The following is a 115,343-nucleotide window of genomic DNA, read 5'->3' on the forward strand; positions in this document are numbered from 1 at the left end:
CAAGTCTCACTCCGCGGGCTACGGCCTGGTGTCGTACTGGACGGCATATCTCAAGGCCAACTACCCGGCCGAGTACATGGCCGGACTGCTCACCAGCGTCGGCGACGACAAGGACAAGGCCGCGATCTACCTCGCCGATTGCCGCAAGCTGGGCATCACGGTGCTGCCACCGGACGTCAACGAATCCGAACTCAACTTCGCGTCGGTGGGCAAGGACATCCGGTTCGGGCTCGGTGCCGTCCGCAACGTCGGTACCAACGTTGTCGCCTCGATCATCAGGGCGCGATCGGAGAAGTCCAAGTACACCGACTTCTCCGACTACCTCGGCAAGATCGATGCGATCGCGTGCAGCAAGAAGGTCACCGAATCCCTCATCAAGGCAGGTGCCTTCGACTCACTCGATCATCCCCGCAAGGGCCTGATGCTCATCCACGCCGACGCCATCGACGCGGTGATGGGCACCAAGAAGGCCGAGGCGATCGGTCAGTTCGATCTGTTCGGCGGCGAGGATGCCGACGAGTCCATCTCCGCCGTGTTCAACGTTCGGGTGCCGGACGAGGAGTGGGAATCCAAGCATCGGCTCGCCCTCGAACGCGAGATGCTCGGCCTGTACGTCTCGGGACACCCGCTGCTGGGCGTCGAGCACATGCTCGCCGCGAAGTCCGACTGCAACATCCCCACCATCCTCGAGGGTGACATCAAGGACGGCACACAGGTCACCGTCGGCGGCATTCTGGCTTCGGTGAATCGTCGGATCAACAAGAACGGGCTGACGTGGGCGTCGGCTCAGCTCGAGGACCTGGCCGGCGGTATCGAGGTGCTGTTCTTCCCGCAGGCGTACTCGGTGTTCGGTGCCGATGTCACCGAGGACTCGGTGGTACTCGTCAAGGGCCGCGTGTCGGTGCGCGACGATCGAATCTCGTTGATCGCCAACGATCTTGCGGTACCCGATCTGTCCGCGATCGGCATCGACAAGCCCCTCGCGGTGAGTCTGCCGACTCGGTTGTGCACGGCGGACAAGGTCGGTGCCCTCAAGCGGGTGCTGTCGAGCCACCCGGGAACCTCGGATGTGCACCTGCGCTTGGTCAGTGGCGACAAGATCACCACGATGAAGCTGGACGACAGTCTGCGCGTCACGCCGACATCGGCGCTGATGGGGGACCTGAAAGCGCTACTCGGCCCGGGCTGCCTGACGGGCTGACGCCGGTCCGGTCGAACCCAGCTCGGTCAGGCGCAGCGTCCACCAGGTGAGTACGGCGACTGCTGCGCCGGCCAGCACTGCTGCGTGCAGGGAGCCGGCAACGACGAGCGTCGCAGTGAACACGATGAACCCGAGTGCGAGGGCCTCGAGCTTGTAGACGGGCCACGCGATGCCCGCCACGTCCGCGGTACGTAGGGCCGGAGCGGGTCGACGGCTCACCTGGGTGCTCGTGTAGGTCATCGCGTTCTCCTCTGGTGCCACCGGCAGGTTCGGGTCTCCGCTGCAGGAAGTTCAGACTATACCCGCAAAAGATTCGGTGGGCCGAACTTGGGGTCCGGACCTGGCAATGTCGACGATCTCGTGGCGTGCCGACGCCTCGAGGTGTTGACTGAAAGCCATGCCATTGACAGGAGAATACGAACCGAGTTCATCCGACTGGGCCCGCAAGCAGGCCGAGCTGTACGAGAACTCCGGCGGAACCGAAGGCACGACGATGAACGGGATGCCGGTGGTGCTGCTGACCACGAAGGGCAACAAGAGCGGAAAGCTGCGCAAGTCACCGCTGATGAAAGTCGAACACGATGGTGAGTACGCCATCGTCGCCTCCCTCGGGGGTGCCCCGAAGCACCCGGTCTGGTACCACAACGTCAAGGCCGAGCCGCTCGTCGAGCTGCAGGACGGTCCGGACAAGCACGACTACATCGCCCGCGAGGTGACCGGCGACGAGAAGGCAGTGTGGTGGGAACGCTCGGTTGCTGCGTACCCCGACTACGCGGAGTACCAGAAGAAGACCGACCGCGAGATACCTGTGCTCGTACTCTCCCGCGTCTGAAACGCCGTCGGTCCGGTCGTGGAGCGGTCCCGGATGGGCAACCGTTCCACGCTGGTGGCAGCATGTGCTGGTGTCTTCATCCCCTGAACTCGCCTCCCAGCATTCACCCTCGGTAGCCGTCACCGCTGCCGACATCGATGCCGCTGCGGTGCGTATTTCTTCGGTGGTTGCTGCGACACCCCTTCAGCTGTGCGAACGGCTGTCCGCGGAGACGGGCGCGAAGGTCTACCTCAAGCGCGAGGACCTGCAGATCGTGCGGTCGTACAAGATTCGCGGCGCGTACAACCTGATGGACCAGCTGACCGAGGCCGAGCGTGCGGTGGGCGTGGTGACGGCGAGCGCGGGCAACCACGCGCAGGGCGTCGCATTCGCGTGCCGCACGATGCAGGTCCGCGGTCGCATCTACGTTCCGGCCAACACTCCCAAGCAGAAGCGTGACCGCATCCGGGTGCACGGCGGCGAGTTCGTCGACCTCATCGTCATCGGCGACACGTTCGATGCCGCGGCCGCCGCTGCTGCCGAGGATGTCGCTCGTACCGGTGCCACCATGGTGCCTCCGTTCGACGACCCACGTACCGTCGCCGGCCAGGGCACCATCGCTGCCGAAATAGTCGACCAGCTCGGTGGCGCGCCGGACGTCGTCGTCATGCCCGTCGGCGGCGGCGGATGCATCGCGGGCATCTCGAGCTACCTGCGCGAGCGCGCACCGCAGACCTCGCTGGTGGGCGTCGAGCCGTCCGGTGCCGCATCGATGACCGCCGCACTGATCGCCGGTGGTCCGGTCACGCTCGCCGACATCGATCCGTTCGTCGACGGTGCCGCCGTCCGCCGCATCGGGGACGTGCCGTATGCGGCGCTCCGGTCGTTGGGTGCCACCGTCGTCTCGCACGCGTCGTTGCCATTGCTCACTGCGCCGGTGTTCGACAGTGCGGGTCCCGGTGCGTTCTTGGTCACGCAGATCGACGAGGGCGCGATCTGCACCGCGATGCTGGCTCTGTACCAGAACGAGGGTGTCATCGCCGAGCCCGCGGGCGCACTCGCGGTTGCTGCGCTCGAGCACCTCGACATCGCCCCCGGAAGTACCGTCGTCTGCCTGGTGTCCGGTGGCAACAACGACGTCTCCCGTTACGGCGAGATCCTCGAGCGTTCTCTGGTTCACCTGGGGCTCAAGCACTACTTCCTGGTGGACTTCCCCCAGGAACCCGGTGCGCTTCGCCGATTCCTCGACGAGGTGCTCGGCCCCGAGGACGACATCACGCTGTTCGAGTACGTCAAGCGCAACAACCGCGAGACCGGTGCTGCTCTGGTCGGCATCGAACTCGGGTTCGCGAGCGGATTGAGCCCGCTGCTCGAACGTATGCGGGATTCTCACCTGCACGTCGAGCAGTTGGAGCCGGGTTCACCGGTCTACCGCTACCTGACCTGATCCGGCGCGCCGGGCCTGTCGGCGCGCAGTTACCGGCCGAGAAGGCGATCGACCACCTGTCGGTGCAGGTCGGGGTCGACGCCCGGGAGATCGAGAAGGGCTCCGAGGTAGATGCCGTCACCGACGAGTCGGATGATCTCGGCCTGAACCGGATCGTCGATTTCGGTGCGCAGACCCTCGTCCCACAACCGCATCATCTCGGTGACGGCATCTTGCACCTCGCCGGAATTGCCGTCGACGCTGCGCAACGCGGCCAGGGTCGATCGATACAGGGCGATCTCCTTCTCGGAGATGGAGTCGGGTGGTTGCAGATACCACTCGGCCACCGAGGTGCCGCCTGCTGCGGCGTCGGCGCGCTGCTGATCGGCCTGGGCACCGAGTCGCCGCACCATGGCGGCGATCAGCGCGTCCTTGGTCTTGAAGTGATAGAGCAGCCCGCCCTTGGAGACGCCTGCGGCGGCGGCGACGCTGTCGAGGGTCACTTTGGTCAAGCCGTGTTCGATCAGCATCGCTTCGAGTGCGTCGAGTATCCGGTCGCGAGTGTCCGATGACATGAATGTCACTTTACCGGCTGGTCGGTTCGCGGTACTCTCGATCACTGTACCGGCTGGACGGTCGGTACACGTCGTCGCTTCGGGACCAGTTCCGGTCACCGAGCGCAGAACGTAGGAGCAGCAGTGAGTGACATGCGCACCGGTTCGGTGCACGAAGCGACCGGAGCATCCGAGAACCGAGCCACCCCGAAGGACTGGCTGGGTCTGGTGGTTCTGGCATTCGCCGTGTTGCTCATCGCCGTCGACGGCACGGTCCTCGATCTGGCCCTGCCCTTCATCAGCTCCGACCTGGCACCGACCAGCAACCAGCTGCTGTGGATCATCGACGTCTACTCGTTCGTCCTGGCCGGCCTGCTCATCACCATGGGCACGCTCGGCGATCGGATCGGTCGTCGTCGATTGCTGCTGATCGGAGCGGCGGGCTTCGGTATCGCCTCGCTCGTCGCCGCTGTCTCGACCAGCGCCGAGATGCTCATCGCGGCCCGGGTGCTTCAGGGCATCTCCGGCGCAACTCTGATGCCTGCGACCCTCGGCTTGATCAGGACCATCTTCCTCAACCCGCGTCAGCGCGTCGCCGCCATCGGAGTGTGGGGCGCGATGGCCGGTGGCGGTGCCGCCGCGGGGCCGCTCGTCGGAGGCTGGCTGCTCGAACACTACTGGTGGGGATCGGTGTTCCTCATCAACATCCCCGTGATGATCGTGCTGATCGCTCTCGGGCCGCTGGTCATCCCTGAGTCCAAGGATCCGAACCCGGGACGTTTCGACCTGACGAGCTCGGCACTGTCGATGCTCGCCATCGTGCCCGTGGTGTTCGCGGTGAAAGAGACCGCGGCACACGGATTCGACGTGGTCTACCTGCTCTCCGCAGTGATCGGCATCATCGCCGGGTTCGTGTTCGTGCGGCGGCAGCGAACTCTCGCGGCCCCGATGATCGACCTACGGCTGTTCGCCAACCGAGCGTTCTCGACGGGTGTGGCCACGAATTTCCTGTCGGTCTTCGCCCTCGCCGGGGTGCTGTTCTTCGGTTCGCAGTACCTGCAGCTCGTCCTCGGCAACAGTCCGCTCGAGGCGGGACTGTTGCTGCTGCCCGGCACCGCCGCCAGTATCGTCACGTCGTTGCTGGTCGCGGTCCTGGTTCGGTACTTCAGCGCGGGAACGGTTCTCGGTGTCGCGATGTTCGTCGCGGCTGCGGGCGCAGGCATCCTGGTCGGCTTGGCCACGGACAGTGGTCCGACACTCTTCATCGCCGGATTCGTGCTCGTGGGCGCAGGCGTCGGTGTTGCGCTCACACTGACCTCCGAGTTGGTCGTCAGCTCCGTCGAACCCGAACGAGCGGGAGCTGCCTCGGCAGTGTCGGAGACCGCATACGAGCTGGGCATCGCGTTGGGTGTCGCCGTACTCGGCACGGTGGTCATGGCCATCTTCCGTCGTGGAATCGACGTCACCCAGCTGACCCCCGAGCTCGGAGCCAAGGCAGGCGAAACACTCGGCGGCGCGGATGCCGTGGCTCGTGAATTGCCGGACTCGGTGGCGACGGTTCTGCTCGATTCCGCACATGCTGCCTTCGTCGCGGGCATGCATGTCGCGGCCGTCGCCACCGCGGTGGTTCTCGCCGTCACGGCCGTGTTCGTTCTGGTCAACCTACGCAGGCGTCAGGACTCCAGTACGACGACGGAGTGACCGGGAACCGTGGTGGCAGAGCCGGTCTCGTTCGAGGTCGTCGGCTCCCACTCGAGTAGTGCGGAGCCGCCGACCGGCACCGTCACAGCGGATTCGGACAGGTTGCACACCACGCTGATGCGGCCACGACGAACGACGATCCACTGCGCGTCCTCGTCGTAGTCCACCTTCACGTGGTCGAGCCACGGGTCGGTCAGTTCGGTCCGGTCGCGGCGCAGCCGCAACAAGTCGCGATAGACGGCCAACAGTCGCGCATGATCGCCGTCGCCCAGCTCCGACCAGTTCAGCTTCGACCGCGTGAACGTCTCGGGATCCTGCGGATCCGGGATATCGCTCTTGTCCCACCCGTGCTCGGCGAACTCCGCCTTGCGTCCCTCTGCGGTGGCCTTGCCCAGCTCGGGCTCGGGGTGCGAGGTGAAGAACTGGAACGGCGTCGACGCTCCCCATTCCTCGCCCATGAACAGCATCGGGGTGTAGGGCGAGGTCAGCACGAGCGCGGCCTTGATCGCAAGCTGACCGGGGGAGAGGTAGAAGCCCGGACGGTCGCCGATCGCGCGGTTGCCCACCTGGTCGTGTGTGGTCGTATAGGTCACCAGGGAGCTGGCCGGGATGCGCCGGGTGTCCAGTGGTCGACCGTGGATGCGACCACGGAAACTCGAGTACGTTCCGGCGTGGAAGAACCCCTGCCGCAACGTGTTCGCCAGCCCCTGCAGCGAACCGAAATCGCCGTAGTAGCCCTGCCGCTCACCGGAGACCGCGGCGTGGATGGCATGGTGGATGTCGTCGTCCCATTGGGCGTCGAGTCCGTACCCGCCGCCCGACCGAGCAGTGATCAGCATCGGATCGTTGAGGTCGCTCTCGGCGATCAGGGTCAGTGGCCGACCCAGATGTGCCGAGAGACTTCGGGTTTCGATCGACAGCTGCTCGAGCAGGTGCACCGCAGTGTGGTCGACGATCGCGTGCACCGCGTCGAGCCGCAGTGCGTCGATGTGAAACTCGGAGAACCAACGCAGTGCGTTGTCGAGGGCATAGCGCCGCACCTCGCCCGAATCGGCCTCGGCGTAGTTGATTGCCTGGCCCCAGCTGTTGGCCCCCTCGGTCATGTACGGGCCGAAGCGGTCCAGGTAGTTGCCGGACGGGCCGAGGTGGTTGTAGACCACGTCCAGAACGACACCGATACCGCGACCATGGCAGGCATCGACCAAGCGCTGCAAGCCTTCCGGGCCGCCGTACTCTTCGTGCACGGTGTACCAGAGAACGCCGTCGTAGCCCCAGTTGTGCACGCCGTTGAACCCGTTGACCGGCATGATCTCGATGAACGTCACGCCCAGATCGACGAGATGATCGAGCTTGCCGACGGCCGCGTCGAACGTGCCCTCATCGGTGAACGTGCCGATGTGCAGCTCGTAGATCGACGAGCCGGGCAGTTGCCGTCCGGTCCAGGCCGCGTCGGTCCACAGCGTCGGATCGACCTCGAAGACCTGCGACAGCTCGTGTACGCCGTCGGGCTGCCGGGGCGAACGCGGATCCGGCAGCGCCTTGTCCGCGTCGTCGAGCAGGAAGCCGTATCGAGAGTTCGGTGCGGCGTCGACGTCGGCGTGCCACCATCCGTTCGAGGAGCGCTGCATCGGATGCACCGTGTCGTCGAGCTGGAGGCGGACCGTCTCCGGGGTCGGTGCCCAGACCTGGAATCGTCTTGTCGTCGCCGAAGAGGTCGCTGCTGTCGATGTCACTGTGTCACCGCTTCTTCGTTGTCGCGCACCAGAAGTGCGACCGGGAGTGAGGCGAACACCTCGGCCACCGACACCGTGCCGGTGTGTTCGACGTCGGTGATGCGGTCGCGCCAACGGCCGTCGGGCAGGGCCACGGATGTCTCACCCCAACCCTGCTCGGACAGGCCGAGCGAGAGTCTCGTGGCGAGTGCGATCACGTCGGCGTTTCCGGGAACCGGTCCACGCGAGAACCCGACGAGGTGCTCGGCTGCGGATCCGTCCGCGACGATAGGCGTGTAGGTCCCGCCGACGAAACTCTTCGGCCGCTCGCGTCGCACGTGCAGTGCGGCGCGAACGACGGCGAGCTTGGCCGCACCCGTGTCGATCGAGAGCGCAGCGGTGTTCGACGCGGCGAGCATCGATCGACGCACCGAGTAGTCGACGGGCCTTCGGTTGTCGGGGTCGACGAGCGAGTCCTCCCACAACTCGGTGCCCTGGTACACATCGGGGATGCCTGGCCCGGCCAGGTTGAGCAGTTTCTGACCCAGTGCGTCGGAATGGCCGTGCGGAGCGAGCTTCTCGACGAGCATCGACATCGAGCGCGCGACGGCACCGTCGAAGATCGCGTCGAGCCAGCTGTGTACTGCGGACTCGAACTCCTCGTCCGGGTCGGTCCACGTCGTGCGAAGGGCGGCCTCGCGGATCGCCTTCTCCGCATAGGCGTGGACGCGTTCACGCAACGAGGACGTGACCACCCCGTCGGTCGGCCAGACTCCGAACAGGTTCTGCCACAAGAACATTCCGGTGGTGCCATCGGGACTCGGGGTCAGTTCTTCCCAGTCGGTTATACAGCGGGCCCACAGTTCGGGAGTCTGCGACAGCACGCCGATGCGTGCCCGCACGTCCTCGCCGCGCTTGGTGTCGTGGGTCGACAGCGTGGTCATCGCCGCCGGCCAACGCTTCGCGCGGTCCGCATTTGTGAGATGGAAGAACTCGGTGCTGCAACCGAATCGGCTGGGATCACCGCCGACCTCCTGCAATGAGATGAGCCGGTTCGCACGATAGAACAGGCAGTCCTCGACACCCTTGGCCGTGACGGCACCGCACACCTGATCGAAGCGCACCGGCGATTCGGCACCGCTGATCAGAGCCGTCGTCAACGCGCCGAGGCCGGTTGCCAATTCGGGCTGCTCCTCGCCGATCTCCGCGATCACTCCGGGCAGCACACGAGCGAGCGGCGCGTAGTCGGTCCGGTAGACGGGGACGGCCGCGACGACGGCGACGATCGCGTCGATGACGGACTCGAGATCGACGGTGGTGCCGGATTCGCGCACGACGGCCCGCGCGAGGCGTCGCACCTCCGGGGACAGATCGCCGCGGGCGACCCCGGTCTTGAGGTCCAGTTCGGTCTCGTGCAGCGTCTCGCTGTCGTAGGCGATGCCCGAGCGCACCTGGGACAACGCGGTGAGTGCATGCACGCCCTCGGGGTCGACGAACACTCCGCCGACCGCGGCCAAGGCGTCGTATCCGGTCGTCCCGTCGACGGGGAGCGATTCGTCCAACGGTTCGCCGTCGGCCAGGATCTTCTCGATGACCAACCACCGGTCGGGGCCGAGAAGTCCGCGGAGCTCGGTGAGGTAGCCGGCGGGGTCGGCCAGGCCGTCGGGATGGTCGACGCGAAGTCCGTCGATCAGACCGTCCTCGATCCAACTTGTCACCTGTCGATGGGAGTCGGTGAAGACGTCGAGGTCTTCCTGCCGGATTCCCGCCAGACCGTTTACCGAGAAGAAACGTCGGTACCCGATCAGCCCGTCGGACCAGCTCACCAGTCGGTACGACTGGCGATCGTGTACGGCCTGCGCATCGCCGCTGTCGGTGCCGTCGGCGATGGGGAAGCGGTGCTCGTAGAACGCGAGCAGAGGCCGGTCCTCGGAGCGGTCGACGGTCAACTCGCCGACGTCGCTCGCGCTCCCGAGAACGGGGATGGCGATCTTGCCGTCGACGCCGTTGTCGGCTCCGAAGTCGATGTCGAAGTACGTCGCGTACTCGGACTCACGACCGCGACGAAGTACGTCCCACCACCATGCGTTCTGCCGCGGGTCCTCCACTCCTACGTGGTTGGGCACGATGTCGACGATGATCCCCATGCCCACTTCGGCGGCACGAGAATGCAACTGCGTCAATGCTTCTCGGCCTCCCAGTGCGGCCGAGACCGTCGAGGTGTCGGTGACGTCGTAACCGTGTGTCGACCCGTCCGTCGCCGTCAGGATCGGCGAGAGGTAGAGGTGGGTGACCCCGAGGTCATGCAGGTAATCGACCACGTCCGAGGCGTCGGCAAGGGTGAAGGCATCGCCCCGCAGTTGTAACCGGTATGTACTGGTGGGCAGCGGCATGTGTCAGGCAGTCTTTCGTAGAACGAGCAAGGAACGAGCGGTGACTTCCACCGGTGTACCCGCTTCGATCGATTTCTCACTTGTCCCGGTTCGCGACGCGGTGTTGAGCGCCACCGTCCACTCCTTGGCGTAGTTTCCGTCGGGGGTCACGAACTCGATGGTCTCGTGATGTGCGTTGAAGCACAACAGGAACGAGTCGTCCACCACGCGCTCACCGCGTTGGTTCGGCTCCGGGATTCCCTCGCCGTTGAGGAACACCGTGAGCGACTTGCCGAATCCGCTGTCCCAGTCCTCCGGGGTCATCTCCTCGCCGGCGGGGGTGAGCCAGGCGATGTCTCGAGCCTGCTCGCCGGTTCGAATGGGGCGGCCCTCGAAGAACCGTCGGCGTCGGAACACCGGATGCTCGGCGCGCAGCGCGATGGCGTTGCGGGTGAACTCGATCAGTTCGGCGTTCTTCTCGGCCAACGACCAGTCCATCCAGGCCAGTTCGGAGTCCTGGCAGTAGACGTTGTTGTTGCCCTGCTGGGTGCGCGCCATCTCGTCGCCGTGGGCGATCATCGGCGTGCCCTGGCTCAGTAGCAACGTCGCCATGATGTTGCGGATCTGGCGGGCACGCAGGTCCAGGATCTCCGGATCGTCCGTCGGGCCCTCCACGCCGCAGTTCCACGAGCGGTTGTGACTCTCGCCGTCGTTGTTGTCCTCGCCGTTGGCGTCGTTGTGCTTGTCGTTGTACGACACCAGATCGTTGAGCGTGAACCCGTCGTGCGCGATGACGAAGTTGATGCTGGCACCGGGGCGACGGCCGGTGGCCTCGTACAGATCCGAGGATCCGGTCAGTCTCGATGCGAATTCACCCAGTGTGGCCGGCTCGCCCCGCCAGTAGTCGCGCACGGTGTCGCGGTATTTGCCGTTCCACTCCGTCCACAGGCCGGGGAAGTTGCCGACCTGGTAGCCGCCCTCGCCCACGTCCCAGGGCTCGGCGATCAGCTTCACCTGGCTGACGACCGGATCCTGTTGCACCAGATCGAAGAACGCGCTCAGGCGATCGACGTCGTGCAGTTCGCGCGCCAGGGTCGACGCGAGGTCGAATCGGAATCCGTCCACGTGCATCTCGGTGACCCAGTAGCGCAGCGAGTCCATGATGAGCTGCAGCGTGTGCGGGTGTCGCGCGTTGAGGCTGTTGCCGGTACCGGTGTAGTCCATGTAATGCTCGAGGTCGCCGTCGACGAGCCGGTAGTACGCGGCGTTGTCGATGCCGCGGAAGCTGATGGTCGGGCCCATGTGGTTGCCCTCGGCGGTGTGGTTGTAGACCACGTCGAGGATCACCTCGATGCCGGCGGCGTGGAACGAACGGACCATGGCCTTGAACTCGGTGACCGCGGCACCGGGGGACTGCAGCGAGGAGTACTCCGCGTGCGGGGCGAGGAAACCGAATGTGTTGTAGCCCCAGTAGTTTCGCAATCCCTTGTCCAGCAGAACCTGATCCTGCATGAACTGGTGCACCGGCATCAGCTCGATGGCCGTGACACCGAGGTGGTTGAGGTGGTCGATGATCACCGGGTGCGCCAGGCCCGCGTAGGTGCCGCGCTCGGCTTCGGGGATGTCGGGGTGGTTGATCGTCATGCCCTTGACGTGGGCCTCGTAGATCACCGTCTCGTGATACGGGCGTTTGGGAGCGCGATCGGCCTGCCAGTCGAAGAAGGGGTTGATCACGACGGTGGTCATCGTGTGTCCGAGCGAATCATGCTGGGGGAAGTCGTTGTTCGGCACCTCGTCGTGCGCGACGGGGGCTTCCTCGATGATCTCGTCGTCGGGATCGGCGAGATCGGCGGCGTCCTCGAACGGGACCTCGGCGTCGAGCGAATCCGCGGCTTCCTCGACGATCCGTACCTCGGACTCGGGCTCGAGTTCGGGAGCCGGGGCGTCCATGTTGTACGAGAACAGCGATCGGTCACCGTCGAACGTTCCCTCGAACGCCTTGCCGTACGGATCCACGAGCAGTTTGCTCGGATCACAGCGATGCCCGGCGGCCGGATCCCACGGGCCGTGAACGCGATAGCCGTAGCGCTGACCCGGTACCACCGTGGGCAGATACGCGTGCCAGACGTAGCCGTCGGACTCCTCGAAACGGATGCGGGTCTCGGTGCCGTCCTCGGCGATCAGGCACAGATCCACCGCCTCCGCGACCTCGGAAAACAAGGCGAAGTTGGTTCCTGCTCCGTCGTAGGTTGCGCCCAGCGGATAAGCGGATCCCGGCCATACTGCGATGGCAGGCGTGTCGTCGGAGGCTTCGTGCAGCATGGATCAACCCTACTGTGGCGGGTGGGCCCGGGCTTACCGAGCGCGAGCCGCCCCGCTCACGGTCCGGCCCACCAGCCGGTGGCCGATCCGATCTGTCGGCCCAGCTCGGTGGTGAGGGTTCGCACGTAGGTCGCGGTGAGATGGTGTTCGTCACGGTAGATCAGAACGTTTCCCTGCTCGGCGCGGCACACGAAGTCGTCGCACACGGCATCGGACAGGTCGAGCGCTGAGAATCCGCCCAGCTGAAACGACGAGGCCAGGGCCGGATTGACGGGGTCCAACGCGTCGTCCCTCGGAATACCGCACGAGACGGCCGTGCCGCCGTCGGCGAGGCAGTCGATGGCCCGGTAGGCGAGCCATGGGGTGTCTCGGATACCGAGAATCCCGACGCCGTCCGCGGTGAGTTGCTGCCACACCGAGGCGTACCAGGGGGGAGTGAAGTCGCCGGGGGCGTCCCCTCGAGGCCGGGTGGCGGTGGTGAACACGTAGTCCGGCTGCATGTCGGCGATGTCGGAGAGGACGGTCCGAGTCCAGTCCAGGCAATCCGGGTACTCGTTCGGGCCGAGCATCGGCATCGTGTTCACGCTCAGCGGGCATCCCATCTTGAGGAAAGTGACCACCGCGAAGCCGTGTTCACGTCCCAGGGCGTCGAGGGCCGTGACCCAGTGTTCGGCATGCGAGCTGCCCGCCAGCACGATGGTTCGGGTCGCGTCGACGTCGCCGTAGGAGCACGAGATCGCTTCCCAGGTCTCGAAATCCGCGATGCAGCCCTCGATGGTGGTGGCCGGCAGGTCCTCCGGGGCCGAATACAGGGGCGGGATCACGTCGGCGGGGTCCGCACGAATCCCGTCGGTCAACTCGAGCGCGCCCGGGTGGGTCAGCTGGTCGATGGATCCGTTGGCTTGCACGGCGTCGATCGAGCGGCTGATGTAGGCGTTCCACCCGATCGAACTCGCGGTGACCGCGATCGCGGCCACCACCGCACACGCGGTCACCGCGATGCGTGCCGGGGTGAACGTGGTCGACTGCGTGGGCCGCTCGACCAGACGAACGGTGAGGAATGCGAGTGCGACCGAGGCAGCGACGATGCCGAGGCCGCCGAGCATGTCGACGTGGGACCGATCGGTGGCCGAGAGGTAGAAGATCAGCAGCGGCCAGTGCCACAGGTAGAGCGGAAACGCGATGGATCCGAGCCAGGCGAAGAAGCGGTTGGAGAGCGTGGCCGCGACGGCCGTCTCGGAACCGGCGACGATCAGCGCGATGGTGGCCAGCACCGGGATCAGGGCCAGCGGCCCCGGAAAAGCAGCAACACCGTCGACGAGAAAGCCGCACGCGACGATGACACCGATGCCGACAACGGCAAGGGCCCCGCGTGCGGTCGACCACGTTCGGGTGTCGCGGGCAGACGGCCCGGCCGCCGGTTTGCCGCTGCGTGCGGCGAACACGGCTGCGACTGCGGCCCCGAGCATGATCTCCCACAGCCGCGCACCGGTGTCGTAGTAGTTCCACGCCTGGTGGCGTCGAACACCGTCTGCTGCGTACACGAAAGACACCACCGCGATCACGGTGAAAATCACCGCGAACGTCACAGGTCGAAGACTTCGTGGTCCCTCGGGTCGCGCGACACGCCGGACCCATGCCAGACCGAACACGACGGCAATGGCCAGTAGGTAGAACTGGAACTGCACGGCCACCGACCACAGGTGCTGAACGGGACTCACCGAGGGGTCGGCCGCAAGGTAGTCGTTCGCCGTCGTCGCCAGCTGCCAGTTCACGAAGTAGAAGACACCGGCCACCAGCTGATCGCCCAGGTCGGCCCATCGGGTCCGGGGAAGCAGGAACACCAATGCGACGGCCACCGTGAACAAGGTGATCAGCAGTGGCGGCCCGAGTCTGCGCAGTACTCGCGAGATACGCGTGATCGGGTTCAGGCTCGCGCCGGACTCGGCCGATCTCAGCAGAGATGCAGTGAAGAAGAAGCCGGACAGGGTGAGGAACACATCGACGCCGCCCGACACTCGACCCATCCAGATGTGGAAGACGACGACGAGGGCGATGGCGACACCGCGCAGGCCGTTGAGGTCGTGTCGCTGTGGTGGCCGACGCGGTTCGCTCGACGGCGGAGCTGCGTCCCCCTGAGCCGGAACGGCAACTGCGGCCGAGGTATCGGCGCTGCTCTGGGGTACGTGCATGGAGGAGAAGTGACTTCCCGGCTGTGTATCGACCACTCGGTCGGGGGTCGCGGACGGTTGGTACCCGACTCCGGTGAAATCGGGATTCAGGGGGAAACAATACGTGTACGTGAGGTGAAGTACCCCTCGGAGTCTGCCTTGCGGCAATAGTCCCAGTTCGCGGACGGTTTCGGTGCAGCCACGCATGACCGGCTTGCGCATGTATGAGGCGTATGCAAGCATTTATCAAGCGCGTGCAACTAAACGCGATAGCTCGATAAATGTGTACGCATCTTCCATTCAGGAGTTCAGACATGCCACTCGGCTTGCTCGCCCTCGCCATCGGGGGATTCGGAATCGGTCTGACCGAATTCGTCATCATGGGCCTACTGCCCGAAGTCGCGGCCGATTTCGCGGTCACCGAGGCCACCGCCGGCTGGCTCATCACCGGCTACGCGCTCTCCGTCGTCGTCGGGGCCCTGATCGTCACCGCCGCCGTGACACGGTTTCCTCGCAAGAACGTCCTGCTCGCACTGATGTGCCTGTTCATCGTCGGCAATCTCGTCTCCGCACTGTCGAGCAGCTACGAGATGATGCTGTTCGGCCGCGTCGTCGCAGCGCTGTGTCACGGAGCGTTCTTCGGCATCGGTGCCGTCGTCGCGGCGAGCCTGGTCGAGCCGGCGAAGAAGGCCGGAGCCATCGCCATGATGTTCGCCGGCCTCACCGCCGCCAACGTCCTAGGAGTTCCGTTCGGGACGTTCCTGGGTCAGAACCACGGTTGGCGCTCGACGTTCTGGGCGATCACGGTGATCGGCATCGTCGCGTTGATAGGCATCGCCACCCTCGTTCCTCGCGATACCGGGAGCGACGAGGTGAGCAATCTGCGTCGCGAGTTGCGCGCGTTCCGGTCGGTGCAGGTATGGCTGTCCATTGTGGTCACGGTGCTCGGGTACGGCGGCATGTTCGGTGCGTTCACATACATCGCGTTCACGCTCACCGACGTCAGTGGCTTCGCGTCGAGTTCGGTGCCGTGGCTCCTCGTGCTGTTCGGCGGTGGACTGTTCGTCGGCAACTACCTCGGCGGCAAGGCGGCCGACCGCAACCTCACCGGCACACTGACGATTCTGCTCGGGGCACTGACCGTCGTACTCGTCTTCTTCGCGCTCACCGCGGAGAGTCGCCCGGCGACGATCGCATCTCTCGTGCTCATGGGTGCGTTCGGTTTCGCGACGGTCCCTGGGCTGCAGATGCGGGTGATGTCGTTCGCATCCGACGCTCCGACGATGGCGTCCGGCGCGAACATCGCCGCATTCAATCTCGGAAACGCATTGGGCGCGTGGCTCGGCGGTGTGACGATTTCCGCCGGTCTCGGCTACACCTCGCCGATCTGGGCCGGAGCCGGTATCACTGCGGCGGCCTCGATCGTTCTGTTGTTCGCAACCGGTCTGCTTCGACGCGCCGACGCGGATCCGGTCGCGGGAGCGAGCCGACCGAGCGCTGCGACCAGTGCTGCGGGATCGTCCACCTGAAGGCCGAAGGAGTCGGCAGTACCGTCGACCCTCCATCGCTTCAGAGGCGCGGGCACGGTAACCGTTGTGGCACAGGACAGGTCGATGTCGACCGAGGTGCCGTCCTGATTCGGTAGTACGAGTCGGCCGCCGTCGAGAGCCGGCGACGCGACTCCGTAACGGCGGTGGATTCGGGCGGAGACGATGGTCGCTCGGTTCACCGTCGCGACGACCTTCCCGGAGGATCGCAGAGTGAGTGTCGTCGGCGAGAGAACATGAGGATGGACGCGGGCCAGCGCGACCGACGAGGTGAGTACCAGCAGTGACGCCGCCGACAGGGCGGCAACCACTGCACTGATCCACAGCACCGGAATCAGCAGATGCAGAACGGCCATCTCGATGACGGTGACGATGCCGAACATCGCAGGCATGGCAAGGGTTCCACGCACTGCCGTGAACGTTGCGGAGTCCGAGTCGACCGGGGCATGCCGTCCCCGCGCCCACAGCAGCAGTGCGTGCCATCGGCCGACCTGGACGGGAGTGTGGACCGTCATCGAGCACCACCGGGGCGGATGGGTTCGCCGGTCTCCAGACGCGCGATGGCCTCGATGATCACTGCGCGCTGAGCGGGATCGGGCACGATGTCGTCGATGCTCAGCGGGCCGCTCTCGTGGGCAGGGACGTCGGGCTCCGTCGAGACGAGAGCGTGGATATCGAGCACCGACGCCAATTCTGCTGCGAGAGAATCGATGTCACCTGCGGCATCGTCGACGCCTCGGCCTTCGAGCGCGCTGAATCTGCGCAGGAGTGCCAGGTACTTCAGACGGGTTCCGGGATCGTCGAGCGTCGCGGTCATCGTCTCGAAGAACGACGCGGGGACGGTGCCCGAGATCGCCATCACCTCGAGTAGGTCACGTTCACGAAGCAACGCGTCTCGGTCGGTCTCGGCGGCAGTATCGATCAACGCGGCCAGTGTGTCGGCCGCATCGCGCGGCAGGGCCGTCAGTGGACGCTGTTCGACGGCATCGTCGAGCAGGGCCGACAAACGAGCGTGCTTGTGCGCCAAAGCTTTTTGCTCCGTTTCGATAGCCGCGAGCAGAGCGCGCAGATCGGCGACCACATCGCTCTCGTCCGTAGCGGACCGGTCGAGGGCGGCTGCGATCGCTCCGAGGGGCATTCCGGCATCGGCGAGCCAGCGAATTCTCATCAGTCGAACCACGTCGTCGATCGTGTACTCGCGATAGCCGTTCGACAGTCGGCGCGGCTCACCGAGCAGGCCGAGACGGTGGTAGTGACGCACGGTTCGAGGTGTCGTTCCAGCGGCCTCGGCCAGGGATCCGATTCTCATGTGTTCAGTGTGAACCGTGACGCTACGTCAAGGTCAAGATCGGCCGCGCCCTGCTCGTGAGCAGTCCGGTACGGCGCACCGAGTAGTCTCGGTGGTCCGTGCGATTCGACGTGGCTCGCACAGTTCGAGGAAGAGACCCGGCTGAAGATGGTCGACACCGATCGTTGGTATCGGGAGATGTTCGAGGCCAGCACAGTCGGATTGGCCCTGGCCGACGAGAACGGATTGTTGGTTCTCGCGAACGAGGCGTATGCGGCCATCGTCGGTTGTCCGCGCCATCTGTTGTCCGGCCGGTCCTCGCGTGAGTTCACCCATCCCGACGATCTGGCTCAGCACGCCGCGATGGAACAGATCATGGACGACGCCAAGGCGCGCGGGGAATCGGTTCATGTCGAGAAGCGCTACCTGCATGCCGACGGCACGGTCCGGTGGGGGTGGATCTCGGCCAGTGAGGTTCCCGGCCCCGGGGGCATTCGGTGGACGATGGCAGTCGTACACGACACCACCGACCGGCGGCGCGTCGAGGACGACCTCCGTCAAGCCGCGCAGACCGATGCCCTGACCGGCTTGCTCAACCGACGTGGATGGCGAGATCGGTTGCATCAGTTGACGACACCCCGTGGTGCCGACCTCGCATTGGCTCTGGCGATGATCGACTTCGATCGGTTCAAGTCGTACAACGACAGGTACGGGCACGGACGCGGGGATCGGTTGTTGGTTCGGTTCTCCGCTGCTGCGCAGGACCTTCTCGGTGGCCGCGTCTCCATCGCCAGGTGGGGCGGCGAGGAGTTCGCACTCGCGATGCCCGGGGTGGATTCGACGACCATGTCGGCCGTGCTGGCCGAGCTGTCGGCGGTCGTGCCCGACGGACAGACCTTCTCGGCCGGTTACACGACCCTGCGCGCGGGGAGTCCGTCGACGACTGTTTCGACCGCGCGGACATGCTGCTCTATCGGGCCAAACGAGACGGTGGTGCACGCTCGTACGGCGAGGCGTACGAAGCGCCCTGATGACGACCGTCAGCTCTGCAGGCGACCGAATCCGACGACCCCGGAATCGGATGCGTAGTTCAGTGTGTGCACCCTGATCTTGCCGGCTTCGTTGCCTCCGACGGTGATGGCCTCGCCGCCCTCGACCGCAACGATCACGTTGGTGTGCTGGCCGGCCCAGCTGGCGTTGTCGTAGAGCACCACATCGCCCACCGATGGCGTGTAGTCGCCCACGGCCTCGAATCGGCCCTGCTCCTGGTAAAACTCCTGCAGGGTGTATACGCCGGGTATGCGCCACGAACCCGAATGAGGATTCGACAGCGGCAGTCCCGCCTCCTTCATGATCCAGCTGACGAAATCGGCGCACCACGCTTCGTCGATGCCTTCGGCGTAGAACGTTCCCGGCCGCTGCAGCTCGTGCTCGGTGCGCAGGAGTTCGACCACCCGGGCCTGATCGGTGGTCAACTCGCCGGCATTCACCTCAGGGAATGCTTCGGTGTCCCACGGGAGGTACCGGCTCGGTGCCAGCCACAGAACACCGACTACCGCGACCACGACGACAGCCGTGCAGGCTGCCACCCACAGCGGCCACCGTCGTCGGGTCCGCGCGGTGGCGTCGATGCTCATGCGACCACGGTAGCGCGAGGTGGCACACCGCTCGGCACAATGACTGTGTGACCACTTCCGAGAATTCGTCGCCCGTTTCCGTTCCTGAGCCCGTCGTGGACGCCGCGAGAGGCGCATCGCGGATCACCGTGCTCACCGGTGCAGGCATGTCGGCCGAATCGGGGATCGCAACTTTTCGGGACGCCCAGAGCGGGTTGTGGAAGGACTTCGATCCCAAGGACCTCGCCAGCCCCGAGGGGTGGTCGGCCGACAGTGATCTGGTGTGGGGCTGGTATCGATGGCGGGCCGAATTGGTCCGACGCTCGGAGCCCAACGCCGGACACGTGGCACTCGCGCAATGGCAGCAGCGGGCGCACGTCGACATCGCCACCCAGAATGTCGACGATCTGCACGAGAGGGCGGGGGCCACGGTTCTCTCGCACGTGCACGGGTCACTGTTCGAGCCGTACTGCAGCGATTGTGGAACGCGGGCTCAATTCGATGATGCCGCGGACGCACCTGCCGAGGCGGACCAGCGGGTTCCGCCGCCGGAGTGCCCGCTGTGCGGTGGGCTGATCAGGCCGGGTGCGGTGTGGTTCGGCGAATCGCTTCCCGAGGCCGCGTGGGAGGCGGCCGAGGAGGCCGTCCGACATGCCGACCTGGTTCTCGTGGTCGGCACGTCCGGAGTTGTGTACCCGTTCGCCGGGCTGCCTGCGATCGCCCGCAGCGCCGGAGCGACGGTGGTGGAGATCAACCCGGTCGAGACCGAGGTCTCGGACATGGCCGATCACCGGTGGCGCACCACGGCTGCGACGGGGCTGCCTGCGTTGGTCGAGCAGTTGTGAAACGGGGGCCTCGCGGCCTCGAAGAGCCAGGAACAGTGGCAGCTCACCGAACTGCGCAGCGAATCGCCTGTGTCGGGCCGTCTCGATCGTCGGAAATCGCCACAACTGCCGATTGCCACATCCAACGATTGCAGCTCGACGACTACGGCAACCCCGGGTCAGTCGGTGGTCAATGCCTCGACCAGAGCGCTCATTGCCGATGCGGCACTGTCGGTTTCGCTGGGTCCCAGGGCGGCGAGGCTGGCGATGAGTGCTGCTATCTCGGGGGCGGTCAACCGCACCGGCCGGGGCGCGGCGACGCTTGCCAGTCGAGATCCGCCGTGCACACCCGGTACCGCATCGATGGGAACCCCGGACTCACGCAACCGGGCAAGGTCGCGTTCGACGGTGCGCACGGAAACCCCGAGCCGTTGCGCGAGTTCGGGTGAGGTCAACGGCGCAGCCGCCGACCCCAGCCATTCCACGATCCGCTGCTGACGCGCGACGCGGCGCAAGGTGAGTGCGCTGTCGAGCGATCGGGGCGCGTTGTCCTTCGGCACCGTCCGAATTCTTCCCGATTCCCGACACCGCCCTGACGGGATTGGGTCCTACCGTTGTCGATATGACACCTGACACCGAATCGATCGACAGCTTCTTCGCCCGCTACACGGGGTACTTGACCTCGGGCGATCTCGACGGTCTGGCGAATATCTACAACTATCCGGCTCTGGCCGTCACGGCGCGGGGTTGTGCGGCGATCGCCGAGCCGCAGCAGACCCGAGAGTTCTTTCGGCAGGGGCAGACCTACTATCGGTCGCGCGGAATACAGGGGGTGCGGGCGCGCGACATCGTCACCGAGGCGCAGGTGCCGGGTATCTGGGTTGGGCACCTTCTGCTGGAGAACCTCGACTCCGACGGTTCGCCGGTGGGAACCGAGCGCAACGCCTATCAGGTGGTGACGCTGGACGACGGCACGCGTCGGATTGCGGTGACGACCCCGCTCGATGCCTAGAGCTGGGCGGAGCCGCACTCGGTACTGTGGGTGGGAACGGTTCTTCTTTCTCAGGTAGGGATAACAGATGGCTTTGGGCTCCGACCGATTCTGGCGCGTACTCGGCCGCTCGGCGCAGAAGGCGCAGAGCACCTCGCGTCGACGCGTCGACCGGGCTCAGGAGCATGCGGAATGGGCTGCTGCCCTGAGCGCGAGCGAGTTGGCGACCGAGGCGACCGCGCTGCGGGTCGACAATGCCGACCGTCTCGATGTCCCTCGGTACCTGGCGTTGACGCGTGAGGCGAGCGAGCGTGCCCTGGAGCTCCGGCCCTTCGACGTTCAGTTGCACGGTGCCGTGCGATTGCTCGCCGGTGACGTGGTGGAGATGGCAACCGGCGAGGGCAAGACGTTGGCCGGTGCCATCGCTGCCGTCGGATACGTGCTGTCCGGGCGTTCGGTGCACGTCATCTCGGTCAACGACTTTCTCGCGCAACGTGATGCGCAATGGATGCAGCCACTGTTCGAGTCCCTCGGTATCACCGTCGGTTCCATCGGCGAGTCGTCGACCGCATCCGAGCGGCGCGCCGCCTATGCCTGCGACATCACCTATGCCTCGGTCAACGAGATCGGGTTCGACGTTCTGCGTGATCATCTGGTGAACGACCGAAACGATCTGGTGGCACCCGTGCCGGACGTCGCCCTGATCGACGAGGCCGATTCCGTACTGGTCGACGAGGCGCTCGTTCCACTGGTGTTGGCCGGTTCGGTCTCCGGCGACGTCTCGACCTCGACGGTCATGGATGCAGTCCGGTTGCTGGACAAGGGAGTTCATTTCGACACCGATGCCGAAGGACGCAACGTGTTCCTCACCGACGAGGGCGCACTGCGGATGGAGAAGGAGCTGGGCGGTATCGACCTGTACTCCGAACATCACGTCGGGACGACATTGGTGGCGGTCAACGTGGCACTGCACGCCCAGGTGCTGGTCCAGCGCGACGTCGACTACATCGTCCGTGACGGACGGGTGCAGTTGATCAACGCCTCGCGTGGCCGGGTGGCCGAACTGCAGCGATGGCCGGATGGATTGCAGGCTGCGGTCGAGATCAAGGAGGGGCTCGCTCCCACCGAGACCGGTGAAATTCTCGACACGATCACCGTGCAGGCGTTGATCAATCGATACGCGACGGTGTGCGGTATGACCGGTACCGCCATGGCGGCGGGGGAGCAGCTTCGCACGTTCTACGGCCTCGGAGTCTCGATCATCGAGCCCAACGTTCCCACGGTGCGCGTCGACGAAGTCGACCGCGTGTACGACACGATCGAGCACAAGAACGCTGCAATTGCGCTGCAGGTGAAGGAGATTCACGAGACCGGTCAGCCGATCCTCATCGGCACCCACGACGTCGCAGAGTCCGAGGCGCTGGCCTCGACGCTCACCGCGTCGGGGGTGGAGGTGGTGGTGCTCAATGCCAAGAACGACGCCGAGGAGGCGGCGGTCATCGCTGCGGCGGGCGTACACGGCGCGGTGACGGTCTCGACGCAGATCGCCGGACGTGGAACCGACATCAAGCTCGGTGGTCCCGACGGCACCGACCGCGAACGGATTGCCGAGCTCGGCGGACTGTTCGTTCTCGGCACCGGTCGCCACACCACCGAGCGACTCGACAATCAGCTCCGAGGACGTGCAGGTAGGCAGGGAGACCCCGGCCGGTCGCTGTTCTTCGGCAGTTGGGAGGACGACGTCGTCAAGAACAACATCGGCGACAAGGATGCCCCGAAAGGCATCGACGAGAGCGGCCTCTTCACCTCGGCTGCTGCGGCCGACCGTGTCGATCATGCGCAGCGCATCGCCGAGGGCCAGATGCTCGAAATACATTCGCGCACGTGGCGTTACAACCAGCTGACGGCTCAGCACCGTGAGATCCTCGATCGCCGCCGGGCCACGTTGCTCGACTCCGACGAGGCACTGACGCTGCTCGAGCAGCACGCACCGGCGCGCTCGAAGGAGTTGCGCGAGAACGTGTCCGAGGAAACTCTGATCGAGGTCGCCCGCCAGATCGTGCTGTACCACCTCGATCGGTCGTGGTCGGACTACCTCGCGCACCTCGCCGACGTACGGGAGAGCATTCACCTGCGCGCACTGGGGCGGGAGAACCCGCTGGACGAGTATCACCGGATCGCTGTCGAGGCGTTCAAGACGGTGTCCTCCAAGGCGATGGATCTCTCGCACGCGACGTTCGAGTCGGCCGAGATCACCTCGGAGGGAATCGATCTGGACGAAGCCGGCTTGCGTCGACCGACGTCGACCTGGACGTACATGGTGCACGACAACCCGTTCGCGTCCCGCGGAAATGCCGGTGCGGCCGGTCTGGGGCCGATTTTCGGTGGCTGACGCGCGGCGCGCGTTGCTCGCTCTCGCGTTCGGCGCGAGCGTGGTGGCTTCCGGGTGTGCCGACTCGTACGGCGAATTCCCGGCGGGCAAGACGTACTCGTCGGTCGATGCACCCGACTCCTACACGCCGGTCGCCGGAACGACGGTCAGGCTCGAATTCGTCGACGACCGGATCTCGGCCGAGGCGGGGTGCAACAGGTTGTTCGGCACCGTGGACACCTCGCAGGGCAGAATCACCATCGACTCTCTCGGGTCGACGCGCGTGGCCTGCCCGGAGGCGATCATGGAGCAGGACCGGTGGCTGTCGGCATTCCTGACCTCCTCGCCACGGTGGTCGCGGGACGGCGGAACCATGACCCTGGACAACGGGAACGAGCGGATCGTCTTCGCCGAATTCTGATCGATCAGCGGCGGATGCGGTTCACCGCGGTGTGGCGTACCCCGTCGAGAAAGAGTTTCAGTCCGAAATCGAATCTGCTCGTCGGATCTGGACTCTCGAAAAGCGGCGACGCGTCGGGCGTGAGGGCTCCGGCGGAATCCATCTGAAGCCGCGCTTGCTCGTCCACGGTCTGACCGAGGACGTAGTACAGCAATGTGTCGGCGGTGAGTTCCGCGTCGCGTCGCGGCAGTCCTGCTCGAATGCACACGGCGGCAATGCGTTCGCGAATGTGGTTGGTGGTCAGCCTCGACGCGTAGGTCGCGGCCACCAATTCGGCACCGTCGCGTCGGGAGAGAAGCGCGTCGCGCAGTCGGTGCGCGATCTGAGCGATCTGTGCGTCCCACGAATCCTCGGTGGACGGCGCATCGGCACCCGAGAGTATGTGGTCGGCGATGGCACCGAGCAGCGTCTGTTTGTTGGGGAAGTGCCAGTACAGCGCGCCCGGCTGGACGTGCAGTGACGTCGCCAGACGGCGCATCGTCAGGTCTGCCAGGCCGTAATCGTCGAGAATGGCGATCGCGCCGTCCAGGACGTCCTGCCTGTTCAGTTGCACGTACTTCCCCCTGTCGTTCGACGCCGCGTCGCTTTGACAGTAGCCGAGCGCGGTGCCTAACGTGAACGCCGTTCAACTTGAACGGTGTTCAATTTCGATACCGTTCGACGACGAGGGGACCCGGAATGGACATTTTGCGCACGGCGCGTACACAGGTGCTCGGCGACGGCATCGCGCTCGATCGATCTCAGGTTCTCGAGGTTCTCGAGCTCGGGGACGACCGTCTCGAGGAGACGATGCTGTTGGCCCACGAGGTGCGGATGAAGTGGTGCGGGCCCGAGGTCGAGGTGGAAGGAATCGTCAGCCTCAAGACCGGCGGGTGCCCCGAGGACTGTCACTTCTGTTCGCAGTCCGGGCTTTTCGCCTCCCCGGTCCGAGCTGCGTGGCTCGATATCCCCTCGCTGGTGGAAGCTGCGAAGCAGACCGCGAAGACCGGAGCGACGGAATTCTGCATCGTCGCCGCGGTACGCGGACCGGACGATCGGTTGCTCGCGCAGGTCGCCGCGGGTATCGAGGCCATTCGGAACGAGGTCGAGATCGATATCGCCTGCTCGTTGGGCATGCTCGATCAGGATCAGGTCGATCGGCTCGCGGCAATGGGTGTGCATCGCTACAACCACAATCTCGAGACCTCTCGCTCGTACTTTCCGAACGTGGTGACCACCCATACCTGGGAGGAGCGGTGGAACACCCTGAAGATGGTGCGCGAGGCAGGCATGGAGGTGTGCTGCGGCGGAATTCTCGGCATGGGGGAGACGCTCGGGCAGCGGGCCGAGTTCGCAGCCGATCTCACCGCACTCGAACCCGACGAGGTGCCCCTGAACTTCCTCAACCCCCGGCCGGGAACCCCGTTCGGAGACCTCGACGTGCTGCCGGCATCGGATGCTCTGCGCGCTGTCGCTGCGTTCCGTCTCGCCCTGCCGCGCACGATTCTCAGGTTCGCCGGCGGCCGCGAGATCACTCTCGGTGATCTGGGTGCGAAGCAGGGAATTCTCGGCGGCATCAATGCGGTCATCGTCGGCAACTACCTGACGACGCTCGGTCGTCCGGCAGAGCAGGACCTCGACCTTCTCGGCGAGCTGCAGATGCCGATCAAAGCGCTCAACTCGACTATCTGATGGGCGTATTAGGGTGGGTCGAATGACGAGCGAGACCCACTACGACCCGTACACCGGCCGGCCTGTCGAATCCCGAGCCGAGATGGGCGCGGATTCGTTGTCGGTCGCCGTCCGGCTCGGGCTGGAGCCGCCGCGGTTCTGCGCAGAATGCGGACGCCGCATGGTGGTCCAGATCGTCCCCGACGGGTGGACATCGCGGTGCTCGCGTCACGGTCTCGTCGACTCGGCCGCGACGGGTAGGCGCTAGGTGGTCATGTCGGACGTTCTCGAAGTCGCACCGCGGACCAGTACCGTTCGTGTGTTGTCGGTGGTTGTCGGAGTCTCGGTGGCAGTGTCGGCTCTGGGCGGGATGTTGTGGGGATTCTTGGCACCGGCGCAGCAGCTGCTCGTGGTGGCGCAGGACCGTGGGGCCGCACTGACCGGTGAGAGTCTGCACCGCTTCGACGGCCTCGCGCTCTTCTCCTTCGTGTCCTTGGCCCTGGGTCTCGTCATCCCGATCGGGTGGTGGCTGTGGAAGTCGGAGCGAGGTCCGCGGCTGTTCGGTGCGATCTTCGTCGGCGCTCTCGCGGGTTCGGTCGCTGCTCTCCTGGTGGGCAACGGGATTGCTGCTCTTCGGTTTCCGAAGGCCGCCGACCCTGCAGTCGGGTCGATCGTCACTGTTGCGCCGAGCATCGACACTCCGCTGGTGCTGATCGTTCAGGCGCTGATGGCATCGCTGGTGATCCTGCTGCTGGCGGCGATGAATCCCAACGACAATCTGCACTACACCGATCCCGAACCGGACGACCTCGATGTCGAGTTCTCCCCGCCGCCGCCGTCGTTCGACTCGAATCGGGTCGACTGACCGCAGCGGTTCACGTCTGCGGTGGGCGCAATGCGGCGAACTCGTCGGTGACTCGAATGCTGTTGTCGGCAAAGCGGAACAGTGCAGGCGGTCGTCCACCTGCCTTGCCCGACGGCGCGCGTCGTCCGGTGGGTTCGATGACACCACGCCTGCTCAGTACGCGCTGCAGATTGGTGGCGTCGACCTGATATCCGAGTGCGGCACCGTAGATCTCGCGCAGCGAGGAGATCGCGAAATCGACCGGCGCGAGTGCGAATCCGATGTTGGTGTACGAGAGTTTCGCGACCAGTCGATGTCTCGCGTGCGCGACGACGGTTCCGTGATCGAACGACATGTGGGGCAGTGCGGAAACCGGGTGCCATGCCGTGTCGGAGGGGAGTGTCGGCTCGGCCGAGATCGGCACCAGGCCCAGGAAGGTCGACGCGATCCGCCGATCTCCAGGCACACGTTCGGGTTCGCTGAAGACGGACAGTTGCTCGAGGTGTGCCACCGAGCGCACGTCGACCTTTTCCGCGAGCTGACGCCGAGCGGAGGTGGCGAGGTTCTCGTCGTCGCGCAGGGTGCCTCCGGGCAGCGACCAGGTCCCGGCCTCGGGATCGAGCGCGCGCTGCCACAGCAGCACCGCCAATTCCGGGGCATCGGGGTCGGAAAAGGTTCGAACTTGGAACACCGCAATGAGGACTTCGTGGACGGTGCTACGATGAATCATGTTTTCGATCATAGGTCGAAAACTCCCTCGGAGGAAATTCGGTCACCGACGACCGGATGATCGGTGAAGGAGAACCGTCATGACCAGCAGCGCTACCCGGGTGAACACCCTGGACTCGGCATTCGCCGGAGTTCGCGACATCGTCGACGGAGCCGGTGGCTACGGGGGAGTCGAGGCGACGCCGGAATGGGCCGCCGAAGTCCGACGGCTCGCCGATCTGCGCGGTGCGACGCTGCTCGCACACAACTACCAACTACCTGCGATCCAGGATGTTGCCGATCATGTCGGTGACTCCCTCGCACTCTCGCGCATCGCCGCCGAGGTGTCCGAGGACACGATCGTGTTCTGCGGCGTCCACTTCATGGCCGAGACCGCGAAGATCCTGAGCCCGCAGAAGACGGTCCTCATCCCCGACCAGCGCGCCGGTTGCTCCCTCGCGGATTCCATCACCGCAGACCAACTCCGCGAATGGAAGGCGGATTTCCCGGAGGCCGTCGTCGTCTCGTACGTCAACACCACCGCCGAGATCAAAGCGCTGACCGACATCTGCTGCACCTCGTCGAACGCCGTCGAGGTGGTCGAGTCGATCGATCCGGGCCGCGACATCCTGTTCCTGCCCGATCAGTTCCTCGGCGCGCACGTCAAGCGCGTCACCGGACGCGAGAACCTGCACATCTGGGCCGGAGAATGCCACGTGCACGCCGGTATCAACGGCGACGAGTTGGCCGAGAAGTCTCGCACCCACCCGGACGCAGAACTGTACGTCCACCCCGAATGCGGCTGCGCCACTTCGGCTCTGTACCTCGCAGGCGAGGGATTCGTACCGGCGGACAAGGTCAAGATTCTCTCCACCGGCGGCATGCTCGACGCTGCGCGCACCACGGCGTCCAAGCAGGTTCTCGTCGCCACCGAGATCGGCATGTTGCATCAGCTGCGGATGGCTGCACCCGAGGTCGACTTCCTCGCCGTGAACGACCGCGCATCGTGCGGCTACATGAAGATGATCACCCCTGCGGCTCTGCTGCGCTGCCTGGTCGAAGGACGCGACGAGGTGCACGTCGACCTCGAGACCGCGCACATCGCGAGCAAGTCGGTGCAGCGGATGATCGAGATCGGCACCCCGGGCGGCGGCGAGTGAATCCATCGGTCGCGTGGGAAACCGCGGCCGATCTGGTCGTCGTCGGCGGTGGAATCGCCGGACTCACCGCGGCGCGCACCGCGACGGCCCGCGGCCTGCGGGTGGTGACCGTCAGCAAGGGGCAGTCCACCGACACCGCAACGCAGTACGCCCAGGGTGGAATTGCGGTGGTCGGTCCCGAGCTCGAGGACTCGATCGAATCGCATGTGGCCGACACCTGTGTTGCCGGTGCCGGTTTGTGCGACGAGGACGCGGTGCGCTCCATCGTGTCCGGTGGACGTGCGGCGATCACCTCGCTCGAGGCTGCGGGCGCGCAGTTCGACCTGGCGGCTGACGGCGAGGTGGCACGGACCCGCGAGGGTGGCCACAGCGTTCGTCGCATCGTTCACGCCGGGGGAGATGCGACCGGGGCTGAGGTGCAGCGCACGCTGGACGCGTCGGTGCCCACGGTGCAGTTCGACACGACCGCACTGCGGGTGCTGACCACCGACGGTGAGGTTGTCGGTCTCCTCGTGCGTGGACCTCGCGGCGTCGGCGTCGTTCATTGCCCGACGGTGCTGCTCGCCACCGGCGGACTGGGGCAGCTCTTCTCGTGCAGCACCAACCCGCCCGGCGCGACGGCCGACGGCATTGCACTCGCACTCGACGCCGGTGCGCGGATCGCGGATCTGGAGTTCGTGCAGTTCCATCCGACGGTTCTGTTCGCCGCCGGGTCGACGGGCCGCCGCCCGTTGATCAGCGAGGCAGTGCGAGGAGAGGGAGCCCGCTTGGTCGACGTCACCGGTCGTGCGTTCATGGCGGAGGTGCACCCGCTCGGTGACCTCGCGCCACGCGACGTGGTGTCCCGCGCCATCGCCGAATTGCTGCACGGCAGCGGTGACGACCACGTACTGCTGGACGCCCGCACGGTCGAACGCGTCCACGAACGGTTCCCGACCGTGACCGCCTCGTGCCTGGAGGCCGGCTTCGATCCGGCGACGGACCTGATTCCGGTGGCACCGGCAGCGCACTATTCGTGCGGGGGCGTGGCGACGGATACGGCCGGACGTACCTCGGTTCCCGGCTTGCTGGCCGCGGGCGAAGTGGCGCGCACCGGCTTGCACGGTGCCAACAGGTTGGCGTCGAACAGTCTGCTCGAGGGTCTCGTCGTCGGTGAGCGTGCGGCCTACGTGGCTGCCGAACGGGTCGGCCGCACCGGCAGGATCTCGGATGTCACACTGCCCACGTATCGCCGTATCGACCGCGCGGTGCTGCAGCGCACCATGACCGCCGAGGTCGGCGTCGTACGGGATGCAACGGGTCTTGCTGCAGCGCAACGTGTTCTGGAGCACGGCGTGGTATCGGAACCGCCCGTGGATGCGCGCGCGGTCGAGGACGCAGCGTTGACCGCTGCGGCGGAGGTGATCGTGCTGACCGCGTCCGAGCGGCGCGAGAGCAGAGGGTGTCATACCCGACGCGATGCGCCGGAGACCGATCCGGCGCAGCGCCGCAGTCTGTTCGTCGAACGAGATCTCGATGGACGGTTGACGATAGTGAACGACGATGTGATGACGGGAGCACGTTGACATGACCGATTCCCCGAACGAGGTGAACCCGGGCGTCGACCGAGACGAGGTTCTCGCACTGATCAGGACCGCCCTCGACGAGGACCTGCGGTACGGACCCGACATCACCACGCTGGCAACGGTTCCCGAGGACGCCGTCGCCAACGCGTCGGTGGTCTCGCGCCAATTCGGCACGGTGGCCGGAATCGATGTCGGTCTCCTGGTTCTCGACGAGGTGATCGGAAGCGGCGGATACTCCGTCGTGCATCGCATCGAGGACGGATCCGAGGTCGAACCGGGACAGGCCGTTCTGACGGTCGAAGCCCCGACTCGAGATCTGCTCACTGCCGAACGCACGATGCTCAACATCGTCTGTCATCTTTCGGGAATCGCCACCGCGACGGCCGGCTGGGTCGCCGAGGTCGCCGACACCGAGTGCAAGATCCGGGACAGCCGAAAGACGTTGCCGGGATTGCGTTCACTGCAGAAGTACGCCGTTCGCGCCGGCGGGGGCGTCAATCACCGGATGGGTCTGGGAGACGCCGCGCTCATCAAGGACAATCACGTGGCGGCAGCCGGTTCGGTCGTCGCTGCGTTGAACGCAGTGCGGGCCGCGGCTCCCGACATCGCATGCGAGGTCGAGGTAGACAGCCTGGAGCAACTCGACCAGGTACTGGCGGAGAACGTCGAACTGGTTCTGCTGGACAACTTTCCGCTCTGGCAGACACAGATGGCGGTGCAGCGCCGAGACACGTTCGCGCCGCAGACGAAGCTGGAATCCTCGGGTGGCCTGACTGTCGACGTGGCACGGGACTACGCGCGTACGGGGGTCGACTTCCTTGCGGTCGGCGGTCTGACACACTCGGTGACAGTGCTCGACCTCGGCCTGGACATGTAGTCGAGCCTCGCAATGTGAGGAATTCTTTCGAAGATGGAAGTTCAGAGCGTCCGCCTCGACAGTTGGATCTGGGCGGTTCGGTTGTTCAAGACGCGGTCAGCCGCGGCTGCTGCCTGCCGCGGCGGGCACGTCCGCGTCAACGGAACTCCCGCCAAACCCGGGCATCGCATCGGCCCGGACGACGAGATCAGACTGCGGGCCGACGGAGTCGAGAAGATCGTCGTCGTGGTGCGGGCCATCACCAAACGAGTAGGCGCAGCGGTCGTTCCCGAGTGCTTGATCGATCGCAGTCCGCCGCCGCCACCGAAAGAAGTTCTGGCTTCCGTACCGAGGCGTGATCGAGGGGCAGGCAGGCCCACCAAGCGCGATCGTCGTGAAATCGACCGACTGCGGGGCCTGGGCCTCTAGTGCTCCCGGCTCCCTTCAGTTACCTTCGGTAACGACACGTAGTTCGTACGCGCAAGGAGGTGGGAATGGACTCCGTCCTGTGGACTCCACGTTTCGCAGCAGTCTATTTCCTGGCAGCAGCGTTGCTTCTCATTCTGTTTCTGGCCATCGACGCTTCCCTTGTCATCGCCGCACCGCTTCTGTTGATGTCGGTGGGACTCGGAACAGCTGTTCTGATTCGCAATCGAAAGCGTCACCCGGTTTGCTGAAAGATCCCGACGCGGGTGTAGGCAGGGCTGTGCCCTGACGCTTGTGTGGGTCGTCAGGCGGGTTGTCGTGGTTCCTCATCGCCGGTGTCGTTGTGGTTGTGGTTGTGGTTGTCGGGTGGGTAGAGGACTTCTTCTGGGTGGTGGGCGTGGTTGATCAGGCCTCGGCGTGTGGGGTCCATTCCGGCGGGTGGGTGCCACAGTGTGCGGCCCGGGTAGCGATGTCGGGCTCCGGTTTTGGTGGTGGCCCATGTGCCGGGTCCGGTGCCGACGAGTGCGTGGTGCATGTCGCAGCCGAAGGTGAGGGAGTCGATGTCGGTGTAGCCGCCGGTGTTCCAGTCGGTGAGGTGGTGGGCTTGGCACCAGGTTGCGGGGCGGGTGCAGGAGGGGAAGCTGCAGCCGCGGTCTCGGGCGATGAGCACGATGCGTTGGTCGGCGGAGGCGATGCGTTTGGATCGGCCGAGGTACAGGGCTCGGCCGTGGTCGTCGAAGATGGTCAGGTAGTGGTGGGCGTGCGAGGCCATGCGGATCGCATCGCGGATCGACACCCGTGATCCGGTGGCGGTCATGGCGTAGCCGCAGCCGGCTTCGAGGTCTTTCAGAGTCATGGTGACGATGGCGGTGACGGGAAGGCCGCGGTGGGTGCCGAGGGTGCCGGAGGCCAGGGTGTGTCGGAGCGCGAGTTTGAGGGCGTCGTGTTGGCGTTCGCGTTGGGTGCGGATATCCCGCGCGGCGGCAGCGTCGCGTGTTGCAGTGTCCGGTGCGTCGTCGGTGTCGGATCCGACGGCGTCGTCCGCGTCGTCCGGGTCGGTTGTGTCGCCGGGCTCAGCTGTGTCCTGTGGTTCGGTTGTGTCGCCGGGCTCAGCACTGTCCTCTGGTCCGATGGTGTCGTCGGGCCCTGTGCCGCAACCACAGTCGATGCCGTCACCGCACCGGCCGTCACCGTCGCAGGGATCGTCGCCGTCGAATGAACCGTCGTCCCACAGTCCCGCGTTACCTGTCCACCCGTCTGCGGGCTCCGGTAGCGGTGGGGTGTCGGTATCGAAGACACCACCGGATGTGGCCGAATCCGGTTCGGTGGCTGCAGGATCGGGACGCGCACCGTCGCTCGCAGCCCCGGGGCTCGTGCTGTCCTTGCCGCCGGTCTCGTCGTGGATGATCGATGTGGGGTCTGCGGGGTTGTTGACGCCCGGTTTCGCAGCTTTGGAGAACAGGGCTTCGAGGTAGGCCCGTAGTTCGGGGTCGACGCAGAATTTTCCTTCGGACATTCCGTCGGCACCCTGTTCACCGAGGTAGAAGAACGCATCCCTGCGTTTCGGTGGTCTCGGTGGCTTCCCGTCCTCGTCTTCGTCTTCGTCCTCGTCCTCGTCGTGGTCGCCGTCGGGGTTGAGGATCGAATCCAGGTGCGCCACCAACGGTGCGAAATCGTCGGGTCGCCTGGTCGAGGCGTAGCCCGCCAATTGCTCGTCGGCGAGCTCGCGCGTCTGCGGATCGACATCCCGGGGCAGGTGGCGGAAGAACTCGCGGATCATCTGCACATGCTTGGCATCGAGCAACCCCGCCCGCAACGCTCCCGCGGTGTGCGGCAGCAACGGCGGCAGGACTTCACCGGAGAAGGCGGTGCGGTCACCCAATTCGGCAGCCAGGCGCACCCGTGCTCCGGCTGCTCGTGGGGTGATCCGCAGCATCCACGCCACCGACGACGGCACCGATCCCGGATACACATCGAGGCCGTGCTGAGAGATCAGCTCATTGAGCCAGGTGTACGAGTACGCGGTCAGGGATCTGGTCAGCATCTCCATCCGTTGGATCACCGCGCGCCGGTCCGCGTTCGACCACGCTACCGGCGACTGTTCCGCTAATTCCGCGATCGCGGACTCCACTCGGTCGACCAACACAGACAGTTCGGGATCGGACACCTCGGGGGCGGGCGGCACCGTCTCGATGCCGTCCACCCCTGATCCGCCGTCCCCCGAAAGCATGAACAGAATCTATCGCGACCCACCGACAAAGTTTCGAACACACGTTCTCATGGATTCGGGGCCGAGCGAGATGCAGACGTCAGCGACGCTTCCCGCTGCGTCGAGCGTTCGTCTTCGTCTTGGCAACGGGGCGAGCGGGTTTGGAGGGGTGCGCTTTCTTCTTCTTGACCGGTGCCTCGTCCGACGGTCCGCGTGAACTGCGGGTCGAGCGGCCGCGGACGATACCGATGAATTCCTCGATGCGGTCGTCCTCGCGTTCGGCGACCCAGGCCAGTGCAATCTGTGACTGCTCGACATCGGTCACCGGGCGGTAGACGAGGTCCTTGCGGGCATTGAATCGGGCGACCGAGTGCGGCACGATCGCCACCCCGAGCCCGGCGGCCACGTACTCGAACGTCTCGGCAACGGAATTCATCGGCGGCAGTTCCGGTCGACTCCCGGACACGAGTTCGGTTGCCACCGCTGCCCATTCGGGCACGGTCGCGGGTTCGGCGAGCAGATGCTCGTCGGCGAGGTCGGTCGCGGTGACCGAATCGAATGCAACGACTGCGTGGTCTTTCGGGACCACCACTACCTGCACTTCCTGGTACAGACCGATCGCGTTGAGCCCATCGCGATCGATCGGCGGACGAACGAAGCTCACATCGACCGTTCCGTCGCGCAGGGCCGACACCTGTGTCTGCGGCGTCGTCGCCACCACGGACAGCGTGACGTCGGGGAACCGATCCGCCCAGATGCGTGTCCACTTCGTCAGCGTCACGCCTTCGGCGTATCCGATGGTGAAGGTCGTCGGCTCTGCCGCAGCGACCTGCGCGAGTTCCGAGAGCCGATCGTCCTCGGCGATCTCCACCAGGGCTCGCTCGAGCAGATCGCGGCCTTCGGCGGTGAGCTCGGTGGGGGATGCCCCGGGCACGAACAGGTCGACGCCGAGCTGTTCCTCGAGTTCCACGATCGTCTTGCTCAAGCGGATCCGCGAGATTCCGAGCGACCGAGCAGCGCGCGCGAAATGCAGTTGCTGCGCCACCGCCGCGTACCAGCGCAGTGTCTGCACATCGATGTTCACGATGTCGAGCCTATGGGACGAGGAGGGCAGTGAGGGACGGTGGCGTCGAGAGCGCCGACGGCCGGATAAGCTGGTCCGGTGAGCCCGGAGAACAAACAGCAGACCATGAAGCCATTGACCGCGGCGAACAAGCTCGGCATCTACCTTCCCGCAGCACCCGAAGAATTCCAGGACTCGATGATCAGCCGGTCCGACCTGGACGCACTGCGCAGCGATCCGCCGCAGTGGTTGACCGACCTGCAGACCAACGGACCCTTCCCCCGCGACGTCATCGCCAAGAAGCTCGGCGTGTCCATCGCGGGGCTGGCCCGCGGCGGTGTCACCGAAGCGCTGACCACCGAGGCAATCGACGAACTCGTCGCCAGCCCGCCCCAGTGGCTCGTTCGCGAGCGTCGCACCCAGATTCAGGTGCGCAAGGATGCCGAACGCATCAAGGAGAAGCAGGAAGCGCGTCGCACCTCGGGCAACCGACCGACCAAGCTGCGCAACCTCTAACGCGAGACGATCCCGTCGAGGTAGCGCCACCGGCCGTCGATGCGGGCGAAGCGGCTGACCTCACTCATCGAGCCCGCCCCGTCGGGATGCTTGTACCGAGCGCGGAACTCGACCGTTCCCGCGTCGTCGAACATGCCACCGGCGTCGGTTGCGAGAATGTCGAGTCGATACCACCGCTGGTCGGGGTCCAATTCCAGCTCGGCCGGTGCGGTGTCGGGATGCCACGATGCGCGAAGATAGGCCACATCGCCGACGGCGAACGCGGTGAATCGCGATCGCATCAGCTTCTCCGCCGTCGGCGCGCTCGCATCCCCGCGCAGATACGGCTCGCAACAGGCATCGAACGTGTCACCACTCGAACACGGACACCGTCCGCTCACTCGTCGACAACTTCGACGGAATAGGTGCCCAGTTCGTGCTCGTCCCGTTTGCCGACGTCCTGGATCCAGGTGTTGGCCTCCAGAAGCGTGTCGAACAGTCCCAGTGGAATCGGGTCGCCGCCGAGGGCATTCTTCATGATCACGCGATATTTCCTCACGGAGTCACCCGCCGGACGGTCGCCAGAAACGTTGCGGCGGCAAAGAACATCCCGGCGAACGTGCGATTCATCGTCTTCTGTTGACGCTGGGATTTCATCAAGCGCAACACCCGCGACGCCAGCGAGGTGTACCCCGTCATCACGAGCATGTCGACCGCGACCATCGTGGCGGCGATCAGCAGGTACTGGACGACGAGAGGCCGTGTCGGATCGAGGAACTGGGGGAGCACCGCGACCATGAAGACGACGGCTTTCGGGTTGCTGGCGTTGACGAGGAAGCCTCGGGCGAGCATCGTCGTGCCACGGTCGGCTACTGCCGGGGCGTCGGCGACCTCGGTCGGGGCTGCCCGCCACTGTCGAACTCCGAGGTAGACCAGGTATGCGACGCCGAACCATTTGATGACGGAGAAGGCCAGCGTCGAGCTCGCCAGAACGGCTCCCAGTCCGACGGCGACGACGCCGATCTGAATCAGCAGACCGATCTGCAGCCCGAAGATGTTCCAGTATCCGCGGCGCAGGCCGTAGCGGAGCCCGGTGGACATCGACGCGATGGCACCGGCGCCGGGGGAGAGACTGATGACGATGCTCGCGCCGAGAAAGGCGAGCCACACTGACCAGGACATGGGTTCATTGAACTACGGCCGTCAACTCCGATTCGGCCCGCCTAGGTGTGTCGAACCGGGCACTGTGGGGTAGACCGCGGACATGGCAGACATCAGAACCATCGACACAGGCCCACAGCACGTCACCCGTCAGACCGAGGTGCGGGCACCGGCGTCCGAACTGTTCGACATGGTGGCCGATCCGAAGCGGCACGGCGAGCTCGACGGATCCGGCACCGTCAAGGACACCGTGCGCGGTCCCGATCGACTCAGCACCGGTGCGAAATTCTCCGTCGGCATGAAGCAGTACGGCGTGCCCTACAAGATCACCAGCACCGTCACCGAGTTCGTCGACGCCGATCGGCACAAGGTCGTCGAGTGGCAGCATCCGATGGGGCACAGCTGGCGCTGGGAGTTCGAGGAGAAGCAGCCGGGCCTGACCACGGTCACCGAGAGCTTCAAGTACGGCACCGCCAAGGTCCCGAAAATGCTCGAGCTGTTCAAGATGCCGCAGAAGAACGCGCAGGGCATCACGAGCACGCTGCACAACCTCGCTGCTCGCTACGCCTGACCCGAATCTATTCTGACCGGCATGCCGATCGATCCCGATACCAAGAACTGGACCTGGGTACTCGAGCGAGCGTGCCCGGACTGCGGGTTCGACTCGAGCGCCGTCGTGTACGACGACATCCCGGACCTCATCCGCGCCGACGTCGAGCGTTGGGAGGCGGTGCTGCAGCGCAACGACGCAGCACTGCGCCCCGACGACTCGACGTGGTCCGCGCTCGAGTACGCCGCGCACGTACGTGACGCGCACCGCATCTTCCGCACCCGGCTGGCGTTGGTGTTGGCCGAAGACGATCCCGAGTTCGCCAACTGGGATCAGGACGCCACGGCGCTGGCCGAGAACTACAACGCCCAGGACCCAGCGAAGGTGGCATCCGAACTCGGTGACGCTGCGCGCGCCCTCGCGGACGATTTCGCTGCCGTTCCGCCGGAGAACCGGCAGCGGACCGGTCGACGAAGTGATGGATCGAACTTCTCGGTCGAGTCACTGGCCGCCTACTACATTCACGACCCCATCCATCATCTGTGGGACGTGCGGGGCTGAGCCGAATTCGGTGGAACTATCCTGGGTGTTCGAACCACACTGTTTCGACCGAACCCCGGCACCGAACCGACTTCACGAAGGGGCCCACTATGCCTGCCCGCATCGAGCTCGCCCGCGTCGATCTACGCGGACGAACTCCATCCACCGCCGAACTACGCGGCGCACTTCCCCGAGGCGGAGTGGATGTCGATTCGGTGCTGCATCAGGTTCGCCCTGTCGTCGACGCCGTCCGAGAACGCGGCACCGAGGCTGCGCTCGAGTTCAGTGAGAAGTTCGACGGCGTCCGGCCGGATCGCGTTCGCGTCCCGCAGGAAGAACTGGTCAAGGCCCTCGCCGAGCTCGATTCGGATGTCCGAGCCGCCCTCGAGGTCGCCATCGAACGAACCCGTCTGGTGCACTCCGATCAGCGCCGAACCGACCACACCACACAGGTGGTGCCCGGCGGCACCGTGACCGAACGCTGGATCCCGGTCGATCGCGTCGGGTTGTACGTGCCCGGCGGTAACGCCGTGTATCCGTCGTCGGTCGTGATGAACGTGGTGCCTGCGCAGATCGCAGGCGTCGGATCTCTGGTGGTGGCGTCGCCGCCGCAGAAGAACTTCGGCGGACTGCCGCACCCGACGATCTTGGCCGCGGCCCAGCTGCTCGGCGTCGACGAGGTCTGGGCGGTCGGCGGCGGCCAGGGTGTCGCGCTGCTCACCTACGGTGGCGTCGACACCGACGGCGGCGAGTTGGCACCGGTCGATCTCATCACCGGTCCCGGCAACATCTACGTCACCGCCGCCAAACGACTGTGCCGCTCGCTCGTCGGAATCGACTCCGAGGCAGGGCCGACCGAGATCGCGATCCTCGCCGACGCCACCGCGGACCCCGTTCACGTGGCAGCTGACCTCATCAGCCAGGCCGAACACGACGTCATGGCGGCCAGCGTGTTGGTCACCGACAGTATCGAACTGGCCGATGCCGTGGACCAGGCCGTCAACGCACAGATGGCGTCGACGCGGCATGCCGAGCGGGTGGCCACCGCGCTGAACGGCAGCCAGTCCGGCATCGTGCTGGTCGACGACGTCACGCAGGGATTGGCCGTGGTCAACGCCTACGCCGCCGAGCACCTCGAGATCCAGACGAAGGACGCATCCGACGTCGCAGCTCGGGTGCGCAGCGCCGGTGCCGTGTTCGTCGGAGCGTGGTCGCCGGTGAGCCTCGGCGACTACTGCGCCGGTTCCAATCACGTACTGCCGACGGCAGGATGCGCGCGCCACTCGTCCGGCCTGAGTGTGCAGACGTTCCTTCGCGGTATCCACGTGGTCGACTACAGCGAAGCCGCCCTGAAAGACGTTGCGGCGCATGTCATTGCGCTCGCCAACGCCGAGGATCTACCGGCCCACGGCGAGGCGGTGCGGCTGCGGTTCGAAGTGTTGCGTACCGGTGATGCGTCATGAGTGATGCTTTGGGACGGTCGATCTCGCTGGACGACCTCCCGCTGCGCGAGGCGCTGATCGGCAAGTCACCCTACGGCGCGCCGCAGCTCACCGTGCCGGTTCAGTTGAACACCAACGAAAATCCGCATCCGCCGACGCAGGCATTGATCGACGATGTAGCCGACTCCGTTCGGCTCGCCGCCGGGCAGCTGCATCGCTACCCCGATCGCGATGCCGAAGCGCTGCGGGCCGACCTGGCTCGATACCTCACCGCGCAGACCGGCTTCGCCGTCGACACCGCCAACGTGTGGGCGGCCAACGGCTCGAACGAGATTCTGCAGCAGTTGCTCCAGGCCTTCGGGGGACCGGATCGCACCGCGCTCGGATTCGTGCCGTCGTACTCGATGCACCCGATCATCTCCTCCGGGACGCAGACCGAATGGATTCCGGCCAAGCGTCGGGCAGATTTCTCTCTGGACGTCGACTACGCCGTCGGTGCGATCGAAGAACGCAGGCCCGACGTCGTGTTCGTCACCAGCCCCAACAATCCGACGGGCCACAGCATCGACGAGGCGGATCTACGCCGAATCCTCGATGCCGCACCGGGAATCGTGGTGGTCGACGAGGCCTACGCGGAATTCTCCTCCGCGCCCAGCGCCATCGGGTTGATCGAGAGCTACCCCGGCAAGATCGTGGTCAGCCGAACCATGAGCAAGGCGTTCGCGTTCGCCGGTGGCCGGTTGGGATATCTGGTGGCTGCCCCGGCCGTCGTCGACGCAATGTTGTTGGTGCGCTTGCCCTATCACCTCTCGGTCGTCACGCAGGCGGCTGCACGAGCGGCGTTGCGGCACGCCTCGGACACTCTCGGGAGCGTGGCCGAGCTCTCCGCCGAACGAGATCGGGTGGCAGCGGCTCTGGGAGACCAGGGTTACGAGGTGGTGCCGTCCGACGCCAACTTCCTGCTCTTCGGCAGGTTCGCCGATGCGGCCGCGACCTGGCAGCGGTACCTGGACGACGGCGTGCTCATCCGGGACGTCGGGATTCCCGGCTATCTGCGCGTCACCATCGGATTGGCGCACGAGAACGACCGATTCCTCACCGTCAGCGCAGCACTCGCATCGACCGAAACAGCAGAGGCACCGAAGTGACCACACCCGCTCCCCGCATCGCCAAGATCGAGCGCACCACCAAGGAATCCGACATCTCGGTGGAGCTGAACCTCGACGGCACCGGCATCGTCGACATCTCCACCGGTGTGCCGTTCTACGACCACATGCTCACCGCGCTCGGAACCCACGCTCGGTTCGACCTGACCGTGCGGGCGAAGGGCGACATCGAGATCGAGGCGCACCACACCGTCGAGGACACCGCGATCGTGCTCGGCCAGGCTCTCGGCCAGGCCCTCGGTGACAAGGCCGGCATCACTCGGTTCGGCGATTCGTTCATCCCGATGGACGAAACACTGGTGCATGCGGCGGTAGACGTGTCCGGTCGTCCGTACTGCGTGCACACCGGAGAGCCCGATTACATGGTGCACTCCGTCATCGGCGGCTACCCGGGCGTTCCGTACTCCACGGTGATCAACAAGCACGTGTTCGAGACGCTGGCGTCGAACGCTCGGATCGCGCTGCACGTGCGGGTGATCTACGGCCGGGATCAGCATCACATCACCGAGGCCGAGTTCAAGGCCGTGGCTCGGGCATTGCGCCAGGCCACCGAGTACGACCCTCGCGTGACCGGTGTGCTGTCCACCAAGGGAAGTCTGTGACCGGTCGATCGGCGCTCGTGCGTTGAACGGCCTGAGCTCCGTCCGTGGTCTTCCGGCCGCGATGGCGATGGGCGCGGCATCGTTCGGCGGCTGGGGATTACTGCTCCCGGTGGTTCCCCTCGCGGTGTCCCAGTCCGGATCATCGGACGCGGTGGCAGCGGCCAGCACCGCGATCTTCATGGCCACGACGGTGATCACTCAGCTGTTCGTGCCGAGCATGTTGATGCGAGTCGGCCACCGCGCGGTTCTGGCCGCCGGGTGTCTGCTTCTCGGGTTGCCCGCCCTGCTGTTCATCGTCTCCGTCGATGCCGTACCGGCGCTGGCGGTGTCCGCGCTGCGGGGCACCGGTTTCGGAATGTTGACGGTTGCCGGTGCGGCCATCGTCGCCGAGCTCGCTCCGACAGCGCTGCTCGGCCGGGCCACGGGTGCGCAGGGGATCGCCGTCGCTCTGGCTCAGATGGTCACGTTGCCACTGGGTCTGGTGATTTTCGCGGCGAGTCCGACGGCCGTGTTCGTACTCGGTGCTCTCGTGCCCGCCGCAGGCCTGATCGGCGTCGCGCTCCTGCCGCCCACCCGACCCGCCCCGCAGCCGCCCAGAATCGAGCGAGTTCGCCTCGACAAGCGCCGATTCCTGGTGCCTTGTCTCGTGGTGGCCTCGGTGTCCGCGGCCTACGGGGGAATCACCAGTCTGTTGCCGATCGCCGAATCGAACCGAGCCGCGATGATCGGACTAGCCCTGGCCGTCGTCAGTGCCTCGATGCTCGTCGGGCGTTACGCCGCGGGGTCGGTGGCCGACCGCATCGGGATCGGACGCTCGGTGTTTCCGGCGTTGGTGTCGGCGGCAATCGGTATCGCTCTGTTCGCGATCGCCGCGCTCGGCGGCATGCCCGCTGCGCTGTTCTTCGTCGCAGCCGTCCTGTTCGGAATCGGGTACGGCGCGTGCCAGAACGACAGTCTCGTGATGGCTTTCGACGCAGCCGGTCCGGCCCGATACAGCAGCGCGAGCGCCGTCTGGAACATCAGTTTCGACGCGGGTACCGGGGCGGGCGCACTCGCCCTCGGTGTCCTGGCGACGAGTGTGGGTTACACCGCGGGATTCACCGCAGCAGCAACGACGGTGGTCGCAGTCGCGGCGGTGGCGCTCGTCGCGAGACCACGCCCCGATAGACTTCCCGCATGACTTCTGTGGTGTTGCTCGATTACGGCTCGGGCAATCTGCACTCGGCGAAGCGGGCTCTCGCCCGAGTCGGTGCCGATGTGACCGTGACCTCGGACTTCGACGAGGCACTGAATGCAGAAGCGCTGGTCGTTCCCGGTGTCGGTGCATTCGCCGCCTGCATGGAAGGGCTGCTGGCGGTGAAAGGCGAGCGCATCATCGGGCGACGCCTGGCGGGCGGACGCCCCGTCCTCGGCATCTGTGTCGGAATGCAGATCCTCTTCGACCGCGGGGTCGAGTTCGGGGTCGAGGCCGACGGGTGCGGGGAGTGGCCGGGAACGGTCGAGCGCTTGCAGGCCGAGGTGCTGCCCCACATGGGATGGAACACCGTCGAGGCACCGGAGAAGAGCGTGCTGTTCGACGGCATCGATCCCCAGACCCGGTTCTACTTCGTGCACTCCTACGCCGCGCAGCAGTGGGAGCTCGAACCCAGCGACACCATCGCTGCCCCGTTGCTCACCTGGGCCGATCACGGCGGCCGGTTCCTCGCCGCGGTCGAGAACGGCGCTCTCTCGGCCACCCAGTTCCACCCGGAGAAGTCCGGCGACGCCGGGGCCGCGCTGCTCGAGAACTGGGTCCGATCGGTGTGAGCGACCGCGAGTTCTCACTCGGGCGCTTGGCGGTTCGCGCACTCGGTGCCGCTGTGGCGGTGCTGGCCATCGCGACGGCATTGATCGCTGTGCTGCAGCCGAGTGCCGGGGTGGGCTTGGTCATCGCATTGGCCGGTGTGGTCGGCGCGATCGCGGCGATGGGTGTGGTGTCCACGCGCATGACGCGCAAGGAACTCCGGTAGGACCACAGGCGACCCGTTTTGAGTTCACGGACGCTCGGCCCGTAGCATAACCGCACGTGAGCCTGGTCTTATTGCCTGCTGTCGATGTCGCAGGCGGCGAAGCTGTCCGTCTCGTTCAAGGAGAAGCCGGAAGCGAAACGAAGTACGGGTCGCCCCGTGACGCGGCCCTCGCGTGGCAGAACGACGGTGCCGAGTGGGTCCATCTGGTGGATCTCGACGCTGCGTTCGGGCGCGGATCCAACCGCGAGCTGCTGGCGTCGGTCGTCGGCGAGCTCGACGTCCAGGTGGAGCTGTCCGGCGGAATTCGGGACGACGAGTCGCTGCGCGCGGCGCTGGCGACCGGTTGTGCGCGAGTCAATCTCGGCACCGCAGCGCTCGAGGATCCGCAGTGGTGCTCCCGCGCGATCGGCGAGTTCGGTGATCGCGTCGCCGTCGGTCTGGACGTGCTGATCGTCGACGGCGCACCGCGGTTGCGCGGCCGCGGCTGGGTGAGCGACGGCGGCGATCTGTGGGAGGTTCTGGAGCGGCTCGAGCGCGACGGGTGCTCGCGCTACGTCGTCACCGACGTCACCAAGGACGGCACGTTGACCGGGCCCAACCTCGAACTGCTCGCCGACGTGTGCGCCAAGACCGACAAGCCGGTCATCGCATCGGGCGGCGTGTCCACGATTGCCGACCTGGAAGCGATCGCCGGACTGGTCGACCGCGGTGTCGAAGGTTCCATCGTCGGAAAGGCTCTGTACGCCGGACGTTTCACGCTTCCGGACGCTCTCGCTGCGGTGTCTCGGTAACGCAGGAATGACCCTTCCCGAGGAACCGACTCGTCTGCTCGAGATCGCCGGAGGTCTGCTCGACGGCATCCACGATCGGTTCGTCGCCGGCGTCGGCGCACCGAGTGCAGTGCAGAAGGGCCCCGACGACTTCGCCACCGCAGTGGATCTGGAGCTCGAGCGGCGGCTCGGTGCGGAATTGCACGAAGCCACCGGAATCGCTGTTCACGGTGAGGAGTTCGGGGGACCGGATCTGAACTCGGGACTCGTCTGGGTGCTGGACCCGATCGACGGCACCTTCAACTATTCGTCGGGATTGCCGTCGGCCGGAACGTTGTTGGCGTTGCTCGACGATGGCGAGCCGATCCTCGGGCTCACGTGGCTGCCGTTGGTGGACCAGCGTTTCGCCGCTGTGGCAGGCGGCCCCCTGTTGCTCAACGGTGCCGCACTTCCGGCGCTGCAGCCGAAAGCATTACGCGAGTCCATGATCGGGTTCGGTGCGTTCAATGTGGCCAGCCGCGGTTCGCTGCCGGGTCGGTTCCGATTCCGCATCCTCGAAGAGCTGTCGATGCATTCCTCGCGACTGCGGATGCACGGTGCCACCGGAGTCGATCTCGCCTACACCGCCAGCGGAGTTCTCGGCGGCGCGGTGGTCTTCGGGCACCGGGCCTGGGACAACGCAGCCGGCGCACTGCTGGTACGCGCGGCAGGCGGAATCGTCACCGACCTCGCGGGCGAACCCTGGACGGTCGACTCGGCGTCGGTGCTCGCAGCCGGACCGGGAGTGCACGAAGAATTGCTGAAGGTGATCACCGAACTCGGTGATCCAGTCGACTACCTGGAAGGACCGGTGCGATGAGCGTCGCGGTCAGAGTGATCCCGTGCCTCGACGTCGACGCCGGACGCGTCGTCAAGGGAGTGAACTTCGAGAACCTCCGCGACGCAGGCGATCCCGTCGAGCTCGCGGCCGCCTACGACGCGCAGGGGGCCGACGAGCTGACCTTCCTCGACGTCACCGCGTCGACGTCGGACCGAGGCACGATGCTCGACGTCGTGAGCCGCACCGCCGAGCAGGTGTTCATCCCGCTCACCGTCGGCGGGGGAGTGCGCACCGTCGCCGACGTGGATCGACTGCTGCGAGCCGGGGCGGACAAGGTCAGTGTCAACACCGCAGCGATCGCGCGACCGGAACTGCTGCGTGAACTGAGCGAACGATTCGGTTCGCAGTGCATCGTGCTCTCGGTCGATGCACGAACCGTTCCCGACGGTCAGCAGGACACCCCGTCGGGCTGGGAGGTCACCACCCACGGCGGCAAACGCGGCACCGGCATCGATGCCGTCGAATGGGCAGTACGGGGAGCGGAATTGGGCGTCGGTGAGATCCTGCTCAATTCGATGGACGCCGACGGAACCAAAGCCGGATTCGATCTGCCGATGATCGCCGCCGTCCGGAGCGCGGTGCACGTGCCGGTGATCGCCAGTGGCGGAGCAGGCGCCGTGGAACACTTTTCGCCGGCAGTGCACGCCGGCGCGGACGCGGTTCTCGCCGCGAGCGTGTTCCATTTCGGTGATCTCACCATCGGCCAGGTCAAGGATGCGATGCGTGCCGAACGCATCGTCGTCCGATAGCGAAGAGGATTTCCGATGACACTCGACCCGAGTCTGTCCGCGCGGCTCAAGCGCAACGAGGCCGGACTGTTCAGCGCCGTCGTGCAGGAACGGTCGACCGGTCAGGTACTCATGGTGGCCTGGATGGACGACGAGGCGCTGGCACGAACCCTCGAAACCCGCAAGGGCACTTACTATTCCAGGTCCAGGCAGCAGTACTGGGTCAAGGGTGAGACGTCGGGCCACACGCAGTACGTGCACGAGGTTCGACTCGACTGCGACGGTGACACCGTGCTCCTGGTCGTCGACCAGGTCGGCGCGGCGTGCCACACCGGCACGCACACCTGCTTCGATGCCGACGTCCTGTTGGGCCCCGACCCTCAGGCGTGACCGGTTCCGGCCGCGATTCCCTTGTCCAACTGCGTCAGCAGAGTCGAGCTCAGGGTCGCGAGCTGCTCGACCTCCGCGTCCGAGAGCCCCTCGAACACCAGTGACTGCACCGTGCCGACGTGCCCCGGTGCCGATTCCACGACCTTCGCCATGCCTGCGTCGGTCAGCACCGCATAGGACCCGCGGCTACCCGGGATCGACTCGCGCCGCACCCAACCGGCCTTCTCGAGCTTGGTCACCACGTGCGAGAGGCGCGAGAGCGACGCGTTCGCGTACTCGGCGAGGTCGCGGAGCTGGATCCGTCGCTGCGGATTCTCGCTGACCGTCGCGAGGACGAAGTAGTCGAAGTGGGTCAGCTGCGAATCGCGCTGCAGCTGAGCATCCAACGCTGCTGGAAGTCGAGTGACCAGGGCGACGAGCGACCGCCAGGCCTCCTGTTGACTCTCGGTGAGCCAACGGGGATCCACCGTGTGTTGCGGTGTCGCCGACGTGTTCATCCCAGGGAACCTCTCGATCTCTCGGTCGTTGCTGCAGGCTCCGATGATCTCTCTCGGTCGTTCCCGCAGGCTCCACTCCTATCCGTGGGTCGTTCCTGCAGGCTCCACTCCTGCCCAGATAGTTGTGGTCTGCACATGATGCCTCGAGGTTCCCCCACCCGAGGCATCGCGTCGGACAGTGCTCTAGGTGCGATGTGCCCGCAGGTACTCGAGAGCCTTGTCCGCGTGGGCCTCGAACCGGACCTCGCTCGAGAAGGTCTCGAGGACCTTCCTGTCGGTGCCGATGACGAACGTCGCACGCTTGACCGGGGAGAGCTTGGCCAGCAGACCACGCTTGACGCCGAACGCGGTGGCGACGGTGCCGTCCTCGTCGGACAGCAGCGGGTAGTCGAAGGACTTGGCGGCGGCGAACTCTGCCTGCTTCGCGACCGCATCGGCGCTGATGCCGACCCGGGTGGCACCGACCTCGGCGAACTCGGACGCCAGGTCCCGGAAATGGCACGCCTCGGCGGTGCAGCCGGGGGTGAAGGCAGCGGGGTAGAAGAACAGCACCACCGGACCGTCCGCCAGCAATTCGGTCAGCGTTCGGGTCTCTCCGGTCTGGTCCGGCAGGGAAAAATCGGGAACGAGCTCGCCTGGTTTCATGCTCGGCAGGTTACCGCGAGCGCCGACGCTCGTGCCGAACCTGGGAGGATGGTGGCATGCACGGCGAGACGACCACCGACCCCAGCCCCACTCCCGACACCGAGAACTCGGACTCGACGACCTCGCGTGAGGTGTTCCGGCATCTCGCCGCCGAGCACCGCGTGGTGCCGGTGACGCGAAAGGTGCTCGCGGACTCCGAGACCCCGCTGTCGGCGTACCGCAAGCTCGGTGCCGACCGACCCGGAACCTTCCTGCTCGAGTCCGCACAGAACGGCAGTTCGTGGTCCAGGTGGTCGTTCATCGGTGCAGGCTCTCCGGCGTCGCTCACCGTCATCGACGGTGAGGCCGCATGGCGCGGCAACGTTCCTGCAGGCGTGCCGAGCGGCGGAGATCCTCTCGAAGTGCTGGCGCGGACTCTGGAGCTGTTGCACTCGGAGCGGCTGCCAGGTCTGCCTCCGTTGACCGGCGGCATGGTCGGGTACCTCGGATACGACTCGGTGCGGCGCATCGAGAAGCTGCCCGAGCATGCGCAGGACGATCTCGGTGTTCCGGAGTTGGTCATGCTGCTCGCGACCGATCTCGCGGCCGTCGACCATCACGAGGGCGCGATCACCTTGATCGCGAACGCGGTCAACTGGAACGGCACCGACGAGCATGTGGACGAGGCGTACGACGACGCGGTGCGCCGATTGGACCGTATGTGCGCAGACCTGTCGAAGCCCGCCGCCTCCACCGTCTCCACCGTGTCCAGGCCCAAGCCGCAGTTCCGCAGGCAGCGCACGTCCGAGGGCTTCGGTGCCGACGTCGCTCGCCTGGTGGAGGAGATCGAAGCAGGTGAGGCGTTCCAGGTGGTTCTCTCCCAACGTTTCGAGATGGACACCGATGCGTCACCGCTGGACGTCTACCGGATGCTGCGGGCCTCGAATCCGAGCCCGTACATGTACCTGATGCACGTACCGGGGGAGAACGACGAGACGGCCTTCTCCATCGTCGGATCGAGCCCCGAGGCATTGGTGACGGTGGTCGACGGTCTCGCCACCACGCATCCGATCGCGGGCACGCGGTGGCGAGGCACCTCCGAGGAAGAGGACGTGCTGCTCGAGAAGGATCTGCTGGCCGACGAGAAGGAGAACGCCGAGCACCTGATGCTCGTCGATCTTGGCCGCAACGATCTCGGGCGAGTCTGCGCTCCCGGCACCGTGCGAGTGAGCGACTACCGCCACATCGAGCGATACAGCCACGTCATGCACCTGGTGTCGACGGTCACCGGACGGTTGGCCGAGGGCAAGCGTGCCCTCGACGCGGTCAAGGCCTGCTTCCCGGCAGGCACCCTGTCCGGGGCACCGAAGGTGCGCGCGATGGAACTGATCGACGAACTGGAACCGACCCGACGCGGCATCTACGGCGGCATCGTCGGCTACCTCGATTTCGCGGGAGACGCCGACACGGCGATCTCGATTCGCACCGCACTGATCAAGGACGGCACCGCCTACGTTCAGGCCGGGGCAGGCGTCGTGGCCGACTCGGTTGCGGAGTACGAGGACGACGAGGCGCGGAACAAGGCGATGGCGGTGCTGGGAGCCGTCGCCGCTGCGGAGTCGCTCCGTGAGGTCGGCGGCCGATGACCGAGCGATCCAATCGCCGCGGGTCGGCCGCTCTGCCCGTCGCCCTTCTGGTCGTTGCTGCCGTGTGCCTGTGGGGCGCGTCGAGGATGACGTGGGTTCGGGTGACGTCGTTCGACGGGCTGGGGGAGAGCCGAACCGACGACCTGCTCGGCAGCACCTGGGCCGCTGCCACGACCCCGCTGGCACTGGTGTTGGTGGCGGCGATCGCCGCGTCGTTCGCCGTGCGGGGGTGGGCATCGCGGGTGCTCGCCCTGCTGATCGCCGTGGTGGCCGTGGCGGCCGCGATTCCGGCAGTTCGATTGCTCACTGCCGGGGCGTCCGATTCGGAGTCCGCGGCACTGGCTGAGCTTCCGGCCCGCGCCCAGGTGTCGATGACGGACGTGTCGGTTCTGCCCGCGATCGTCACCCTCGTCGGTGCACTCTGCGCCTTCGCTGCGGCTGTGGTGTCGATTCGGAAAACGTTTGCCACGCAGGTACTCTCGTCCAAGTACGACGCCCCGGCGGTGCGTCGTGACGAGGTCGCTCGTCGTGCGCGCAGCAGTGCCTCCGGTGCCGGTGTGCAGGACGAGGGCGAGGACCTCACCGAACGCATGATGTGGGACGCGCTCGACGCCGGCGAAGACCCTACCGACGAGTCCGGTACCCGGAGTTCGTCGGATTGAATCGGCCCTCTACGCTAGATCCGACCCCGATGAGATTCCTCACATCGGACGTCGACGCTCAGAAAGGACTGGGGGCACCATGACTGTTCTCGACTCGATTCTCGACGGTGTGCGAGCCGACGTGGCCGCGCGTGAATCGGTGGTCGATTTCGCCGCCGTGAAAGCAGCAGCGAAGGCAGCACCGGCCCCCCTCGACGCGGCAGCTGCCCTCCGTGAAGACGGCATCGGCGTCATCGCCGAGGTGAAACGAGCGAGCCCGTCCAAGGGTGCGTTGGCCGACATCGGTGATCCGGCCGTTCTGGCCCGCGCGTACGAGCAGGGCGGCGCGCGCATCATCAGCGTTCTCACCGAGGAACGTCGCTTCCACGGGTCTCTGGCAGACCTCGATGCCGTGCGTGCCGCGGTGTCGATTCCCGTGCTGCGCAAGGACTTCATCGTCGGCCCCTATCAGATCCACGAGGCTCGGGCCCACGGTGCCGACGTCATCCTGCTGATCGTCGCGGCGCTTGAGCAGGATGCGTTGGCGTCCTTGCTCGACCGCACCGAGTCGCTGGGCATGACGGCGCTGGTCGAGGTGCACACCGAGGCCGAGGCGGACCGCGCCCTCGAGGCCGGTGCCAGCGTGATCGGCATCAACGCCCGCAATCTGAAGACGCTCGAGATCGATCGTGACAGCTTCGGCCGTATCGCTCCCGGGTTGCCCAGCGAGGTCATTCGTATCGCGGAGTCCGGAGTGCGTGGCACTGCGGATCTGCTCGCCTACGCCGGTGCAGGTGCCGACGCGGTACTGGTCGGCGAGGGCTTGGTCACCGCAGGAGATCCGCGTACGGCCGTCTCGGACCTGGTGACGGCGGGCACGCATCCGTCGTGCCCCAAGCCCGCACGCTGACCCTGCACCGCTGACCCGGCACCCGACCCGAACGCGGCGGCGGTCCGCCGTTGGGGCACACTGGACCGGTGAGCACCAGCAATTCTTCTTCCATCACGGACGCCCCGCAGGCAGTCCGTTTCAAGGGCGCTGATCTGCCGCAGAGCAGCATCGGCCTCACCGATCGCAGCGCGCACGAGCCCGATGTGGGCGGCCATTTCGGTGTCTACGGCGGCAGATTCGTGCCCGAGGCACTGATGGGCGTGATCGAGGAAGTCACCGCCGAGTACGAGAAGGTGCGCAGCGACAACGAGTTCCTCGGTGAACTCGACCGACTGCAGCGCGATTACACCGGTCGCCCCTCGCCGGTCTTCGAGGCGACGCGGTTGTCCGAGCACGCAGGCGGCGCTCGGATTCTCCTCAAGCGAGAAGACCTCAACCACACCGGTTCTCACAAGATCAACAACGTGCTCGGACAGGTGCTCCTGGCCAAGCGTATGGGCAAGACACGGATCATCGCCGAGACCGGCGCGGGCCAGCACGGAGTGGCCACCGCCACGGCGTGCGCGCTCCTCGGGCTCGAGTGTGTCGTGTACATGGGCGAGGTCGACACCGAACGGCAGGCCCTCAACGTCGCCCGGATGCGTCTGCTCGGATCCAGTGTCGTGGCCGTGAAGTCCGGATCGCGCACCCTCAAGGACGCCATCAACGAGGCGCTGCGCGACTGGGTCACGAACGCGGACAACACGTACTACTGCTTCGGCACCGTCGCCGGGCCACACCCCTTCCCGGTCATGGTGCGCGATTTCCAGCGCATCATCGGTCTCGAAGCGCGGCAGCAGGTGCTCGCGTCCACGGGTCGGCTGCCCGACGCCATCGCCGCCTGCGTCGGCGGTGGCTCCAACGCAATCGGCATCTTCCACGCCTTCATCGACGACGCCGATGTTCGGCTGATCGGCTTCGAGGCGGCGGGTGACGGTGTCGAGACCGGCCGCCACGCTGCGACGATCAGTGGTGGAACTCCGGGAGCCCTGCACGGTGCGTACTCCTACCTGCTGCAGGACGAGGACGGTCAGACCGTCGAATCTCATTCCATCTCAGCGGGATTGGACTACCCGGGCGTCGGTCCCGAGCACTCGTACCTGCACGACATCGGTCGGGCCGAGTACCGCGGCATCACCGATACCGAAGCCATGAACGCCTTCAAGCTGCTGTGCCGCACCGAAGGCATCATCCCGGCCATCGAGTCCTCGCACGCCATCGCAGGCGCGCTCACCCTCGGCAAGGAGTTGGGCAAGGACGCGATCATCCTGGTCAACCTCTCCGGCCGCGGCGACAAGGACGTCGACACCGCAGCCGAATGGTTCGGTCTGATCGACGGAGACGGCGAAGCGAACGTGGACGACGAAGCAGGTATCAAGCCATGAGCAACAACGACTCCCGCCTCTCGGGGACCTTCGCGCAGTGCCGTGCCGAAGGGCGCGCAGCACTCGTCGGATACCTCCCGGCGGGATTTCCGACGGTGCCGCGATCGGTCGAGGTGTTCAAGACGATGGTTGACGCCGGATGCGACATCGTCGAGGTGGGCATCCCGTACTCCGATCCGGTGATGGACGGCCCCACGATCCAGGCCGCGGCCGATGTCGCGCTGCGAGCCGGGGCCCGAGTCAAGGACGTCTTCGCCGTCACCGAGCAGGTCGCTGCAGCGGGTGGCCGAGCGGTCGTCATGACCTACTGGAACCTGGTCCTCAAGTACGGCATCGAGAACTTCGCGCGCGACCTCGCGAATGCGGGTGGGCTCGGGATCATCACTCCGGACCTCATTCCCGACGAGGCGCAGGAATGGATCGAGGTCTCGAACCGGTACGAACTCGACCGAATCTTCCTCGTCGCCCCGTCGTCCACCGAGGAGCGGCTGGTCAGCACCGTCGAAGCCAGTAGCGGCTTCGTGTACGCGGCCTCGACGATGGGCGTCACCGGTGCCCGCGACGCGGTGTCCTCGATGGCCCCCGCACTCTCGGCACGCATCCGTCAACACTCCGACATTCCCATCGGCGTGGGTCTGGGAGTGCGCTCGGGTGCCCAGGCCGCCGAGATCGCCCGCTACGCCGACGCCGTGATCGTCGGTTCGGCATTGGTCAGTGCCGTCGACAAGGGACTCGACGCCGTGCGCGACCTGACGACGGAACTCGCCGAGGGTGTCCGTTCGGCTAACGTAGCGTCGTGACTTCGACCGCGATCCTGGCCTACATTCCCAGTCCGCCGCAGGGGGTGTGGCACGTCGGACCGCTGGCTCTGCGGGCCTACGCCCTGTTCATCATCATCGGCATCGTCGTTGCCGTCGTGTGGGGTGATCGCCGCTGGGTGGCCCGAGGTGGAACCAAGGGAACGGTCCTCGACGTCGCGGTCTGGGCCGTCCCGTTCGGCCTGCTGGGCGGGCGCCTCTACCACGTGGCAACCGACTGGAAGACGTATTTCGGCCCCGGCGGAAACCCGGTCGAAGCGTTGTACGTCTGGAATGGCGGGTTGGGAATCTGGGGAGCGGTGTTCCTGGGCGGCGTCGGTGCCTGGATCGCGTGCCGTCGACGCGGGATTCCGCTGCCGGCGTTCGGTGACGCAGTCGGTCCTCCGATTCTGCTGGCCCAGGCGATCGGCCGCATCGGCAACTACTTCAATCAGGAACTGTATGGACGTGCCACCACCCAGCCGTGGGGCCTGGAGATCTACGAACGGGTCGACTCCGACGGACGGCTCGATCCCCTCAACGGGATCTCGACCGGATTCGTGGAAAAAGTGGTGCACCCGACGTTCCTGTACGAGCTGTTGTGGAGCGTCGCGGTCGTGGTGCTTCTCGTTCTCGTCGACCGCAAGTACACGATCGGCCACGGTCGACTGTTCGCGCTGTACGTGGCCGGATACTGCGCCGGACGGTTCTGGGTGGAACTCATGCGCGACGATTTCGCCACGACGATCGCCGGTATCCGCATCAACACCTTCACCTCCGCCATCATCTTCGTTCTGGCGCTCGCGTACTTCGTGATCGCCACCAAGGGCCGTGAAGATCCGGCGACGCTGAAATCGAACGACGACGTGGATCGCGAGACCTCTTCCGAGGGCACCGCATCGGATGCAGAAGGTTCGCGTTCGGCACCGATCGACAGCACCACGGACGCAAGCACCGTCGACGCGCAGCCCGGTCCGGCGTCCGACAAGAAAGCCGAGGAAGAAGGCAGTACGCGTGGTTGATTTCGACAAGACCCCTCAGCCCGACCCCGAACCGGATTCCACCGCCGATTCGAGCGACAGCGGGTCGAATCCGACCGCGTCGTTCGGTACGCCGTTCGACTACGACGCCACCGCCGAAGCGTCGCTCTCGGAGGCACCGGGAACGTCGGAGTCCGCACCCTCGCACGGTCCGACCGGTCCCACGGGCCCGGGGTGGGACACGTACTCGGGTATCGGAAACGGCCCCGGTTGGTCCAGCACGCCGAGCTACCCGGCACCGAGCCCGGACGGCAGTACCGACAACCCGCTCGGTGGATTTCCGGCACCCCCCGGCTACCCGCAGCAGGGGTACGGCCAGCAGCAGAGTTACGGTCAGCAGGGCTACCAGCAGCAGAATCACGGCCATCAGGGCTATCCGCAACCGAATTACGGGCAGCAGGGTTACCCGCAGCAGGGCTATTCGCAGCCGAATTACGGGCAGGAGCGTTACCCGCAGCAGGGCTATCCGCAGCCGAATTACGCGCAGCAGGGCTACCAACAGCAGGGATACGGCCAGCAGGGGTACGGCGTACCCGTCGGCTATCCGGGTGGATCCGCATTCGGCGTCGGCCCAGATGCACCTTACGGGCGCGATCCGGTGACCGGCGTGCCGCTGTCGGACAAGTCGAAGATCGTCGGCGGATTGCTGCAGCTGTTTCTCGGTTGGTTGGGAGTCGGCCGCTTCTACATCGGAAGTATCGGGATCGGCGTCGCGCAGTTGCTTTTGTTCTTCTTCGGATTTCTCCTCACCGCGGTGTTCGGCCTCGGAGTGATTCTGCTTCTGGGGCTCTTCGTATGGCACGTGGTCGACGGCGTCCTGATACTGGTGGGCAATGTGACGGATGCTCAGGGGCGAAAACTGAGAGACTGATGCCCTTGCTGGTAGTGCATCGGGAGTAAGGGAGTTCGACGTGAGTGAATCGGGTACATCGTCATCGGACGGATCCCCGGGCGACGGATCCACTCCGTCGGAGCCGACCATCTCGTTCGAGAAGGGCTCTCCGGCAGGTTCGGGTCCCGTATACGGGGCTCCCGACCCGAACTACAGCGCTCCGAACTACAGCGCTCCGAGCCACGGCACTCCCGATGCCGACGATCGGGGGCAGTTCGGACCTCCCCCCGGTGCCGGTTACCCACCACCATCGGATGGTTCCGGTCAGTACGGTGCGCCGCCGCCCCCGCCGTATGAGGGCGGGCAGTACGGCGCTCCCCAATACGGTGGTCCCCAATACGGCGCTCCCCAATACGGTGGTCCCCAGTACGCAGGCGGGCCCGGATACATGGACCCGATGGCTCCGTACGGTCGGCACCCGGTCACCGGTGAGCCGTTCTCCGACAAGCAGAAGCTGACGGCCGGTCTGCTCGGCATTCTGTTGGGCGCGTTCGGAGCCGGGCGCTTCTATCTCAACCAGCCGGGCATGGCGGTGGCGCAGATCGCCGTCACGTGGCTCACCTGCGGCATCGGCGGAATCTGGCCGTTGATCGACGGCATCATGATGCTCACCGGCAGCGTCCGTGATCAGCACGGTCGGCCGTTGCGCGACTGACGATCACATTCGTCGCAGCCGGCATTCGCGATTGCATCGATGCGAATGACAGCTGCTACGATTTCGCCATCCGGGAGAGATCCCGGTTTCTTTCGCGGGCCAGAGCTGTCCCGGTGAGTTCCCGACAGGCAGTTCAATTCGGCTCTTCCGACCGTTTCGGTCGACTCGAGCCGACCAGCCGGCGGGGTTGCCGAGACTTCCGGTGCAGCGTCGAACACACTGCACCGCCCTTCACGCACCCCACCGGCCTACGTGGAGGTGATCGTGGTGCTGTTTTCTCGGATGCCTGCGGAGCAAGGTCTGTACGACCCGAGCGCGGAGAAGGATTCCTGTGGCGTGGCGATGATCGCCGACATCGCCGGTCGCCGCTCCCACGCGATCGTCGCCGACGGGGTTCTGGCACTGGAGAATCTGGAACATCGCGGAGCTGCCGGTGCCGAGCCCAACAGTGGTGACGGCGCGGGAATTCTGATTCAGCTGCCGGTCGAACTCCTCGCCTCCCTTGCGCCGTTCGATCTGCCCGCGGCCGGTGCCGACGGCGACAACACGTTCGCGGCCGGAGTGTGTTTTCTGCCGCAGGGCATCCGTGAGCGAGCGATGGCCGTCGAGCGCGTCGAATCCGTTGCGGCCGAGGAAGGTCTGGACATCCTGGGCTGGGTTCCGGTCGAGGTCGATCCCGATCGAGCAGACGTCGGCCTCACCGCCCTCGGCTGCATGCCGTACATGAGCTACCTCTTCGTCACCGCCCCCGAAGTCGACGGCACGCGTCCGGCCGGTCTCGCTCTCGACCGTCTCGTCTACGGGCTACGCAAGCGTTCCGAGCGGGTCACCCCCGAGATCGAGGCCGAAGGCTCGGGGCTGTTCTTTCCGTCGCTGTCCTCGCGCACCATCGTCTACAAGGGCATGCTCACGACGATGCAGCTGCCGCTCTACTTTCCGGAACTTCGTAATCCTTTGTGCACGAGCGCCATTGCCATCGTGCACAGTCGCTTCTCGACCAACACGTTCCCGTCGTGGCCGCTGGCACACCCGCATCGTTACGTTGCGCACAACGGCGAGATCAACACCGTCAAGGGCAACCGAAACCGGATGCGGGCTCGCGAAGCACTGCTGTCGAGCGACCTGATCCCCGGGGACCTCGAGCGTCTGTTCCCGATCTGCAACCCCGATGCCTCGGACTCGGTGTCCCTGGACGAGGTGCTCGAACTACTGCACCTCGGCGGCCGCAGCGTGCCGCACGTGGTGATGATGATGGTGCCCGAGCCGTGGGAGAACCACCGCACGATGGATCCGCGGGTGCGAGCGTTCTACCAGTTCCACTCGTCGATGATGGAGGCCTGGGACGGTCCGGCCTGCGTGACGTTCACCGACGGCAGCTACGTCGGAGCCGTGCTGGACCGCAACGGTCTTCGCCCCGGCCGATGGTGGCAGACGGCGGACGGCCGAGTCATCCTCGCCAGCGAGGCAGGCGTGCTCGACGTGCCGCAATCCGAGGTCGTCGCCAAGGGTCGCCTCGAGCCCGGAAAGATGTTCCTGATCGACACCGTCGCCGGACGTCTGGTGCCGGACGAGGAGATCAAACTCCAACTGGCAACCGAACATCCGTACCAGGAGTGGCTGCATGCGGGCCTGCTCGAGATCAAGAGCCTGCCCGAGCGTGCTCACATCCAGTACAACCACGACTCGGTGGTGCGCAGGCAGGTCGCCTTCGGCTACACCGAGGAGGATCTACGCGTGGTGCTGACGCCGATGGCCGCGTCCGGGGGCGAGCCGCTCGGTTCGATGGGTACCGACACCCCGGCCGCAGTGATGTCGCAGCGGTCGCGTCAGCTCTACGACTACTTCATCGAACTGTTCGCCCAGGTCACCAACCCGCCGCTGGATTCGATCCGCGAGGAGATCGTGACCTCGCTCGCGCGGGTCATGGGTCCGGAGCAGAACCTGCTCGAGCCCACGGCGGCGTCGTGCAGGCAGATCGTGTTGCCGTGGCCGGTGCTCGACAACGACGAGCTCAACAAGATCATTCACATCAACGACGACGGTGATCATCCGGGACTGTCGGCCACGGTGTTGCGTGGGCTGTACGAGGTCGAGCGCGGCGGCGAAGGTCTCGCCGAAGCCATCGAGGAGTTGCGTGCCCGGGCGTCGGAGGCGATCGCTGCGGGATACACCACGCTGATCATCTCGGACCGCGACTCCGACCACACGCGTGCGCCGATTCCGTCGCTGCTCGCCACGTCCGCGGTGCATCATCACCTGGTGCGCACCAAGGAGCGCACCAAGGTCGCGCTCGTGGTCGAGTCCGGCGACGCACGCGAGGTGCATCACCTCGCGCTGCTCATCGGCTTCGGTGCCGCAGCGGTCAACCCGTATCTGGCGATGGAGTCGATCGAGGATCTGGTCGGCGAGGGCGAGCTGACCGGAGTCGAACCGACGATCGCGGTACGGAACTATCTGTACGGGCTCGGCAAGGGCGTGCTCAAGGTGATGTCGAAGATGGGCATCTCGACCGTCGGATCCTACACCGGCGCACAGGTTTTCGAGGCCGTCGGTCTCGATCGCGAGGTGGTGCGCGAGTACTTCAAGGGCACGGTCAGCAAGCTCGGCGGCGTCGGTCTCGACGTGCTCGCCGAGGAGGTCAAGCTGCGCCATCGTCGGGCGTACCCCGAGAATCCGACCGACCGCGTCCATCGTCGGTTGGAGATCGGCGGCGAATACCAGTTCCGCCGCGAAGGCGAGCTGCACCTCTTCACCCCCGAGACGGTGTTCCTGCTGCAGCACGCAACGCGTACCGGCCGATACGACGTGTTCCAGAAGTACACCGACGAGGTGGACCGGCTCGCTCGCGAAGGCGGTGCACTGCGCGGTCTGTTCGAGTTCAAGGACGGCGTCAGGCCGCCGGTTCCGCTCGACGAGGTGGAATCGGTCGAGTCGATCGTCACGCGGTTCAACACCGGGGCCATGAGCTACGGATCCATCTCCGCCGAGGCGCACGAGACGATGGCCGTGGCGATGAACAATCTCGGCGGACGGTCCAACTCGGGGGAGGGCGGCGAGGACGTCGACCGGCTCTACGACCCGACGCGACGCAGTGCCGTCAAGCAGGTCGCAAGTGGTCGGTTCGGTGTCACCAGCGACTACCTGGTCAATGCCACGGACATTCAGATCAAGATGGCTCAAGGTGCCAAGCCGGGTGAGGGCGGTCAGCTGCCCGGGTACAAGGTGTATCCGTGGGTGGCCAAGACCCGACATTCGACGCCAGGCGTCGGCCTCATCTCGCCGCCCCCGCATCACGACATCTACTCGATCGAGGATCTCGCGCAGCTGATCCACGATCTCAAGAACGCCAACGAGAAGGCGCGCGTACACGTCAAGCTCGTCAGTTCCGTCGGCGTCGGCACGGTGGCGACGGGCGTGAGCAAGGCGCACGCCGACGTCGTCCTCATCTCCGGATACGACGGCGGAACCGGAGCTGCGCCGTTGACCTCGCTCAAGCATGCAGGCGCTCCGTGGGAGATCGGGCTCGCCGACGCCCAGCAGACGCTGGTGCTCAACGGCCTGCGTGATCGCATCACCGTGCAGTGCGACGGCGGTATGCGCACCGGGCGCGACGTCATCGTCGCGGCACTGCTCGGCGCGGAGGAGTTCGGGTTCTCGACGGCCCCGCTGATCGTGGCGGGGTGCATCATGATGCGCGTGTGCCACCTCGACACCTGCCCGGTCGGTGTCGCTACGCAGAACCCGGAGCTGCGCAAGCGGTTCACCGGAAAGCCCGAGTTCCTCGAGGACTTCTTCAAGTTCATCGCCGATGACGTGCGAAAGTACCTCGCGCAGCTCGGTTTCCGGAGTATCGACGAGGCCGTCGGTCGCGCCGATGTGCTCGAGACGGCACCCGGAGTGGCGCACTGGAAGAGCAAGGGACTCGATCTCGCGCCGATCTTCGCGATGCCCGTCGACCGCCACGGAGCCCCGATGACGCAGCGTCGACGCCTTCGCGCGCAGGACCACGGTCTCGATCTCGCGCTGGATCGGACTCTGATCCAGTTGGCCGAGGGAGCGCTGGAGGACGCCCACCCGGTCACGTTGGAGTTGCCGGTACGCAACGTCAATCGCACTGTGGGAACGCTTCTGGGATCCGAGGTCACCCGTCGCTACGGCGCGGTCGGGTTGCCGGACGACACCATTCGCATCGCGTTCACCGGATCGGCCGGTCAGTCTCTCGGAGCCTTCCTGCCGCCGGGCATCACCATCGACCTGGTCGGTGACGCGAACGACTATGTCGGCAAGGGATTGTCGGGCGGCCGAATAGTCGTGCGACCGGCCGAGGATGCGCCGTTCGTCGCAGAGGACAACGTGATCGCAGGAAACACGATTCTCTACGGTGCCACCTCGGGCGAGGTGTATCTGCGTGGTAAGGCAGGGGAGCGGTTCGCGGTGCGCAACTCGGGAGCGATCGCGGTGAACGAGGGCGTGGGCGACCACGCGTTCGAGTACATGACCGGCGGTCGTGTCGTGGTTCTCGGGCCGACCGGTCGCAATCTGGCTGCGGGTATGTCCGGTGGCATCGCGTTCGTCCTCGGTCTCGATCCCGCGGACGTGAATCCGGCGATGGTCGAACTGCAGGCACCCGACCCGGACGATCTGGTGTGGCTACGCGAGACCGTCGAGAATCATCGGCGCTGGACCGGTTCCACCGTCGCGACCTCGTTGCTGGCCGACTGGCCCCGCCGGTCTGCGCTGTTCACCAAAGTCATGCCCGTCGACTACCAGCGAGTGCTGGAAGCGACAAGAATGGCGCGCGCCGAAGGGCGCGACGTCGATGCTGCGATCATGGAGGCTGCACGTGGCTGATCCACAGGGATTTCTGAAAGTCGTCAAGCGTGAGGCCGCCAAGCGTCCGATCGGCGAGCGCGTCAAGGACTGGAACGAGGTGTACTCGCACCAGCCGACGAGCGAGCGTGCCGCCGAGGTCTCCGATCAGGCGCGTCGCTGCATGGACTGCGGTATCCCGTTCTGCCACTCGGGAACTGCGGGTTGCCCGCTGGGAAATCTGATTCCCGAGTGGAACGACCTGGTGCGCCGTGGCCGCTGGGACGCGGCCAGTGACCGACTGCATGCGACCAACAATTTTCCGGAATTCACCGGGCGGGTGTGCCCGGCCCCGTGTGAATCGGCGTGTGTGCTGTCGATCTCCGAGGCGGCCACCGGCGGAAGCGTGACGATCAAGCGGGTCGAGCAGACCATTGCGGATCTGGCGTGGGAGGAAGGCAGCGTCGTTCCGCAGCCGCCGACGATCACCACCGGCAAGCGAGTCGCCGTCGTCGGATCCGGTCCCGCGGGATTGGCTGCGGCGCAACAGCTCACCCGCGCCGGACACGACGTCACCGTCTACGAGCGCGACGATCGTCTCGGCGGACTGCTCCGCTACGGCATCCCCGAATTCAAGCTCGAGAAGTCTGTCCTCGATCAGCGCCTCATGCAGATGCGGGCCGAGGGAACGCATTTCGTCACCGAATGCGAGGTCGGCATCGACTTCACCGTCGAGCAACTACGCGAATCCTTCGACGCGGTCGTTCTCGCGGTCGGAGCTCTGCGGGCCCGTGACAATGCCGAGGTCATCGGTCGGGAACTCGACGGCATCCACTTGGCCATGGAGCATCTGGTGCCGTCGAACAAGGAGTGCGAGGGCGACGGTCCCACCTCCATCTCCGCTGCGGACAAGCATGTGGTCATCATCGGCGGTGGTGATACCGGAGCCGACTGCCTGGGAACGGCCCACCGACAGGGTGCTGCGTCGGTGACGCAGCTCGACTACAACCCGGCTCTGCCCGGGGCCCGCGACGACAGCCTCTCGCCCTGGCCGTCGTGGCCGCTGGTACTGCGGACTTCACCCGCACACGCCGAGGGTGGGGTCGTCCGTCATCAGGTCGCGGTCCAGCGATTCCTCGGTGACGAGCGCGGGCACGTTCGCGCGATGGTGCTCGCCGAGGTGGAGGTGCAGCGCGACGCGGACGGTCGTCGCATCGTCACGCCCATCGGTGAGGAAGTCGAACTGCCGTGCGATCTGGCGTTGTTCGCCATCGGTTTCGAGGGTGTGGAGCATGGTCCGTTGCTCGACGAGTACGGCCTGACGCTGACCAAGCGCGGTGCGCTCTCGTGTGGTCCGGATTGGCAGACCACCGCACCCGGGGTGTTCGTGTGTGGCGATGCGCACCGTGGTGCGTCGTTGGTCGTGTGGGCGATCGCGGAGGGTCGTTCGGCGGCTCACGGAGTCGACGCTTTCCTCACCGGACACTCGGAATTGCCGTCCCCGGTACACCCGACTGCACTGCCTCTCGCCGTCGTGTGATGCCCGTCTCTGAACCGGTACAGACCGTCTCAGCAGCAAGGTAGCGCGGCTACCGATCGGTAGTATTCGAGTGGACTCGTCTGCGATAGAGAACGCGGCGTCCAGCGGCTAGGCTCGCCTTCGTGAGCCGACGTACGAAGATTGTCTGCACCCTTGGACCCGCAACCGCAACCACAGAGCGCATCCGCGAACTCGTCGAGAGTGGAATGGATGTCGCGCGACTGAACTTCAGCCATGGTGATCACCCCGATCATCAGGCCAACTACGAGAGGGTTCGAGCAGCATCGGACGCCACCGGCAAAGCCGTGGGCATTCTGGCCGACCTGCAGGGACCGAAGATTCGTCTCGGCCGTTTCGCCGAGGGCTCGACCACCTGGGCGGCCGGCGAGCTGATTCGCATCACCGTCGAGGAGTGCGAGGGCACTCACGACCGGGTGTCGACCACCTACAAGGAGCTGGCCCAGGACGCCAAAGAAGGCGACCGCCTGCTCGTCGACGACGGCAAGGTCGGCCTCGTGGTCACCGGTGTCGAAGGCAACGACGTGTTGTGCCGCGTCACCGAAGGTGGACCGGTCAGCAACAACAAGGGCGTGTCCCTGCCCGGCATGGATGTGTCCGTTCCCGCCATGAGCGAGAAGGACATCGCCGACCTCGAGTTCGCCCTCGCCCTCGGTGTCGATTTCATCGCCCTGTCGTTCGTGCGTTCTCCCGCCGACGTCGAACTCGTGCACGCTGTGATGGACCGCGTCGGCCGCCGAGTTCCGGTCATCGCCAAGCTCGAGAAGCCCGAAGCCGTCGACAACCTCGAGGCCATCGTGCTCGCGTTCGACGCGATCATGGTCGCCCGCGGTGACCTCGGCGTCGAGCTGCCCCTCGAGCAGGTGCCGCTGGTGCAGAAGCGCGCGATCCAGATCGCCCGCGCCAACGCCAAGCCCGTCATCGTCGCAACTCAGATGCTCGAATCGATGATCGAGAATTCCCGCCCGACGCGCGCCGAGGCGTCCGACGTCGCCAATGCCGTGCTCGACGGCACCGACGCGGTCATGCTTTCCGGTGAGACTTCGGTCGGCAAGTACGTGATGGAGACCGTGCGGACCATGGCCCGCATCGTCGAGACCGTCGAGACCGAGGGCGACAGTGTTCCTCCGTTGACGCACGTCCCGCGCACCAAGCGTGGCGTCATCTCGTACGCCGCCCGTGACATCGGCGAGCGGCTCGACGCGAAGGCGCTCGTAGCGTTCACCCAGTCGGGTGACACCGTTCGACGGTTGGCTCGCCTGCACACCAAGCTGCCGTTGCTCGCCTTCACCTCGATCTCTGAGGTCCGCAGCCAGCTGTCGCTGAGCTGGGGAACCGAGACGTTCCTGGTCCCCGATGTGGGCTCGACGGACGCGATGGTGAAAGAGGTCGACAAGGCGCTGCTCGAACTCGGTCGGTACAACAAGGGCGATCAGGTCGTGATCGTGGCCGGTGCCCCTCCCGGCACAGTAGGCTCGACCAACTTGATCCATGTGCACCGAATCGGAGAAGAGGACCGGTAAGTGGTCGAAGCGGGGGGAACCGGCGTCAGCGAAAGCGCGTCGAGCAGTACAGCTGTACGCAAGACCGATCTCGAGACGCTCCTCGATCTCCTCGCACTCGAGGAGATCGAGGAGGACGTGTTCGTCGGCGTTCATCCCGAGCAGGTGGGTAGCCGAACGTTCGGGGGGCAACTGGTCGCTCAGGCCCTGATCGCGGCAGGGCGCACGGTGTCCGGTACGTCGCGTGACGTGCATGCGATCAACGCACATTTCATCCGTGGTGGTGACGTGAAGAAGCCCATCGAATACCGGGTCTCCCGTCAGCGCGACGGCCGAGCATTCGCCAACCGCCAGGTCACTGCCGTACAGGACGGCAACGAGCTGTTCGTCATGCTCGCCGCTTTCCAGGATTTCGGCAAGGGACTCGAGCACAGCGTGGAGGTGCCCGAGGTTCCGTACCCCGATGCATTGCCTCCGCTCGGCGATCACTTCGTCGGGTACGAGGACCGGCTGCAGATGTTCGTCGACGCCCTCAAGCCGATCGACATGCGTTACGCGAACGATCCGGCGTGGATCATGCACGGCACCGGCGAGAAACTCAATCACAATCGGGTCTGGATGAAGGCCGACGGCGATCTGCCCGACGACTCGATCTTTCACGCCGCGACCATGGGCTACGCGTCGGACACCACCGTGCTCGACTCGATCATCACCACCCACGGTCTGTCGTGGGGGCTCGATCGCATCGTCGCGGCGACGGTCAACCATTCCATTTGGTTCCACCGCCCGTTCCGGTTCGACGAGTGGGCTCTCTACGCCACCGAATCGCCGGTAGCGGCCGGGTCCCGTGGGCTGGCCACCGGACGCTTCTTCTCGATGGACGGCCAATTGTTGGCCACTGTCGTGCAGGAGGGTCTCATCCGGCACTTCCCGAAGCGGGAGCGGGCCTGAGGGCATTCGACCACTCCAGCGTTTTCGCGGCGAGATCGAGCGTGGCGAGCGCAGGGCTGGTCGACGGCAGTCGGGTGAATCTGACGTGGGGCGTTACCGTCCTCACGTGGCGACGGTAGCTCTCGGCCGCTTTCGCTCCGTTGAAGAACACCCTGTCGATGCCAGGGTTCTCGGCGAACAGATTCCCGAAATCGTTTGCCTCGATCGAGGATTCGACGATCGCCGAGTCCAGGCTTCCCTCTCGCGTGCACAGCTTCAGCACATCCCACACGGCGACGCCATGGCCGCGCAGACGCTCGGTGCGTTCGTCGTAGGGTAGCTCGGAGCCCGCACCGAACAGCGTTCCCATGATCGGCCAGAACGCATTTCGCGGATGCGCGTAATACTGCTGCGCGGCCAGCGACGCGACGCCGGGCATCGACCCCAGGATCAGGATGGTTGCGCCCGGTCCGACGATCGGCTCGAAACTGTGCACGACGTTCATTGCGCGATTACAGCAAATCCCCGCGGGGCAGCGGACGGGGGACCACAATGGAGGTCATGTTGGATCCACGCGTACTCGACAACAACGAACTCGAAGCCGAACTCGCCGCACTGCGTCGGGGGCGTGACGCCGCGATGGACGAAGGCGCGCGGGATGTCTCGACCGCCGACACCGACCACCTCATCGCGCGGTTCGAGGAAGAAATCCGCAGGAGACATCAGGATTCGGTGTCCGATCAGCCCAGTGCCGATCTGCCCTGACCCACGATCAGGACAGCGCATGCGGCAGTCGCCGCAATCGTCCTCACGTTGTTCCATCGCGTCCACGTGTCGGTGAAGTTCTGCCACACCTGAGCGCCGGCAGCACTGCCGGGATCCACGCCGGCCAACGCGTCGTTGAGGGGGACGTTCAGAACGGCCGTGATCGCGACGCAGCCGAGAATGTAGAGAACGGCACCGCTCACGACGAGCAGGGGTGAACCCCGACCGGCCGACACGGCGAGAATCGCTGCGAGAGTGCATGATACGGCCGTTCCGAAGAAGAGGCCGAGAAACACCGGACCGAGAATCGCCGCATTGAATCTCTGCATCGCGGCGATCGCGTCGGGTACCGGCAGTGTCGCCAGGCCGGGCAGCACGCTGACGGAGAACGCGAGCAGCACTCCTGCCATCAATCCGCATCCGACGGCGGATACGGTGGTGGCGACCGAGGACGCCCGCTCGATCACGACGGGTCTGTTCGGTGGATGTTCACGGTCGGTGGTCCTTTCGTCGAGAATTGCTCTGTCGTCCACTGTTGCTCGGAACGGCAGGATGAACAATGCGCGAAACGCCGGATTCGATGTCCGATCGTCCATGTCGTGGGACAATCGATCGATGCGTGGACTCGACCCCTGGAAATCGCCCGATCCGCTCGGTGAGGCCCTGCACTTTCTACGGATGACCGGATCGTTCTACGTACGATCGGAGATGAGCGGTTCGTGGGGTCTCGACCTGCCCGCCATGGAGGATGCGCTGTGGTTTCACACGGTGGTGGACGGTCGGTGCCTGCTGGCGGTTCCCGATGAGCCGACGCGGGAGTTGGTGCCAGGCGATTTCGCGTTGGTCCCTCATGGGCGCGGTCATGTTCTCGCCGCCGACGCGGATGCGGCTACACGAGCGGTGAGTGTGTACGACCTCCCGCACGAGTACGTCAGCGACCGCTATGCGGTGATCACTCACGGTGAAGGAGCAGGACCGCCTGCCACTCTGGTGTGCGGGGCGGTGCGGCTGGATCACCCTGCGGCGCAACAGCTCGTCCGTCTGCTCCCTGCCGTGGTGTTCGTCGATGCGGAGCCAGGACCGCAGCAAACGAGGATGCAGAACGTCCTGGCGATGGTGGCGGACGAAGCCCGAGTTCTCGAGCCCGGGGGAGAAGCGGTCATCACCCGGCTGTCCGACATTCTGGTGATCCTGGCGCTGCGGTCGTGGATCGGCAACACTGCGCGAGCGCAGTCGGGGTGGCTCGGAGCGTTGCAGGACGATCGAATCGGCGCTGCTCTGGCCCTGATTCATCGACATCCTCACCAGCGGTGGACCGTTGCGGCTCTCGCGTCGAGCGCGAACATGTCGCGTTCGGCGTTCTCGGCGCGCTTCACCGAGCTGGTCGGTCGATCCGTGATGAGCTACCTGGCCACGTGGCGAATGCAGGTCGCATATCAGACCCTGCGTTCCGAGGACGTCGCGCTGGCCGACTTGGCCCGGCGCAGTGGGTATCTCTCGGAGGCGGCGTTCGGGAAAGCGTTCAAGCGGGCGATGGGGGTCTCGCCTGGAAGTGTGCGTCGCCGTCCCGAAGTGTCGATGGCCGCGGTTCAGTCGAGCAGATGACGGAGATAGCTGTTCGGGTCTTCGAGGTAGCGACGCCAATGCTGGACCAATTCGAGTTCGTCCCAGGTGCTTCGGCGCAGACCGTGTTCGCCGACTTCGACGATGTCGGCACCGGGGGTCGACGCCAGGATCGGTGAATGGGTGGCGCAGACGATCTGCGCGCCCTCGTCGCCCAGCTCGGACATCAGTGCAACGAGCTGCAGGCTCGCGGTGAACGACAAGGCAGATTCCGGCTCGTCCAGAACGTAGAAGCCGGGTTCGGCCAACATTGCACCGAACATGGTCAGGAACCCTTCGCCGTGGCTCATCTCGGCGGTGTTCTCGTCCCAGAATCCCGGCATCCCGCCGAGGTTTTCGGCCATCTCGAACGCGGTCTCGGCGCGCAGAAAGAAGCCACGCTTCTGCTGTCGCGGACCACGAAGCATGCGAGAACCCCGCGGTGTGGTCTCGAGCTCGAGTACCTCACCGAGAGCGCTCGTCACCTCGTCGAGTCGACGCGACTGCTGCGCCGCCCGACCGCCGCGGGCATCGATTCCGAAACCCTCGGCGATCGCCTCGACCAGGGTGGATTTACCGGAACCGTTGTCGCCGACCAGAATTGTGACCGGTGCCAGGAATTCGAGTCCGTCACGGGCGAGGTCGGCGACTGCGGGCACGGTGAAGGGCCAATCCGCTCCGACGTCGTCGGTGTGGACGTACGCGCGCTCTACGAACATGGTTCAGGCAGTGACCAGGCGGTCGACGTAACCGGTCTCGTGGGCGGAGTCCGCGCTGCAGGTGTAGAAGACCCACTGCGCCGACAGGTCCGCCGAATCCCCGAACCGATGGTCGACCTTCGCTGCGCACAAACTGCCCGCACTGGTGTCGTGGCAACGAAGACTGCTGGGTATGTACATCACCCCACTGTAGGCGCGATCGACGAAGACGATTACCGACGTCGCGAACGGGGATGTATCCACGTGGTGCCCTCGGTGAGACTCGAACTCACACTGGACGGGTTTTGAATCCGTTTCCTCTGCCAATTGGGATACGAGGGCTGGCGTCTTTCAAGCAACGATTGACGAGTTTAGAAGATGCGCTTTCGGCGTCGCGCACCGGTACCCTTCAGATGCTCGACGGCCCCGATGGGCGATGACTGTCAAAGGAGACCGATACAGATGAACGCTCCTGGTGCGCACGGTACTGGCAAGCCCCCGCTTCGTGTGGTGGTGGCAGAGGACGAATCCCTGATCCGGCTCGATCTCGTGGAGATGCTCCGCGAAGAGGGCTACGACGTCGTCGGTGAAGCGGCCGACGGTCAGCAGGCGGTGGAGTTGGCCGTCGAACTGCGTCCCGATCTGGTCATCATGGACGTGAAGATGCCGCGTCGGGACGGAATCGATGCGGCGTCGGAGATCGCCGAGAAGCGCATCGCGCCCGTCGTCATTCTCACCGCGTTCAGTCAGCGCGAGCTCGTGGAGAAGGCACGCGATGCCGGAGCGATGGCGTATCTGGTCAAGCCGTTCACCAAAGCCGATCTGATGCCTGCGGTGGAGTTGGCCGCCAGCCGTTTCGGTGAGATCTCCGCGCTCGAATCCGAGATCGTCGATCTGCAGGACCGGCTCGAGACGCGCAAGCTCATCGAGAAGGCCAAGGGCATCCTGATGGAATCGCAATCTCTCACAGAACCGCAGGCGTTCAAGTGGATTCAGCGCGCCGCCATGGATCGCAGGACGACGATGAAGGCCGTCGCGGAGGTCGTGATCGACACGCTCGGTACCCCTGCGAACAAGCCTGTGGCAGAGAGCTGATCGGCCCTCGAAAGCTACGGCCACGTAAAACTTCGACTCCCTAGGTCACAGTCAGGTCACGAGCGTCGTTCTAGGCCTTGCGAATCAGCTCCGAGCATTAGCGTCTGACCCACACGTGAGCGACATGTAACTCAGGTGCGCTTCATCGACGAGCAATTTCAAGGAGAACCTAGATGGCAATTCGGACCTATGTCCGCACGGCTGCGGTGCTGAGCGTTACCTCGCTCGCACTGTTCGGCTGTTCGTCGAGCGACGACTCGGGCTCGAGCGACTCCACCAGTGCCAGCGGCGGCACTGCAGCCGCGGAAACGACCGTCTCCACCGACTGCACGCCCGAGCAGGCCACTGCCGGGGCAACCCCGGATACGGCACCGCTGGTGGTGGGCACCCTTCTCCCCGAGACCGGAACCCTGGCCTTCCTCGGCCCGCCCGAAGTTGCCGGCGTCCAGTTGGCCGTCAACGACGTCAACGCCGCCGGTGGCGTCCTCGAGCAGCCCGTCACGCTCATCCCCGGTGACTCGGGCGACACGACGACCGATACCGCCAACACCACGGTCGACCGTCTGCTCGCCGGCGGTGCCGACGTCATCGTCGGTGCGGCGTCGTCCTCGGTCTCGCTCAAGGTCATCGACAAGATCGCCAGCGCAGGCGTCGTGCAGTTCTCGCCGGCCAACACGTCCGACCAGTTCGTCTGCTACCCGGACAAGGGTCAGTACTTCCGTACCGCACCCACCGACGTGCTGCAGGCACAGGCCTTGTCCCAGCTGATCGCCCAGGACGGTGCGCAGCGCGTCGCCATCCTCGCGCTCAACGACCCGTACGGTACGGGCCTGGCCGCGAACACCGCGGACAACCTCGAAGAGGCCGGCATCGCGGCGGACCAGATCCAGACCACGATCTACGACCCGAACGCACAGTCGTTCAACGCAGAGGTCGACGGCGTGAAGAACTTCAACCCGGACGCCGTGGCCATCATCGGCTTCGAGGAGTCCGCGAAGATCATCACCCGTATGCACGAGATCGGCATCGGACCGTCCGACGGCACGCTGGTCTACGGAGTCGACGGCAACATGGGTAACGCCCTCGGAGAGTCGGTGGCAGCAGGTCTGCTGGACACGATGCGTGGCACCACCCCGTTGACCGACGTCGGCACCGGATTCCAGGATCGTCTCAAGAGCGTGGATCCGGCCCTGGTTGACTTCAACTACGCAGGCGAGTCCTACGACGCGGTGGTCATCTCGGCACTCGCGGCCGAGCAGGCCAAGTCGACGGCAGGCACCGACATCGCTGCCAACATCAACAGCGTCACCAAGGACGGCACCAAGTGCACCAGCTACGCCGAGTGCCTTCCGCTCGTCAAGGCCGGAACCGACATCGACTACGACGGAATCACCGGCGCGCTGAACTTCAGTGACGCAGGAGAGCCCGCCACCGGTTCCTACGGCAACCTGGTCTTCGGACCGGACAACACCCTGACGACGGACGGTTACATCGTCGTCGGTGAGTGATCTGTAACTGTCACACAGCCTCTGGGCCCGAGTCCTCGATCAGGACTCGGGCCCAGTGGCTTGCGTATGTGCCGCACGTTCGACGGCAGCGAGAAGGCCCCGGTTCGATGTCGATCGAACCGGGGCCTTCGTCGTTGCGAGGAGCTACTTCTTCTCTTTGCTTCCTGCCAGCGTGCCGAGATACAGCTCGATCACCTTCGGGTCGTTCATCAACGCCGGACCGGTGTCGGTGTAGGCGTTACGGCCCTGATCGAGAACGTAGCCGCGGTCGCAGATCTGGAGGCAACGACGGGCGTTCTGCTCGACCATGATGATCGACACGCCCGCTGCATTGATCTTCTTGCAGCGGATGAACACCTCGTCCTGGAACATCGGTGACAGTCCGGCCGACGGTTCGTCGAGCAGCAGTACCGACGGCTCCATCATCAGTGCGCGTCCCATGGCGACCATCTGTCGCTCGCCGCCGGACAGTGCGCCCGCCTTGACCTTCTTGCGCTCACCGAGCAGCGGGAACAGTTCGCTGACGAACTCGAATCGCTCGCCGAACTTTTTGGGACGCAGATAAATTCCCATTTCGAGGTTCTCTTCGATGGTCAGCGACGGAAAGACGTTCTGTGTCTGCGGAACGTAGCCGACTCCCTTGGTGACCAGGACGTGCGCTTCGGCGGAGGTGATGTTGTCACCTCGCAGTTTGACGCTGCCCTCACGGACGGCAACCAGCCCGAACAGGGTCTTGAGGAGGGTCGACTTCCCGGCTCCGTTGGGTCCGATGATGCCGACGATCTCCCCGTCGTTGAGGAAGAAGTTGCATTCACTGAGGATGTTGACGCCCGGGATGTACCCGGCCACCAAGCCGTCGGCGCGCAGCAATGCACCTTCGGCGAGGCGGGCGTGCTCCTCGGGTGTCGCGGCGAACTCTGCCGGCGTCAATGTCTGTTCGCTCATCGTTCGTCCTCCTCGGCCCGGTGCGAGCCGCCTTCGGTCACGTCGGTTACCACCGGGCGTACGAACTCCCGCTCCGAGAGGTCGCCTCCCGCTTCGAGTTCCTCGGCCTCGGCCTTCTTCAGTGCCTCTGCGAGCTCCGCGGTGGCACCGACCGGATTGCCGTCGGCATCGAATTCCAGAGCCTGATCGTGATGGCTACCGAGATACGCATCGACGACGGCTCCGTTGTTGGAGAGCTCCTCCGGGGTGGACTCGGCAATGATGCTGCCCTGTGCCATCACCACCACCCAGTCACTGATGTCGCGGATGACGTCCATGTCGTGCTCGACGAACACCACCGTCATACCGTCGTCGCGAAGCGACTTGATGTGCCCCAGAAGCGATTGCGTCAGAGCAGGATTGACCCCGGCCATCGGCTCGTCGAGCATGACCACCGACGGATCGGTCATCAGCGCACGCGCCATCTCGAGCAGCTTGCGTTGGCCGCCGGACAACGAGCCGGCCAGGTCGTCGGCCTTGGCGTCGAGCTTGAAGCGCCCCAATAGCTCGTAGGCGCGTTCGGTGATCTGACGTTCCTGGGCCTTCCACGTCCACGGCATGAACGTGTTGATCATGCGCTCGCCGCGCTGACCGGTTGCGCCCAGCCGAACGTTGTCCAGCACAGTCAGTTTCGACAGCGCCTTGGTCAACTGGAACGTACGGACGACACCTTTGCGTGCCACCTGGTGCGGATGCATCCGACCCAGTTCCTGGCCGTCCATCGACCAGGTGCCGGTGTCGGGTCTATCGAATCCCGTGAGCAGATTGAACAGGGTGGTCTTGCCTGCGCCGTTGGGCCCGATGAGTCCGGTGATGCACCCACGCTGGATCTCCAGGTGCGCGACGTCGACGGCTTTCAGGCCGCCGAAGGTGCGCGAGACGCCGTCGACCACCAGGGTGGCGTCGGGCTTGGGGGATCCGGGCTCGTTGGCGACACCGGCGAACAACGCCGACCGCTGATCACTCGACAGTGCTTTGCCAGCACGTGATTCGAGGGTGCTTGCTTTCTTGCTCGGTGCCGCTGTTGCGGCGGCATCCTTGCTCGGGTCAGGCATTGAGTTGAACCTCTCGCTTGTTGCCGAGAATGCCCTGAGGTCTGAACACCATCAAGACGGCGATCAGAATTCCCAGGAGTACGAACCGCGTGGCACCGACCTGCGCGCCGGTGAGGTTGAGCACCGGGTCGTCGCCGGAGATCAGCTGTCGCAGAATGGCATCGGGAATGGACAGCAGGAACCAGAAGAGCATCGCGCCCAGGACGGGGCCGAACACCGTTGCGGCACCACCGAGAATCAGGGCACCGAAGGCGAAGAACGTCTGCGCCGTCGAGTAGAAGTCCGGGTTGATGGACTGGGTTTGCAGTGCGTTGAACACGCCGCCCATACCGCCGATGACACCACCGAGAACCAGCGCCTGCATCTTGTAGACGAACACGTTCTTACCCAGCGAGCGGGCCGCGTCCTCGTCTTCACGAACGGCCTTGAGCACACGTCCCCAGGGGCTGTGCGTCAGGAGGTAGACCACCCCGCACAGCAGCAGGACCAGCGTCCAGCCGACGAGCATGGCCCACAGGTCGTTACCCAGGAATCGCACGCCGAGGAAGCTGTACGTCTTGCCACCCTCGAACGGACTCATGCTGGTGAACGGGCCGGCGAAGCCGGTGATGCCGTTGGTCGACTTGGTCACCGAATCCGTTGCGGTGGAACGAAACACGAGTCGCAGAATTTCCGACGCGGCGATGGTGACGATCGCGAGGTAGTCGGCTCGCAGTCGCAGAGTCGGGATGCCGAGCACCAGGGCGAGCAGTCCTGCCGCGGCGAGACCGACCAGAATGCCGAGCCAGAGCGGCTGTTCGTAGGTGATCGTCGTGATGCCGACGCCGTAGCCGCCGAGCAGTGCGAAGCCGATCTGGCCGAAGTTGAGCAGTCCGGCGTAGCCGAAGTGCAGGTTCAGGCCGATGGCGAGCAGAGCGTAGAAGATGGCGGACGGGCCGACCAGCTGAGCGAGTGAGATCTGAAGTGCGCCGATGATATCCATGTGAAGGTCACCCGATCCTTTGTCGCGAGCCGAGGATGCCCTGTGGACGGACGACGAGGATGAGAATCAAGACGAGCAACCCTCCGATGTATTTGAGATCGGGATTGATGACCAGCGTCGACCACTGCACGAGCAGACCGACGATGACGCAACCGAGGAATGCGCCGTAGGCCGTTCCCAGGCCACCCAGTGTGATGCCGGCGAACATGAGCAACAGAAGTTTGAAGCCCATCTCCCACTGGACGCGACCGCCGAGTTCGGAGAGCCCGAACAACACGCCGCCGAGGGCAGCCAGGCCGCCGCCGAGGCACCAGACGAACGTGACCACGCGCTCGACGTTGATGCCGGAGGACGCGGCCAGATCCCGGTTGTCGGCCACCGCACGCATGGCCTTGCCGATCTTGGTGCGCTGCAGCATCAGCGCGACGCCGACCAGGACGACGATGCTGATGACGATGCAGGCGAGGTTGACGTTGGTGATCGACAACGGACCCCAGTCGTTCTCGGTCTGCGCCTGGTAATCGTCGAAGGGCTCGGAGCGATCCGAGAAGAAGATCAGGATGAGGTAACGCAGTGCGATCGCCAGGCCGATGGTGACCACCAGCTGAGCGATGAGGCCGGTTCGCCGTTTGCGCAACGGCCGCCAGATCAGGGCATTGTTGAGCCATCCGATCGCGACTCCGACGACTATCGCGAGCAGCGTGGCCGGGATCAATTGTATGCCGACACTGACGTTGAAGAACCACGCCGCGACGGCACCGAGCGTGACAAGTTCTCCGTGTGCGAAGTTCGTCAGACCGGTGGTGCCGAAGATCAGACTCAGCCCGACCGCGGCGAGCGCGATGACGAGGCCGAAACGGAAGCCGTCGACGGTGGTGCGAACGAACTTCTCGTAGAACGGAATGGTGGTGGCGGTTCTGGCCTCACCGAACGAGAAGATGACGGTGTTGGAACGCCCGGCCTGCACATCGCGCTGGACCTCGCCCTGGACGCTGACGCCGTCGGGGAGCGTTTCCTGAACCACCTGGAACGTGTAGGTGCCGGGAGACAGTTCGAGGGTCCACCGGCCCCCGGTTTCACTGGTGGTACGGGCGACTTCGGAGCCGGACGCGTCGAGCGCCGCGACGTCGACGCCGACGAGTCGTTCGCCACCGTTGTTCAGGGATCCGGCGACGCTGACCGCGTCCGCCGGTGGTGCCTGTTCGGCACTGGTCCCCGGCGCTGCCGGGGGAGCGGGGGTAGGTTCCTGGGCCAAAGCCGGCGCACTGAACAGCAGCGCGGCAATGGAACTCAGAACGGCGAGTAGGAGTGTTCGCTGAAGGAGCCGAACGGCAGATCTTGCGCGCAACCTCGGCGGTTGCACCTTTCTGGTCCATCGAACATTTGGAGCCACGCACGTCCTCCGGACGGTTGTCGTTGTGCCACGGGTATGTGGGTTTCCTGCAATTGTCGGACTCTATCCGCTGAAACGACGCAAAATCGGCGACTGAGATTTCCGGAAAGTATCGGTTGTGTTTCGCGGTGCGCGGCGCGCGCATCGAGTGCGATCGCGTCGTGGCGCGTGCATCCGGCTACGAGTTGTCGGACTGTCTCCCTAGACTGGTCAACCGTGAGCCCAGTAACGGAGAAAAGTGCAGCGCCCGCAGCCGAGACCGATGCGAAAGCGGGCGGAGAGCGGCCCACGTTGCTGCTCATCGACGGCCACTCGATGGCGTTCCGTGCCTTCTTCGCGTTGCCCGCGGACAACTTCAAGACCACGAGCGGTCAGTCCACCAATGCGGTGTACGGGTTCACCTCGATGTTGATCAACCTGCTGCGGGACGAGAAACCGACGCACATCGCGGCGGCGTTCGACGTCTCGCGGCAGACCTTCCGCGCCGAGCGGTACCCCGAGTACAAGGCCAACCGCAGCAAGACGCCCGACGAGTTCGCCGGTCAGGTCGACATCACCAAGGACGTACTCGGGGCCATGGGTATCCCGGTGATGGCCGAGGCGGGCTTCGAGGCCGACGACATCATCGCCACTCTGGTGACCCAGGCAGAGGCACTGGGGTACCGCGTTCTGGTGGTCACCGGCGATCGAGATGCGCTGCAGTTGGTGACGGACAACGTCACGGTGTTGTATCCGCGCAAGGGCGTGTCGGATCTGACTCGGTTCACCCCCGCCGAGGTCGCCACCAAGTACGGGTTGACGCCATCGCAGTACCCGGACTTCGCGGCCCTGCGCGGAGACCCGAGCGACAACCTCCCCGGCATTCCCGGGGTCGGCGAGAAGACAGCGACCAAGTGGATCATCGAATACGGTTCCCTCACCGCTCTTGTCGACAACGTGGACAAGGTCAAGGGCAAAGTGGGAGATGCACTGCGGGCCAACCTGTCGAGTGTGGTGCTCAACCGCGAGCTCACCGAGATGGTCCGCGATGTGCCGTTGCCCTACACCCCCGATCAGCTCGAACTGGCTCCGTGGGATCGCGAGAAGATCCACGCCTTGTTCGACGACCTGGAGTTCCGCATTCTACGGGACCGATTGTTCGAGACGCTCGCGTCGGTCGAACCCGAAGCAGAAGAAGGTTTCGACGTCCGCGGCGGCATTGTCGCGCCCGGCGATCTGGCCGCATGGCTGGGAGAACACGCGGCCGACGGCCGACGGAGCGGGTTGTCCATCCTCGGCCCGCGTCGGCCTTTCGACAGCGACGCGACGTCGGTGGCGATCGCTGCGGCCGACGGGGAAGGCGCGTTCGTCACGACGACCGCTCTGGACGAATCCGACGAGCAGGCACTTGCCGCCTGGCTCGCCGATCCGGCGCAGCCGAAGGCTCTGCACGAGGCCAAGTGGGCTCTGCATGCAGTTCGTGGCCGCGGCTGGACCCTAGGTGGGTTGACCACCGACACAGCCCTTGCGGCGTACCTGGTGCGGCCCGGGCAGCGGTCGTTCAACCTCGACGACCTGTCGTTGCGCTACCTCAAACGCGAACTCCGGGTGGAGGATGCGGGTGAAGGCCAGATGTCGTTGCTCGATGCCGAGGACACCGCCGATGCGGCGTTCGCGGAGGGCGAGATTCTCAAGGCGCGGGCCGTCATCGACCTGGCCGATGCGTTGGACGCCGAGCTCGCCGCCATCGAGTCGACCACCCTGCTCTCCGAGATGGAGCTGCCGCTGCTGACGGTGTTGGCCGATGTCGAGGCAACGGGTATCGCCGTGAACGGTGATCACCTCCGCGCATTGCAGTCCGGATTCGCTGCGCAGGTGGACGAGGCTGCGAACTCCGCCTACGGCGTGATCGACAAGCAGATCAACCTCGGGTCACCGAAGCAGTTGCAGGTGGTGCTGTTCGAGGAACTCGACATGCCCAAGACCAAGAAGACCAAGACCGGCTACACCACCGACGCCGATGCGCTGCAGGGGTTGTTCGAGAAGACCGAGCATCCGTTCCTGAAGTTCCTGCTCGATCATCGGGACGCGACGCGGATGAAGGTGACGGTCGACGGCCTGTTGAAATCCGTCGCCGACGACGGACGCATTCACACCACGTTCAATCAGACGGTCGCGGCAACCGGGCGACTGTCGTCCACCGAGCCGAACCTGCAGAACATTCCGGTGCGCAACGAGGCGGGACGCCACATCCGTGACGGCTTCGTCGTCGGGGCCGGATACGACACGCTTCTCACCGCCGACTACAGCCAGATCGAAATGCGCATAATGGCGCACGTCTCCGGCGACGAAGGGCTGATCGAGGCATTCAACACCGGCGAGGACCTGCACAGTTTCGTCGGTGCCAGGGCCTTCGGAGTGCCGATCGAGGAGGTCACGCCCGAACTGCGTCGCCGCGTCAAGGCCATGTCGTACGGATTGGCCTACGGACTGAGCGCCTTCGGTCTCGCCGCGCAGCTCAAGATCTCCACCGACGAGGCGAAGCAGCAGATGGAGGCGTACTTCGCGCGGTTCGGAGGAGTCCGTGACTACCTGCGCAACGCCGTCGAGGAAGCGCGCAAAGTGGGATACACCTCCACGCTGTACGGCAGGCGCCGCTACCTGCCCGACCTCAACAGCGACAATCGTCAGCGCCGCGAGGTCGCCGAGCGGGCCGCTCTCAATGCGCCCATCCAGGGCACCGCCGCAGACATCATCAAGGTCGCGATGATCGACGTGCACCGATCGCTGGCGGAGTCGACGCTGAAGTCGCGGATGCTCTTGCAGGTGCACGACGAATTGGTACTCGAAGTCGTCGACTCCGAGCGCGAGGAAGTCGAGGCACTGGTACGCGACAAGATGTCCTCGGCCATCGAACTGTCGGTGCCCCTCGAAGTCTCGGTCGGCACCGGTCGCAGCTGGGACGCCGCTGCTCACTGATTCGACCCATGGACAGGCGAAGGGCCGCTCACCGATTTCGGTGAGCGGCCCTTCGCTCGATGTACGGCTGCGACGAACTACTCCGCCGCGGGAGCCTGCTCGGCGATCTGCTGGCGTACGACGTCCATGTCGAGTGCCTTGATCTGACCGACAAGGTCTTCCAGCGCCGGTGCAGGCAGTGCGCCGGGCTGTGCGTAGACGAGAATTCCTTCACGGAACGCCATGATCGTCGGGATCGACTGGATCTGCGCTGCCGCAGCAAGACCCTGCTCGGCCTCGGTGTCGACCTTGGCGTGCACGACGTCGGGGTGTGCGTCCGACGACTTCTCGAAGGTGGGTGCGAACTGGCGGCACGGTCCGCACCAGGACGCCCAGAAATCGACCAACACCACGTCGTTGCTCGTCACGATCTCGTCGAAATTCTGCTGGGTCAAAGTCTGAGTGGCCACGCGGTCCCTTTCGTTTGATTGCGCTTCTGCTGTGTCTCAACGCAGGTACTCGCCGGAATCATCCCGACTGTGTCGGAGCGCGGCGGGTCAGGCTGGTTGGGGTGCAGCGCGGAACGTGCGGCGGTAGGAGTTCGGTGTGGTGCATCGCAACCGCACGAAGTGTTGCCGCAGAGCCGCGGCATTTCCGAAGCCGACCACCTCGGCGATCGAATCCATCGGAAGATCGGAGTTCTCCAACAGTTGCTGCGCTGCCAGTACTCGCTGGTCGTTGAGCCAGCGTGCCGGCGTCGTTCCGGTTTCGGCCGCGAACCTGCGGGCGAAGGTTCGCGCAGACATGTTCACCCGCGCCGCCAGTCGACCGATGGTGAGCTCGGAGTCGAGATTCTCGGTCATCCAATCCAGCAGCGGAGCCAGTGTCTCGGTGCGAGTGGCGGGCAGCGGACTGGTGACGAATTGAGCCTGCCCGCCGTCGCGATGCGGAGGAACGACCATCCGGCGGGCGATCCCGTTGGCCACGACGCTGCCCTGGTACTTGCGCACGATGTGCAGGCACAGGTCGATGCCGGCTGCCGTGCCTGCGCTGGTGAGCACGTTGCCGGCATCCACGTAGAGGACGTTCGGATCCACCTGTGCCAGGGGATATTTCGCGGCCAGCGAGTCGGAGTGCCGCCAATGCGTCGTGCAGGGTCTGCCGTCGAGAAGACCCGCTTTGCCGAGTACGAACGCACCGTTGCACAGGCTCGCGACCATCGCGCCTCGTTCCACCGCCGCGCGCAGTTTGGCCAGCAGAGGTTCGATGGACGCGTCGTATTCGGTGCCGCACACGAAGCTGCCGTCGACTGCCGCCTCGGTGCCTCCCGCCGGAATGATGATCAGATCGGCGGTGTCGAGGCTGTCGAGATCGTGTGGCACGTCGATGGTGTAGCCGACGCGGGTGCGGATCGGTTGTGGGACACCGGCGATCAGGGAGAAGTCGTAGGTGGGCAGTCCCTCGTCCGAGCGATCGAATCCGAACACCTCGCAGGCGACGCCCAGCTCGAACTGTTCTGTCAACGGCATCAGCGCGACGACCACTCGTTTCAGCATGTACAGAAGTATGGCAGAAAGTCGTCGATATATGGCGTTACTGCCACTCGTGCACCGTCTCCGCAGGTTGGAAGCTAGCGACATGACAATTGTATTGGTAGTTGTGCTGCTGTTCCTGGCCCTCGACGCCCTCGTGGTCGCAGGTGTCGCTCCCGATACCCACGCGGAGGTGACTCAGTTCGGCGATTACCGGTTCTAGGGTGCGTGGATCAGCCGATTCGCCACTCCCGCTTGGCCTCGCCGTCCCATCGGCGCAGCGCGACCGCAGATCCGACCAGATCGTCGACGTCTACCGAGAGCAGGCGCACCGCCGCTCCTGCCTCCTCGGGCGTCAACCGTCGGGCCACCGTGACATGCGGTGTCCATCGGCCGGGGTCGAGGTGATCGAGCGAACGTTCGCCCACGGCCTCGTGCAGCCGGGCGTGCAGATCGAGCAACTCGCTCGACGGAACCACCAGTCTCGCCAGGGTGATCGATCGACCACCGAACACGACGAGCCCGCCGAGACGCACGTCGAACGGATCGAAGCGGACCGCATCGCCGTCGTCCACCGCGTCCGGCATCGACGCTGCCACGGCGACGGTGATGTGCGGACGATTCGATTCACCGAGGTGCCGGTTCTGGCTCGGCAGTCCGGCGTCGGACAGTACTGCCCACTCGCGGCGAACCGCAGCGTCGAGGCCGGGGTCGAGGAGAAGTTCTGCGGACTGCACCATGGAGGCCATGATGTCGCAGACGAACGGTCGCAATGCAACGGCACTACGGATCGGGGCCATGACCGGCGACGGGATAGGCCACGAGATCGTGCCTGCAACCATCCGGGTGGTCGATGCGGCCCTCGCGGCGGCCGGTGGACCGGCTGCCGACTGGGTGCATCTGCCGCTGGGGCTCGGTGCCGTGGACGAGCACGGAACGCCGATGCCCGAGTCCACGCTGGCGGAGTTGGGCGAGCTCGAATGCTGGATTCTCGGTCCGCACGACAGCGCCTCCTACCCGCAGCCGTTCCGATCTCAGCTGACCCCGGGCGGACGGATTCGTAAGAACTTCGGTCTGTTCGCCAACATTCGGCCGGCGAAGGCACTGCCCGGCGTACGCGCAGTGTCCCCGCGAATGGATCTGGTGGTCGTGCGGGAGAACACCGAGGGGTTCTACGCCGATCGCAACATGTTCGTCGGCAGCGGAGAGTTCATGCCCACTCCCGATGTGGCTCTCGCGGTCGGAGTGTTCACCCGCGCGGCCTGCGAACGCATTGCACGCGAAGCGTTCTCGTTGGCCGAGCGACGCAATCGACAACTGACGATCGTGCACAAGACCAACGTGCTGTCGATGACGACGGGGTTGTTCCGCGATGCGTGCCGCGCAGTGGGAGAACAGTTTCCGCACGTCGAGGTCACCGAAGAGCACGTCGACGCCCTTGCCGCGCACCTGGTTCGACGGGGCGAGGACTACGACGTCATCGTGGCCGAGAACATGTTCGGCGACATTCTCTCGGATCTGACGGGTGAGCTGTCCGGGTCGCTGGGCACCGCGCCGTCGATCAACTCCTCGGAAACCCAGGCGATGGCGCAGGCCTCGCACGGATCGGCCCCGGACATCGCGGGCAAGAACCGAGCCAATCCGACCGCGCTCTTCCTGTCGGCCGCGATGTTGCTCGAATGGCTTGCCCCACGGCATCGGGACGAACGGTTGGCCGCAGCCGCCGGCAGGATCCGACACGCCGTCGACGCCACGGTCGAATCCGGGGTCGCGACAGCCGACCTCGGTGGACAGGCGTCGACAAGTGCCTTCACCGAGGCCGTCGAAGCCAGGGTGCATCGGCGTTGAGCAGTGCGGTGTCTATCGGAGCGGTTTGCGGCTGCTGAAGATCGCGGTGCCGGGAAAGAGTTGCCCGCGCAATGGGCTCCACTGACCCCACTCCCGGTCGAGCCACTCCGGCCAGTCGGGTTCGACGATGTCGCGTACCTCGAGGCCTGCGGCGACCAGTTCGCGCACCCGATCGCCGATCGTGCGGTGATGCTCGACGTAGTTGGGGGTTCCGTCCGCGTCGTACTCGACGTACGGGGTTCGGTCGAAGTACGGAATCGTCGCGGTCAGCCCGGCCACGCCGGGATCGTCGGGGAACACCCAACGCATCGGATGATTGACGGCGAACACCCAGATGCCACCCGGTCGAAGAACCCGCGCCACTTCCTTCATCACATTGGCGGAGTCCGCGACGAACGGCACCGCACCGAATGCCGAGCAGACGATGTCGAAGCGCTCGTCGGCGAACGGCAAGGACTCGGCACTGGCCTGCACCAGCGGAACCGTCGACCCGCCCGCGGCCATGGCGTCGACGCCGCGCTGCAACATGCCCATCGAGATGTCGAGACCGATCGCGCGCGCACCCTGGGTCCCGAGCCAGCGGGCGCACGGTGCGCTGCCGCAGCCCACCTCGAGCACGTCCTTGCCCATGACGTCGCCCAGCAGATGTACGTCGCCCTCGTGCAGTCCCTCCGGGCACCAGACGAACTCTCCGGATTCGGTCGTCACCCCCAGGAACGCGCCATGGGTACGGTGGTAGGCCTCGGCGTCGGAATCCCACCAGAGGCGACTCGCGCGGTCGCTCGCGACCGAGTCGATTCGGCCGCGGCCGGGAGTGGACGACGGTGGGGAAAGATCGGTCACACGCCGACTCTAACCGGGTTTGTGCTGGTACTGCGGCATCGCGTACCCTGTTCAACGCGAGTGTGTTCATGCTGCGCCCAGGTCGGGTCCGCCCGGCGTCGGCGCATGCGGATCCGGCAACGGTTCCGCCGAATGTGCTCGTGTTGCACACGTTTCACCAAGTCCGACCGAACATCCATCAACCGATACCCAACCCGTCCGGAGCAACTCAACACATGCCCTCAACCACAACCTCACCGCAGGTAGCCGTCAACGATATCGGCTCCGCAGAGGATTTTCTCGCCGCCATCGACGCCACGATCAAGTACTTCAACGATGGTGACATCGTCGAGGGCACCATCGTCAAGGTCGATCGTGACGAGGTTCTACTCGACATCGGTTACAAGACCGAAGGCGTCATCCCCTCCCGCGAGCTCTCCATCAAGCACGATGTCGACCCCAACGAGGTCGTCTCCGTGGGAGATGAGATCGAAGCACTCGTCCTCACCAAGGAGGACAAGGAAGGCCGTCTGATCCTGTCCAAGAAGCGAGCTCAGTACGAGCGCGCTTGGGGCACGATCGAGGAGCTCAAGGAGAAGGACGAGGCCGTCAAGGGCACCGTCATCGAGGTCGTCAAGGGTGGACTCATCCTCGACATCGGTCTTCGTGGCTTCCTCCCCGCTTCGCTCGTCGAGATGCGTCGCGTCCGCGACCTCCAGCCGTACGTCGGCAAGGAGATCGAGGCCAAGATCATCGAGCTCGACAAGAACCGCAACAACGTGGTCCTGTCGCGCCGCGCATGGCTCGAGCAGACCCAGTCCGAGGTCCGCAGCGAGTTCCTGCACCAGCTCCAGAAGGGCCAGGTCCGTAAGGGCGTCGTGTCCTCCATCGTCAACTTCGGTGCCTTCGTGGACCTGGGTGGCGTCGACGGACTCGTGCACGTCTCCGAGCTGTCCTGGAAGCACATCGATCACCCGTCCGAGGTTGTCGAGGTCGGCACCGAGGTCACCGTCGAGGTTCTCGACGTCGACCTGGACCGCGAGCGTGTTTCCCTGTCGCTCAAGGCAACTCAGGAAGATCCGTGGCGCCAGTTCGCTCGCACCCACGCGATCGGCCAGATCGTGCCCGGCAAGGTCACCAAGCTGGTTCCCTTCGGTGCATTCGTGCGCGTCGAAGAGGGCATCGAGGGCCTCGTGCACATCTCCGAGCTGGCCGAGCGCCACGTGGAGGTTCCGGACCAGGTCGTGGGTGTCGGCGACGACGCACTCGTCAAGGTCATCGACATCGATCTCGAGCGTCGCCGGATTTCGTTGAGCCTCAAGCAGGCCAACGAGGACTACGCAGAAGAGTTCGATCCGTCCAAGTACGGCATGGCCGACTCGTACGACGAGGGTGGCAACTACATCTTCCCCGAGGGCTTCGACTCCGAGACCAACGAATGGCTCGAAGGTTACGAGAAGCAGCGTGAAGAGTGGGAAGGTCGCTACGCCGAGGCGGAGCGTCGCCACAAGATGCACACCGCTCAGATGGAGAAGACGGCCAAGGACGAAGCTGCCGAAGCCGCCAACACCAACTACTCCTCCGAGTCGGGTCAGGCTCCCGCCGATGCAGAAGGCGACGCTCCCGCAGCGTCGGCTCCGGCCTCGACAGGTGGATCGCTGGCCAGCGATGCGCAGCTCGCTGCACTTCGCGAGAAGCTGTCGGGCAACGCCTGATAGATGTGGTCCACCCGTGAGGGTGTGACGCCGAGCCCCGGTTCTCTCCACGAGAACCGGGGCTTTCTCGTTCGAATCAGGTGATCGAAAACTCTGCGGAAACGACGATGGACCCGGTTCGGATGAACCGGGCCCATGGTGGAGGGGGAGTGCGAACTACGCGGCGGTGGCTGGACTCCACTGGCCGACGCTCTCCGTGCGCTTGCGCATGGTCGCGAAGCTGTGGCGGGCGGGGGTCAGGAGGTTGGTGAACCAGTTGCGCCGATGGTCGGCCAACGCCGAGGCTACTTCCGGGATCAGAATGCAATGAACGCCTGCATCCATGCCAAGGCGGTGCCGACCCGGTTGGATCTGATTGCTTCGCATGGGTGTCCTTTTCAATAGCTGTGGGTCGGCACATCGAGGTCGCGCTCGTCGAAGATAACCGACGGATCTGCGAAACCGGTGCATTTGAGGCTGGTGTGCTTCGGCGTGTTCGAGTGTCAGACTGGGTGCATGCTGAGACTGGGACTGACCGGTGGAATAGGTGCCGGAAAATCGACCGTTGCGAAGGTGCTGACCGAACTCGGGGGAGTGCTCGTCGACTCCGACGTGCTTGCCCGTGAAGTCGTGGAGCCGGGAACACCTGGGCTGCAACAACTGACCGATACCTTCGGAACCGACATTCTCGCACCCGATGGCTCGCTCGACCGTCCGGCATTGGCGGCCAAGGCATTCGGCGACGAGGAATCCCGCAAGAAGCTCAATGCCATCGTTCACCCGTTGGTCGGTGCGCGCACTGCCGAGATCATCGACGGAGCAGCGTCGGATGCCATAGTGGTGCAGGACATTCCGCTCCTCGTCGAAGGATCGATGGGCCCGTTCTTTCACCTCGTGGTCATCGTGTGGGTCGACGCCGAGGAACGGGTGCGTCGTCTCACGGGACAGCGAGGCATGCCCGAGGCCGACGCCCGGGCGCGGATCGCAGCGCAGGCAACCGATGATGCGCGCCGAGCCGCGGCCGACGTGTGGATCGACAACACCGGTGCGCCGGGAAGCGTCGACGACGACGTCCGAGCCCTGTGGAACGACCGACTGATTCCCTTCGAGCGCAACATCAGGGAGGGGGTCATCGCGCGTGTTCATCCGGAACAGGTGACGGCCGACCCCGCGTGGGAATTGCAGGCCCGACGGATCGTCTCGCGCCTGGCTCTTGCCTGTTCCGACAAGGCGGTCCGTATCGATCACATCGGATCCACCGCAGTGCCCGGCCTCGACGCCAAGGACGTCATAGACATCCAGATCACCGTGCGCGGGCTCGACGACGCCGATTCCGTAGCCGAACAGTTGCGCGTGGCAGGGTTCCCGCGGCGAGAGGACGCCGACTTCGACCATCCCAAGCCCGCGTACGGAATCGGCGGCGAAGCCGATCCGGCCGTGTGGTCCAAGCGTTTTCACGGCAGTGCAGACCCCGGCCGACCGGCGAACGTCCACATCCGGGTGGACGGCTGGCCCAATCAGAGGTTCGCCCTGCTGTTCCGGGACTGGTTGCGGGCGGACGACAGCATCAGGACCGAGTATTCCGGAATCAAGCGACGCGCCTCCGAGGCCGCTGCCGGAATCACGGACTTCGCATCGGCGATCGAGGCCTACGAGAACGCAAAAGCACCGTGGTTCGATGTGGCATACCGCCGGGCATGGCAGTGGGCGGAGGAGACGAACTGGTCTGCGTGAATCGGGTCGGGTTGATCCTGGACCCTGAGAACCCGGGTCGGTGGATCAGGACGGTTTACCGTTCCACTCGGTCGGCATTCCGACGGACGCGAGCCACGCGTTCAGGTCGTAGTCGTGTCGCGTCAGACCTTCGATGGCCGTGATCGATCTGGCCAGTGCCAGCTCGGCCGTCGGGGTGTCGACGTGTTGCGCCACCCGAGCGTCGAACAGCTCGTCGACGTCGAGCAGGTCGTAATCGCGGCCGGTACGGACACTGAGGTCGAGATAGTGGTCGACGGATGTCCATCGGGTGGTGCCGGCGGTGTACTCGCCGATGTCGACGTAGTAGTCCTGATCGCGGGCGTGTGCAGGCAGGTAGTGGAACACCGAGGCTCGGAGCCCGAGAGCGGGCAGCAACCAGGACTCCAGGTAGTCGAAATGGGCGTGATCCGACGGGCGGGCCATGTACAGCCCCCACGGCTCGACGCGGTATTCGTCGACGACACGGACGAACCCCTTGGGATCCACGTTCGTCTTGGCGACGAGGTCGAACGTCTCGTGCTTGGGGGCATGAACGACGGTGTGCGCACCGGCTGACGTGTGAGCGACCATGCCTGTAGAAGCTACCGGCAACCAGCGTGTGGGTCTGTCCGACGGAACTTGTCGGTGGTCGCGTCTACGCTTGTGAAATGGCGTTTGCATCCGAACATCCCGTTGTCGCGCACTCCGAACACCGTCCGGTGGGCGCAATAGAGCGCACCGGACCGGCGTTCGAGGTCGTCAGCGAACACGTACCGGCGGGCGATCAGCCGACCGCCATCGCCGAGCTCGAACGGCGGATCAAGGCGGACGAGAAGGACGTCGTCCTGCTCGGTGCCACCGGTACCGGCAAATCGGCCACCACCGCCTGGCTCATCGAGAAGCTGCAGCGCCCGACCCTGGTGATGGCACCGAACAAGACGCTGGCGGCGCAGTTGGCGAACGAGCTGCGAGACATGTTGCCCAACAACGCAGTCGAGTACTTCGTCTCGTACTACGACTACTACCAGCCCGAGGCGTACATCGCGCAGACCGACACCTACATCGAGAAGGACTCGTCCATCAACGACGATGTCGAACGTCTGCGGCACTCGGCGACGGCATCGCTGCTCTCGCGCCGAGACGTGGTCGTGGTGGCGTCGGTGTCGTGCATCTACGGTCTCGGCACCCCGCAGTCGTACGTCGATCGGTCGATCGAGCTGGAGGTCAACGTCGAAGTGCAGCGTGACGCGCTGCTCCGGCTGCTGGTGGACGTGCAGTACACCCGCAACGACATGGCCTTCACCCGCGGATCGTTCCGGGTCCGCGGCGACACCGTCGAGATCATTCCGTCCTACGAGGAACTCGCGATTCGAATTGAGTTCTTCGGTGACGAGATCGAAGCGCTGTACTACCTGCATCCGCTCACCGGCGACATCGTTCGGCAGGTGGATTCGGTGCGCATCTTCCCGGCCACGCACTACGTCGCCGGTCCGGAGCGAATGGAACGAGCCGTCAAGGACATCGAGGCCGAACTCGAAGATCGGCTCGCCGAGCTGGAGAGCAAAGGAAAACTGCTCGAGGCTCAGCGGCTGCGGATGCGGACGCAATACGACCTGGAGATGATCAAGCAGGTCGGGTTCTGCTCTGGTATCGAGAACTACTCGCGGCACATCGACGGCCGTGGTGCAGGCACCGCACCCGCGACACTGATCGACTACTTTCCCGAGGACTTCCTACTGGTCATCGACGAGTCCCACGTGACGGTGCCGCAGATCGGAGCCATGTACGAGGGCGATATGTCGCGCAAGCGCAATCTCGTCGACTTCGGGTTCCGCTTGCCGTCCGCGACCGACAACCGACCGTTGACGTGGGAGGAGTTCACCCAGCGCATCGGTCAGACGGTCTACCTCTCGGCAACTCCGGGAAAGTACGAGCTGGGCCAGACCGGGGGAGAGTTCGTCGAGCAGGTGATTCGTCCCACCGGACTCGTCGACCCCAAGGTCGTCATCAAACCGACCAAGGGGCAGATCGACGACCTGGTCCATCAGATCCGGGAACGCGCGGAGAAGGACGAGCGTGTGCTGGTGACCACGCTGACCAAGAAGATGTCGGAGGATCTGACCGACTACTTGCTCGAGCTGGGCATTCGTGTCCGCTACCTGCACTCTGACATCGACACGCTGCGCCGCGTCGAACTGCTTCGGCAACTCAGGTTGGGCGAGTACGACGTACTGGTGGGCATCAACCTGCTCCGTGAGGGTCTCGACCTACCCGAAGTCTCGTTGGTGGCAATTCTCGACGCCGACAAGGAAGGCTTCCTTCGCAGCGGCACCAGTCTCATTCAGACCATCGGCCGTGCCGCGCGAAACGTCTCCGGTGAAGTCCATATGTACGCCGACAAGATGACCGATTCGATGACCTACGCCATCGAGGAAACCGAGCGTCGACGCGAGAAGCAGATCGCGTACAACAAGGAGCGAGGCGTCGATCCGCAGCCGCTGCGCAAGAAGATCGCCGACATCCTCGACCAGGTGTACCAGGAGGCCGAGGACACCGAGTCCGTCGTCGAGGTCGGTGGATCCGGTCGCAACGCCAGCCGCGGACGGCGAGCACAGGGCGAGGCGGGAAGGTCGGTCAGCACCGGTGTGTACGAGGGTCAGGACGTGTCGTCGATGCCCCGCGCCGAGCTGGCCGATCTGATCAAGAACATGACCGATCAGATGATGAACGCGGCACGTGAGCTCAAGTTCGAGCTCGCCGGCCGGCTGCGCGACGAGATCCAGGATCTGAAGAAGGAGCTCCGAGGCATGGACGCGGCCGGCCTCAAGTAGGTCGGGCGGGGGGCGCGAGTGGAGCCAGCGGAATGAGCCAGTGACGCTAGTGGAGCCTGCGGAGTGGTTCGAGATGGTTCGGTTACGGTTCAGTGATGGACGCAACCACCGCCGGCCGCACCTCTCGCGCGCTCGAATTGATCCACTCGATGACCTATTTCCTTCCGGAGACGCAGGATGCTCTGGTCGCAACCGGGTTGGCGCCGCGGGCCTGCTATTTCGCGGGTCGAGCAGCACCACTGGGGCGTGTCGGCGCGGGCGTCGTGACCGCCACGTTCTACAACTTCAATCGTGAGCTGGTGGCACCGCTCATCCCGGCGGCCTGGGACGTCACGTCACCCGACGAGATCATGGCCATCCGTTACGCCACTCTCGATGCCGCCTTCGGTCGACTGCTGGGCCCCGAGGTTCTCGAATCCGCGGACATGGCCGAGGCCGCGGACCTGGCATCGATCGCGGCCCGGGGGATTCCCGGTGACGACGGTCGACCCCTGTACGCGGCGTATGCAGAGCTCGACTGGCCGACAGCTCCGCATCTCGTGCTGTGGCACACCCTCACTCTGATCCGTGAATACCGCGGTGACGGTCACATCGCGGCGCTGCAGACGGCGGGCCTGAGCGGTCTCGAAGCGCTGATCACCCATACCGCCACCGGATACGGGTTCGAGAAGGAGTTCGCCCGCAAGCGTCGAGGGTGGTCGACCGAGCAGTGGGACGCGGCGGTCGCGTCTCTGGCCGATCAAGAGCTGCTCTCGTCCGACGGTGCACTGACCCAGGACGGCAAGGATCTCCGAACGTTGGTCGAGGACATCACCAACGACCTCGCTGTTGCGCCCTGGGCCGCCCTCGGCGAGGACGGTGCTGCTCGGCTGGTCTCGATCGCGACGCCGTGGCGCGAGTCGATCGTCGGCCAGGGCGTCATTCCCGCCGGCGTCTTCGGGCCCGCGCTCACGAAGAAGTGATCCGCCTCAGCTGGTGATGTCCTTGGTGCCGAAACGTCGCCACGCGATCAACCCGAACACTGCCGCGTACGTGATGGCGGAGAACGATCCGACCACCATGTCGTTCCAGTCGATGCTCGTTCCGAAAGCGTCGATCCACGAGTTCGCGTAGTGCCCGGGAAGGTAGTTGCGGAGCGATCCCAGCGCGGTGATCTGATCGAGGATCTGCATCAGAATCGACGTCATCACGGCACCACCGACGGCCCCGAGCGGGGCGTCGGTGAGTACCGACAGCAGCATCGCCAGGCCGGCCACCCACAGCAGGTTGATGCCGATGTACGCGACTGCGATCAGCAGCCGCACCAGCGAGGTGCCGTAGGGCAGTCCCTCACCCAGCGGGGTGATGAGTGATTCGGCTCCGTAGAGCACGGTTCCGATCAACAGCGACACCCCGACGAGCACGGCGATAGCCACGCCGGACAGCGTCGCCGACACCAGAGCCTTCTGCGTCAGCAGTCGACTCCTGGGCACGGGAATGGCCAGCAGGTACCGCAGACTCGACCACGACGCTTCGCTTGCCACCGAGTCGCCGAAGAACAGGGCCACCACCACGATCAGCAGAAATCCGACCGACATGAACAGAGCGAAGACCGTGAAGTTCATACCGCCGCGAGTGCCGAGCTCGATGAGCCCGTCGGCATCGGAATCCGCATTCGAGCTGCCGACGGTGAAGGCGATGGCCAGGATCACCGGAAGCAGGGCCAGAAAGCCGATGGCCAGCTGAGTGCGGCGACGTCCCAGTTGCCTGCGCAACTCGGTACGGAACGGCAAGGTGCTGCCGCCGGTGTACCCGGCAGCGCGCCCGTCGGCGTGTGTGGTGCTCATGCGCGATCCTTGCTGGTGTCGGACCCCGGGTTGTCTCGGTGGACGAGGTCGAGGAAGACGTCTTCGAGGCGCGTCGACTGCGAGAATCCGCGCACCGAGACCCCCGAGGTGACGAGTTCTCTGATGACGACTGCGGCATCCGCATCGGTCAGGTCGACGGTCACAGTGCCGTCGTCGACGATCACCGCGCCGTCGTGACCGGAGGCGTCGAGCACCGACTGCGCGCGGGTGGCGTCGTCGACCCTGATCTCCGTCTGTCCGCCGGCCGCGGTCAGTTCGCGGACGGTACCGGAACTGATCACCGATCCGCGATTCATGACGACCACGTGGGTGCAGGTCTGCTCCACCTCGGCGAGCAGATGGCTCGACACCAACACGGTTCTACCGGTTTTCGCGTAGTTGATCAGCACATCGCGCATCGTCCTGATCTGTGGTGGGTCGAGTCCGTTGGTCGGTTCGTCGAGGACCATCAGATCCGGCAGCCCCAACATGGCCTGGGCGATCGCGAGCCGCTGCCGCATACCTTGGCTGTAGGACTTGACCTTGCGTTCGATCGCGGTGCCGAGGTCGGCGATCTCGAGAGCTTCCTCGAGGCGAGCGTCCTCGATCGGGCGACCTGTCGCTTCCCAGTACAGCCGCAGATTCTGTGTACCGGTCAGGTGCGGCAGGAAGCCGGATCCCTCGACGAAGGAGCCCAACCGGGACAGCACCGGGGCTCCGGGGGTCACCTTGTGGCCGAAGACTCGAATGTCGCCGCCGGTGGGCGTGATCAGGCCCATCAGCATGCGCAGGGTGGTGGTCTTTCCTGCGCCGTTCGGCCCGAGGAGACCCAGAACCTGGCCCTGCTTCACCTCGAAGCTGACGCCGTCGACGGCGCGGAAGCCGTTGGAATACGTTTTGGCCAGATCGGTGATCACCAGGGGAGTGTCGATGAGGTCCTCGTCCACTTCGGCGACTGCGCGACGTCTGGTTCGCACGATTCCGGCGACGATCGCACCGGCGACCGCCAGCAGGACGATTCCGATGCCGATGAGTGGTGCCACCGGAACGGTGCTGTCGGCGCTCGCCTCGGCGGGGACGGTGGGCAACGCGATGGTGTCGTCGGTCATGGCAACACTGAACTGCGCCGGCTCGAGTGGAACGGCGTAGGCCTGATCTGTGGTGGAGATGCTCAGTTCGAGGCGATGACCTTGTTGCACGGTGTAGCTGATGCCAGGGAGCGCAACCGTGACGTCGACGGGGTCGATGCCCTCGGTAGCGGGCAGTCGGATCGCCGAGACCGCCCCGCCCGGAAGCGTTCTCGTGCCGTTCGGCGCAACGTCGTAGAGCTTCGCGAACAGAACGGCTTGATCGGGTGACGCCAGCGACGCCACGCGCAGGTTCACCCGCGGGGCACCGGTGATCGTCACGGACGACTCGACGGGATCGCTGGTGAACGTTGCCGACTGGCCCGGCAGGTCCGCGGTCAGGGCTGCTCCGGCCCCGGTCGATCCGAGAGTCGAGAGCACCGAGCCCAAACCGGGTATTGACGAGATCGCCGACGGCGATGCTCCGGGTGGACGAATGATCGACTGGTTCTCGGCGGTGGGAGTGAACGTCACCGATCGGGTTTGCGTGGGATCGGACGCGGGGGTCAGTCCTGGGTAAGCAGGAGCCGTCATTCGGCGGTCACGATCGCCGCCGCGCTCGTCGGCTGCCCGCTGAGTGGAGTAGACGAACGGCTCGGCGTCGGTGCCGGTGGAGGCCTCGGTGCCCCGCAATGTCGTGTCGAAGAAGTCGGCGATGGCTCGATCGCTCGTGCCGTCGGTTCCGCCTGCATCGTGACCACCGTCGAACCATCGCACGGTGACGTTCCCACCGGCTGCGGCGATCTGACGTGCCGTCGCGTCGGCCTGGTCGAGACCGAACAGTGTGTCCTGGGTGCCCTGAACCAGCAGCGTCGGTGCCGTGATGTTCGACGCCACCGCGACCGGCGAGTGAGCCGTCAGCAGATCCAGCAACTGCTGGCTGGGGATTCCGGTCACGGCGGATTCGGTGTAGGCGTCGCAGAATTCGGGTGCGAATCGTCCGCAGGCCGAGGCGCCCTCGGTGGTGCCGGAATCGGTGCTGTCGGTGCCGTCTCCGCCGGGTGGTGCACTCGCTGCGCCCACTCCGAAGAACACTCCGGCCCAGCCGCGCTTGAGGACGCCGGGTCCGCCGTACTCGGCAGCTGCGGGAGTGGCGATGTCGCCGAGGGCTTCTCGGCCTTCGACCGAGGTGACGCCGTAGTTGGGAAACAGGGCCTGACCCAGGTCGTTCCAGGTGATCGCTGCGGCTATCGAATCGATCCGGGGGTCGGTGCCGCCTGCGCTCAGTGCCAGTGCGCCGCCGTAGGATCCGCCGGCGACTCCGACGTGCGGGTCGCCGGGAGCGTCCAGTTCCACCTCCGGTTGTTCGGCGAGCCAGTCGATGAGTCCGCGTGCGTCGGCGACCTCGCGAGCGGGGTCGTTGAGCGAGATCGAACCCGTGCTGTCGCCGAACCCGCGTGCACTGTAGGCGAGCACCGTGTACCCGCGAGCAGCGAGATCACGTGCCTCCCCGTCGACCGAGTCCTTGCTGCCGCCGAAGCCGTGGGCGAGCAGCACCGTCGGCGCGGGCGTGACGGAGGGTACGTAGAGACGAGCGTCGATGTCGACGGTGCCCGTCGACCCGGGGTCGTCCGGTAGCGTGATGCGCGCTTCACGCGTGGATGTGTCGGCGCTCGAATCCTGGGGGAGGAAGACGAATGCGAGGGCGACCAGCGCCAGAACCGCAATCAGGGCGGCACCGACAGTCATGGCCCGTCTCGACAGTGGCGGGCGGGGAATCGGCATGGAAACCAATGTATGTGAGTGGCGCGGATCGTGTTGTTCCCCAAGTTCACGTGCCGATCGGCCGGTTCCGGCTAATGTCAGCGAATCAGTCCCCGGACCACGTCTTTCGGTCCTGTGACTTGCACCAATCGAGTTCGACCAGAAGTGTCACATCTGTGTGTGACCGACAAATGGAGGAATGAATGAGCGCCTACCGCACCGTCGTCGTCGGGACCGATGGCTCCGAATCGTCACTGCGGGCAGTGGAGAAGGCCGCGGCTCTCGCGGGAGACGCCGATGCCACCCTGGTGATCGCTTGCGCGTACTACCCTGCCGATCCGAAGGACACGTCCGCTGCCGCCGACGCATTGCGCGAGGACGCCTATCAGATCACCGGATCGGCACCGACGCGTGAGATTCTGCGCACGGCGCGCGAGCACGCCACCAAGGCCGGTGCGAAGAACATCGAGGAGAAGGCGATCGTCGGTGCTCCCGTCGAGTCGCTGCTGGCACTCGTGGACGAGGTGAAGGGCGACCTGCTCGTCGTCGGCAACCGCGGCCTGAACTCGTTGACCGGCCGCCTGCTGGGCTCGGTTCCGTCGGACGCCGCGCGCAAGTCCACCTGCGATGTTCTGATCGTGCATACCGTCCGCTGATCTCACCCCGCACACACCAACGGCCCGCCCATCGAATCGACGGAGCGGGCCGTTGGTGTGTGCGGTTCTCTACGCTTCCGGCTCGAACGGCTGCAGCGCCGAGAGTTCACCCGGCAGTGCGTTCACGTGCACCACGCCGAGTCGCTGCGTGGCCCGGGTGAGGGCAACGTACAGATCGTTCATGCCTTTGACCGAATCGTTCACTATGGCACCGGGTTCGACGATCAGCACCGAGTCGAACTCGAGTCCCTTGGCATCCTTGACAGTCGACACGGTGACCAGTTCCGAGGCCAGATGGCGGAATCGGTCGACGTGGTCTGCGGGAACCAGCACCGCGCTCAGGCCCGGGCGCGGGTGATCGGCCACTCGCTTCTCCACCGCGGTGACCAGATCTGCCGCTGCCACCCGTTGAGCCCACGGCCGGGTTCCGGTGCTGCGGATGGACCGCGGCTCGGACTGCTCGGGATCGATGGCAGCCAACACATCGTGTGCCACGGCCATGATCTCGGACGGTGTTCGGTAGTTCACCGTCAGTTCGGTCAGCTTCCAGCGCTTGGCGACATACGGTTCGAGAACCGAACCCCACGACGAGGTTCCGGCGGGATCACCGGTCTGCGCCGTATCGCCCACCAGTGTCATCCACCGATTCGGTATGCGCCGCATCACCATTCGCCACGCCATCGCAGAGAGTTCCTGTGCCTCGTCGACGATCACGTGCCCGTAGGTCCACGTTCGGTCACCGGCGGCCCGTTCGGCCGTCGTGAGTCGCTGACCCGAATTCTGCCGTCGTGCAAGCTGATCGGCATCGATGAGGTCGTAGGCCATCAGGATCTCCGGATCGAGCTCGTCCTCTAGGTCCTGAGGTGCCGAACCGGTCAGGATGTCCAGGGCACCCTGAGCGTCAGCGATCTGGCCGCGCCATTGTCGTTGCGCCTGTTCACGTTCGGCTGCGTCGTCGACGCCGAGCAGTTCGGCGAGCTCGTCGAGCAGGGGAGCGTCGGCCGACGAGAAGCCGTTGCCCCGACGAACGAGTGCCTCACGCTCCGCCTCATCGAGCGCAGGCGCGGCCGACGCGATCTTCTCGGGAGATGCGTAGAGGTCGCGGAGAACCTGCTGGGGAGACAGATCCGGCCACAGTTCGTCCACGGCGGCCATGACGTCCTGATCCTCGCGCATCTCGTCGCGCATGTCCGCGATGTCGTCGGCGCTGAGCAGGCTGGACCCGTCGACGAGGTTCTGCCCGAGTTTCGCTGCCAGCTGGTTGGCCAACTGGTCGATGACCGAGGACACGAACAGCGGCCGAGCCAGGTTGTGCGGTCGCCGGGACGAGCGAGCGCGACCACGAGCCCTGGTGACGATCTTGCGATCGAGCGTGATGTCGTAGGTGTCGAACTTCAGTCGACGGGGCTGCGCGGGGACTTCCTGACGGTCGCGTACCGCCTGGGTCAGCACCTCGACCATCGACAGTCTGCCCTTGACCTCCGTGGCCAGGGCCGAATCTTCCCGTTGCGCACGAACTCCCGGGTAGAGGTCACCGATCGTGGACAGCAGGACGCCCGTCTCGCCGAGCGACGGCAGCACCTGCCCGATGTAATCGAGGAACGTGGCGTTGGGTCCGATGATCAGCACACCGCTCTTACCGAGCTGCTGGCGGTAGGTGTAGAGCAGGTACGCGGCGCGGTGCAGCGCGACGGCTGTCTTACCGGTGCCCGGTCCACCCTGAACCACCAACACGCTGCGATGCTGCGAACGGATGATCGCGTCCTGCTCGCTCTGGATCGTCTCGACGATGTCGTTCATCTGACCAGTACGTGCGGCATCGAGAGCCGAGAGCAGCGCACCTTCGCTCGCGACACCGCCTGCCACGGCGGCATCGCTCGACGATCGGGCAGAGTTCAGGTCGAGAAATTCGTCGGCGATCGACGTCACTCGACGACCACGGGTGCGAATGTGTCTGCGCCGCAACACGTTTTCGGGTGCGGCGGGTGTGGCCAGGTAGAACGGCCGGGCCATCGGTGCTCGCCAGTCCAACAGCAGAGTCTCGTAGTCGTTCTTGTCGTCGAGAATTCCGACGCGGCCGATGTAGCGCTCGGGCCGATCGTCGACCTTGGGGTCGAGGGACTCGGGATCGAGGTCGATGCGCCCGAAGCACAGTCCGTTCTCGGCCGCGTCGTACTTGGCGATGTCCTCGGTGTACATCTGGTTGAACGATTCGCGTTCGCTCCGGGCCTGCGGGGTGCCGCCGGTCTCGAGCAGCACTGCGCGCAATCGGTTCGCGGCGTATTCGCGTAACGCGTCGAGCTGCGTGTAGAGCCGCGTCAGATGCGCTTGCTCGAAGTCTTCTTCGATCGGCACATCGGGGTTCGTCGATGTGTGGCCGTCGTCCGGCAAAGGGTCTCCTCGGGAGTTCGGCCGAGGCGAAGATATCGCCTCGAAATCAGCCAGAGCAGTCTACGTTGCACAACGGCCCTGCCGCAGAACCGCTGGTTCCGGGGCAGGGCCGCATCTGTCTTTCGTGCTGTCGCGAGGAACTACTTCGCGTACTGCTGCAGCTTCTTGTCCAAGTTCTTCTGAGCCTTGGCGACTCGCTTCTCGAGCTTGGCGCGAGCCTGCTCGGTCACCTTCTCGAGTTCCTTGCTCTGCTTCTCGGCGCGCTTGCGGGCGCGCTTGCTCAGCGTCTCGACGCGATCGGACGCCAGATCGGCCCACGTGACTCCGCGCTTCTGTGCTTCGTCGGCGAGGACGGAACCCTTCTCGGCGGCCAGATCGGCGAGCTTGGACGCGCGCTTCTGCGCGACATCGGCCACTTCACTGCGACGATCGGCGGCGACGTCGACGAGTTTGGAGCCGCGCTTCTGCGCGAGCTCTGCCAGGTCGGTTCCGCGATGCGCTGCCTTGTCGGCGAGCTTGGAGCCGCGCTTCTGCGCCTCGTCGGCCAAGTCGCTGCCGCGGTCGGCGGCGAGCTCGGCCAGCTTGGATCCACGCTTCTGTGCTTCCTCGGCGAGCACGGATCCCTTGTCGGCGGCCAGGTGAGCCCAGCGGTTCAGTGCCGGCTGAGCGACGTCCGCGAGCTCCGAGCCCTTGTCGGTGGCGATGTAGGCGAGCTTGGCCAACTTGGGCTGGGCGGCGTCGGCGAACTTGGCCAGCTTCGGCTGTGCAGCCTCGGCGAGATCGGCACTGCGGCTTGCGGCGATCGACGCGATTTCCTTGACACGCTCACCGGTCTCGTGGGTGGAGTGTCCGGGCAGTGCCGAGACGACGCTCTCCTGCGCGCGACGTGCTGCTCGCTTGCTCCGCCATGCCACGGACGGCTTGCCCTCGGTGTCGACGGCTGCGATGAGCAGTCCGCCGAGCAGGCTCAGGTTCTTGAAGAAATGGATACGCTGCGCAGCCTTCGCCTCCGGGTCGGTCTCGTTCCAGAAGGCGTGTCCGGCGAGTGTCGTCGGTACGAGACTTCCGGCGAGGGCGAGAGAGGCGATCCGCGGTGCCTTGCCGGTGGCCAGCAGAATGCCGCCGGCAACCTGGATACCGCCGTTGATGCGGACCAGCGTCTCCGGGTCGTTCGGCACGTTCGCGGTGACGTCGTTGGGAAGGGCGTCCTTGCTCTGCTCGATCAGCGGAGTGGCGACCTGCGCCTTGCCGGTGGGATTACGGAGTGCGTCGACGCCCCCTGCGATGAAGATCGTAGACATCAGCGGACGGGCGATACGGCGGACCAGCATTGACAGCCTCCTGCGTAGTTTCTCGTGTCATCGGCGGTGGAACGTTGGACGGCACGGCGATCCGAAAACCTACCGCTGTGCGTCCTTTTGTCACACTATTCATACCCCGTGGTTCGCGGTCTCAAGCACGCCGATCGTCACCAACCGCGGGCGCGCCATTCGTCCAGGTGAGGGCGCTCGGCCCCGAGCGTCGTGTCCTTTCCGTGGCCCGGGTAGACGACGGTCTCGTCGTCGTAGCGGTCGAACAATTTCGCCGTTACGTCGTCGAGCAAGCGGGTGAAATCCTCGGGGCTGCCGGTCTTGCCCACGCCACCGGGAAAGAGTGAATCTCCGGTGAAGAGGTGGGTTCGAGCGCCGTCGGCATCGGTCAGTGCGAGGGCGATCGAGCCGGGGGTGTGTCCGGTCAGGTGCACAACATCGAACGTGAGCTCGCCCACCGACACGGTGTCTCGATCGGCCAGCAGTCGGTCCGGCGTGACGGGCAGCGGCTCGGCATCGAGTTCGTGGGCTGCCGTCGGGGAGTCGGTACCGCCGGCGATGTCCGCCAGCGCCTGCCAGTGGTCGGCGTGCTGGTGAGTCGTCACGATGAGTGAGAGCGTCGGCGCGTTCTCGTCGATGAGCGACGAGATGCGGTCGGCCTCGTTGGCGGCGTCGATCAGAACCGACTGACCTGTCGCGGAACAGACGACGAGGTAGGTGTTGTTGTCCATGGGGCCGACCGACATCTTGGTGATCGTCGCTCCGGGAATCGTTCGCCGCTGCGGCTGCGAACCCTGCGAGACGACGCCGGTGTAGTTGTCATCGATGACCATGAGGTGCTCGTCCATTTCGAGGACGCTACCGTCGTCGACGGCACGATGGGCGGCGGGGTCGCGGACGTGGAAAAGTCTGTCGGTGCCTGGATCTACCATTGCAACCGGGTGAGGTTCGTCCCTCACCGCAACAGGTTTTCGACGTGGGGTCCACGGTTACACGACGTGTGACCGATGCGTCGGCATCACACGTCATCACGCGAGTCGAAGGTCATGCAGTGCTGCGACGCAGCAACTCGGCTGGACGTGCTCGTTCGGAAAGAAGGGAACACAGTGGCGGATCGCCTGATAGTGCGAGGTGCGCGGGAGCACAATCTGCGAGGAGTCGACATAGACCTGCCTCGGGATGCGCTGATCGTGTTCACGGGTCTGTCCGGATCGGGCAAATCCTCTCTCGCCTTCGACACGATCTTCGCCGAAGGGCAGCGTCGCTACGTGGAGTCGCTGTCCGCATACGCGCGGCAGTTCCTCGGACAGATGGACAAGCCGGACGTCGACTTCATCGAGGGCCTGTCGCCTGCGGTCTCCATCGATCAGAAGTCGACCAACCGCAACCCGCGTTCGACGGTGGGCACCATCACCGAGGTCTACGACTACCTCCGTCTGTTGTACGCGCGTGCGGGAACGGCTCACTGCCCCGTGTGTGGCGAACAGATCGCGAAGCAGACTCCCCAGCAGATCGTCGATCAGGTGCTGGACATGGAGGAGGGCCTGAAGTTCCAGGTGCTCGCCCCGGTGGTGCGCACCCGCAAGGGCGAGTTCGTCGACCTGTTCGATTCGCTGAACACTCAGGGCTACTCACGTGTTCGCGTCGACGGCGTCGTGCATCAGCTCACGAGCCCGCCGGTGCTCAAGAAGCAGGAAAAGCACGACATCGAAGTCGTCGTCGACCGCCTGACCGTCAAGTCGAGCTCGAAGCAGCGTCTGACCGACTCGGTGGAAACCGCCCTGCGATTGGCCGACGGCATCGTGGTCCTCGATTTCGTCGATCGTGACGAGAACGCATCGGACCGTGAGCGCCGGTTCTCCGAGAAGCTCGCGTGCCCCAACGGTCACCCGTTGTCCATCGACGATCTCGAACCGCGGTCGTTCTCCTTCAACTCGCCGTACGGTGCGTGCCCGGATTGCGTCGGCCTCGGCGTGCGCAAGGAGGTCGACCCGGAACTGGTCGTTCCCGACGGTGATCTCAGCCTCGCGGACGGTGCCATCGCACCGTGGTCGATGGGCCAGACGTCGGAGTACTTCGGCCGCCTGCTGTCCGGGCTCGCCGACGCCATGGGGTTCGATCTGAACGCGCCGTGGAACAAGTTGCCCGCCAAGGTCAAGCGTGCCGTCCTCGAGGGCAGCGACCACCAGGTGCACGTGAAGTACAAGAACCGCTACGGCCGCACGCGGTCGTACTACGCCGAGTTCGAGGGTGTGATGCCGTTCCTGCACCGTCGGTTGGAGCAGACCGAGTCCGAGCAGATGAAGGAACGGTACGACGGCTACATGCGCGACGTGCCGTGTCCCACCTGCAACGGTGCCAGGCTGCGGCCCGAAATCCTGTCGGTGACGATCTCCGCGGGCGACTTCGGGCCGAAGTCGATCGCCGAGGTGTGCGAGTTGTCGATCGCCGACACCGCAGATTTCCTGAACAGCCTCACCTTGGGTCGCCGCGAGGAGGCAATCGCAGGTCAGGTTCTCAAGGAGGTGCAAGCTCGTCTCGGTTTCCTGCTGGACGTCGGTCTGGAGTATCTGTCACTGGCCAGGACCGCCGGCTCGCTGTCCGGTGGCGAGGCCCAGCGCATTCGACTCGCGACCCAGATCGGATCGGGACTCGTCGGCGTTCTCTACGTCCTCGACGAGCCGTCGATCGGACTGCATCAGCGTGACAACCGCCGGCTCATCGACACGCTGACCCGGCTGCGTGACCTCGGGAACACGTTGATCGTCGTCGAGCACGACGAGGACACCATCCGCACCTCGGATTGGATAGTCGACATCGGTCCGTTGGCGGGTGAGCACGGCGGACGCGTCGTGCACAGCGGTTCGTACGAGGACCTGCTGACCAACGACGAATCGCTGACCGGTGCGTACCTGTCCGGGCGGATGGAGATCCCGCTGCCCGACACCCGCCGGGTCGTGGACAAGAAGCGTCAGGTCACCGTGGTCGGAGCCCGCGAACACAACCTCCGCGGCATAGACGTCAGCTTTCCGCTCGGCGTACTGACCTCGGTCACAGGGGTGTCGGGTTCGGGCAAGTCCACCCTCGTCAACGACATCCTCGCGACGGTGATGGCGAACAAGCTCAACGGTGCCCGTCAGGTTCCAGGGAGGCACACGCGCATCAACGGCCTCGATCAGCTCGACAAGCTCGTGCGGGTGGATCAGTCGCCGATCGGACGCACGCCACGCTCGAACGCCGCAACGTACACCGGGGTGTTCGACAAGATCCGCACGCTGTTCGCGGCGACCACCGAGGCCAAGGTGCGCGGCTACCAGCCCGGCCGATTCTCGTTCAACGTCAAGGGCGGCCGGTGCGAGGCGTGCTCGGGAGACGGCACACTCAAGATCGAGATGAACTTCCTGCCGGACGTCTACGTTCCGTGCGAGGTATGTGAGGGTGCGCGGTACAACCGCGAGACACTCGAGGTGCATTACAAGGGCAAGACCATCGCCGAGGTCCTGGACATGCCGATCGAGGAGGCTGCCGACTTCTTCGAGGCGATCACCTCGATTCACCGCTACCTCAAGACGCTCGTCGAGGTCGGTCTCGGGTATGTCCGCCTCGGCCAACCGGCAACGACGTTGTCCGGCGGCGAGGCTCAACGCGTCAAACTGGCCGCGGAACTGCAGAAGCGCTCGACCGGCCGCACGGTCTACATTCTCGACGAACCGACCACCGGCCTGCACTTCGAGGACATCCGCAAGCTGCTCGGCGTCGTGAACGGCCTGGTGGACAAGGGCAACACGGTGATCGTGATCGAGCACAATCTGGACGTCATCAAGGTCTCGGACTGGGTCATCGACATGGGCCCCGAGGGTGGTTCCGGAGGCGGAATGGTTGTGGCGCAAGGTGATCCGGAGGCCGTGGCGGCCGTTTCCGAGAGCTACACCGGCAAATTCCTACAGGAGGCGCTCACCCGCGAGTCGGTGGTCGCTCCTCCGGTGAAGGCGGCTCCGAAGAAGCGCAGGCCTCGCAAGGTCGCCGCCGTCCGATGAGCGGCGAAGCCCGATAGAGGCAGCCGCTGGATTCACACCCCGGCAACGACGAAGCCGCATCCGGTGCTCACCGGATGCGGCTTCGTGCTTCTGCCGACTTGGCCGGCGTTCTGCTCAGTGCACCGGGCCGGTGTACTTCTCGCCCGGGCCCTTTCCCGGCTCGTCCGGGTGGGCCGATGCTTCCCGGAATGCGCGCTGCAGTGCCTGCAATCCGTCGCGAATGGGCCCGGCATGGGGGCCGAGGTATTCCACCGATGCGGTGACCAGGCCGGCCAGTGCGGTGATGACGCGTCGTGCCTCGTCGAGGTCCAGGTAGGGGCTCTCCGCAGGATCCGGCTCGGAGAGTCCCAGCTTCTCGGCCGCAGAACTCATCAGCATCACCGCAGCGCGGCTGATCACCTCCACAGCAGGGACCTCGGCGAGTTCACGGACTTCGGGCTCGGCACCCAGGGGATCGGCACCTGCGGCATCGTCGGGATTGGGGGAGCTGGTCATGCCTACGAGAATCCCACGCCTCCCGCTGGGGAGAGCATCGGGTATCCGCAGAGAAGGGGCCGACACCGCTCGATTGTTCGATTCGGGAATCTGCTGGTAGTGTGACTCGACGACCGTCTTCGGCGTGCGCTCCTCGATGGAGTTCACCGCACGGAGGCAGCAAGTGGAGCCCGACTCCCACCGGCACGTAGCCTTCAACAAGTTACTTCCGGTCCGGTCGCACGACGGATCCTCACAGGTTTCCTGCGTGCTTCCTCCCAGTGAGGAGACTGTACGACGACAGTTGTCGTGCTGGTCGACCGGTCGACATCGGGCCCTGCTATCGGATCACACCGAGAGCAGGGTTTTTTCGTTGCAGTGGTACGCATCGCTGCAGGGAATGTCGAGGATCGACGGCGACGGGCTGTGCCAGTGGCAGGCGGTCGGGTTACACACCACACCGCACTACCTAGGAGGCCCCATCAGCACTGAGACCCGCATCAACGATCGCATCCGAGTTCCCGAGGTCCGGCTTGTCGGACCGGGCGGTGAACAGGTGGGGATCGTGCGTGTTGAAGATGCACTCCGCTTGGCTCTCGAAGCCGACCTCGATCTTGTAGAAGTAGCTCCCGACGCACGTCCGCCGGTCTGCAAGATCATGGACTACGGGAAGTTCAAGTACGAGGCTGCGCAGAAGGCGCGCGAATCGCGCAAGAACCAGACGCTCACCGTCATCAAGGAGCAGAAGCTCCGTCCCAAGATCGACGCGCACGACTACGAGACGAAGAAGCGCAACGTCGTTCGCTTCCTCGAAGCCGGCTCGAAGGTCAAGGTCACCATCATGTTCCGTGGCCGCGAGCAGTCGCGTCCCGAACTCGGCTTCCGGCTGCTGCAGCGCCTGGGCGCGGACGTCGCGGAGCTCGGCTTCGTGGAGACCTCGGCCAAGCAGGACGGCCGCAACATGACGATGGTGCTGGCACCGCACAAGGGTGCCAAGACTCGCGTCAAGGCACAGGAGAGCGCAGCGGCTCCGCCCGCCCAGCGCGCACCGGCCCCCGCGCCGGAACAGCCCGCCGACGCAGCCCCGGCTGCCGAGGCACCGGCCGCAGCAGCTCCGGCTACTCCGGCGCAGACCAACTGAGCCTCGCGCTCTACCAGTAAGACAGCCCTACACCTGCTTCGGTGCACAGCTTTTCCGTGGCGATGTACGGCTGTGCCATGCAACACCGAAGAGCTATCAGAAGAAGAGGATTTCATGCCCAAGCAGAAGACCCACAGTGGTGCCAAGAAGCGATTCAAGGTGTCCGGCAGCGGCAAGATCCTGCGCCAGAAGGCCGGCCGTCGCCACCTGCTCGAGCACAAGCCCACCAAGGTGACTCGTCGCCTCGATGGTGTTGCCGTCGTCAAGAAGCCCGACGTACCGCGGATCAAGCGCCTGCTCGGCATCTGATCTGGACCGGCCGCCGACCGATAGCGGTCGGCTTCATCCCATTACCATTCGGGGTTTCACAAGCCCCCAGATCGACAGGATTTACCAGTGGCACGCGTAAAAAGGGCCGTCAACGCCCAGAAGAAGCGCCGTTCGATTCTCGAAGCGTCCAAGGGCTACCGCGGACAGCGCTCACGTCTGTACACCAAGGCCAAGGAGCAGCAGCTCCACTCGCTGACCTACGCCTACCGGGACCGCCGCGCGCGCAAGGGTGACTTCCGCAAGCTGTGGATCACGCGTATCAACGCTGCAGCTCGGGCCAACGACATCACGTACAACCGCTTCGTCCAGGGCCTCAAGGCCGCGGGCGTCGAGGTCGATCGCAAGATCCTCGCCGAGCTCGCCGTGTCGGATGCTGCGGCGTTCGCAAGCCTGGTCGCCATCGCCAAGGCTGCACTGCCTGCCGACGTCAACGCTCCGGCCGGAGAAGCAGCCTGAGCGAGTCGACGTACGACGACTCAACACCGAAACGGCCCGTGGATTCGCTGACCGAGCGAACTCCGCGGGTCGTTTCGGCCGTCAAGCTCGCTCGAGCCGCGGAACGCAAGAAGACCGGGCTGTTTCTCGCCGAAGGCTTCAATGCGGTGTCCGAGGCGGCGCAGTCCCGGTTGATTCGTGAGCTCTTCTACACCGCCGATGCCCGCGAGCGCCACCACGACCTCATCGCGTCCGTCGAGGCCGGTGGCGCACGAGTTCATCCGATCACCGACCGTGCTGCGAAGGCGCTGTCCGACACCGTCACCCCGCAGGGCCTGATCGCGGTCACCGAGTTGGTCGACGTCCCGATCGACCGCGCGTTGGCCGGAACACCGCGGCTGGTGGCCGTACCGGTGGAGATGGCCGAGCCGGGCAATGCCGGGACGGTCATTCGCGTCGCCGACGCAGCCGGAGCGGATTCGGTCGTTCTGTTGGGCGACTCGGTTGATCCCCACAACGGCAAATGCGTCCGCGCATCGGCCGGCAGCGTGTTCCATCTCCCCATCGCTCGGGAGCGGTCGATCGAGTCCGGAATCGATGCGTTGCGCGGAGCGGGTCTGACCATCGTCGCCACGGCCGCCGACGGTGAAATGGACTTGGACGACGCCGATGAGCTCCTTGCGCAACCGACCGCGTGGTTGTTCGGCAACGAGGCGCACGGGCTGCCCGAGTTCGTGACGCGCAATGCCGATCACCGCATTCGAATCCCGATCCACGGCCGTGCCGAGAGCCTCAACCTGGCCACCGCCGCGGCGATCTGCCTGTACGCGAGTGCCCGAGTGCAGCGACGCTCCGAAACTTCGTGAGCGCGTCTCGCCTAGGATCGATACCTGTCTGCTCCGCGCAGGAGTGAAGCCTGCGCAACGACCCTTCGTGGCAGACACCGACTATTACTCGAGGAGTGCAGCTGTCGTGGCGAAGAAAGATGTCGGAACCGAGCCGGTGGATCCGAGCGTTCTCGAGGAGTCCGCGCTCGGATCCGCAGTGGACTCGGCCGAGCAGGCGTTCGCCGACGCGTCGGATCTCGATGCTCTGACCAAGGTCAAGATCGATCATGTGGGCGGCAAGGCACCGTTGGCACTGGCACAGCGTGCACTCGGGGCGATCCCGGGGGACCAGAAGGCGGACGCGGGCAAACGCGTCAAGGCAGCGCGTGACCGAGTGCAGAAGGCCTTCGACGAGCGCCGCGCCGTGCTGTCGGCCGAGCGTGATGCCGCCATCCTGGTCGCGGAAACCATCGACGTCACACTGCCGACCGACCGAGCTCCCGTCGGTGCCAGGCACCCCATCACGATCATTTCCGAACAGGTAGCCGACGTCTTCGTCGCAATGGGCTGGGAAGTCGAAGAAGGCCCCGAAGTCGAGACCGAGCACTTCAATTTCGATGCGCTCAACTTCCTGCCCGACCACCCGGCACGCACGATGCAGGACACGTTTCACATCGCACCGGAAGGTTCGCGGCAGGTACTGCGCACCCACACCTCACCGGTGCAGGTCCGGTCGATGCTCTCGCGCGAGGTTCCGATCTACGTCGTGTGCCCGGGACGGACGTTTCGCACGGATGAACTCGATACGACGCACACTCCGGTCTTCCACCAGGTCGAGGGTCTTGCCATCGACAAGGGCCTGACGATGGCGCACCTGCGCGGCACACTCGATGCGTTCGCCAAGGCGTTGTTCGGCAACGACACCCGTACTCGCATGCGACCCAACTACTTCCCGTTCACCGAGCCGTCGGCCGAGGTCGACGTGTGGTTCCCGAAGAAGAAGGGCGGGGCCGGTTGGGTCGAGTGGGGTGGCTGCGGAATGGTCAACCCGAAGGTGTTGCAGGCCAGCGGCATCGACCCCGAGGTCTACACCGGATTCGCGTTCGGAATGGGTCTCGAGCGGACGCTGCAGTTCCGCAACGACATCCCGGACATGCGTGACATCGTCGAGGGCGACATCAGGTTCACGTTGCCCTTCGGTGTTCAGGCCTGACGGAAGTTTCTCACCCGCCCCACTTCTTCACGGATACAAGAAAGAGCTGAGCACACGTGCGAGTCCCACAATCCTGGCTGACCGAGGTCCTGCACGCGGGGACTCCCGACTGGGCCGTCTCGCCCGAGGAGCTCGATGCCGGTTTCGTGCGGGTCGGGTTCGAGGTCGAGGAACTCGACTCGCTGGACAACGTGACCGGCCCACTGGTGGTGGGTCGGGTGAGTTCGATCGAGGAGCTGACCGAGTTCAAGAAGCCGATTCGCTTCTGCCTGGTGGACGTCGGCGGTGCCGAGCCGCAGGAAATCGTGTGCGGTGCCAGGAACTTCGCCGAGGGTGACCTGATCGTGGCGGCTCTGCCGGGCAGCGTTCTGCCCGGGGGATTCGCCATCGCGTCGCGCAAGACCTACGGCCGCAACTCCAACGGCATGATCTGCTCGACGCTCGAACTGGGGTTGGGTAAGGATCACTCCGGAATCCTGGTGCTGCCCGAGGGCACGGCCGCTCCTGGCGACGACGCCAAAGCTGTTCTCGGCCTACATGACTCGGTCATCGAGCTCAACGTGACCCCCGATCGCGGGTACGCCTTCTCGGTCCGTGGTCTCGCCCGTGAGCTGGCCTGCAGTTTCGATCTCCCCTTCGTGGATCCGGCGCGGACGGTTCCCACCGAGGTCACCGGTGACGCGTGGCCGGTCACCGTCGAACCGAACTCGGGCGCATCGCGATTCGCGCTGCGCAAGATCGTCGGCATCGATCCGACCGCGACCACGCCTTGGTGGATGCAGCGTCGACTTCTGCTGGCCGGTGTGCGCCCGATCTCGGCTGCCGTCGATGTCACCAACTACGTGCTGCACGAGCTCGGGCAGCCGCTGCACGCGTTCGATGCGTCCAAGCTCGACGGCGACCTCGTCGTCCGCCGCGCGAATGCGGGGGAGAAGCTGACCACCCTGGACGGCGTCGAGCGGGCTCTCGATCCCGAGGATATCGTCATCGCCGACGGATCGGGAGCGATCTCGTTGGCGGGCGTCATGGGCGGCGCGTCCACCGAAGTCGACGATTCGACCACCGAGGTCGTGCTCGAAGCGGCGTCGTTCGATCCGCTCGCGGTGTTCCGCACCGGTCGTCGTCACAAACTCTCCAGCGAGGCCAGCAAGCGTTTCGAGCGGACCGTGGATTCGGCACTGCCGGTGGCGGCGCTCGATCGGGCCGCGCAGTTGCTGGTCGAGATCGCCGGTGGCCGGATCGAGCCCGTGTTGACCGATATCGGCGAGGCCGCCCAGTACCCCACGATCACGATGGACTTCGACCTCCCTGATCGAATCGCCGGAGTGCAGTACCCGAACGGCACCGCTGCCCGTCGGTTGACGCAGATCGGCTGCGGGGTCGAGGTGTCGGTCGACGACGGCGGACACGGCCAGCTCATCGTCACCCCGCCGTCCTGGCGACCGGATCTGGTGCAGCGCGCCGATCTGGTGGAAGAGGTGTTGCGCCTCGAAGGGCTCGAACAGATCCCGTCGGTACTGCCGTCGGCCCCGGGCGGTCGTGGCCTCACCGCCGAACAGAAGCGCAGGCGCGCCGTCGGCAAGGCACTCGCGTTCTCCGGGTACGTCGAGGTGCTGCCTCCGGTGTTCTTGCCCAGGGGTGTGTTCGACACGTGGGGACTCGACGCGGACGATCCGCGGCGCGCGACCACCTCGGTGCTCAATCCGCTCGAGGCCGATCGTCCCGAGCTCGCGACCACAGTGCTTCCGGGTTTGCTCGAGATGTTGAGCAGGAACATCGCCCGCGGTCAGCGAGACGTCTCGCTGTTCGGCATTGCTCAGGTGGTGCTTCGACACGACGCCACCGCTGCGGTGGACGCGTTGCCGGTCGATCGTCGTCCGACCGACGACCAGATCGCCATGCTTCGCGGTTCGTTGCCGGCGCAGCCGGTGCATGTGGGCATGGTGCTCACCGGGCAGCGTGAATTGTCGGGTCCCTGGGGTCCCGGTCGCGCGGCCGAGGCCGCCGATGCCTTCGCAGCGGTGCGTACCGTTGCCGAGGCGTCCGGGGTGCACGTCGATCTTCGCGCAGCACAGCATCTTCCGTGGCATCCGGGTCGGTGCGCGGAGGTCTTGCTTGACGGCGAGGTCGTCGGGTACGCGGGCGAGTTGCATCCGGCGGTGCTGGAGCGGGCGGGCTTGCCGCCGCGCACGTGTGCCGCCGAGTTGAGTCTGAGCGCTCTTCCCGTCGTCGAATCGCTCCCTGCCCCCGAGGTGTCGCCGTATCCGGCGGTGTTGCAGGACGTGGCCGTGGTGGTCGACGCGTCCGTACCTGCGGCGTCGGTGCAAGCTGCACTCACGATCGGCGGTGGCGACCTGCTCGAGTCGATTCGTTTGTTCGACGTCTACGAGGGCGAACAGGTCGGTGAGGGTCGTAAGTCCCTGGCGTTCGCGTTGCGATTCCGCGGAGCCGACGGCACCTTGACCGAGGATCAGGCGACGGCTGCCCGCGATGCGGCGGTCGAAGCGGCATCGAAGGCCGTCGGAGCGCAGTTGCGCAGTTGACTCAGCGCAGTTGCGCAGTTGACTCAGCGCAGTTGCGCAGTCGACTCGGCGCCACTGCGCAGTTGGATCCGTGCACGCCCGGGCTCGGGTGTCCGTAGCGTGGAGTCACGAGTGGCCACGGGTGACGGGAGCAGCGCATGAGTGAATTCGGGACAGACGGTACGGCGACGGATGTGCAGGTGATCGAGCAGATCCTCGCTGCAGTGTCAGGTCGTCCGCGGTTGGCCCCGGTGGCGGCTGCCGCGGCGGCTCTGGCGGCCGAGCTGGGTACTGCAGATCCGGAGCCGGTCACCCCCGATCGTGGAGCCCCACCCGGAACGGTTCCCGATGTCGACGTCCCGCAGGTGACCAAGCCGCGGATCGACCAGCCGCTCGGTGATCCACCGCCGGGGGCTCCGCTCGGTGGCACGGTACCGGGAATCATCGACGCGGAATTGGTCGAGGACCTGCCCGGCGGTACCGGATACGGTTCCGGTGCGGTGAGCGCACCGATCGGTGACTTCACCGATTCGGGGGTGCCGACGTGGGACGGTGTGCGAGGCAGGGTCGAACAGCGCGCGGGCACAGCCGTCGGCGCAGAGGAGTTGGACCGTGAGTCGAGGGCGGGCCGTGACCTCGACGAGCAGTGGAACGAACGGCAGGAAGCGGGCCGCAGGAAGCTCGACGAGATCCGCAAGTCCATGGGTGGACGCTGACACACCGGACCCGTTCATGAATGAGCTTGCATGATGCTGCATAATAAACCGCATGATTACTTCGGAGGCGACGCCGCGGCGCGTCGCGGTCGCGGGTGCCAGCGGATACGCCGGCGGTGAGATTCTCAGGCTGCTGCTCGGGCACCCGGGAGTGCGCGACGGTTCGTTGATCATCGGCTCTCTGACTGCGGGCGGCAATGCGGGCGCGACGCTGGGTGAATTCCATCCCCACCTGTTGCCACTGGCAGATCGCGTTCTCGGTCCCACCACTGTCGACGAACTCGCCGGGCACGATGTCGTGTTCCTCGGCCTCCCACACGGCAAGTCCGCCGAGCTCGCCTTGCAGCTGCCCGATTCCGTGCTGATCATCGATTGCGGTGCCGACTTTCGCCTCACCGACGGTGCGGCTTGGGAGAAGTACTACAAGAGTCCTCACGCGGGCAGTTGGCCGTACGGCCTGCCGGAGCTGCCGGGCGGCCGCGAGCGGCTCGTCGGTGCCACCCGCATCGCCGTTCCCGGGTGCTACCCGACGGTGTCGTCTCTCGCGCTCGCGCCCGCGGTCGCCGCAGGCATCATCGAGCCTCGCGTCAATATCGTCGCCGTGAGCGGTACCTCGGGTGCCGGTCGCGCTCCCAAGGCCGATCTTCTGGGTTCGGAGGTGATGGGTTCGGTTCGGGCGTACGCGGTTGCCGGCGCGCATCGCCACACTCCCGAGATCGTGCAGAACCTCTCGGCCGTCGCCGGTAGCGCTGTTGCGGTGTCCTTCACGCCGGTTCTCGCCCCGATGCCGCGCGGGATCCTCGCCACCTGTACCGCGGTCACCACCGCCACGCAGGCACAGGCCGTAGAGGTGTACGAAAAGGCATACGCCGCAGAGCCGTTCGTGCACGTGCTGCCGGCCGGCCGGCTTCCGCAGACCGGTTCTGTCATCGGATCGAACGCCGTGCAGATGAGCGTGTCGGTCGATGCAGACGCCGGCTTGCTCGTCGTGATCGCGGCCATCGACAATCTGGCCAAGGGCACGGCGGGAGCAGCAGTCCAATCCATGAATCTCGCACTGGGAATCACCGAGACCGAGGGTCTCTCTACCGTAGGAGTAGCGCCATGAGCAGCGTCGGGAGCCAGGCGGAGGCCGTCGGCACGGTTGCGGGCAAGCTCGTGCGCACACAGGGTGTCACCGCTCCCGCGGGTTTCCGTGCCGCCGGTATTCCGGCCGGTATCAAGGCAAGTGGCAAGTCCGATCTGGCCCTGGTGTTCAACGAGGGTCCCGACTTCGCGGCAGCGGGTGTGTTCACCCGCAACAAGGTCAAGGCAGCGCCGGTGTTGTGGTCTCGGCAGGTGCTGTCCACCGGTCGACTGCGTGCGGTGATCCTCAACTCCGGTGGTGCCAACGCCTGCACGGGTGCGCCCGGGTTCCAGGACGCGCACCGCACGGCCGAGGAAGTGGCGTCGGCACTGAGCAATTGGGGTTCCGAGACCGGCGCTGTCGAGGTTGCCGTCTGCTCGACGGGTCTCATCGGTGACCGGCTCCCGATGGACAAGCTGCTGCCCGGCGTGACCGAGGTCGTGCACGAACTCGCAGGTGGCATTTCCGGTGGTACCGATGCGGCGTACGCGATCATGACCACCGACACCGTGCCCAAGCAGGCGGCTGTTCATCATGCCGACAAATGGAACGTCGGCGGCATGGCCAAGGGGGCAGGCATGCTGGCGCCGTCGTTGGCCACGATGCTCAGTGTCATCACCACCGATGCCGTTGCCACCGCAGACCAGCTCGACAAGGCGCTGCGCGCGGCGACCCGGTTGTCCTACGACCGGCTCGACGTCGACGGCGCATCGTCGACCAACGACACGGTGCTGCTGCTCTCCTCCGGGGCCAGTGGAGTGGCACCGTCACAGGAAGAACTCGACGCCGCGGTCCTGGCGGTGTGCGACGACCTGGCCGATCAGATGATGGCCGACGCCGAGGGCGTGACCAAGCGAGTGCGGATCACCGTGTCGGGCGCGGTGTCCGAGGACGAAGCCCTGATCGGTGCACGCACGGTCGCCAGGGACTCTCTGACCAAGACGGCACTGTTCGGTTCCGATCCCAACTGGGGCCGCGTTCTCGCGGCAATCGGAATCGCCCCGATCGAGCTCGACCCGGATCGAATTGCCGTGTCCTTCAACGGCAGTCCGGTGTGCATCGACGGCGTGGGAGCGCCGGGCGCTCGCGAGGTCGACCTGTCCGGTGTCGACATCGAGGTGACCATCGATCTGGGTCTGGGCGCGGGGTCGGCCACCATCCGAACGACCGATCTCTCGCACGCGTACGTCGAAGAGAACTCGGCGTACTCGTCATGACTTCCGCCGCACTGGATTTGACGGCCGCGCAGAAGGCGTTCACCCTCGCCGAGGCACTGCCGTGGCTGCAGCGATTCTCGGGCAAGATCGTCGTGGTGAAGTACGGCGGAAACGCCATGATCGACGACGATCTGAAGCGGGCGTTCGCGGCCGACATGGTGTTTCTGCGCACCGTCGGAATTCATCCGGTCGTCGTGCACGGCGGAGGGCCGCAGATCTCGGCCATGCTGACCAGACTCGGCCTGGCAGGTGAATTTCGCGGCGGATTCCGCGTCACCACGCCCGAGGTCATGGACGTTGCGCGGATGGTGCTGTTCGGACAGGTCGGGCGCGAGCTCGTCGGCCTGATCAACGGTCACGGTCCGTATGCCGTGGGGATCTCCGGTGAGGATGCGCACCTGTTCACCGCGACGCGTCGTACCGTGCTGGTCGACGGCATCGACACCGACATCGGCCTCGTCGGCGACGTCACGTCGGTGAACCCCGCTGCGGTGTTCGATCTCATTGCAGCAGGGCGCATTCCGGTGGTGTCCACCATCGCTCCCGACCGCGACGGCGTCGTGCACAACATCAACGCCGACACTGCGGCCGCGGCGCTGGCCAGTGCCATCGGTGCCGAGAAGATGGTGGTGCTCACCGATGTCGAAGGCCTGTACACCGATTGGCCCGATCGCAGCTCGTTGACCTCCGAGATCGACGCGTCCGCGCTCGAGGCGTTGCTGCCCTCGCTCGACGCCGGGATGGTGCCGAAGATGGAAGCGTGTCTGCGTGCGGTTCGAGCGGGTGTGCCGTCGGCGCATGTCATCGACGGTCGCGTCGAACATTCCGTGCTGGTGGAGCTGTTCTCCGGTGAGGGGATCGGCACCATGGTCACCCCCGATCATTCTTCTACGTCAGGAGTCATGCCATGACCGGCACCGAGTCCACCCTCGATCTGCAACAGCGGTGGTCGAATTCGTTGATGGACAACTACGGTGTTCCCCGTGTGGCGCTCGTGCGCGGCGAGGGTGCGGTGGTGACGGACGCCGACGGAAAACAGTACCTGGATCTGCTCGCTGGTATCGCCGTGAACATCCTCGGACATGCCCATCCGGCGGTGATCGAGGCGGTCACCGCTCAGCTGTCCACCCTCGGACACACCTCGAATCTCTATGCGACAGAACCCGGTATCGCGTTGGCCGAGCAGTTGCTCGCGCACCTCGGTGCCGGGGCCACCGGTCGGGTGTTCCTGTGCAATTCGGGAACCGAGGCCAACGAGGCGGCCTTCAAGATCGCTCGCCTGACCGGTCGCCCCAACATCGTGGCAGCCGAGAAGTCCTTCCACGGACGGACGATGGGTGCTCTCGCACTGACCGGTCAGCCGGACAAGCGGATCCCGTTCGAACCGATGCCTGCAGGCGTGCAGCATGTTCCGTACGGCGATGTGGCAGCTCTGGAAGCTGTGGTCGATTCCGATACTGCCGCAGTGTTTCTCGAACCGATCATGGGCGAGGGCGGTGTGGTGGTTCCGCCCGAGGGATACCTCCTCGCCGCGCGTGAGATCACCGCGAAGCACGGTGCACTGTTGGTCCTCGACGAGGTGCAGACCGGTATCGGCCGTACGGGATGGTTCTACGCCCACCAGTCGGTCGGCATCGTGCCCGACGTGATCACACTCGCAAAGGGTCTGGGCGGTGGCCTGCCCATCGGAGCCTGCATCGGCATCGGAGCGGCGGGGGAGTTGCTGCATCCGGGCAAGCACGGCACCACGTTCGGTGGTAACCCCGTATGCGCGGCGGCGGCTCTGGCCGTCCTGCGCACCGTTGCCGACGAGGATCTGATCTCGCACGCGGACAGCATCGGCAAGACGATCGCGCACTCCATCGAGAGTCTCGATCACCCTTTGGTGAGCCATGTTCGGGGTTCGGGGCTACTCCTCGGCGTGGTCCTCACCGCCGCCGTCGCACCGGCGGCCGAAGCGGCCGCGCGCGAGGCGGGCTTCCTCCTCAATGCGGCACAGCCCGACGTGCTCCGGCTCGCACCACCGTTGATCATCACCGAAGAGCAAGCCGCGTCGTTCGTGACGGCGTTACCGGCCATTCTCGACGCAGCACAGGAGGCTCATCAGCCATGACCGTTCAGCACTTCCTCCGGGACGACGACATCACGCCGCAGCAGCAGGGTGAAATCCTCGCTCTGGCAGCAGAGCTCAAGCGTGCACCGTTCTCGAAGCGTCCTCTCGAAGGCCCCAAGGGGATCGGTGTCATCTTCGAGAAGAACTCGACGCGTACTCGCTTCTCGTTCGAGATGGGCATCGCTCAGTTGGGTGGCCATGCCGTCGTCGTGACAGGTCGCGACACACAGCTCGGTCGTGAGGAGACTCTGCAGGACACCGGCCGAGTTCTCTCGCGCTACGTCGAGGCGGTCGTGTGGCGCACGTTCGGACAGAAGCGGCTCGAGCAGATGGCCACCGGCGCAACCATTCCGATCGTCAACGCCCTCTCCAACGAGTTCCACCCCTGCCAGGTTCTGGCGGATCTGCAGACCCTGATCGAGCACAAGGGAAATCTGCAGGGCCGCACCTTGTCCTACTCCGGTGACGGTGCCAACAACATGGCGCACTCGCTGCTGATCGGCGGTGTCACGGCCGGGCTGAACGTGCGGATCGCCGCGCCCAAGGATTTCGCGCCGCTCGGCTACGTACTCGACGCGGCGCAGGCGCGCGCCGAGGAAACCGGGGCCACCATCACCATCACCGAGGACCCGGTCGAGGCAGCCACCGGTGCCGACGCGCTCGTCACCGACACCTGGACGTCGATGGGCCAGGAGAACGACGGTCTCGATCGCGTCGCCCCGTTCCGGCCCTATCGAATCGACTCCGATCTGCTCTCGAAGGCCCAGTCGGATGCCGTTGTGCTGCACTGCCTGCCCGCACATCGCGGCGAGGAGATCACCGACGAGGTGCTCGACGGTCCGCAGAGCGTCGTCTGGGACGAGGCCGAGAATCGCCTGCACGCGCAGAAGGCTCTGTTGGTGTGGCTTCTCGAACAGGCCAGTCGACCATGAGCGAGGACGTCACTGCGGTGCCGTTGACGGCGTCGACCCGCGCGGGCAGGCAGGCGCGGATCATCGCGTTGCTGGCCACGCATCAGGTACGTAGTCAACCGCAGCTGGCGTCGTTGCTCGCCGCCGAGGGAATCGACACCACTCAGGCGACGCTCTCGCGGGACCTGGAGGAACTGGGTGCGGTGAAGCTGCGCGCACCCGACGGTGGAGTGGGGGTGTACGTCGTGCCCGAGGACGGCAGCCCGGTTCGCGGAGTGTCCGGAGGCACCGATCGGCTCCTGAAGTTGCTGGGTGAGTTGTTGGTGTCCACCGATCACAGCGGAAACCAGGCCGTGCTCCGAACACCACCCGGCGCGGCGCACTACCTGGCCAGCGCTCTCGATCGCGCTGCGATGCCCGAGATCGTCGGGACCATCGCCGGTGACGACACGATTCTGTTGATCGCCCGCGAGCCACATACCGGTGGCGAGGTCGCGGACAAGATCGAAAAGCTTGCTCGACGCGGTAACTGAGATCCGGTTACCCATCATGCGCAACAAGAACAACGAAGGAGCTTGAACACCATGGCCGAACGCGTCATTCTCGCCTACTCCGGCGGACTCGACACCTCCGTCGCCATCAGCTGGATCGGGAGGGAGACCGGCAAGGAGGTCGTCGCTGTCGCCATCGATCTGGGCCAGGGCGGCGAGGACATGGACCTCGTGCGCCAGCGTGCGCTCGATTGCGGCGCAGTCGAATCCGTCGTCGTCGATGCCAGGGACGAGTTCGCCGACGAGTACTGCCTGCCGACGGTGCAGTCCAACGCCCTGTACATGGATCGGTACCCGCTCGTGTCGGCCATCAGCCGGCCGTTGATCGTCAAGCACCTCGTGGAGAACGCGCGGGCGCACGGCGGAACCGTTGTCGCACACGGGTGCACGGGCAAGGGCAACGACCAGGTTCGGTTCGAGGTCGGCTTCAACACCCTCGCCCCCGAGCTCGAGGTGTTGGCACCTGTTCGCGACTACGCATGGACGCGCGAGAAGGCGATCGCGTTCGCCGAGGAGAACGACATCCCGATCAACGTGACCACCAAGTCGCCGTTCTCGATCGACCAGAACGTCTGGGGACGCGCGGTGGAGACCGGTTTCCTCGAGGACCTGTGGAACGCGCCGACCAAGGACGTCTACGACTACACCGAGGATCCGACGGTCAACTTCCAGGCTCCCGACGAGCTCATCGTCTCGTTCGACAAGGGTCGCCCCGTCGCGATCGACGGCCGTCCGGTCTCGGTCCTCGAAGCGATCCAGGAGCTCAACACTCGTGCCGGAGCGCAGGGTGTCGGCCGCTTGGACGTCGTCGAGGATCGGCTCGTCGGCATCAAGAGTCGCGAGATCTACGAGGCACCCGGTGCCATGGTGCTCATCCGGGCCCACGAGGAGCTCGAGCACGTGACCCTCGAGCGCGAGCTCGGTCGCTACAAGCGCCACACCGACCAGAAGTGGGCCGAGCTGGTGTACGACGGCCTGTGGTACTCCCCGCTCAAGGGCGCTCTCGACACGTTCGTGCAGCACACGCAGGAGCACGTTTCCGGCGATATCCGCCTGGTCCTGCACGCGGGCGGAATCATCGTCAACGGTAGGCGCAGTGGCGAGTCCCTCTACGACTTCAACCTCGCCACCTACGACGAAGGCGACACGTTCGACCAGTCGGCAGCCAAGGGATTCGTTCAGCTGCACGGACTCTCGTCCAAGATCGCCGCGAAGCGGGACCTGGGCCTGTGACGAATTCGGAGATCTCACACGGAACCAACGAAGGTTCGCTCTGGGGTGGCAGATTCGCATCCGGACCGGCCGCCGCCATGGCGGCGTTGAGCAAGTCGACGCACTTCGACTGGGTACTCGCGCCGTACGACATCCGCGCATCCATGGCGCACGCCCGGGTGCTGAACGGTGCCGGACTGCTCACCCCGCAGGACCTCGAGACCATGCTCGACGGTTTGCAACGTCTCGCCGACGACGTCGCCTCCGGTGCGTTCGTGGCAGCCGATTCGGACGAGGACGTGCACGGCGCTCTCGAACGCGGTCTGATCGATCGCGTCGGACCCGAGGTCGGGGGCCGGCTGCGCGCGGGCCGGTCGCGTAACGACCAGGTCGCCACGCTGTTCCGGATGTGGCTGCGCGACGCCGTCCGCCGGGTGTCCGTCGGCGTTCTCGATGTGGTCGACGCGTTGGCCACCCAGGCAGCGGCGCATCCGACGGCCGTCATGCCGGGCAAGACGCATTCGCAGGCCGCGCAGCCGGTGTTGCTGGCGCATCATCTGCTCGCGCACACCCATCCGTTGCTGCGCGACGTGCAGCGCTTCGCGGACTTCGACACGCGAGCAGCGGTGTCGCCGTACGGTTCCGGGGCTCTCGCCGGTTCGTCACTGGGTCTGAGTCCGGAGAAGATCGCAGCCGAGCTCGGATTCGACTCGTCCGCCGAGAACTCGATCGACGCCACGTCCTCGCGCGACTTCGCGGCCGAGGCTGCGTTCGTGTTGGCGATGACGGCGGTCGATCTGTCTCGGTTCGCCGAGGAGGTCATATCGTGGAGCACGCCCGAGTACGGCTACGTGACATTGGCCGACGCGTGGTCCACGGGCAGTTCGATCATGCCGCAGAAGAAGAATCCGGATGTCGCGGAGCTGACCCGCGGAAAGACCGGTCGACTGATCGGAAACCTCACCGGTCTACTGGCCACGCTCAAGGCACAACCGTTGGCCTACAACCGTGATCTCCAGGAGGACAAGGAGCCGGTGTTCGACTCGGTGGCGCAGCTCGAGCTGTTGCTGCCTGCACTCACGGGATTGACGGCAACGCTCGAATTCCACACCGAGCGCATGGCCGAACTCGCACCGGCCGGGTTCACGCTCGCCACCGACATCGCCGAGTGGATGGTGCGGCAGGGGATTGCGTTCCGCGTAGCTCACGAGGCCGCGGGTGCCTGTGTCCGAGCGGCCGAGGCGCGAGGCGTCGGGCTGGCGGATCTGACCGACGACGAGCTCGCCGCGATCGATCCTTCCCTCACGCCGGCCGTTCGTGAGGTGCTCACGGTGGAGGGTTCCATCTCGTCGCGGGACGCCCGCGGTGGCACCGCCGCGGTGCAGGTGGCGCATCAGCTCGGGGGCGTGCGAGCCACGGCGTCGATGCTGCGTACGTGGGCCGAGGAACCGGTGTTGCGGCACTGAGTGCGCAATCGACATCCCTGCCGGTTCGTCGAGTGTGATGTGAGAAGCTTTCGTCACGCGAAGACCGATG

107 protein-coding genes, 1 tRNA gene and 2 pseudogenes (1 of these 110 only partly in view) are annotated in these 115,343 nt (G+C 65.4%); 71 read left to right on the forward strand and 39 right to left on the reverse strand.

Features of this window, described 5'->3' with window-relative positions; translation table 11 throughout:
• Positions 1-1,201, forward strand: partial view of a DNA polymerase III subunit alpha gene (dnaE, locus tag NY08_RS03500; protein WP_032394370.1) — the 3' end only. 2,336 nt of this gene lie to the left of the window's left edge; the window shows 1,201 of its 3,537 coding nt (coding positions 2,337-3,537); its start codon lies off the left edge, out of view; it ends in the stop codon at positions 1,199-1,201.
• On the opposite strand, the gene NY08_RS03505 is transcribed toward dnaE, so the two are convergent.
• Entirely contained in the window at positions 1,172-1,441 is a 270-nt protein-coding gene (locus tag NY08_RS03505; protein WP_045194929.1) for a hypothetical protein, read from the reverse strand. The genes dnaE and NY08_RS03505 overlap by 30 nt on opposite strands.
• A gap of 157 nt (positions 1,442-1,598) precedes the next feature.
• Here NY08_RS03505 and NY08_RS03510 point away from each other — a divergent pair, with 157 nt between their 5' ends.
• Positions 1,599-2,033: a nitroreductase family deazaflavin-dependent oxidoreductase gene (locus NY08_RS03510; RefSeq protein WP_032394369.1), complete on the forward strand. Its 435-nt coding sequence runs from the start codon at positions 1,599-1,601 to the stop codon at positions 2,031-2,033.
• A 70-nt stretch (positions 2,034-2,103) separates the two neighbouring features.
• A complete protein-coding gene (gene ilvA, locus NY08_RS03515; RefSeq protein WP_032394689.1) occupies positions 2,104-3,459 on the forward strand; it encodes a threonine ammonia-lyase IlvA in 1,356 nt (451 codons plus the stop codon).
• Between the two features lie 29 nt (positions 3,460-3,488).
• Here the strand turns inward: ilvA and NY08_RS03520 are convergent, their stop codons facing one another.
• Positions 3,489-4,013 carry a TetR/AcrR family transcriptional regulator gene (locus NY08_RS03520; protein ID WP_032394688.1) on the reverse strand — a complete coding sequence of 175 codons (525 nt, stop codon included), beginning with the start codon at positions 4,011-4,013 and terminating at the stop codon, positions 3,489-3,491.
• Positions 4,014-4,145: 132 nt separating this feature from the next.
• Here NY08_RS03520 and NY08_RS03525 point away from each other — a divergent pair, with 132 nt between their 5' ends.
• Complete coding sequence (locus NY08_RS03525; RefSeq protein WP_045194930.1) at positions 4,146-5,693, forward strand: MFS transporter; 1,548 nt, start codon at positions 4,146-4,148, stop codon at positions 5,691-5,693.
• On the opposite strand, the gene treZ is transcribed toward NY08_RS03525, so the two are convergent.
• The 4 genes from treZ to NY08_RS03545 are packed head-to-tail and all read right to left on the reverse strand — an operon-like array spanning position 5,666 to position 14,291.
• Positions 5,666-7,426, reverse strand: a complete 1,761-nt coding sequence (treZ, locus tag NY08_RS03530; RefSeq protein ID WP_045194931.1) for a malto-oligosyltrehalose trehalohydrolase — start codon at positions 7,424-7,426, stop codon at positions 5,666-5,668. The two genes, NY08_RS03525 and treZ, sit on opposite strands and share 28 nt — an antisense overlap.
• Positions 7,423-9,798 (reverse strand): malto-oligosyltrehalose synthase, encoded by a 2,376-nt coding sequence (gene treY / locus NY08_RS03535; protein ID WP_045194933.1) that lies wholly within the window; start codon positions 9,796-9,798, stop codon positions 7,423-7,425. The genes treZ and treY overlap by 4 nt, the downstream gene beginning before the upstream one ends.
• A gap of 3 nt (positions 9,799-9,801) precedes the next feature.
• Positions 9,802-12,099, reverse strand: coding sequence for a glycogen debranching protein GlgX (glgX, locus tag NY08_RS03540; RefSeq protein ID WP_045194935.1), 2,298 nt, complete (start codon positions 12,097-12,099; stop codon positions 9,802-9,804).
• A gap of 56 nt (positions 12,100-12,155) precedes the next feature.
• Complete coding sequence (locus NY08_RS03545; protein WP_045194937.1) at positions 12,156-14,291, reverse strand: acyltransferase family protein; 2,136 nt, start codon at positions 14,289-14,291, stop codon at positions 12,156-12,158.
• 293 nt (positions 14,292-14,584) lie between these two features.
• On the opposite strand from NY08_RS03545, the gene NY08_RS03550 reads away from it, so the two are divergent.
• A complete protein-coding gene (locus NY08_RS03550) occupies positions 14,585-15,799 on the forward strand; it encodes an MFS transporter (RefSeq protein WP_032394363.1) in 1,215 nt (404 codons plus the stop codon).
• A gap of 529 nt (positions 15,800-16,328) precedes the next feature.
• Here NY08_RS03550 and NY08_RS03555 read toward each other — a convergent pair.
• On the reverse strand, positions 16,329-17,126 hold the full coding sequence (locus NY08_RS03555; RefSeq protein WP_045194939.1) for a MerR family transcriptional regulator: 798 nt from the start codon (positions 17,124-17,126) through the stop codon (positions 16,329-16,331).
• Positions 17,127-17,273: 147 nt separating this feature from the next.
• Between NY08_RS03555 and NY08_RS03560 the strand changes: the two genes are divergently transcribed.
• The gene (locus tag NY08_RS03560) at positions 17,274-18,194 is read left to right on the forward strand and encodes a GGDEF domain-containing protein (RefSeq protein WP_045194941.1); all 921 of its coding nucleotides are present in this window, start codon (positions 17,274-17,276) and stop codon (positions 18,192-18,194) included.
• On the opposite strand, the gene NY08_RS03565 is transcribed toward NY08_RS03560, so the two are convergent.
• Entirely contained in the window at positions 18,146-18,742 is a 597-nt protein-coding gene (locus tag NY08_RS03565; RefSeq protein ID WP_032394360.1) for a CHAP domain-containing protein, read from the reverse strand. The two genes, NY08_RS03560 and NY08_RS03565, sit on opposite strands and share 49 nt — an antisense overlap.
• 47 nt (positions 18,743-18,789) lie before the next feature.
• Here NY08_RS03565 and NY08_RS03570 point away from each other — a divergent pair, with 47 nt between their 5' ends.
• The gene (locus NY08_RS03570; protein ID WP_082073681.1) at positions 18,790-19,566 is read left to right on the forward strand and encodes an SIR2 family NAD-dependent protein deacylase; all 777 of its coding nucleotides are present in this window, start codon (positions 18,790-18,792) and stop codon (positions 19,564-19,566) included.
• Between the two features lie 158 nt (positions 19,567-19,724).
• Here NY08_RS03570 and NY08_RS03575 read toward each other — a convergent pair whose 3' ends face one another.
• Positions 19,725-20,105, reverse strand: coding sequence for a helix-turn-helix transcriptional regulator (locus NY08_RS03575; RefSeq protein WP_235387093.1), 381 nt, complete (start codon positions 20,103-20,105; stop codon positions 19,725-19,727).
• Positions 20,106-20,167: 62 nt separating this feature from the next.
• Here NY08_RS03575 and NY08_RS03580 point away from each other — a divergent pair, with 62 nt between their 5' ends.
• From NY08_RS03580 to NY08_RS03590, 3 genes are all read left to right on the forward strand, one after another.
• A complete protein-coding gene (locus tag NY08_RS03580) occupies positions 20,168-20,557 on the forward strand; it encodes a hypothetical protein (protein WP_032394357.1) in 390 nt (129 codons plus the stop codon).
• 67 nt (positions 20,558-20,624) lie between these two features.
• Positions 20,625-22,928, forward strand: coding sequence for an accessory Sec system translocase SecA2 (gene secA2, locus NY08_RS03585; RefSeq protein WP_045194945.1), 2,304 nt, complete (start codon positions 20,625-20,627; stop codon positions 22,926-22,928).
• Positions 22,921-23,328, forward strand: a complete 408-nt coding sequence (locus NY08_RS03590) for an META domain-containing protein (protein ID WP_052049321.1) — start codon at positions 22,921-22,923, stop codon at positions 23,326-23,328. Before secA2 ends, NY08_RS03590 begins: the two co-directional genes overlap by 8 nt.
• A 4-nt stretch (positions 23,329-23,332) precedes the next feature.
• On the opposite strand, the gene NY08_RS03595 is transcribed toward NY08_RS03590, so the two are convergent.
• Positions 23,333-23,920, reverse strand: a complete 588-nt coding sequence (locus tag NY08_RS03595; RefSeq protein WP_045194947.1) for a TetR/AcrR family transcriptional regulator C-terminal domain-containing protein — start codon at positions 23,918-23,920, stop codon at positions 23,333-23,335.
• Between the two features lie 125 nt (positions 23,921-24,045).
• Between NY08_RS03595 and bioB the strand changes: the two genes are divergently transcribed.
• Genes bioB through NY08_RS03610 form a run of 3 tightly spaced genes read left to right on the forward strand, consistent with a single transcriptional unit; the run spans position 24,046 to position 25,882 of the window.
• Positions 24,046-25,038 carry a biotin synthase BioB gene (gene bioB, locus NY08_RS03600; protein WP_045194949.1) on the forward strand — a complete coding sequence of 331 codons (993 nt, stop codon included), beginning with the start codon at positions 24,046-24,048 and terminating at the stop codon, positions 25,036-25,038.
• A gap of 22 nt (positions 25,039-25,060) precedes the next feature.
• Positions 25,061-25,285 carry a biotin synthase auxiliary protein BsaP gene (gene bsaP, locus NY08_RS03605; protein WP_045194951.1) on the forward strand — a complete coding sequence of 75 codons (225 nt, stop codon included), beginning with the start codon at positions 25,061-25,063 and terminating at the stop codon, positions 25,283-25,285.
• 6 nt (positions 25,286-25,291) lie between these two features.
• The gene (locus NY08_RS03610) at positions 25,292-25,882 is read left to right on the forward strand and encodes a DUF2567 domain-containing protein (RefSeq protein WP_045199658.1); all 591 of its coding nucleotides are present in this window, start codon (positions 25,292-25,294) and stop codon (positions 25,880-25,882) included.
• 10 nt (positions 25,883-25,892) lie between these two features.
• On the opposite strand, the gene NY08_RS03615 is transcribed toward NY08_RS03610, so the two are convergent.
• The gene (locus NY08_RS03615) at positions 25,893-26,591 is read right to left on the reverse strand and encodes an NUDIX hydrolase (RefSeq protein ID WP_032394685.1); all 699 of its coding nucleotides are present in this window, start codon (positions 26,589-26,591) and stop codon (positions 25,893-25,895) included.
• 79 nt (positions 26,592-26,670) lie between these two features.
• Here NY08_RS03615 and nadA point away from each other — a divergent pair, with 79 nt between their 5' ends.
• The 5 genes from nadA to NY08_RS03640 all read left to right on the forward strand — a co-directional run bounded on the left by nadA (position 26,671) and on the right by NY08_RS03640 (position 30,827).
• On the forward strand, positions 26,671-27,729 hold the full coding sequence (gene nadA / locus NY08_RS03620; RefSeq protein ID WP_045194953.1) for a quinolinate synthase NadA: 1,059 nt from the start codon (positions 26,671-26,673) through the stop codon (positions 27,727-27,729).
• The gene (locus NY08_RS03625) at positions 27,726-29,294 is read left to right on the forward strand and encodes an L-aspartate oxidase (RefSeq protein WP_045194954.1); all 1,569 of its coding nucleotides are present in this window, start codon (positions 27,726-27,728) and stop codon (positions 29,292-29,294) included. The genes nadA and NY08_RS03625 overlap by 4 nt, the downstream gene beginning before the upstream one ends.
• Before the next feature lies 1 nt (position 29,295).
• Positions 29,296-30,171, forward strand: coding sequence for a carboxylating nicotinate-nucleotide diphosphorylase (gene nadC / locus NY08_RS03630; RefSeq protein WP_045194956.1), 876 nt, complete (start codon positions 29,296-29,298; stop codon positions 30,169-30,171).
• A gap of 33 nt (positions 30,172-30,204) precedes the next feature.
• Entirely contained in the window at positions 30,205-30,579 is a 375-nt protein-coding gene (locus NY08_RS03635; RefSeq protein WP_032394350.1) for an RNA-binding S4 domain-containing protein, read from the forward strand.
• 65 nt (positions 30,580-30,644) lie between these two features.
• Positions 30,645-30,827 carry a hypothetical protein gene (locus NY08_RS03640; protein WP_045194958.1) on the forward strand — a complete coding sequence of 61 codons (183 nt, stop codon included), beginning with the start codon at positions 30,645-30,647 and terminating at the stop codon, positions 30,825-30,827.
• Positions 30,828-30,880: 53 nt separating this feature from the next.
• Here the strand turns inward: NY08_RS03640 and NY08_RS25080 are convergent, their stop codons facing one another.
• Together NY08_RS25080 and NY08_RS03655 are read right to left on the reverse strand one after the other, a co-directional pair.
• Entirely contained in the window at positions 30,881-32,806 is a 1,926-nt protein-coding gene (locus tag NY08_RS25080) for an HNH endonuclease signature motif containing protein (RefSeq protein WP_052683710.1), read from the reverse strand.
• Positions 32,807-32,885: 79 nt separating this feature from the next.
• Positions 32,886-33,869, reverse strand: coding sequence for a LysR family transcriptional regulator (locus NY08_RS03655; RefSeq protein WP_045194960.1), 984 nt, complete (start codon positions 33,867-33,869; stop codon positions 32,886-32,888).
• Between the two features lie 78 nt (positions 33,870-33,947).
• Here NY08_RS03655 and NY08_RS03660 point away from each other — a divergent pair, with 78 nt between their 5' ends.
• On the forward strand, positions 33,948-34,364 hold the full coding sequence (locus NY08_RS03660; RefSeq protein WP_045194962.1) for a DUF5997 family protein: 417 nt from the start codon (positions 33,948-33,950) through the stop codon (positions 34,362-34,364).
• On the opposite strand, the gene NY08_RS03665 is transcribed toward NY08_RS03660, so the two are convergent.
• The 3 genes from NY08_RS03665 to rhtB are packed head-to-tail and all read right to left on the reverse strand — an operon-like array spanning position 34,361 to position 35,525.
• Complete coding sequence (locus tag NY08_RS03665; RefSeq protein WP_045194964.1) at positions 34,361-34,744, reverse strand: YchJ family protein; 384 nt, start codon at positions 34,742-34,744, stop codon at positions 34,361-34,363. The genes NY08_RS03660 and NY08_RS03665 overlap by 4 nt on opposite strands.
• Positions 34,741-34,887 carry a hypothetical protein gene (locus NY08_RS26010; RefSeq protein WP_155290785.1) on the reverse strand — a complete coding sequence of 49 codons (147 nt, stop codon included), beginning with the start codon at positions 34,885-34,887 and terminating at the stop codon, positions 34,741-34,743. Before NY08_RS26010 ends, NY08_RS03665 begins: the two co-directional genes overlap by 4 nt.
• An 11-nt stretch (positions 34,888-34,898) precedes the next feature.
• A complete protein-coding gene (rhtB, locus tag NY08_RS03670) occupies positions 34,899-35,525 on the reverse strand; it encodes a homoserine/homoserine lactone efflux protein (protein ID WP_045194966.1) in 627 nt (208 codons plus the stop codon).
• Positions 35,526-35,607: 82 nt separating this feature from the next.
• Here rhtB and NY08_RS03675 point away from each other — a divergent pair, with 82 nt between their 5' ends.
• From NY08_RS03675 to hisI, 12 genes are all read left to right on the forward strand, one after another.
• Complete coding sequence (locus tag NY08_RS03675) at positions 35,608-36,075, forward strand: SRPBCC family protein (protein ID WP_032394344.1); 468 nt, start codon at positions 35,608-35,610, stop codon at positions 36,073-36,075.
• Between the two features lie 21 nt (positions 36,076-36,096).
• On the forward strand, positions 36,097-36,615 hold the full coding sequence (locus NY08_RS03680) for a DinB family protein (protein WP_045194968.1): 519 nt from the start codon (positions 36,097-36,099) through the stop codon (positions 36,613-36,615).
• Positions 36,616-36,704: 89 nt separating this feature from the next.
• On the forward strand, positions 36,705-38,057 hold the full coding sequence (hisD, locus tag NY08_RS03685; protein ID WP_045194970.1) for a histidinol dehydrogenase: 1,353 nt from the start codon (positions 36,705-36,707) through the stop codon (positions 38,055-38,057).
• Entirely contained in the window at positions 38,054-39,184 is a 1,131-nt protein-coding gene (locus tag NY08_RS03690) for a histidinol-phosphate transaminase (RefSeq protein WP_045194972.1), read from the forward strand. The genes hisD and NY08_RS03690 overlap by 4 nt, the downstream gene beginning before the upstream one ends.
• Positions 39,181-39,804 carry an imidazoleglycerol-phosphate dehydratase HisB gene (hisB, locus tag NY08_RS03695; RefSeq protein ID WP_032394340.1) on the forward strand — a complete coding sequence of 208 codons (624 nt, stop codon included), beginning with the start codon at positions 39,181-39,183 and terminating at the stop codon, positions 39,802-39,804. Before NY08_RS03690 ends, hisB begins: the two co-directional genes overlap by 4 nt.
• 61 nt (positions 39,805-39,865) lie before the next feature.
• Entirely contained in the window at positions 39,866-40,984 is a 1,119-nt protein-coding gene (locus tag NY08_RS03700) for an MFS transporter (RefSeq protein WP_045199661.1), read from the forward strand.
• Entirely contained in the window at positions 40,981-41,610 is a 630-nt protein-coding gene (gene hisH / locus NY08_RS03705) for an imidazole glycerol phosphate synthase subunit HisH (RefSeq protein ID WP_032394339.1), read from the forward strand. Before NY08_RS03700 ends, hisH begins: the two co-directional genes overlap by 4 nt.
• Positions 41,607-41,813 carry a hypothetical protein gene (locus tag NY08_RS03710; RefSeq protein ID WP_032394338.1) on the forward strand — a complete coding sequence of 69 codons (207 nt, stop codon included), beginning with the start codon at positions 41,607-41,609 and terminating at the stop codon, positions 41,811-41,813. The genes hisH and NY08_RS03710 overlap by 4 nt, the downstream gene beginning before the upstream one ends.
• A 56-nt stretch (positions 41,814-41,869) precedes the next feature.
• Positions 41,870-42,604 carry a bifunctional 1-(5-phosphoribosyl)-5-((5-phosphoribosylamino)methylideneamino)imidazole-4-carboxamide isomerase/phosphoribosylanthranilate isomerase PriA gene (priA, locus tag NY08_RS03715; RefSeq protein WP_032394337.1) on the forward strand — a complete coding sequence of 245 codons (735 nt, stop codon included), beginning with the start codon at positions 41,870-41,872 and terminating at the stop codon, positions 42,602-42,604.
• A gap of 7 nt (positions 42,605-42,611) precedes the next feature.
• Positions 42,612-43,442, forward strand: a complete 831-nt coding sequence (locus tag NY08_RS03720) for an inositol monophosphatase family protein (RefSeq protein ID WP_032394336.1) — start codon at positions 42,612-42,614, stop codon at positions 43,440-43,442.
• Positions 43,439-44,212, forward strand: coding sequence for an imidazole glycerol phosphate synthase subunit HisF (gene hisF / locus NY08_RS03725; RefSeq protein WP_032394335.1), 774 nt, complete (start codon positions 43,439-43,441; stop codon positions 44,210-44,212). Before NY08_RS03720 ends, hisF begins: the two co-directional genes overlap by 4 nt.
• Positions 44,213-44,227: 15 nt before the next feature.
• Positions 44,228-44,581 (forward strand): phosphoribosyl-AMP cyclohydrolase, encoded by a 354-nt coding sequence (gene hisI, locus NY08_RS03730; RefSeq protein ID WP_032394334.1) that lies wholly within the window; start codon positions 44,228-44,230, stop codon positions 44,579-44,581.
• Here the strand turns inward: hisI and NY08_RS03735 are convergent.
• Entirely contained in the window at positions 44,572-45,078 is a 507-nt protein-coding gene (locus tag NY08_RS03735; RefSeq protein WP_032394333.1) for a MarR family winged helix-turn-helix transcriptional regulator, read from the reverse strand. The two genes, hisI and NY08_RS03735, sit on opposite strands and share 10 nt — an antisense overlap.
• 183 nt (positions 45,079-45,261) lie before the next feature.
• On the reverse strand, positions 45,262-45,723 hold the full coding sequence (locus NY08_RS03740; protein WP_032394332.1) for a peroxiredoxin: 462 nt from the start codon (positions 45,721-45,723) through the stop codon (positions 45,262-45,264).
• A gap of 56 nt (positions 45,724-45,779) precedes the next feature.
• On the opposite strand from NY08_RS03740, the gene NY08_RS03745 reads away from it, so the two are divergent.
• From NY08_RS03745 to NY08_RS03800, 13 genes and pseudogenes are all read left to right on the forward strand, one after another.
• Positions 45,780-47,348, forward strand: coding sequence for an anthranilate synthase component I (locus tag NY08_RS03745; protein ID WP_045194974.1), 1,569 nt, complete (start codon positions 45,780-45,782; stop codon positions 47,346-47,348).
• Positions 47,345-48,010, forward strand: coding sequence for a TIGR02234 family membrane protein (locus NY08_RS03750; protein WP_045194976.1), 666 nt, complete (start codon positions 47,345-47,347; stop codon positions 48,008-48,010). The genes NY08_RS03745 and NY08_RS03750 overlap by 4 nt, the downstream gene beginning before the upstream one ends.
• 79 nt (positions 48,011-48,089) lie before the next feature.
• Positions 48,090-48,899, forward strand: coding sequence for an indole-3-glycerol phosphate synthase TrpC (trpC, locus tag NY08_RS03755; RefSeq protein ID WP_032394329.1), 810 nt, complete (start codon positions 48,090-48,092; stop codon positions 48,897-48,899).
• A 134-nt stretch (positions 48,900-49,033) separates the two neighbouring features.
• Positions 49,034-50,305: a tryptophan synthase subunit beta gene (gene trpB / locus NY08_RS03760; protein ID WP_045199662.1), complete on the forward strand. Its 1,272-nt coding sequence runs from the start codon at positions 49,034-49,036 to the stop codon at positions 50,303-50,305.
• Positions 50,302-51,105 (forward strand): tryptophan synthase subunit alpha, encoded by an 804-nt coding sequence (gene trpA / locus NY08_RS03765; protein ID WP_045194977.1) that lies wholly within the window; start codon positions 50,302-50,304, stop codon positions 51,103-51,105. Before trpB ends, trpA begins: the two co-directional genes overlap by 4 nt.
• Positions 51,102-52,124: a prolipoprotein diacylglyceryl transferase gene (lgt, locus tag NY08_RS03770; protein ID WP_045194979.1), complete on the forward strand. Its 1,023-nt coding sequence runs from the start codon at positions 51,102-51,104 to the stop codon at positions 52,122-52,124. Before trpA ends, lgt begins: the two co-directional genes overlap by 4 nt.
• A 192-nt stretch (positions 52,125-52,316) precedes the next feature.
• Positions 52,317-52,610, forward strand: a pseudogene (locus tag NY08_RS26690) (hypothetical protein); the annotation flags it as partial.
• Positions 52,611-52,749: 139 nt separating this feature from the next.
• The gene (locus NY08_RS26695; protein WP_235387202.1) at positions 52,750-53,013 is read left to right on the forward strand and encodes a TM2 domain-containing protein; all 264 of its coding nucleotides are present in this window, start codon (positions 52,750-52,752) and stop codon (positions 53,011-53,013) included.
• Between the two features lie 181 nt (positions 53,014-53,194).
• Positions 53,195-53,689, forward strand: a pseudogene (locus NY08_RS26635) (NINE protein); the annotation flags it as partial.
• Between the two features lie 267 nt (positions 53,690-53,956).
• Positions 53,957-58,540, forward strand: a complete 4,584-nt coding sequence (gltB, locus tag NY08_RS03785) for a glutamate synthase large subunit (protein ID WP_045199666.1) — start codon at positions 53,957-53,959, stop codon at positions 58,538-58,540.
• Positions 58,533-60,038, forward strand: a complete 1,506-nt coding sequence (locus NY08_RS03790; RefSeq protein ID WP_032394324.1) for a glutamate synthase subunit beta — start codon at positions 58,533-58,535, stop codon at positions 60,036-60,038. Before gltB ends, NY08_RS03790 begins: the two co-directional genes overlap by 8 nt.
• Before the next feature lie 122 nt (positions 60,039-60,160).
• A complete protein-coding gene (pyk, locus tag NY08_RS03795) occupies positions 60,161-61,579 on the forward strand; it encodes a pyruvate kinase (protein WP_082073683.1) in 1,419 nt (472 codons plus the stop codon).
• Between the two features lie 105 nt (positions 61,580-61,684).
• Positions 61,685-62,509 (forward strand): acyl-CoA thioesterase, encoded by an 825-nt coding sequence (locus NY08_RS03800; protein WP_235387204.1) that lies wholly within the window; start codon positions 61,685-61,687, stop codon positions 62,507-62,509.
• Here the strand turns inward: NY08_RS03800 and NY08_RS03805 are convergent.
• A complete protein-coding gene (locus NY08_RS03805) occupies positions 62,475-62,993 on the reverse strand; it encodes a DNA-deoxyinosine glycosylase (protein ID WP_045194985.1) in 519 nt (172 codons plus the stop codon). The two genes, NY08_RS03800 and NY08_RS03805, sit on opposite strands and share 35 nt — an antisense overlap.
• 56 nt (positions 62,994-63,049) lie before the next feature.
• Between NY08_RS03805 and NY08_RS03810 the strand changes: the two genes are divergently transcribed.
• Entirely contained in the window at positions 63,050-63,253 is a 204-nt protein-coding gene (locus tag NY08_RS03810) for a hypothetical protein (protein WP_141214795.1), read from the forward strand.
• Here the strand turns inward: NY08_RS03810 and NY08_RS03815 are convergent.
• On the reverse strand, positions 63,229-63,849 hold the full coding sequence (locus NY08_RS03815; RefSeq protein WP_235387095.1) for an anthrone oxygenase family protein: 621 nt from the start codon (positions 63,847-63,849) through the stop codon (positions 63,229-63,231). The genes NY08_RS03810 and NY08_RS03815 overlap by 25 nt on opposite strands.
• A gap of 19 nt (positions 63,850-63,868) precedes the next feature.
• Here NY08_RS03815 and NY08_RS03820 point away from each other — a divergent pair, with 19 nt between their 5' ends.
• The gene (locus NY08_RS03820) at positions 63,869-64,858 is read left to right on the forward strand and encodes an AraC family transcriptional regulator (RefSeq protein WP_045199669.1); all 990 of its coding nucleotides are present in this window, start codon (positions 63,869-63,871) and stop codon (positions 64,856-64,858) included.
• Here NY08_RS03820 and NY08_RS03825 read toward each other — a convergent pair.
• The 3 genes from NY08_RS03825 to NY08_RS03835 all read right to left on the reverse strand — a co-directional run bounded on the left by NY08_RS03825 (position 64,843) and on the right by NY08_RS03835 (position 65,895).
• A complete protein-coding gene (locus tag NY08_RS03825) occupies positions 64,843-65,574 on the reverse strand; it encodes an AAA family ATPase (protein WP_045194986.1) in 732 nt (243 codons plus the stop codon). The genes NY08_RS03820 and NY08_RS03825 overlap by 16 nt on opposite strands.
• A gap of 3 nt (positions 65,575-65,577) precedes the next feature.
• The gene (locus tag NY08_RS26215; protein WP_176460594.1) at positions 65,578-65,754 is read right to left on the reverse strand and encodes a hypothetical protein; all 177 of its coding nucleotides are present in this window, start codon (positions 65,752-65,754) and stop codon (positions 65,578-65,580) included.
• Positions 65,755-65,818: 64 nt separating this feature from the next.
• A tRNA-Leu gene (locus tag NY08_RS03835) sits at positions 65,819-65,895 on the reverse strand.
• Between the two features lie 120 nt (positions 65,896-66,015).
• Between NY08_RS03835 and NY08_RS03840 the strand changes: the two genes are divergently transcribed.
• Together NY08_RS03840 and NY08_RS03845 are read left to right on the forward strand one after the other, a co-directional pair.
• Positions 66,016-66,648 (forward strand): ANTAR domain-containing response regulator, encoded by a 633-nt coding sequence (locus NY08_RS03840; RefSeq protein ID WP_032394317.1) that lies wholly within the window; start codon positions 66,016-66,018, stop codon positions 66,646-66,648.
• Positions 66,649-66,821: 173 nt separating this feature from the next.
• Positions 66,822-68,156, forward strand: coding sequence for an ABC transporter substrate-binding protein (locus tag NY08_RS03845; protein WP_045194990.1), 1,335 nt, complete (start codon positions 66,822-66,824; stop codon positions 68,154-68,156).
• 144 nt (positions 68,157-68,300) lie between these two features.
• Here NY08_RS03845 and NY08_RS03850 read toward each other — a convergent pair whose 3' ends face one another.
• From NY08_RS03850 to NY08_RS03865, 4 genes are read right to left on the reverse strand one after another with little or no spacing between them, the layout of a single operon-like run.
• The gene (locus NY08_RS03850; RefSeq protein ID WP_032394315.1) at positions 68,301-69,101 is read right to left on the reverse strand and encodes an ABC transporter ATP-binding protein; all 801 of its coding nucleotides are present in this window, start codon (positions 69,099-69,101) and stop codon (positions 68,301-68,303) included.
• Entirely contained in the window at positions 69,098-70,195 is a 1,098-nt protein-coding gene (locus NY08_RS03855; protein WP_144407312.1) for an ABC transporter ATP-binding protein, read from the reverse strand. Before NY08_RS03855 ends, NY08_RS03850 begins: the two co-directional genes overlap by 4 nt.
• Entirely contained in the window at positions 70,188-71,177 is a 990-nt protein-coding gene (locus tag NY08_RS03860; RefSeq protein WP_045194991.1) for a branched-chain amino acid ABC transporter permease, read from the reverse strand. Before NY08_RS03860 ends, NY08_RS03855 begins: the two co-directional genes overlap by 8 nt.
• Before the next feature lie 7 nt (positions 71,178-71,184).
• The gene (locus NY08_RS03865) at positions 71,185-72,525 is read right to left on the reverse strand and encodes a branched-chain amino acid ABC transporter permease (protein ID WP_045199673.1); all 1,341 of its coding nucleotides are present in this window, start codon (positions 72,523-72,525) and stop codon (positions 71,185-71,187) included.
• Between the two features lie 261 nt (positions 72,526-72,786).
• Here NY08_RS03865 and polA point away from each other — a divergent pair, with 261 nt between their 5' ends.
• Complete coding sequence (polA, locus tag NY08_RS03870; RefSeq protein ID WP_032394312.1) at positions 72,787-75,528, forward strand: DNA polymerase I; 2,742 nt, start codon at positions 72,787-72,789, stop codon at positions 75,526-75,528.
• A gap of 77 nt (positions 75,529-75,605) precedes the next feature.
• Here the strand turns inward: polA and trxA are convergent, their stop codons facing one another.
• The 3 genes from trxA to NY08_RS03885 all read right to left on the reverse strand — a co-directional run bounded on the left by trxA (position 75,606) and on the right by NY08_RS03885 (position 77,779).
• Positions 75,606-75,977 (reverse strand): thioredoxin, encoded by a 372-nt coding sequence (gene trxA, locus NY08_RS03875; RefSeq protein WP_032394311.1) that lies wholly within the window; start codon positions 75,975-75,977, stop codon positions 75,606-75,608.
• A gap of 87 nt (positions 75,978-76,064) precedes the next feature.
• Entirely contained in the window at positions 76,065-77,063 is a 999-nt protein-coding gene (locus NY08_RS03880) for a helix-turn-helix domain-containing protein (RefSeq protein ID WP_032394310.1), read from the reverse strand.
• Between the two features lie 209 nt (positions 77,064-77,272).
• Positions 77,273-77,779, reverse strand: coding sequence for a 2'-5' RNA ligase family protein (locus NY08_RS03885; RefSeq protein WP_032394309.1), 507 nt, complete (start codon positions 77,777-77,779; stop codon positions 77,273-77,275).
• A 10-nt stretch (positions 77,780-77,789) separates the two neighbouring features.
• Here NY08_RS03885 and NY08_RS03890 point away from each other — a divergent pair, with 10 nt between their 5' ends.
• On the forward strand, positions 77,790-78,887 hold the full coding sequence (locus NY08_RS03890; RefSeq protein WP_045199675.1) for an isocitrate/isopropylmalate dehydrogenase family protein: 1,098 nt from the start codon (positions 77,790-77,792) through the stop codon (positions 78,885-78,887).
• A gap of 12 nt (positions 78,888-78,899) precedes the next feature.
• Here the strand turns inward: NY08_RS03890 and NY08_RS03895 are convergent, their stop codons facing one another.
• On the reverse strand, positions 78,900-79,730 hold the full coding sequence (locus tag NY08_RS03895) for a class I SAM-dependent methyltransferase (protein WP_045194993.1): 831 nt from the start codon (positions 79,728-79,730) through the stop codon (positions 78,900-78,902).
• 215 nt (positions 79,731-79,945) lie between these two features.
• Here NY08_RS03895 and rpsA point away from each other — a divergent pair, with 215 nt between their 5' ends.
• On the forward strand, positions 79,946-81,424 hold the full coding sequence (gene rpsA / locus NY08_RS03900; protein ID WP_027497255.1) for a 30S ribosomal protein S1: 1,479 nt from the start codon (positions 79,946-79,948) through the stop codon (positions 81,422-81,424).
• A 156-nt stretch (positions 81,425-81,580) separates the two neighbouring features.
• On the opposite strand, the gene NY08_RS03905 is transcribed toward rpsA, so the two are convergent.
• Complete coding sequence (locus tag NY08_RS03905) at positions 81,581-81,790, reverse strand: hypothetical protein (RefSeq protein ID WP_032394307.1); 210 nt, start codon at positions 81,788-81,790, stop codon at positions 81,581-81,583.
• A gap of 129 nt (positions 81,791-81,919) precedes the next feature.
• On the opposite strand from NY08_RS03905, the gene coaE reads away from it, so the two are divergent.
• Positions 81,920-83,137 (forward strand): dephospho-CoA kinase, encoded by a 1,218-nt coding sequence (coaE, locus tag NY08_RS03910; protein WP_045194995.1) that lies wholly within the window; start codon positions 81,920-81,922, stop codon positions 83,135-83,137.
• 45 nt (positions 83,138-83,182) lie between these two features.
• On the opposite strand, the gene NY08_RS03915 is transcribed toward coaE, so the two are convergent.
• Entirely contained in the window at positions 83,183-83,728 is a 546-nt protein-coding gene (locus tag NY08_RS03915) for a DUF402 domain-containing protein (protein ID WP_045194997.1), read from the reverse strand.
• A 77-nt stretch (positions 83,729-83,805) separates the two neighbouring features.
• Here NY08_RS03915 and uvrB point away from each other — a divergent pair, with 77 nt between their 5' ends.
• Positions 83,806-85,968, forward strand: coding sequence for an excinuclease ABC subunit UvrB (uvrB, locus tag NY08_RS03920; protein ID WP_032394304.1), 2,163 nt, complete (start codon positions 83,806-83,808; stop codon positions 85,966-85,968).
• Positions 85,969-86,063: 95 nt separating this feature from the next.
• Entirely contained in the window at positions 86,064-86,930 is an 867-nt protein-coding gene (locus tag NY08_RS03925; protein ID WP_045194998.1) for an SCO6745 family protein, read from the forward strand.
• 6 nt (positions 86,931-86,936) lie between these two features.
• On the opposite strand, the gene NY08_RS03930 is transcribed toward NY08_RS03925, so the two are convergent.
• Positions 86,937-87,794: an ABC transporter permease gene (locus NY08_RS03930; protein WP_032394302.1), complete on the reverse strand. Its 858-nt coding sequence runs from the start codon at positions 87,792-87,794 to the stop codon at positions 86,937-86,939.
• Positions 87,791-90,646, reverse strand: coding sequence for an alpha/beta fold hydrolase (locus NY08_RS03935; RefSeq protein ID WP_045195000.1), 2,856 nt, complete (start codon positions 90,644-90,646; stop codon positions 87,791-87,793). Before NY08_RS03935 ends, NY08_RS03930 begins: the two co-directional genes overlap by 4 nt.
• Positions 90,647-90,828: 182 nt before the next feature.
• Between NY08_RS03935 and NY08_RS03940 the strand changes: the two genes are divergently transcribed.
• On the forward strand, positions 90,829-91,281 hold the full coding sequence (locus tag NY08_RS03940) for a universal stress protein (RefSeq protein ID WP_032378962.1): 453 nt from the start codon (positions 90,829-90,831) through the stop codon (positions 91,279-91,281).
• Between the two features lie 69 nt (positions 91,282-91,350).
• On the opposite strand, the gene NY08_RS03945 is transcribed toward NY08_RS03940, so the two are convergent.
• The 3 genes from NY08_RS03945 to NY08_RS03955 form a co-directional block, all read right to left on the reverse strand.
• Positions 91,351-93,672: a HelD family protein gene (locus NY08_RS03945; protein WP_032394300.1), complete on the reverse strand. Its 2,322-nt coding sequence runs from the start codon at positions 93,670-93,672 to the stop codon at positions 91,351-91,353.
• A gap of 140 nt (positions 93,673-93,812) precedes the next feature.
• Positions 93,813-95,003 (reverse strand): DoxX family protein, encoded by a 1,191-nt coding sequence (locus tag NY08_RS03950; protein WP_045195002.1) that lies wholly within the window; start codon positions 95,001-95,003, stop codon positions 93,813-93,815.
• A 137-nt stretch (positions 95,004-95,140) separates the two neighbouring features.
• Complete coding sequence (locus tag NY08_RS03955) at positions 95,141-95,830, reverse strand: MBL fold metallo-hydrolase (RefSeq protein WP_032394298.1); 690 nt, start codon at positions 95,828-95,830, stop codon at positions 95,141-95,143.
• A 258-nt stretch (positions 95,831-96,088) separates the two neighbouring features.
• Here NY08_RS03955 and uvrA point away from each other — a divergent pair, with 258 nt between their 5' ends.
• Positions 96,089-99,019 (forward strand): excinuclease ABC subunit UvrA, encoded by a 2,931-nt coding sequence (gene uvrA / locus NY08_RS03960; protein ID WP_045199677.1) that lies wholly within the window; start codon positions 96,089-96,091, stop codon positions 99,017-99,019.
• Positions 99,020-99,133: 114 nt separating this feature from the next.
• On the opposite strand, the gene NY08_RS03965 is transcribed toward uvrA, so the two are convergent.
• The gene (locus NY08_RS03965; RefSeq protein WP_045199679.1) at positions 99,134-99,514 is read right to left on the reverse strand and encodes a DUF1844 domain-containing protein; all 381 of its coding nucleotides are present in this window, start codon (positions 99,512-99,514) and stop codon (positions 99,134-99,136) included.
• Positions 99,515-99,893: 379 nt separating this feature from the next.
• Between NY08_RS03965 and infC the strand changes: the two genes are divergently transcribed.
• The 15 genes from infC (at position 99,894) to argH (ending at position 115,273) form a co-directional block, all read left to right on the forward strand.
• Positions 99,894-100,634, forward strand: coding sequence for a translation initiation factor IF-3 (infC, locus tag NY08_RS03970; RefSeq protein ID WP_045199680.1), 741 nt, complete (start codon positions 99,894-99,896; stop codon positions 100,632-100,634).
• A 114-nt stretch (positions 100,635-100,748) separates the two neighbouring features.
• Positions 100,749-100,943 (forward strand): 50S ribosomal protein L35, encoded by a 195-nt coding sequence (gene rpmI, locus NY08_RS03975; protein ID WP_032394297.1) that lies wholly within the window; start codon positions 100,749-100,751, stop codon positions 100,941-100,943.
• A gap of 87 nt (positions 100,944-101,030) precedes the next feature.
• A complete protein-coding gene (rplT, locus tag NY08_RS03980; protein WP_032378959.1) occupies positions 101,031-101,420 on the forward strand; it encodes a 50S ribosomal protein L20 in 390 nt (129 codons plus the stop codon).
• Positions 101,421-101,458: 38 nt separating this feature from the next.
• The gene (locus NY08_RS03985) at positions 101,459-102,265 is read left to right on the forward strand and encodes a TrmH family RNA methyltransferase (protein ID WP_045195003.1); all 807 of its coding nucleotides are present in this window, start codon (positions 101,459-101,461) and stop codon (positions 102,263-102,265) included.
• Positions 102,266-102,371: 106 nt separating this feature from the next.
• The gene (pheS, locus tag NY08_RS03990) at positions 102,372-103,439 is read left to right on the forward strand and encodes a phenylalanine--tRNA ligase subunit alpha (protein ID WP_045199682.1); all 1,068 of its coding nucleotides are present in this window, start codon (positions 102,372-102,374) and stop codon (positions 103,437-103,439) included.
• A gap of 56 nt (positions 103,440-103,495) precedes the next feature.
• Complete coding sequence (pheT, locus tag NY08_RS03995; protein WP_045195005.1) at positions 103,496-105,982, forward strand: phenylalanine--tRNA ligase subunit beta; 2,487 nt, start codon at positions 103,496-103,498, stop codon at positions 105,980-105,982.
• A gap of 137 nt (positions 105,983-106,119) precedes the next feature.
• On the forward strand, positions 106,120-106,677 hold the full coding sequence (locus NY08_RS04000) for a hypothetical protein (RefSeq protein WP_045195007.1): 558 nt from the start codon (positions 106,120-106,122) through the stop codon (positions 106,675-106,677).
• Positions 106,678-106,729: 52 nt separating this feature from the next.
• On the forward strand, positions 106,730-107,785 hold the full coding sequence (argC, locus tag NY08_RS04005; protein WP_032394293.1) for an N-acetyl-gamma-glutamyl-phosphate reductase: 1,056 nt from the start codon (positions 106,730-106,732) through the stop codon (positions 107,783-107,785).
• Positions 107,782-109,020 (forward strand): bifunctional glutamate N-acetyltransferase/amino-acid acetyltransferase ArgJ, encoded by a 1,239-nt coding sequence (argJ, locus tag NY08_RS04010; protein ID WP_045195009.1) that lies wholly within the window; start codon positions 107,782-107,784, stop codon positions 109,018-109,020. The genes argC and argJ overlap by 4 nt, the downstream gene beginning before the upstream one ends.
• Positions 109,017-109,931, forward strand: coding sequence for an acetylglutamate kinase (gene argB, locus NY08_RS04015; protein ID WP_045195010.1), 915 nt, complete (start codon positions 109,017-109,019; stop codon positions 109,929-109,931). The genes argJ and argB overlap by 4 nt, the downstream gene beginning before the upstream one ends.
• On the forward strand, positions 109,928-111,133 hold the full coding sequence (locus NY08_RS04020; RefSeq protein ID WP_032394290.1) for an acetylornithine transaminase: 1,206 nt from the start codon (positions 109,928-109,930) through the stop codon (positions 111,131-111,133). Before argB ends, NY08_RS04020 begins: the two co-directional genes overlap by 4 nt.
• Positions 111,130-112,065, forward strand: coding sequence for an ornithine carbamoyltransferase (gene argF / locus NY08_RS04025; RefSeq protein WP_045195012.1), 936 nt, complete (start codon positions 111,130-111,132; stop codon positions 112,063-112,065). Before NY08_RS04020 ends, argF begins: the two co-directional genes overlap by 4 nt.
• Complete coding sequence (locus tag NY08_RS04030) at positions 112,062-112,577, forward strand: arginine repressor (RefSeq protein WP_037192611.1); 516 nt, start codon at positions 112,062-112,064, stop codon at positions 112,575-112,577. The genes argF and NY08_RS04030 overlap by 4 nt, the downstream gene beginning before the upstream one ends.
• A 51-nt stretch (positions 112,578-112,628) precedes the next feature.
• Complete coding sequence (locus tag NY08_RS04035) at positions 112,629-113,828, forward strand: argininosuccinate synthase (RefSeq protein WP_032394287.1); 1,200 nt, start codon at positions 112,629-112,631, stop codon at positions 113,826-113,828.
• Positions 113,825-115,273, forward strand: a complete 1,449-nt coding sequence (gene argH, locus NY08_RS04040; RefSeq protein ID WP_230596634.1) for an argininosuccinate lyase — start codon at positions 113,825-113,827, stop codon at positions 115,271-115,273. Before NY08_RS04035 ends, argH begins: the two co-directional genes overlap by 4 nt.
• The last annotated feature ends 70 nt before the right edge of the window (positions 115,274-115,343 follow it).

This window comes from Rhodococcus sp. B7740 (assembly GCF_000954115.1).
Lineage (GTDB): Bacteria > Actinomycetota > Actinomycetes > Mycobacteriales > Mycobacteriaceae > Rhodococcoides.

Bases quoted from the DNA above. Each gene is read 5' to 3' on its own strand.
- NY08_RS03505 (WP_045194929.1), bottom strand. From the start codon at position 1,441: ATGACCTACACGAGCACCCAGGTGAGCCGTCGACCCGCTCCGGCCCTA.
- NY08_RS03510 (WP_032394369.1), top strand. From the start codon at position 1,599: ATGCCATTGACAGGAGAATACGAACCGAGTTCATCCGACTGGGCCCGC.
- NY08_RS03520 (WP_032394688.1), bottom strand. From the start codon at position 4,013: ATGTCATCGGACACTCGCGACCGGATACTCGACGCACTCGAAGCGATG.
- NY08_RS03525 (WP_045194930.1), top strand. From the start codon at position 4,146: ATGCGCACCGGTTCGGTGCACGAAGCGACCGGAGCATCCGAGAACCGA.
- treY (WP_045194933.1), bottom strand. From the start codon at position 9,798: ATGCCGCTGCCCACCAGTACATACCGGTTACAACTGCGGGGCGATGCC.
- glgX (WP_045194935.1), bottom strand. From the start codon at position 12,099: ATGCTGCACGAAGCCTCCGACGACACGCCTGCCATCGCAGTATGGCCG.
- NY08_RS03545 (WP_045194937.1), bottom strand. From the start codon at position 14,291: ATGCACGTACCCCAGAGCAGCGCCGATACCTCGGCCGCAGTTGCCGTT.
- NY08_RS03550 (WP_032394363.1), top strand. From the start codon at position 14,585: ATGCCACTCGGCTTGCTCGCCCTCGCCATCGGGGGATTCGGAATCGGT.
- NY08_RS03555 (WP_045194939.1), bottom strand. From the start codon at position 17,126: ATGAGAATCGGATCCCTGGCCGAGGCCGCTGGAACGACACCTCGAACC.
- NY08_RS03560 (WP_045194941.1), top strand. From the start codon at position 17,274: ATGGTCGACACCGATCGTTGGTATCGGGAGATGTTCGAGGCCAGCACA.
- NY08_RS03565 (WP_032394360.1), bottom strand. From the start codon at position 18,742: ATGAGCATCGACGCCACCGCGCGGACCCGACGACGGTGGCCGCTGTGG.
- NY08_RS03580 (WP_032394357.1), top strand. From the start codon at position 20,168: ATGACACCTGACACCGAATCGATCGACAGCTTCTTCGCCCGCTACACG.
- secA2 (WP_045194945.1), top strand. From the start codon at position 20,625: ATGGCTTTGGGCTCCGACCGATTCTGGCGCGTACTCGGCCGCTCGGCG.
- bioB (WP_045194949.1), top strand. From the start codon at position 24,046: ATGGACATTTTGCGCACGGCGCGTACACAGGTGCTCGGCGACGGCATC.
- bsaP (WP_045194951.1), top strand. From the start codon at position 25,061: ATGACGAGCGAGACCCACTACGACCCGTACACCGGCCGGCCTGTCGAA.
- NY08_RS03610 (WP_045199658.1), top strand. From the start codon at position 25,292: ATGTCGGACGTTCTCGAAGTCGCACCGCGGACCAGTACCGTTCGTGTG.
- NY08_RS03615 (WP_032394685.1), bottom strand. From the start codon at position 26,591: ATGATTCATCGTAGCACCGTCCACGAAGTCCTCATTGCGGTGTTCCAA.
- nadA (WP_045194953.1), top strand. From the start codon at position 26,671: ATGACCAGCAGCGCTACCCGGGTGAACACCCTGGACTCGGCATTCGCC.
- nadC (WP_045194956.1), top strand. From the start codon at position 29,296: ATGACCGATTCCCCGAACGAGGTGAACCCGGGCGTCGACCGAGACGAG.
- NY08_RS03635 (WP_032394350.1), top strand. From the start codon at position 30,205: ATGGAAGTTCAGAGCGTCCGCCTCGACAGTTGGATCTGGGCGGTTCGG.
- NY08_RS03640 (WP_045194958.1), top strand. From the start codon at position 30,645: ATGGACTCCGTCCTGTGGACTCCACGTTTCGCAGCAGTCTATTTCCTG.
- NY08_RS25080 (WP_052683710.1), bottom strand. From the start codon at position 32,806: ATGCTTTCGGGGGACGGCGGATCAGGGGTGGACGGCATCGAGACGGTG.
- rhtB (WP_045194966.1), bottom strand. From the start codon at position 35,525: ATGTCCTGGTCAGTGTGGCTCGCCTTTCTCGGCGCGAGCATCGTCATC.
- NY08_RS03675 (WP_032394344.1), top strand. From the start codon at position 35,608: ATGGCAGACATCAGAACCATCGACACAGGCCCACAGCACGTCACCCGT.
- NY08_RS03680 (WP_045194968.1), top strand. From the start codon at position 36,097: ATGCCGATCGATCCCGATACCAAGAACTGGACCTGGGTACTCGAGCGA.
- hisD (WP_045194970.1), top strand. From the start codon at position 36,705: ATGCCTGCCCGCATCGAGCTCGCCCGCGTCGATCTACGCGGACGAACT.
- NY08_RS03690 (WP_045194972.1), top strand. From the start codon at position 38,054: ATGAGTGATGCTTTGGGACGGTCGATCTCGCTGGACGACCTCCCGCTG.
- NY08_RS03700 (WP_045199661.1), top strand. From the start codon at position 39,866: ATGGCGATGGGCGCGGCATCGTTCGGCGGCTGGGGATTACTGCTCCCG.
- hisH (WP_032394339.1), top strand. From the start codon at position 40,981: ATGACTTCTGTGGTGTTGCTCGATTACGGCTCGGGCAATCTGCACTCG.
- NY08_RS03720 (WP_032394336.1), top strand. From the start codon at position 42,612: ATGACCCTTCCCGAGGAACCGACTCGTCTGCTCGAGATCGCCGGAGGT.
- hisF (WP_032394335.1), top strand. From the start codon at position 43,439: ATGAGCGTCGCGGTCAGAGTGATCCCGTGCCTCGACGTCGACGCCGGA.
- hisI (WP_032394334.1), top strand. From the start codon at position 44,228: ATGACACTCGACCCGAGTCTGTCCGCGCGGCTCAAGCGCAACGAGGCC.
- NY08_RS03735 (WP_032394333.1), bottom strand. From the start codon at position 45,078: ATGAACACGTCGGCGACACCGCAACACACGGTGGATCCCCGTTGGCTC.
- NY08_RS03740 (WP_032394332.1), bottom strand. From the start codon at position 45,723: ATGAAACCAGGCGAGCTCGTTCCCGATTTTTCCCTGCCGGACCAGACC.
- NY08_RS03745 (WP_045194974.1), top strand. From the start codon at position 45,780: ATGCACGGCGAGACGACCACCGACCCCAGCCCCACTCCCGACACCGAG.
- NY08_RS03750 (WP_045194976.1), top strand. From the start codon at position 47,345: ATGACCGAGCGATCCAATCGCCGCGGGTCGGCCGCTCTGCCCGTCGCC.
- trpC (WP_032394329.1), top strand. From the start codon at position 48,090: ATGACTGTTCTCGACTCGATTCTCGACGGTGTGCGAGCCGACGTGGCC.
- trpA (WP_045194977.1), top strand. From the start codon at position 50,302: ATGAGCAACAACGACTCCCGCCTCTCGGGGACCTTCGCGCAGTGCCGT.
- NY08_RS03805 (WP_045194985.1), bottom strand. From the start codon at position 62,993: ATGAACGTCGTGCACAGTTTCGAGCCGATCGTCGGACCGGGCGCAACC.
- NY08_RS03810 (WP_141214795.1), top strand. From the start codon at position 63,050: ATGTTGGATCCACGCGTACTCGACAACAACGAACTCGAAGCCGAACTC.
- NY08_RS03815 (WP_235387095.1), bottom strand. From the start codon at position 63,849: ATGGACGATCGGACATCGAATCCGGCGTTTCGCGCATTGTTCATCCTG.
- NY08_RS03820 (WP_045199669.1), top strand. From the start codon at position 63,869: ATGCGTGGACTCGACCCCTGGAAATCGCCCGATCCGCTCGGTGAGGCC.
- NY08_RS03825 (WP_045194986.1), bottom strand. From the start codon at position 65,574: ATGTTCGTAGAGCGCGCGTACGTCCACACCGACGACGTCGGAGCGGAT.
- NY08_RS26215 (WP_176460594.1), bottom strand. From the start codon at position 65,754: ATGTACATACCCAGCAGTCTTCGTTGCCACGACACCAGTGCGGGCAGT.
- NY08_RS03840 (WP_032394317.1), top strand. From the start codon at position 66,016: ATGAACGCTCCTGGTGCGCACGGTACTGGCAAGCCCCCGCTTCGTGTG.
- NY08_RS03845 (WP_045194990.1), top strand. From the start codon at position 66,822: ATGGCAATTCGGACCTATGTCCGCACGGCTGCGGTGCTGAGCGTTACC.
- NY08_RS03850 (WP_032394315.1), bottom strand. From the start codon at position 69,101: ATGAGCGAACAGACATTGACGCCGGCAGAGTTCGCCGCGACACCCGAG.
- NY08_RS03855 (WP_144407312.1), bottom strand. From the start codon at position 70,195: ATGCCTGACCCGAGCAAGGATGCCGCCGCAACAGCGGCACCGAGCAAG.
- NY08_RS03860 (WP_045194991.1), bottom strand. From the start codon at position 71,177: ATGGATATCATCGGCGCACTTCAGATCTCACTCGCTCAGCTGGTCGGC.
- NY08_RS03880 (WP_032394310.1), bottom strand. From the start codon at position 77,063: ATGCTGAAACGAGTGGTCGTCGCGCTGATGCCGTTGACAGAACAGTTC.
- NY08_RS03885 (WP_032394309.1), bottom strand. From the start codon at position 77,779: ATGGTGCAGTCCGCAGAACTTCTCCTCGACCCCGGCCTCGACGCTGCG.
- NY08_RS03890 (WP_045199675.1), top strand. From the start codon at position 77,790: ATGTCGCAGACGAACGGTCGCAATGCAACGGCACTACGGATCGGGGCC.
- rpsA (WP_027497255.1), top strand. From the start codon at position 79,946: ATGCCCTCAACCACAACCTCACCGCAGGTAGCCGTCAACGATATCGGC.
- NY08_RS03905 (WP_032394307.1), bottom strand. From the start codon at position 81,790: ATGCGAAGCAATCAGATCCAACCGGGTCGGCACCGCCTTGGCATGGAT.
- coaE (WP_045194995.1), top strand. From the start codon at position 81,920: ATGCTGAGACTGGGACTGACCGGTGGAATAGGTGCCGGAAAATCGACC.
- NY08_RS03915 (WP_045194997.1), bottom strand. From the start codon at position 83,728: ATGGTCGCTCACACGTCAGCCGGTGCGCACACCGTCGTTCATGCCCCC.
- uvrB (WP_032394304.1), top strand. From the start codon at position 83,806: ATGGCGTTTGCATCCGAACATCCCGTTGTCGCGCACTCCGAACACCGT.
- NY08_RS03925 (WP_045194998.1), top strand. From the start codon at position 86,064: ATGGACGCAACCACCGCCGGCCGCACCTCTCGCGCGCTCGAATTGATC.
- NY08_RS03930 (WP_032394302.1), bottom strand. From the start codon at position 87,794: ATGAGCACCACACACGCCGACGGGCGCGCTGCCGGGTACACCGGCGGC.
- NY08_RS03935 (WP_045195000.1), bottom strand. From the start codon at position 90,646: ATGCCGATTCCCCGCCCGCCACTGTCGAGACGGGCCATGACTGTCGGT.
- NY08_RS03940 (WP_032378962.1), top strand. From the start codon at position 90,829: ATGAGCGCCTACCGCACCGTCGTCGTCGGGACCGATGGCTCCGAATCG.
- NY08_RS03950 (WP_045195002.1), bottom strand. From the start codon at position 95,003: ATGCTGGTCCGCCGTATCGCCCGTCCGCTGATGTCTACGATCTTCATC.
- NY08_RS03955 (WP_032394298.1), bottom strand. From the start codon at position 95,830: ATGGACGAGCACCTCATGGTCATCGATGACAACTACACCGGCGTCGTC.
- NY08_RS03965 (WP_045199679.1), bottom strand. From the start codon at position 99,514: ATGACCAGCTCCCCCAATCCCGACGATGCCGCAGGTGCCGATCCCCTG.
- infC (WP_045199680.1), top strand. From the start codon at position 99,894: ATGTCGAGGATCGACGGCGACGGGCTGTGCCAGTGGCAGGCGGTCGGG.
- rpmI (WP_032394297.1), top strand. From the start codon at position 100,749: ATGCCCAAGCAGAAGACCCACAGTGGTGCCAAGAAGCGATTCAAGGTG.
- NY08_RS04000 (WP_045195007.1), top strand. From the start codon at position 106,120: ATGAGTGAATTCGGGACAGACGGTACGGCGACGGATGTGCAGGTGATC.
- argC (WP_032394293.1), top strand. From the start codon at position 106,730: ATGATTACTTCGGAGGCGACGCCGCGGCGCGTCGCGGTCGCGGGTGCC.
- argJ (WP_045195009.1), top strand. From the start codon at position 107,782: ATGAGCAGCGTCGGGAGCCAGGCGGAGGCCGTCGGCACGGTTGCGGGC.
- argB (WP_045195010.1), top strand. From the start codon at position 109,017: ATGACTTCCGCCGCACTGGATTTGACGGCCGCGCAGAAGGCGTTCACC.
- NY08_RS04020 (WP_032394290.1), top strand. From the start codon at position 109,928: ATGACCGGCACCGAGTCCACCCTCGATCTGCAACAGCGGTGGTCGAAT.
- argF (WP_045195012.1), top strand. From the start codon at position 111,130: ATGACCGTTCAGCACTTCCTCCGGGACGACGACATCACGCCGCAGCAG.
- NY08_RS04030 (WP_037192611.1), top strand. From the start codon at position 112,062: ATGAGCGAGGACGTCACTGCGGTGCCGTTGACGGCGTCGACCCGCGCG.
- NY08_RS04035 (WP_032394287.1), top strand. From the start codon at position 112,629: ATGGCCGAACGCGTCATTCTCGCCTACTCCGGCGGACTCGACACCTCC.